A 114537-nucleotide genomic window follows, 5' to 3' on the forward strand; every position below is an offset into this window, starting at 1 on the left:
GTGGCTGGCGGGTGGTTTGTTGACGGCATACGCGCTGGTCTCCGTCTAAACAATTTCCCCGGGGGGGGGATGGGGCCCAAACACAGGCAGATGGAAAGAAACGTGAGGGGGGCCCCCCCCCCGCCCACTTCTCTACCGAAAGCACTTCACATCGTGACCTCCTTCACCATCGGCGACACCGACTTCCTCCGCGACGGACGGAAGCACCAGGTCATCGCCGGCGCCCTGCACTACTTCCGCATCCACCCGGACCAGTGGCAGGACCGCATCCGCAAGGCGCGCCTGATGGGTCTCAACACGATCGAGACCTACGTCGCCTGGAACGCGCACGAACCTCGGCGCGGCGAGTGGGACGCCACCGGATGGAACGACCTCGGCCGCTTCCTCGACCTCGTGCACGCGGAGGGGATGGACGCGATCGTGCGCCCCGGACCGTACATCTGCGCCGAGTGGCACAACGGCGGCCTGCCGACCTGGCTGACCGCCGGCGAGCGCGCTCTGCGCTCCTCCGATCCGGCGTTCCTCGCCGATATCAGCGCCTACCTGCGCCGCGTGTACGAGATCGTCGCCCCGCGTCAGATCGACCGCGGAGGTCCCGTCGTGCTCGTGCAGATCGAGAACGAGTACGGCGCCTACGGCTCCGACAAGGCCTACCTCGAAGCCCTCGTCGCCCTCACCCGCGAGGCCGGGATCACGGTGCCGCTCACGACCGTCGATCAGCCCACCGATCAGATGCTCGCCGATGGCAGCCTGCCCGAGCTCCACAAGACCGGCTCGTTCGGATCGCGCAGCACCGAGCGTCTCGCGACCCTGCGCGCGCACCAGCCCACCGGCCCCCTCATGTGCTCCGAGTTCTGGGACGGATGGTTCGACTGGTGGGGCGGAGTGCACCACACGACCGACGTGGATGCCGCGGCATCCGATCTCGACGCCCTGCTCGCCGCAGGAGCGTCGGTGAACATCTACATGTTCCACGGCGGCACGAACTTCGGCCTGACGAACGGCGCGAACCACAAGGGTCGCTACCTCCCGATCGTCACGTCGTACGACTACGACGCCCCGCTCGACGAGGCCGGCGATCCGACGGCGAAGTTCTTCGCCTTCCGCGACGTGATCGCGAAGTACGCGCCCGTCCCCGACGAGCTGCCCGCGCCCCGGGCATCCGCCCCGGTCGCGAGCGTCGAACTCACGCCGGCCGGCGCATGGACGGATGCCGCGGCATCCGCTTCTCCTGCTCCACTCCCGGCCACATTCGATGAGTTGGGGCACCTCAGCGCCCTCGTGCGCTACGACCTGGCCCTTCCTCCGATGAGCGGCCCCGGGCTGCTCACGGTCGAGGAGGTGCGCGACCTCGCCTGGGTGAGCGTCGACGGCCAGCCCGTCGGCACCCTGTCGCGCACGCGGCACGACCAGGCGCTGCGGATCCCCGCCGGTCGAGCCCTCAGCATCCTCGTCGAGGAGCAGGGTCGCGTGAACTACGACCATCGTCTCGGCGAGGAGAAGGGCCTGATCGGCGCTCCGATGCTCGATGGTGCGCCCCTCGGCGACTGGACCTCGACTCCGCTCGACGTGCAGGCCATCGCCGACGAGGTCGCGACCCGCACTGCCCCCCGATCGGGCGACGGCCCGCGCGCCTGGACGGGTGACCTCGTGCTGGATGCTCCGGCCGACCTCTTCCTCGACACCGGCGCGTGGAGCAAGGGATACGCGTTCGTGAACGGGTTCTTCCTCGGCCGCTACTGGCGCAACGGTCCGCAGCGCACGCTGTTCGTTCCCGCGCCGGCGACCCGCGCCGGGGAGAACCGCGTCGTCGTCCTCGAGCTCGAGGAACTGCTCTCGCCGCGTGCGGAGTTCGTGCGCGGACTGTGCCTGGGCGACACCGAGGAGTGACCGTACCCGGCGAAAGCCGAGAGCTCAGACGTCGCCGCGGTGCTGCTGCCAGATCGCTGCCGTGGGCGGCGTGACGCCCTCGGCACGGATGCGCTGCCAGTTGCGTCCGCCACGACCGAAGGCGGCCTGCACGGCACCGGGGACGACGCTCTCCTCGATCGGCTCGAGGATCCAGTCGCAGCGGCGCACGTGCACGAGGTCCGCGGCGAGCGCCTCCGCCGTGGCGTCGTAGGTCCACGGGCCGGTGAGCCGCCCGAGGTAGCTCAGGCCGTCGATGTCGCGCGTCCAGACGTAGGCCCCGATCGGCGCCTTGGCGAAGCGCTCGATCCTCCACGCCAAACGGATGCCGCTCTGCTCGTCGGCGCGGGCGAGCGCGGACTCCAGAGTCGTCGGCGACGGCGACACCCGGCCGCCGATGCCGCAGATCCCGAGCGCGAGCCCCCGCTCGGCGCCGACACCCCGCGGCACGGCGTCATCGCGCGAACGCATCGGGGCCCGGTAGACGGGCATTTCGGTCGCCATGCAGATGTCCCCTCGTCGGCCCGACTCTACGCATCGCGTCACACAGGGCCTTCTGACCCCGCCCGGCGTACAGCGAACACTCAGGAAGGCGTAAACTCGCCCGAGTGCCTCGGTGTACCGAGGCACTTATTCCTAAGGAGCAGCATGAGTACGACCACAGCGCCGGCGAATCCCCGCTCGCGTGTCATCACCGCGAGCCTGGTCGGCACGACCATCGAGTTCTACGACTTCTACGCCTACGCCACGGCGGCCGTGCTCGTGTTCCCGGTCCTCTTCTTCCCGACCGGCAACGACACCACGTCCCTCCTCGCCTCGTTCGGTGTCTTCGGCGCGGCGATGGTCGCCCGCCCCATCGGCGCGGTGGTCTTCGGACACTTCGGCGACAAGTACGGCCGCAAGGCGACGCTCGTCGCCTCGCTGCTCACGATGGGTATCGCGACGTTCCTCATCGGGCTCCTGCCCACCTTCCAGCAGATCGGCTGGGTGGCCGCCCTCCTGCTGCTGATCATGCGTCTCGCGCAGGGCTTCGCGCTCGGCGGCGAGTGGTCGGGTGCGGCCCTGGTCGCCACCGAGAACGCCCCGAAGGGCAAGCGCGCCTGGTACGGCACCTTCCCGCAGCTGGGCGCCCCGCTCGGGTTCATCATCGCGAACCTGCTGTTCCTCAGCATCAACTGGCTGCTCCCCCACGCCGAGAACCCGGCGCTGAAGTCCGAGGCGTTCCTCTCGTGGGGCTGGCGCATCCCGTTCCTGTTCTCCGCCGTGATGGTCATCATCGGCCTCTGGGTGCGTCTGCGCCTCGTCGAGTCCGACACCTTCAAGAAGGCCGAGACCAAGGGCACGATCCGCAAGCTCCCGCTCGCGACCGTCTTCCGCCACCACTGGAAGCAGCTCATCCTCGGCACGTTCTTCATGCTGGCCACGTACGTGCTGTTCTACCTGATGACGAACTTCACGCTGTCGTACGGCACGAAGGCGGCCTCGCTCGAGACGGCATCCGCCGCCGCACAGGCCGCCGCGGAGGCCGCCGGCAACGACTTCGACGCGTCGGCGTTCGCCGCCCAGTTCTACCCCGGTCTCGGCTTCGGCTACACGGACTTCGTGCTCATGCAGATCATCGGTGTCGTGTTCTTCGGAATCTTCACCCTGCTGTCGGGTCCGATCGCCGACAAGATCGGCCGCCGCAAGCTGCTGCTCTGGGTCACGGGCCTCATCATCATCTTCGGTCTGACGTTCAACGCCTTCCTGCTGCCTGCCGTCGACCCGAAGTTCACCGGTGCTCTCGCCCAGGCGTTCCTCGTGTTCGGCTTCATGCTCATGGGCGCCACTTTCGGCCCGATGGGCGCCCTGCTGCCCGAGCTCTTCCCGACGAACGTGCGCTACTCGGGCTCGGCGATCTCGTACAACGTCTCGTCGATCCTCGGCGCGGCCGTCGCACCCCTCATCGCGGTGTGGCTGTGGCAGGCGGGCGGCGGCGCCCCGTGGCTCGTGGGTCTGTACCTCTCGTCGATGGGTGTTCTCACGTTCATCGCCCTGGTGCTCTCGAAGGAGACGAAGGACGTCGACTACGAGGACGACCTCGGCGTGGCGGCGACGCCGCAGCCGTAACGGCATCAGTCACCGCAGAACGCCTCTGGGCCCCTGGGACGAACTCAGGGATCCGGGGGCGTTCTCGCGTTCCCCCGACGGTCGCGCGTCAGTAGTCGGCGAAGATCCGGTGTGCGACGCCGTCGAGGGTCATCGTGCCGCCGTAGGGCACGATCCACTGCGGGCGGGTGTGCCCGAAGGGCGGGCCGACGCACACCACCGCCTCCGGGTTGTAGCGCGCGACGACATCGATCACGACGTCGCACTGGGCTGCACGCAGGGCGCGCGCCTCCTCGGCGGACGGCGAGAAGTCGAAGTCGCTCACCGGCGGTCGCGCGACCACCACCCCTGCGACAGCCGAGAGGATGCCGCGCTCCCCCAGCCCGCGCAGCCATCGGTGCACCCAACTCGCCGGCGGACGCTCCTCACTCGTCTCCAGCAACAGGATCGACCCGGCGAGATCATCGATCACCGGCAGGCGGTCAGCGAGGGCGAGGCTGTCGATGACCTCCAGGCATCCGCCCCAGGTCCGCCCCGAGACCGTGCGCGCAGGCCCCGCCCACGTCCACGCTTCCGTCGGGGTCCGGTCGCCGAACTCGGTCAACGCGCGCGGATCGGTCCAGCGACGACCGATGTCCTCGGACTCCCCCGGCTCGGTGATCTCGATCGTGCCGCGGTCGAGGAGCGCCGCACGCAGCGACAGCAGGTGAACGTCGTCGACGGCGGCGCCCGGCCCCAGGTGGACAGCGGTCGAGCCGCCGTAGTACCCGCGGATGCCGAGCCCCCAGAGCCAGTTGAGGATGTTCGTGTTGTCGCTGTACCCGAGGAACGGCTTGGGATCGGCGAGCGCCAGCGCGGGATCGAGGTGCGGCACGACGAGGATCTGGTCATCGCCGCCGATGGTCGCCAGGATCGCTCGGATGCTCGGATCGGCGAACGCCGCATTGACGTCGGCGGCCCGTGCTTCCGGACTCGCGCCGAGGAGGCGCGTCGTCGGGTACTCGACGGGGACGAGTCCGGTGAGCTCGGCGAGCCGTCTCATCGCCTGCTCGTGGATCTCGGGTGCGGTGGCCGGAGCGGCGAAGGCGGGAGACAGCACGGCGACGCGGTCGCCGGGTCGGAGTGCGGGAGTGTCGAGCATCCGCCCAGTCTGCCAATCACGGGTTCGAATCGCTCACTTCGCCGTTTCGCGGGGTCGGAATCGACGAAGCGAGCGATTCGAAACGTCAATTCGGGTTGACGCCGGCTCAGGTGTCAACTAGCGTTGACGCATGAGCATCCGCACCGCGATCGCGACCGACCCCGAGGGCGAGCCCCTCGCCGAGCTGAACCGGCTCACGGCACTCCGCCGCGAGATCTCGCGCGCCGAGGAGGCTCAAGTGCGCCGGGCGCGCAACGGCGGCTACTCCTGGCAAGCCATCGCCAGCGCCCTCGGCGTATCGAAGCAGGCCGCGCACCGCCGGTTCGGGCGATCCTGAGCGACCGCGGACGCCCTCCGCACGAAGTACGGTCGTAGTACCCCCTTTTTCCCAGAACGAGGTCTTCCATGTCCCGGACGGCGACACCGCGCCGACGCGGACGCGGCGCGCAGCAGGATGGCCCGCGCGCCACGTTCCGCCAGCTCCTCCCCTTCCTCTTCGAGCACAAGCGCACGCTCGTCGTCGTGGCCGTGCTCAGCGTCTTCGGCGCCGCGACCTCGCTGGTGCAACCGCTGCTCGTCGGGCAGGTCATCGAAGCCGTGCAGTCCGGCGGCACGCTCGGGATCCTGGTGTGGTTGCTGATCGGGTTCGTGATCGTGTCGTCGATCATCTCCGGCTTCCAGCACTACCTGCTGCAGCGCACCGGCACCGCGGTCGTGCTCTCCAGCCGCCGCAAGCTCATCGCCCGCATCCTGCACCTGCCGACCTCGGAGTTCGACGCGCGCCGCACCGGCGACCTCGTCTCGCGCGTCGGCACCGACACGACCCTGCTCTACGCCGTGCTCACGCAGGGACTGGCGGATGCCGTCGGCAGCGCCGTGCTCTTCGTGGGAGCCCTCGTGGCGATGCTCGTGATCGACCCGATCCTCCTGCTGCTGATCGTGCTGGTGATCGGCGTCTCCGTCGTCGTCGTGGTGGCGCTCAGCGGCCGCATCCGCACGGCCTCGACCGCGCAGCAGCAGAAGGTCGGCGAGCTGGCCTCCGGGGTGGAGCGCGCGGTGGGGTCCATCCGCACGATCCGCGCGTCCGGCGCGACCGAGCGCGAGACCGCGACCGTGTCGCAGACGGCCGACGAGGCCTACGGCATCGGCGTGCGGATCGCGAAGATCTCCTCGCTCGTGGTTCCGGTCGCGGGCATCGCCCTCCAGCTCTCGTTGATCGTGGTGCTCGGCGTCGGCGGGTTCCGGGTCGCCGCCGGTGCACTCTCGATCGCCTCGCTGATCGCGTTCATCATGTTCCTGTTCCTGCTGGTCATGCCGCTCGCGACGACGTTCGGGGCGATCACCTCGGTCAACCAGGCGCTCGGCGCGCTCGGCCGCATCCAGGAGGTGCTCGAGCTGCCGACCGAGACGCAGGACGACGAGCGGATCGCCGCCGACATCGTGCACACCGCGACGGCACCGGATGCTCCCGCGATCGAGTTCCGCGACGTGCACTTCCGCTACCCCGACAACGTGGTCGCTGCGCGCGAGGCGGCGGCGAAGGCCGCCCGGACGCTGCTCGAAGACGCCCACGTCGAGAAGCCGGAGACGACCCTCGACACCGTTCCCGCAGCTGACGCCCCCGACCGCGAGGTGCTGCGCGGCGTCTCGTTCGCCGTTCCCCGCGGCGCCCGCGTCGCTCTCGTCGGGCCCAGCGGCGCCGGCAAGAGCACGATCCTCTCGCTCGTCGAGCGCTTCTACGACCCGACGGGCGGATCGATCCGCGTCCACGGGCACGACGCGCGCACCTACCCTCGCGACGAGCTGCGCGCGCACTTCGGCTACGTCGAGCAGGACGCTCCGACCCTCGCCGGCACGCTCGCCGACAACCTGCGGCTCGCCTCGCCCGCGGCATCCGATGCGGACTGCGAACGGGTGCTGCGCGCGGTCAACCTGGGCGACGTGCTCGAGCGCAGCCCCCTGGGCCTTGCGGCACCGGTCGGCGAAGACGGCGTGATGCTCTCGGGCGGCGAGCGCCAGCGACTCGCGATCGCCCGCGCCCTGCTCACCGACGCTCCGATCCTGCTGCTCGACGAGTCGACCTCCTCGCTCGACGGCGTGAACGAGCAGCGCATGCGCGAGGCGATCGACGCCGTCTCGAACGACCGCACCCTCGTGGTGATCGCGCACCGCCTCTCGACGGTCGTCGACAGCGACCTCATCGTCGTGCTGCAGGACGGCGCGGTGGTCGGTCAGGGCACGCACGCGGAGCTCGTCGAGTCGACGCCGCTGTACCGCGACCTCGCCCGCCACCAGCTGCTCGCCTGATCCGAGCGCTGCCCCCGGCCACACGGCGCGACGCGCACGGAAAGACGCGACGGCGGGATACCGGAGACCACTCAGCCATGGGTTCGTCTCCGACATCCCGCCGTCGCGGGTCTGTGCGCGCGTCCTGCGATGAGGACCCGCAGAGGTGCCGGCTCCCCCGAACCGGCACCTGGCCCTGCGCTCCGGTTACGCCTTCTCGAGGCGGTACCGGAGCGACGCCAGTTCGGCACGCAGGGCGGCCGGAAGCCGGTCGCCGAACGTGTCGTAGAACTCCTCGGTGCGATCGGCCTCGATCCGCCACGCCGCGGGGTCGACCTCGAACAGCTCGTCGAGGTCGGCCTGCGGGATGTCGAGCCCCGTGAGGTTGAGGTCCTGCGTGCGCGGCAGGCGCCCGATCGGACTGTCGACGGCCGGCACCTCGCCGGCGATCCGGCGGATGATCCAGTCGACGACCCGCGAGTTGTCACCGAACCCGGGCCACAGGAAGCGGCCGTCGTCGCCGCGGCGGAACCAGTTGACCTGGAAGATGCGCGGCGCACGATCGAAGCGCAGACCGCGACCGACCTTCAACCAGTGGCCGAAGTAGTCGCCCATGTTGTAGCCGCAGAACGGGAGCATCGCGAAGGGATCGCGGCGCAGCTCGCCGAGGGTTCCCTCGGCCGCGGCGGTGCGCTCGGACGAGATGTTCGATCCGAGGAAGACGCCGTGGGTCCAGTCGGTCGCCTCGACGACGAGCGGCACGTTGCTGGCGCGACGCCCACCGAACAGGATGACGTCGAGCGGCACCGCCTCCTCCCAGTCCTCCGCGATCTGCGGGCACTGGGCCGCGGAGACGGTGAAGCGGGAGTTCGGGTGCGCGGCGGGACGGCCGGAGTCCGGCGTCCAGGCATTGCCCTGCCAGTCGGTGAGCTCGGCGGGAGCGGTGTCGGTCAGTCCCTCCCACCACACATCGCCGTCGGGGCGCAGGGCGACGTTCGTGAAGATCGTGTTGCCCCACAGCGTCTCGACCGCCGTGACGTTGGTCGCCTCACCCGTGCCCGGAGCGACGCCGAAGAAACCGGCCTCGGGGTTGATCGCCCAGAGGCGCCCGTCCTCGCCCGGACGGATCCACGCGATGTCGTCGCCGAGCGTCTCGACCGTCCATCCGGGGATCGTGGGGCGCAGCATCGCGAGGTTTGTCTTGCCGCACGCCGAGGGGAACGCCGCAGCCACGTGGTAGGCGGTGCCCTGCGGGTCGATCACGCGGATCAGCAGCATGTGCTCGGCGAGCCAGCCCTCGTCGCGAGCGATCACCGAGGCGATGCGCAGCGCGAAGCACTTCTTGGCGAGGATCGCGTTACCGCCGTATCCCGAGCCGTAGGAGAACACCTCGAGGGTGTCGGGGAAGTGCACGATGTACTTCTCGTCGTTGCACGGCCACTCGGCATCCGCCTGTCCCGGCGCGAGCGGGGCGCCGACGGTGTGCGCGGTGCGCACCCACGGGGCGCCGTCGGCGATCTGCCGGGTGACGGCATCGCCGACGCGGGTCATGATGCCGATCGAGGCGACCGCGTAGGCGCTGTCGGTGATCTGCACGCCGATGTGCGAGAGCGGGCCGCCGACCGCACCCATCGAGAACGGCACGACGTACATCGTGCGTCCGCGCATGGACCCGGCGAACAGGTCCGTCATCTTCTCGTGCATCTCGGCGGGCGGTGCCCAGTTGTTCGTGGGACCTGCGTCCTCCTCCTTCTCGGAGGAGATGAACGTGCGCCCCTCGGTGCGGGCGACGTCGCTGGGGTGCGAGCGGGCGAGGTACGAGCCGGGACGCCACTCGGGGTTGAGCTTGATGAGCTTGCCCTCGGAGACGAGGCCGCGCAGCAGCCAGTCGTTCTCGGCGCGCGACCCGTCGACCCAGTGCACGGAATCGGGCTGCGTCAGCTCCGCCATCTCGTCGACCCAGGCCACCAGCTCCGCCATCGCGGGAGTGTCATAGGCCGGTACCGCGCCGAAGGTGCGCGCGGCGGCGACGGGCGAGGTGCGAGGGGTGAAGACTTCGGCGATGGCCATGGGCTGCTCCTTTGAAGTGTGGGGCGTTGAACCCATCTTCTTCGGCATTCCTCGGGACTTTTCGACGATCCCGGTCGTAAATATCGCAATTCTTTCGTCTAAGATCAAGGAATGGCGTCCTCCGGCATCCATCTCACGACCCTCGGCCATCGCATCCGTCACCACCGGCAGGCTCAGGGGTTCACCCTCGACGAGCTCGGCGCGCTCGTGGGCGTCGCGGGGTCGCAGCTCAGCCTGATCGAGAACGGCAAGCGCGAGCCGAAACTCTCGCTGCTGCAGGCCATCGCCCAGGCCACGGGCACCGAGGTCACCGACCTCATCTCGGGGGAGCCGCCGAACCGCCGCGCGGCCCTCGAGATCGAGCTCGACCGCGCGCAGGAGAGTCCGGTGTTCCGCCAGCTCGGCATCTCCCCCGTGCGCGTGACGAAGGGCATGAGCGACGAGACGATCGAGTCGGTGCTGGGGCTGCACCGCGAGCTCCAGCGCCGCGAGCGCGAGGCCATCGCGACCCCGGAGGAGGCCCGCCGCGCCAACACCGAGCTCCGGCTGCGGATGCGGGCGCAGAACAACTACCTGGGTGACATCGAGAAGCTCGCCGAGAAGCAGCTCAAGGCCGCCGGGCACGTGCAGGGCGCGCTCAGCCACCGCACCGTGAGCATCATGGCCGAGCGCCTCGGGTTCGAGCTCATCTACGTCAACGACCTGCCGCACTCCACGCGCTCGGTCACCGACCTCGAGAACGGGCGCATCTACCTGCCGCCCGCTTCCATCCCCGGCGGCCACGGCCTGCGCTCCATGGCGCTGCAGGCGATGGCCCACCGCCTGCTCGGGCACACCCCGCCCACCGACTACGCCGACTTCCTGCAGCAGCGCCTCGAGATCAACTACTTCGGTGCGTGCTGCCTGCTGCCCGAGACCGCATCCGTCGCCTTCCTGCAGCAGGCCAAGAAGGATCGCAACCTCGCCGTCGAGGACTTCCGCGACGCCTTCGGTGTCACGCACGAGGCCGCGGGGATGCGGATGACCAACCTGCTCACCCAGCACCTGGGCATGTCGCTGCACTTCCTGCGCGTGGACTCCGACGGCGCGATCACCCGCGTCTACGAGAACGACGACCTGCCCCTGCCCATGGACGTCACCGGGGCCGTCGAGGGTCAGCGCGTGTGCCGCAAGTTCCAGGCACGGGCGGCCTTCACGCAGCAGAACCGCACGACCGAGCACCACCAGTACACCGACACTCCGTCGGGCACGTTCTGGTGCTCGACCCAGACCGGGTCGTCGGCCGACGGCGAGTTCTCGATCACGGTGGGCGTCCCCTTCGACGACGCACGCTGGTGGCGCGGTCGCGAGACGACCGATCGCGCGGTGTCGAACTGCCCCGACGAATCGTGCTGCCGACGCCCGTCGTCGGAGCTGACGGAGCGCTGGAACGGCAAATCGTGGCCGAGCGCCCGCGTGCACACGCACATGTTCTCGCCGCTGCCCCGTGGCGCCTTCCCCGGCGTCGACGACAGCGAGGTCTACGAGTTCCTCGGGCGTCACGCCGAGGAGTGATCCACGGCGTTCGTCTGCGGGTCGCTCCGCGGATCAGGCCGCGGCACCGAGGAACGCCGCATGACGCGCGAGCGCGGCGCGCACCTGCTCGTCGATCTCCGGATCCAGCGCCGGCCGCTCCCCCGCGGGGAACAGCTCAACGACCGCCTCACCGCCCCCGCGTCCGGATGCCGCCGGCAGACGCCACACCCCGACCACCTCGCCGTCGACGACCACGACGGGGCGCACCATGCCGTTCTTGCCCGGACCGACCGCGGCCAGCCCCTCGGGCGGGCACACGAGCGCGCGATCCGCATAGGAGATGTAGTACTCGTCGAAGGCTCCGAGCACCTGCACCCGTGGCGCCCCGGGCGAGCGACGCGGCGGTGCGACCGCTGCATAGGTGCCCTCCTCGACCTCGACCACGCGGACGCCCGCGCGGGCCACGGCCTCGCGCGACGCCCCGAGGGTGAGCCCCGACCACCACGCGAAGTCCTCGACCCGCACCGGCCCGTGACCGTCGACGTAGCGCACGAAGAGTTCGGCGAGCGGATCGTCGGGCCGCATCGAATCACGGATCCACGCGTCGGTCGCGACGAAGCGCTGTTCGCGGGTGATCCCCGCGGAGGTCGTCGCAGGCACGATCGGGCCCTGACAGATCTCGCCCCGCATCGCGAGAGCTCCGAGCAGATGCACACCGCGCTGATCCCGCGGGTCGATCCCGGCATCCGACCATCGTGCGAAGGCCTCCGCGCGGGAGCAGCCGTCATCGCGGAGCACCGGGTCGATGATCCGGGCCGCGCGTCGCAGCAGCTCGTCGTCGATACCGAGATCGCGATGGCGCGTCGCGGCGGCCGCCAACTGACGCGCCCCGGTGACCGACAGCACCCACCCCAGATCTCGTGCCGGGATCGTGTGCAGGGTACCGCGCATCGTCCAGGCACGCACGAGGTCGCCGCGATCGAACGCGCGATCGACCGCTTCCCAGGCGACGGTGCGGCGCGTGCGGGCAGCCAGCGCCCATCGCCCGGCGGTGAAATCCTGGCTCTGCACCGCCAGCATGTGCCGCGCCGCCTCGACCACCGACGCGGCGCGCGCGGTGAGCCGATGCGAACGAAGGCGCTCGCGGCGCAACGACGTGCGGTTCATGTCCCCATGATGCCCGGTGCCCCCGACACCCGTTCCCCCGACACCCGTTCACCCGCCGGACAGGGAATCCTGCGAGCATCCGACGTGTTCTCCCCTGCGGCGCACGAGCCCGGCATCCACCGTCGGCACCGCCGCTCCCGAAAGGCCCTCGATGACAGACCGACCCCACCGCTCGCCGTGGCCGCCCCTGCTGATCGCGATCGCGCTCGAGGTATCGGCGACGCTGTCACTGCGCGCGGCCGAGGGCTTCACGCATCCGCTCTGGCTGATCGTGGTCGTCGCCGGGTACACCGGGTCGCTGTGGTTGCTCTCGGTCGTGCTCGATCGGGGGATGCCGGTGGGCGTCGCCTACGGCATCTGGTCGGCGATCGGCGTCGTGCTCACCGCCGTGCTGGGCACCGTGCTGTTCGGTGAGACGCTCGGCACGGTGCAGATCATCGGTGTCGGCGCGATCGTGATCGGCGTGCTGCTCGTCGAGCTCGGCTCGCACGCCCGCCCGACCTCGACGGAGGTCGTCTCGTGATCTGGCTACTGCTGGTTCTCGCGATCGCCAGCGAGGTCACCGCCACACTGAGCCTGCGTGCCTCGGAGGGCCTGCGCCGCCGGCGGTGGATCCCCGTGATCGTCGTCGGCTACCTCGCCGCGTTCTCGCTGCTGGGCACGATCCTGGCGATGGGCATGCCCGTGGGCGTCGCCTACGGGATCTGGGCCGCCGCCGGCGTGGCGATCACGGCCGTGATGGGCCGCATCCTCTTCAAGGACCACTTCTCGGCGATGATGGCCGCGGGCGTCGCGCTCATCGCGGTCGGCGTCGCACTGATCGAGTTCGGGCACTGACCCCCGCGGCGGCCGGCCGAGCTCAGCTCAGCGCCGAGATCGCCTCGCGCAACAGGCCGTCGGCCGCGTCGAGCGCGGAGGCCGCGTCGGCGGGCGTCGCGCCGGTCGCGAGGATGAGCACCGCGAGCTTGACCGATCCGTCGGCGGCGGCGAGCGCGCGCGCGGCCTCGTCGGTGTCGACCCCGGCGAGCTGCGACACCGTACGGATCGACCGCGCGTGCAGCTTCTCGTTGGTGGCGAGCAGATCGACCATCACGCCGCGGTAGGTCTTGCCGAGCTTGATCATCGAGAGCGTCGTGAGCATGTTGACCACGAGCTTCTGCGCGGTGCCCGACTTCAGGCGCGTCGACCCGGAGATGAACTCCGGGCCCGTCACGACCTCGATCGCGATGTCGGCGACGGCACCGATCGCGGAGGCCCGGTTCGAGGCGATCGCGACCGTGAGTGCGCCGAGACCGCGGGCGTAGTCGAGCCCTCCGATCACGTAGGGCGTGCGGCCCGAGGCCGAGATGCCGACGACCGTGTCGGATGCGGTGAGCTGCAGTTCCGCCAGTGATGCGGCCGCAGCGTCGGCGTCGTCCTCGGCGTTCTCGACGGCCGAACGGATCGCCGTCTCACCGCCCGCGATGATGCCGACCACGAGCGACGGGTCGGTTCCGAAGGTGGGCGGGCACTCGCTCGCGTCGAGCACGCCGATGCGACCGGCCGTCCCCGCACCGATGTAGATGAGGCGCCCTCCGCGACGGAAGCGCTCGGTGATGCCGTCGACGGCGGCGGCGATCTGCGCGGCCTCCGCGGCCACCGCCCCCGCCACCCGGGCGTCCTCGGCGTTCATGCGCTCGACGAGCTGTGCGCTCGTCAGAAGATCGAGGTCGCCGCGCTCGGTGGTCGCGGCCTCGGTGTCGAGCTTCGACAGCTCCTCGATCAGAGCGGTGAGTCGGGTGTCGTCATTCGGCACGGTGCACGAACCTTTCGTGAGGGAGATCGAAGCGGGTGGCGAGCAGGAGGGCACCGTCGATCGCGTCGCCGACGGGCGGCCGGACCCGGCGGCCGGCGGCGGACAGCGCGTCGGTGAGCTGCGCACGGAACCAGGCGTGGTCGGTGAGTCCGCCGTGCAGCACGACATCGGGCGTCGTGGACGCCGCGACGGCGGAGGCGGTGAGCAGGCGGGTCGCCTCGGCGGCGATGGCCGCGGCGGCCTCGTCGCCGGTCTCGGCGGCATCCAGGGCGAGCGGAGCGAGGGTCGCGAGACGTCGGGCGAGTGGATCGCCGTGCGCGAGCCAAGGGATGATGTCGGATGCCGCGCCCACGGGTTCCGCGATCGCCTCCGTGAGAGAGGTCGCGGGGCCGAGACCGTCGGCGGCGCGCAGTACCGCGCGGAGCACCTCGCGGCCGAGCCAGGAGCCGCTTCCGAGGTCGCCGACGTCGGGACCCCAGCCGTCGACGAGACGGGCGCCCTCGGCATCCGTTCCGAGGGCGGCGGCGCCCGTGCCTGCGATGAGAAGCACGCCGTGGCCGCCGTCGAGCGCTCCGGCGTGGGCGGTGACGACGTCGGAGGTCACGGCGACGGGGGCCAGCACGCGCGCGGCGAGGAGACCGGCCAGGCGCTGCGCGGCGGCGGGTGCGGCCCACGCACCTGCCGCCCCGATGGAGAGGGCCGAAATCATCCCGTCCGGTACCTCGGCGAGCACGGTCTCGACCGCTGCGAGAGCGGCGCTGACACCGTCGGCGGCGGCGAGCCCCGGCGCACCTGTACCCTCATGTGCAGGCCGGCGTGTCGGATCGGCGACCACCAGCCGGCAGCGCGACTTGCCGAGGTCGACGGCGAGCACGCGGGACATCGAGATCATAAAAATAGTCTACGCAGATTGACGGCGACATGAAAGAATTCTTCACAGCCGGAAAGGGAGATGAATGAGCATCCAGACGACGATCGCGGCTTCGGTCGATACGCTGCCGCCCTCCCTCGCCCGGATCGCCCGCGCCGTCGCCGACAACCCCACCCAGGTGATCGAGAGCACGATCACCGAGCTCGCCGCGTCGTGCGACACCTCGGTCGCGTCGGTCGTGCGCTTCTGCCGCGTGATCGGGGTGAGCGGTTACGCCGCGCTGCGTCGCACCCTCGCCGCCGAGCTCGGGCGCGAATCGGTCAACTTCGGCACCAACAGCGGGTTCGGCGCCGAGATCGCCGCCGACGACAGCCTGCGTGACGCCGCCCGCAAACTCGCCGCCCTGGAACGCCTCGCGATCGAGGAGACCGTCGAGCGCCTCGACTACGACGCGCTCGGCGCGGCCGCCGAGGCCATCGAGGGCTCGGGGCGCATCCTGCTGTTCGGAATCGGGGCGAGTCGCCTGGCCGCCGCCGATCTCGGCCACAAACTGCTGCGCATCGGCCACAACGCGATCGCTCTCGACGATGCGCACGAGGCGAGCGCCGCCGCCGCCCTGCGCACCTCGCCCACCGTCGCGATCGGCTTCTCGAACTCGGGAACGACCCCCGAAGCCGTGCTCTTCCTGCAGGCCGCCCGCGACACCGGTGCCACCACGATCGGCATCACCGGAGCCGGTACCTCTCCCCTCGCCCGCGCCTCCGATCACCTCCTCCTCACCCACGCGCGCGAATCCCGCTTCCGCGCCGGCGCGATGGTGAGCCGCATCGCCCAGCTCGCGCTCGTCGACTGCCTCTTCATCGGTGCGGCGCAGTTGCGCCGCGACGTCGCGGTCGACGCCCTCGAGCGCAGCGCGGCCGCGACCCGGGCGCTGCGGGGCGAGTAGCCGTTCTCAGGCGGTGTCGACGGCGTCCGGCGCCGCCGCGGGCTCCGGCGACCGCTCATGGATCGAGCCCGCCGTGCGCAGGAACACGATGATCCAACTGAAGATGAGCACCGCGGCGATCAGCTCGACAGCGGTCAGGTTGTAGTACCCGGTCGCGAAGAACACCGCGAGCAGCACGATCACCAGCACGTACGCCCACCCGAGCAGCACGAAGACGCGCGGGATGGTGCGCAGGAGCCACGGCAGCCCGACCACGATCACGGCGAAGGCCACCGCCATCCCGGTCGCGACGGTGTTGTGCACCGCGAAGAACTCGTCGACGGGGAAGATCCCCACGCACGCCAGGAAGATGCCGATGAGGATGAGTCCCGTACGCACGATCGTGCGGCCGCGCCGATCGACCGGGTCGGTCGCGGGAAGGCCCGCGGTCGCGTAGCGGGAGATCGTCGTGACCATGACGCCCGCGATGATCAGGGTGATGTTGAAGGCGTACGAGGCGCTGTTGGAGCTCATGCCCAGCGCCGAGAGGTTGTCGCGCCACCAGTGCGGATCGCTCGAGGCGAGCATGCTCGCGAAGGCGCCGATCACGAGGAACACCGCGAGCACGAGAGACAGGGTCATCGGGGTGAGCGCGACGGAGCTGAGGAACGACACGTAGGCGGTGAGCGCGAAGGCGACACCGATGAGCACCGCTCCGGGGAACGCGAACACCGGCGCATCCGTGAAACTCTGCTCGAGCAGTTTCGCGATCCCGAGCCAGCCGAGGTAGGCGATCGCCGCGTGCGCGAACGCGATCGCGAGCAGGTCGTACCAGCGCAGACGGTCGCCCGGCACGCTGAAGCCGTCGCGCACGGCATCCGGATCGGCATCCTCGGGGCGGGCGACGAGACGTCCGAGTGCGAACGCGAGGGCCGCGGTGGCCGCTCCCCCGTAGGCTGCGAAGTTGCCGATCGATCCCGTGCCGCTGATCGCCATCTCATGGCCGAAGAACACGGGGAAGGCGACGAGGAAACCGATCACGAGGAACAGCGCCCCGACGATGAGCGCGGCGGCCTCGAGCACGGCGTCGTCGCGCGCCGGCCCCCGCACCTGCCGGAGCACCTGGCGGACCCGTTCGGCGATCGCGTGCATGCTGCACCTCCCGCCGCCATCCTAGGGTCGCGGCGCTCGCCGATGGGGGGCGGATGCCGCGGCGCCGCGCCGTTAGCCTGGAGGGGTGACCGAGACCCTCCACGCCCGCGCCGTCCTCCTCGACATGGACGGGACCCTGGTCGACTCGACCGCCGTCGTCGAACGCCTCTGGTTGGAGTGGGCGCAGCCGCACGGGCTCGACCCCGCCACGGTGCTGCGGGTCATCCACGGCCGCCAGGGCCACCAGAGCATGTCGATCCTGCTGCCCGAGCGCGACCACGCCATCAATCTGCACGAGAACACCGTCATGCTCGCGAACGAGAGCAGCGATGTCGCGGGAGTCGTCGAGATCACCGGCGCCGCCGCACTGCTGCAGGCGCTGCTCCCCCACCCGCACGCGATCGTGACCTCGGCGAACGTCGAACTGATGACCGCGCGCATGGGCGCGGCGGGGCTCCCCCTGCCCGCCCTCACGATCACCGCCGAGAGCGTCTCGGCCTCGAAGCCCGACCCCGAGGGCTTCCTCCGCGCCGCAGCGGAGCTCGGTGTCGATCCCGCCGACTGCATCGTGTTCGAGGACTCGGGTGCCGGCATCCAGGCCGCGCACGCCGCCGGCATGCGCGTGGTCGGCGTCGGCCCGCACGCCCACGCGCACGACCCCGAGGTGCAGGTCGACGACCTCACCCGCGTCGCCGTGACGGCGACCGACGACGGCTTCACGCTGACGATCGACTGACGACCCGCGCCGCACGCCGGTGAGGCGGATGCCGCGGCTCAGCGCGTACGGAGCCCGTCGAGGGCCACGGCGAGAACGTCGCGGGCGAGGGCTTCGGCCCCTTCGGGACCGCTCGGGCGGTACCACTCCACGAGGGAGTTGACCATGCCGAAGAGCAGACGCGTCGCGACCGAGGCATCCACATCGGCGCGCACCGCGCCCTCCTCCTGCGCCGCGCGCACGATCGCGGTCACGGCCTGATCGAAGGCGCGCCGACGTTCGAGTGCGCGCCGTTCGACCTCGCTGTTGCCCCGCACGCGCAGCAGCAGCGTGACCGAGGGCAGATGCGCCACGAGCACACCGACGGCGCCCTCGAGCACCGCGGCCAGTCGGTCGCCCGGGCGCACGGCATCCGTGGCGGCCAGGACGCCCTCGAGGCCGTCGAGCGCCTCGTCGAGGGCCGTCTCGAGGATCTCCTCCTTGGAGGAGAAGTGGTGGTAGAGCGCGGCCTTCGACAGCCCGAGCCGGGCGGCGAGGGCAGCCACCGAGGTGCCGTCGTAGCCGGACTCGTTGAACACCGCCACCGCCGCGTCGAGCAGACCCCGGCGGTCGTACCCGGGGCGCCCGCGACGGACGGGGTCGGCTGCGCTCATCGCCCCAGTCTGGCACGCGGGCCGCGCGGCGAGGAGTGGCTGCTCAGCGCTCGAAGTCCTCGAAGATCAGGGTCGTGCGGGTCGTGCGGATCGACGGGATCGCCTGGATGTCCTCGAGAACGATCCGGCGGAGATCGCGCGCATCGTTCGCCCGCACGAGCAGGATCACGTCGAAGTCTCCGCCGACCAGCGCCATGTGCTCGATCTCGGGGATCGCCCGCAACCGATCCTGCACGAGCTGCCAACTGGCCTGCTCGATCGCGAGCGTGACGTAGGCGCTCGCGTGATGGCCGAGCTTCGCGGGATCCGTGCGCACGGTGTACCCCGTGATCACCCCCGCATCGGTGAGCCGTCGGATGCGGGCATGGGCGCCCGCCCGCGAGATGTGCACGGCATCCGCCAGCGCGGTCATCGACGCCCGCGCATCGCGTCGCAGCTCGTCGAGGATGGCCCGGTCGATCTCATCCAGCGTGGTCATGGCACTCCTTCGTCCCGCGTCGAATTCTGACACTTCGGCGAGCGCGAGCGCAACGAGCGCGCAATCGTCCAGCATTCAGCCGCACCTCTTGGACGACTGCGCGCGAGAGCGCATGCTGTCGTCATCAGGTTCGGCGAGGAAGGCGACCAGATGAACGACGACATGCTCCCCCGCGACGAGGCGGTGCAGCTCATCGCCCCCGACGGCACGCTCACCGAGGATGCGGACTATCCGCTCCCCGACCGCGGCGCGCTGCTCGACGCCTACCGCGGACTCGTCGAGGGACGCCGCTTCAACGACCAGGCGAGCGCACTGGTGCGCCAGGGCCGCCTCGCGGTCTACCCCTCGTCGCACGGGCAGGAGGCCTGCCAGGTCGCAGCCGCGCGGGTGCTCGACGGCGCCGCTGACTGGCTGTTCCCCACGTACCGCGACGCCGTCGCCATCATCGGACGCGGAGTCCCGCCGGCGGAGACCATGGTGCTGCTCGCCGGCGACTGGCATTCGGGCTACGACGTGCGTGCGCACCGCGTCGCCACGCAGTCCACGCCGCTCGCGACCCAGTTGCTGCACGCGGTCGGCTTCGCGTACGCCGCGAAGCGCCGCGGTGATGACACGGTCGTGCTCGCCCTGTGCGGCGACGGCGCCACCAGCGAGGGCGACTTCCACGAGGCGATGAACTTCGCGTCGGTCTTCCGCGTGCCGGTGGTCTTCTTCGTGCAGAACAACGGATTCGCGATCTCGGTGCCCCTCTCGCGCCAGACCGCTGCCCCCTCGCTCGCGCACAAGGCGATCGGCTACGGGATGCCGGGGCAGCGGGTCGACGGCAACGACGTCGCCGCGGTGCTGTCGGTGCTCGGCGCGGCCGTGCGGCGAGCACGCGCGGGCGACGGCCCCACGCTCGTCGAGGCGCACACCTATCGGATGCAGGCGCACACCAACGCCGACGACGACACCCGCTACCGCGAGCGCGCCGAGGTGCAGGCCTGGGTCGAACGCGACCCGCTGCGGCGGCTGCGCACGCATCTCCGCGCGGTCGGAGCGCTCGACGACGAGACCGAGGCCCGGTTCGCGGCGGATGCCGAGACCCTCGCGACCGAGCTGCGCACCGCGCTGAACACCGACGCCGACCTCGATCCCGAGGATCTCTTCCGATTCGTGACCGCGACCCGTTCCCCACAGCTCGAGGAGCAGTGGGCGATGCTGCGGGGCGAGATCGAGCGCACGGCGGCGGCATCCGGCGAGGCGGAGTCCGCCTCTCACGAAGGAGCATCCCGATGACGATCGCGCAGGACGGCACGCATCTCGACGGCATCCGCCCGGGCGTCGATGCGGACGGCCGCGCCCCGGTGACGCTCACGATGGCCGCGGCACTGAACCTCGCGCTCGCCGACGCCCTGACCGACGACCCCGAGGTCGTCGTCTTCGGGGAGGACGTGGGGGCGCTCGGCGGGGTCTTCCGGGTCACCGACGGACTCACCGCGCGCTTCGGCGAGGATCGCTGCTTCGACACCCCGCTCGCCGAGTCCGGCATCGTCGGCACGGCGGTGGGCATGGCGATGAACGGCATGCGCCCCGTGGTCGAGATGCAGTTCGACGCTTTCGCGCTGCCCGCGTTCGAGCAGGTGGTGAGCCACGTCGCGAAGTACGGGAACCGCACGCGCGGAGGGGTGCGGATGCCGCTGGTCATCCGCATCCCGTTCGGTGGCGGCATCGGCGGGGTCGAGCACCACTGCGACTCGTCGGAGGCGTACTACGCGCACACCCCGGGCCTCACGGTCGTGTGCCCGTCGACCCCGCAGGATGCCTACTCGCTGCTGCGGGCGGCGATCGAGTCGCCCGATCCGGTCGTCTTCCTCGAGCCCAAGAAGTTGTACTGGACGCGCGGCGAGGTCGACACCGCGCCCCGCGTCGACCTCGGCAGCGCCCGGGTCGCGCGCACCGGCACCGATGTGACGCTGCTCGCCTACGGCGCGGCCGTGCCGCTCGCGCTGGAAGCCGCCGAGGCCGCAGCCGCCGAGGGCCGCAGCGTCGAGGTCGTCGATGTGCGCTCGCTCTCCCCCTTCGACGACGCCACGGTCACGGCCGCCGTGCGCGCCACCGGTCGGGCGGTCGTGATCGCCGAGGCACCGGGCTACGCGAGCGTCGCCTCCGAGATCCAGTCACGGGTGTTCGAGCGCTGCTTCGAGCACCTCGAGGCACCGGTGCGCAAGGTGACGGGGTTCGACATCCCCTACGCCCCGCCGAAGCTCGAGCACTGGTACCTGCCCGACGTCGACCGCGTGCTCGACGCGATCGACACGCTGCACTGGGAGGACGAATCGTGAGCACCCTCACCGCGCACGTCTTCCGGTTGCCCGATCTGGGCGAGGGTCTCACCGAGGCCGGTCTCGTGCAGTGGCTCGTGGCGATCGGCGACACGATCGCCGTCGATCAGGCGATCGCCGAGGTCGAGACCGCCAAGAGCGTCGTGGAGCTGCCGTCCCCGTTCGCGGGTGTGGTGACCGCGCTGCACGGCGACGCCGGCGACACGATCACCGTCGGCGCCCCGGTGCTGGAGGTGTCGGATGCCGCGGCGGCGAGCGCCTCATCCGAAGCCGTCCTCCCCGAGAACGCGGCGCACGAGAACTACCGAGTCGAGGAACGCGCAGGCTCGGGCAACGTGCTCATCGGCTACGGCACGAGTGAACGGTCGGCGAGCGGACGCCGCCGGCGGTCGGCCGTGCACGACTCGGCCGCGACGCCCGCCGACACGGCGGAGGCACCCTCCGCCCGCACCGTCGCGGTGCGCTCGCCGATCGTTCGTCGGCTCGCCCGCGACCTCGGTCTCGACGTGCACGCGATCCCCGCGACCGGAGCCGACGGCGCCGTGACGCGCGCCGACGTGCTGCGGGCCGCGGTCGATCATGCCGTCGACGGCGCGCACGCACCGGCATCCGCGGGTCCGGCGTCGTCCGCCGACGAGATCGACGGCCTGCGCGTGCGCGCCCGTGACCGCCTGTCTCCGCTGCGCCGGGCCGTGAGCGCCCGCCTGAGCCGCAGTCGCGCCGAGATCCCCGAGGCGACCGTCTGGGTGGACGTCGACGCAACGCGTCTCTGGGATCTGCGGCGCGAGATCGCCGCGGCCGGCGAGCGCGCGCCGTCGCTGACCGCGCTGTTCGCCCGCTTCGCCCTGCTCGCGCTCGAGGACCACCCCGTGCTCGCCTCGCGTCTGGATGACGGCGGCGAGGAGCTCATCGCGTTCGAGGGCGTGAACCTCGGGGTCGCCACCGACACCGAGCGCGGGCTGCTCGTGCCGGTCGTCCCCCGCGCGCACGAGCTGAGGGTCGCGCGACTCGACGCCGCGCTGCGCGAGCTCGCCGAGACCGCCCGGGCCGGGGCGATGCCGCCCGAACGGATGCGCGGCTCGACCTTCACCCTCAACAACTACGGCGGACTCGGCGTCGACGGGTCGGCTGCGATCATCAACCACCCCGACGTGGCGATCCTCGGCATCGGACGCGTGCTCGAGCGCCCCTGGGTCGTCGACGGCGAGGTCGTCGCCCGCCGCATCGCCCAGCTGTCGCTGGTGTTCGATCACCGCGTGTGCGACGGCGGCTACGCCGCGAGCTTCCTGCGGCAGCTGGTCGCGCTGATCGAACAGCCGTTGCGCGCCTACGGGCGCGTGTGAGGAGGCCGAGATGACCGAGGCGTTCCTCATCGGCGGAGTGCGCACCCCGATCGGGCGCTACGGCGGCGCCCTCTCCGGCATCCGCCCCGACGACCTCGCCGCCCTCATGGTGCGCACCGCCGTCGATCGCGCGGGAGTGCCGGGTGCCGCGATCGACGAGGTGATCCTGGGAGCGGCGAACCAGGCCGGGGAGGACAACCGCAACGTCGCGCGCATGGCCGTGCTGCTCGCGGGGCTCCCCGACGACATCCCGGGTCTGACCGTGAACCGGCTCTGCGCCTCGGGGATGTCGGCCATCGCCCTGGCGGCGCAGGCGATCCGCGCGGGGGACGCCGAGCTGCTCGTCGCGGGCGGCGTCGAGTCGATGACCCGGGCCCCGTGGGTGCAGGCCAAGCCCGAACGGGCGTGGGCGAAACCGGGCGCCGTCGTCGACACCTCGATCGGCTGGCGGTTCACGAACCCGCGCCTCTCCGCGCGCGCAGGCACCACGCTTTCGATGCCGGAGACCGCGGAGGAGGTCGCCCGGCGCGACGGGATCACACGAGAGGATGCCGATGCGTTCGCGCTGCGCAGCCACGCACTCGCGATCGCCGCGATCGACGCGGGACGCTTCGCCGACGAGATCGTCGCCGTGCCCGCGCGCGCGGGCGAGGTCGACGTCGACGAGGGCCCGCGCCGCGACACCGACCTCAGTGCGCTCGCGTCGCTGCGCCCCGTCGTGGAGGGCGGCCGCGTCGTCACCGCCGGCAACTCGAGTTCCTTGAACGACGGGGCCTCCGCCGTGATCGTCGCCTCGGGTGAGGCCGTGCGCCGCTATGGCCTGACACCCCGTGCCCGCATCGTCACGGCGACCTCCGCCGCACTCGCTCCGGAGATCATGGGTCTCGGTCCCGTGCCGGCGACCGAGAAGGCGCTGCGGCGCACCGGCCTCGCGGTCGACGCGATCGGGGCCGTCGAGCTGAACGAGGCGTTCGCCTCCCAGTCGCTCGCCTCGATCCGCCGGCTCGGACTCGACCCGGAGCGCGTCAACCGCGACGGCGGAGCGATCGCTCTCGGGCACCCGCTCGGGTCGAGCGGGTGCCGCATCGTCGTCACGCTGCTCGGGCGCATGGAGCGCGAGGGGGCGGGGCTCGGACTCGCGACGATGTGCGTGGGCGTCGGGCAGGGCACCGCCATGATCCTGGAGCGGGTGGCATGAGCGACCCGCTGCTGATCGAACGGCGTGACGACCGCGTGCTCGCCACGCTCAACCGACCGGAGCGCCGCAACGCCATCGACCTCGCCACGATCGATGCCCTGCACGCGCTCTGCGCCGAGCTGGAAGCCGCCCCCCGCACGCTGATCCTCACGGGTGCGGGCGGCGACTTCGCGGCGGGCGCCGACATCGCCCAACTGCGCGAGCGCCGCGCCGACGATGCGCGCCGCGGGATCAACGCCACGGCCTTCCTCCGCGTGGCCGAACTGCCGATGCCGGTCATCGCCGCCCTCGACGGCTACGCGCTGGGCGGCGGTGCGGAGCTCGCCTACGCCGCCGACATCCGCATCGCCACCGCGTCGCTCCGCATCGGCAACCCCGAGACCGGACTCGGCATCCTCGCCGCTGCCGGCGCGACCTGGCGCCTGCCCGAGATCGTCGGCCACGCCCGCGCCGCCGATCTCCTGCTCACGGGCCGTGCGCTGGGCGCGGACGACGCCCTCGCCTGGGGGCTCATCTCGGCGATCCATCCGCCCGAGCAGTTGCTGCCCGCCGCGCACGCGCTCGCGGACCGCATCGCCGCGAACGACCCGCTCGCCACCCGGCACACCAAGCGCGCCCTCCGCGCGCCGCGCGCGGAACATCCGCACATCGACGGAGAACTGCAGGCCGAGCTGTTCGAGAGCCCGGAGAAGGAGCGCCGCATGACCGCCTTCCTCGATCGCACGGGTCGCTCGTGAGCGCGCCGGCCGTCGTCGGCGTGATGGGCGGAGGGCGTATGGGCGCGGGCATCGCGCACGCGTTCCTGCTCGCCGGATCGCGAGTGGTCGTCGTCGAGCGCGATACGGAGGGCGCGGATGCCGCGGCGCTGCGCATCGACGAGAGTCTCCGCCGTTCCACCGACCGCGACCCCGGCCTCGATGCGGGCGAATGCGCCGCGCGCCTCCGGGTCACGACCGATGTCGAGGCGTGCAGCGAGGCTGCACTGGTCGTCGAGGCCGTGCCCGAGGACCGCGTGCTCAAAGAGGATGCGCTCGCGCGGCTCGAGCACGTGCTGCCGGACGAGGCCGTGCTCGCCTCGAACACCTCATCGATCTCGATCGACGACCTCGCGCTCGCACGCCGACGGCCGGAGCGCTTTCTCGGGCTCCACTTCTTCAACCCGGTGCCCTCGTCGGCGCTCGTCGAGATCGTGCGGGGAGCGACCACCGACCCGGCCGTCGTCGATACCGCGCGCGAGTGGGTCGCTCTGCTCGGCAAGACTCCGATCGTGGTCGCCGACTCCCCCGGATTCGCGTCGTCGCGCCTCGGCGTCGCGCTCGGCCTCGAAGCCATTCGGATGCTCGAGGAGCGCGTCGCATCCGCTGCCGACATCGACGCCGCCATGACGCTGGGGTACCGGCATCCGGTGGGTCCGTTGCGCACGACCGACCTCGTGGGGCTCGACGTGCGTCTCGGGATCGCCCAGGAGCTCGCCCGCGAGTTGGGTGAACGCTTCGAGCCACCCGCTCTGCTGCGCCGGATGGTGGCCGAGGGGCGGCTGGGACGAAAGAGCGGCGCAGGCTTCTACGACTGGACCGACCCCGACTCTCCGAAGGAGACGCGATGACCGAGTACCTGCCCAGTTACGTCGAGGGCGCCTGGTGGACGCCCTCGGCCGGATCACCCTCGACGGAGGTGCGCGACGCATCGACCGGCGAGCTCGTGACCCGCGTGTCGACCACGGGTCTCGACCTCGCGGCGGCGCTCGTGCACGCCCGCACGGTCGGGCAGGCGAGCCTCGCCGCGCTCACCTTCCACCAGCGGGCCGTGCTGCTGAAGAAGTTCGCGCTGGCGCTGACCGCCCGCAAGGACGAGCTGTACGCGCTCTCGGCCCGTACGGGTGCGACGGCCGCCGATTCGTCGGTCGACATCGACGGCGGCATCGGCGTGCTCTTCTCCTACTCGGGCAAGGGACGCCGCGAACTGCCGAACGGCACCGTGCGCATCGACGGCCCGGTCGAGCCCCTCTCGAAGGACGGGTCCTTCCTCGGCCGCCATGTGCACACCACGCTGCCGGGCGTCGCCGTGCAGATCAACGCCTTCAACTTCCCCGTGTGGGGTGCGCTCGAGAAGTTCGCCCCCGCCTTCCTCGCGGGCATGCCGACGCTGATCAAGCCCGCGACCCCGACCGGCTACCTCGCCGAGGCGATGGTGCGCATCCTCATCGAGTCGGGTCTGGTGCCCGAGGGCACACTGCAGCTCGTGAGCGGGAGCGTGCCCGACCTGTTCGACCACCTGCTCCTCGGCGACATCGTGGGGTTCACCGGCAGCGCCTCGACCGCCGAGTCGCTGCGGCGGAGCGCCGCGGTGCAGACCGGGGGCGTGCGTTTCACGGCCGAGACCGACTCGATCAACGCCTCGGTACTCGGCACGGATGCCACGGTCGGCACGCCCGAGTTCGATGCCTACGTGCGCCAGCTCGTCACCGAGATGACGACGAAGGCCGGGCAGAAGTGCACGGCGATCCGTCGCGTCATCGTGCCGGAAGGATCGGCGGATGCCGTGATCGAGGCCGTGCGCACCCGCCTCGCGGAGCGCACGGTGCTCGGAGACCCCCGCGCCGAAGGTGTGACCATGGGGCCGCTCGCCTCGCTCGCCCAGCGCGACGAGGTGCTGCGACAGGTCGCCGCGCTGCAGGATGCCGGCGGACGGATCGTGATCGGCACGACCGCGACGCCGGAGGTGCGTCGCGCCGACGGAACCACGGGGCAGATCTCGGAGGGGGCCTTCGTCGCGCCGATGCTGCTACGCTTCGACGACGCCGAGGCGGATGCCGTGCACGGCGTCGAGGCCTTCGGCCCGGTCGCCTCGATGCTGACCTACGCGACCATCGCGGAGGCCGCAGGTCTCGTCGCCCGCGGCGGCGGTTCGCTGGTGACGAGCATCGCGACGCACGACCCCGCGCAGGCGGTGGCGCTCGCGACCCGCATCGCGCCGTTCAACGGCCGGCTGCTGGTGCTCGACCGCGACGATGCGCGCTCCTCGACCGGACACGGATCCCCGCTCCCCAACCTCGTGCACGGTGGACCGGGGCGGGCCGGCGGCGGCGAGGAGCTGGGCGGGATCCGGGCGGTGCTGCACCACATGCAGCGCACCGCGGTGCAGGGATCGCCCGAGATGCTCACGGCCCTGACCGGCGTCTGGCACACGGGCGCCGCGGTGCGCAGCGACGGACGGCATCCGTTCCGGCGATCACTCGCCGAACTGCGGGTCGGCGACCAGGTGGCCTCGGGATCGCGCACCGTGACCCTCGACGACATCGAGACGTTCGCGCGCTTCACCGGCGACACCTTCTACGCCCACATGGACGAGGCCGCGGCGGCGGCGAATCCGTTCTTCCCGGGGCGGGTCGCCCACGGCTATCTGCTCGTGTCGTGGGCGGCAGGACTCTTCGTCGATCCCGAACCCGGTCCGGTGCTCGCGAACTACGGACTCGAGGACCTTCGCTTCGTCACGCCGGTGTCGCCGGGTGATGAGATCCGCGTCGAATTGACCGCGAAGCAGATCACGCCGCGCGAGACCGACGACTACGGCGAGGTGCGCTGGGACGCCGTCATCCGCAATCAGCGCGACGAGACCGTCGCGACCTACGACGTGCTCACGCTCGTGAGCAAGCGACCTCAGGGCGAGACGGTGCTCGCCTGATTCCGGAGAGCCCGAACAGCGCCCCGGCCGCGACCATCCCGACCAGAAGTCTCGTGAGCGACCGCATCGACGGCATCCCCCGCCCGTTCATCCGAACACCGGCGGCACGCGCAACGTCGCATCCTCCACGCCGATGCCCGTCACGACCGCCGCCGGATCGGCGGGGTCGCGGTCGGCGCGGAACCGCACGAATCCGCCGTCTCGTGTGGCCGACTCGTAGAAGTACTCGCCGGAGGCGACGACGGTCACGAACGTCCCTTGCGGGAACGCCGTGATGGCCGCGCTCACGGGATCCCCCACGTGCACTCCGCCGGCCGAGGGCAAGGAGCCTCCCGGGTGGACCGGTTCGCCGTAGACGTTCGACACGCCGACCGTCACGCTCGCGACGCGTTCGCCGCTCTCATCGGTCCAGATCCCGACCGATGCGGATCCATCGGTGGCGGTCAGCCACCACGGGCTCCCCGCCCACTCCGGCTCGACCGCCCGAGCACCCGGTACAGCGGCCAGGGCAGCATCGAGATCACTGCCGAGCACGATCGGGCCGACGGCCGCGGTGCTCATCTCCCACGCGCTCCACGGCGCTGACGGATCTGCCGCCGTCGGTGTCTCCGACGGAGTCGGCGGATTCGCCGTCAGCTCCCCGATGAGGGCGTCGCGGGCGGAGCCGCTGTGCTCTCGCAGCATCTCCGCCACCGCCTCGGCGTCGATCGTCGATCCGTCGACCCCCGTCTGGAACAGCTCGACGATGACGTTCCCCATCGACGCGTAGCCCTTGTGATACCGCCACTCGCCATCGACGTACCCCTCGGTCAGCGTTCCGGCGATCGCCTGCACGTCGTCACCGTCGCCGACGATTTCGGCGTCGAACCCGGACTCCCGCTCCAGCACGTAGGAGGCGCATTGCTCCGTCGCCGCGCGAAGCTGGTCCATCCGCGCTGCGACCTGCGCCTCGTCGGCGAGCTGCAGCACGTGCAGCCGCCCCACGGCGCTGTCGCTTCCCTCGAGGGTCCACGTGAGGGTCCGCGCCCCGACCGATCCCAAGGACATCTCTGCGGAGAGCGCGCCGCAGATCGAGGGGACGGGCACCGGCCCACCCCCGTCGGAGATCTGCTCCAGTGCGCTCGTCGGTTCGGACATCTCCGCGATGCCCGGCAGGAGCGCGCGGATCTCGTCCTCCGAGGGCAGGAACCAGTCGAGCTCGTCACCGACGAAGTGGAGCGGCCCGTCGTAGGCCGCGGGCTCCGGAGTCTCGGGGGCCGCCGTCGGGGTGGGATCCGGCGTCGAGTCGGGTTCGGGCGCGCACCCGGAGAGTCCGAACAATGCCCCGGCCGTCACCAGGCCGAGGACGAGCTTCGTGAACGACCGCGCGTGCGGCATATGACCCTCCGATGATCCGCTGCGCCGCCTGCCGACGCCTCCCCTGGGGCGAGCGTAGCGGCTGCTCCGGACATCCCGCCTGCCTCCGCGACCGGTCAAGATCAGAATGATACGAATCGCATGCCCGTGGGCGCATATATGTCACGACGGAAGGTGTCAGAGCCCGCTCACGTCCGCCAGAACGGCGCCCACCGCCTCTCGCGCCGCCGAAGCGGTCGGCGCTGCGAGGGCCGCATCGGCCGCACGTCGGCACGCGTCCTGATCGACGGCCGCGAGCGCCGCGCCGACCCGCCCGAGCGCGCGCGGTGCCATCGAGAGCGAAGTCACTCCGAGCCCCGCGAGCACCGGAGCGAGCGCGGGGTCCGCCCCGGCCTCGCCGCATACCCCGACCGGCTTTCCCGCCGCGCGCCCCGCGGCACCGACGGCGCCGATGAGTCGCAGCACCGCGGGCTGCCACGGATCGTTGAGGTCGCCCAGTTCGCTGAGGAGCCGGTCGGCCGCGAGCGTGTACTGGGCGAGATCGTTGGTGCCGAGGCTGACGAAGTCGACGACCTCGAAGATCTCGGTGGCGAGCAGGGCGGCCGACGGGGTCTCGATCATGATGCCGACACGGTCGATCCCCGCGCCCCTGGCCCGCTCCGCGAACTCCGCCGCCTCCTCGACGGTCGCCACCATCGGCGCCATGACCTCGACGAGGGCCGATTCCGCCGCGGCGGCGAGGGCGAGCGCTCGCCGCTGATCGTCGAGAAGACGCGGGTTGCGACGGGCGATCCGCAGACCCCGTATGCCGAGCGCCGGGTTCTCCTCGTCGTCGACGTTCGCGAAGGGCAGGGGTTTGTCGCTTCCCGCGTCGAGCGTGCGCACGACCACCTTGCGACCGGGGAACGCGGCGAGCACCCCGCGATACGCGATGACCTGCTCATCGACGGAGGGAGCATCCGTGCGCCCGAGGAAGCAGAATTCCGTGCGGAACAGTCCCACACCCTCGGCGCGCGCCTCCGCAGCGGCGAGGGCGTCCGCCGCACCTCCGACGTTGGCGAGCAGGGCGAGCGGATGGCCGTCCGCCGAGCGGCCCTGCCCGTCGAACTCGACGACGACCGCGGCGGCACGCGCGGACGCCACTCGTTCCTCATCCGGGCCGACCTCGACGGTGCCGCGATCACCGTCGACGAGCACGATCTCCCCCTCGCGGATGCCCGTGGCACCGGTGACGCCGACGACCGCCGGAAGCCCGAGCGAGCGGGCGATGATCGCCGTGTGAGAGGTGGGACCGCCCTGCTCGGTGACGAGCGCTGCGCAGCGACCACCGCCGAGGGCGGCCGTGTCGGCGGGCGAGAGGTCCACGGCGACGAGCACGAACGGCTCCTCGCGCTCGGGGACCCCCGGCAGGTCGAGTCCGAGGATCGCCGCGATCACGCGGTCGCGCACGTCGCGGATATCGGCGACGCGTTCGGCCATCCGCCCCCCGAGCGCCTCGAGGGCCGTCTCGTGCGATCGGGCCGCTTCCCATGCCGCGCGCGCGGCCGTGCGGCCCTGCGAGAGCACGAGCGCGCGGGCATCGGCGAGCAGCTCGGGATCGGACGCGATGAGGCGTGCGGCATCGAGGATCTCCCGCGCCTCCCCCGTCGACTCCGCGGAGCGCGCACGCAGGTGCTCGGCGACCGCGACGGTCGCCCGCTCGACCGCCGAGACCTCGGCGGCGCGCTCGCTCTCGGCGACGACGACTCCGCCATCGGGCTCGGGCAGCGCGGGTGCGAGATGAACGACGGATGCCGCGGCGACCCCGGGGCTCACGCCGCGTCCGCGCAGCACATCGCCCGCGGTCACCGCACCCGCAGCATCCCGAGGCGGCGCGACCGGTTCCGGCGCCGAGCCCGTCCCGACGCGGGTGCCGCTGCCGGTGCCGGGGCCGGGGAGACTGTCCGTACCCTCCCCGAACCCGTCGTCGAAGAGCGCCGCGATCCGATCGAGGGCACCGGCGGCATCCGCACCCCGCGCCGAGATCTCGATCTCGTCGCCCTGGCGCGCGCCGAGGATCAGCAGGCGCGAGAGGCTCGCCGCGGCCGCCTCCGGACCGTCGGGCAGCCGCCGCAGGCGCACATCGACGCCACCGGATGCCTCGGCGATCAGCGCCGCGGGACGCGCGTGGAGGCCCTGCGGGTTGCGCACGAGCACGCGGCGGGTCTGCGCGTCGCCGGCGGGTCGGGACGGAGGAACCGGCTCCGGAACCGGTTCCTCCGCACCGAGCTGCCCCGTCTTCGCTCCGAGGGCCGCGGACGCCTCGGCGGCGACCGTGTCGAGATCTCCCCCGGCCGCCGCCGACACCACGGCGGCGAGCAGACCCTCGACGAACGGTGCGGGGGCGAGCCTGACCGGCACGTCGCTCAGGCGCAGTTCGAGTGCGAGCTCGGCGCTGAGCACGGCCGACCCGAGGTCCATGAGCACGAGCACACCGTCGCAGTCGCCGGCCAGCTCGTCGATCGCTTCGGCGACGGCCACGGCATCCGTGCCGAGGATCGGCGTGCCGTCGGCATCCGTGCCCGCACCCGCCGCGACGCGCACTCGGGCGCCGGGCCCCTGCACCATCTGCAGGGCGAGCTCGAGCGCCGCCTCCCCGAGTCGTGCACTGTGGGAGACGGCGACGATGCCGATCATCAGCTCGCCGCGATCGCCGCGGCGAGCGTCTCGAAGAGCAGCGCGGTCGATGCGGCACCGGGATCGAGATGGCCGGCACTGCGTTCACCGAGATAGCTGGCCCTCCCCTTGCGGGCCACCAGCGGCAGCGTCGCGTCACGCCCCGTGGCGGCGGCGACCGCAGCGGCCTGCGTCGCCTCGGCCAGGTCGGCACCTCCCGCGATGGCCGCGTCGAGCGCGTCGACCGCCGGCGACATCGCGTCGAACATCGTCTTGTCCCCGGCCTCGGGCTTGCCGCGCGCGACGATGCCCTCGAGCCCGGCGCGCAGCGCGGCGGCCAGGCCGGTCGCGTCGAGATCCTGGACCGCGCCGGTCGTCATCCCCATCCGCAGGAAGAACGTGCCGTAGAGCGGCCCGCTGGCGCCGCCGACCGAGCTGACGAGCGTCATCCCGACGGTCTTCAGAAGGTCGTCCGCCGCGGCCGGCGCGCTCGCTGCGAGCTTCTCGGTGACGGCGCTCATCCCCCGCGCCATGTTCGCGCCGTGGTCGGCGTCGCCGATCGCGGAGTCGAGTTCGGTGAGCCATTCGCGCTTCTCGGCGACGGCCGCGCCGAAGCGGATGATCCAGTCCTGCAGGGTGGCGATCGAGACGGTATCCGCGGCCATCAGGCGCCCCACCGCAGACCGGGGGTCACGACCGGGCTGTCCCACAACCGCAGCACCTCGTCGTCGGCCTTCAGTACCGTGACCGAGCAGCCGGCCATGTCGAGCGAGGTGATGTAGTTGCCGACGAGGTTGCGCACGATCTGCACGCCCGCTGCCTCCAGGAGCGCTGCGACCTCGGCGTACATCAGGTAGAGCTCGATCTGCGGGGTCGCGCCCATCCCGTTGACCATCACGATCGCGGGTCCCGCGAAGTCGAGGTCGGCGAGGATCGGCTCGACGAGCTGGCGGGCGATGTCGGATGCCGGCGCCAGGGGCTCCCGGTGGCGCCCGGGCTCGCCATGGATGCCGATGCCGATCTCCATCTGGTCGTCCGGAAGGTCGAAGGTCGGCTTGCCGGCGGCCGGCACCGTGCAGCTGGTGAGCGCCATGCCCATGGAACGCCCCTGGCCGTTGACGCGTTGCGCGAGGGCGACGACGGCGGCGAGGTCCTGTCCCTCCTCCGCGGCCGCGCCGACGATCTTCTCGAGCAGCACGGTGAGGCCGACGCCGCGTCGTCCGGCCGTGTAGAGCGAGTCCTGCACCGCGACGTCGTCGTCGACGACGACCGTGCCGACCTCGATGCCCTCCATCGAGGCGAGTTCGGCGGCCATCTCGAAGTTGAGCACGTCGCCGGTGTAGTTCTTCACGATGTGCAGCACGCCGGCCCCCCGGTCGACGGCCTTCGTCGCTGCCTGCACGCGGTCGGGCGTCGGTGAGGTGAAGACCTCACCCGCGACCGCGGCGTCGAGCATCCCGACACCGACGTAGCCGCCGTGCAGGGGCTCGTGCCCCGATCCGCCGCCGGAGACGATCGCGACCTTTCCCTGCGCCTTCGGCTCGGCCCGCGTGATGACGTGCGTCTCGAGGTCGACCGACAGCTCGGGATGCGCCAGCGCGACTCCCTTGAGCGATTCGACGAGCACGTCCTCCGGGGCGTTGATGAGCTTCTTCATCGTCCGATCTCCTTCGATCTCTTCCGTCGGGTGTCGATGCCGGCCGCATGGCCGACGTCGCGAAAGCAGGCGACCTGGAACAGGCGACACCGCCGTCACTGTCGAACATGCTCGGGACGGCTGGTCTTGTCAAGGTCGAACGTGGGATCCGGGGCCACGAACTCTCTTCTTCGGCGTTCTTCGACGCCACCGTGTCACCCGCGCAGTGTCACCCGCGCAGGGTCACCCGCGCAGGGCGAGCACGAACGGCAGCACCTCGCTCGCGCCGGCGCGCCGAAGCGTGCGCGCGGCGACCGTGAGAGTCCATCTGCTGTCGGCGAGATCGTCGACGAGCAGCACGGGACCGTCGGGGATCTCGAGGTGATCGGCGCTGAACCGATCCCAGAGACCGCCGAGGCGGAAGACGCTGTTACCGCCGGGCTGACCGCTCGGACCGCCGCCGACGAGACCGAGCTCGCCCAGGTACGGCAGCCGGCCGATCTCGGCCAGTCCGCGGGCGAGGCTGTCGACGAGCCGGGGGCGCGAGCGCGACGGGAGTGCGACCACCGCGACGGGTCGCTGCGACCACTCCCACCCGGCCAGCACGCGCACGCATCCGTCGAGCACCTGTCGCGTCACCGCCTCATCCGCAGCCCCCGCGGCGAAGAGCGTGCGCAACGTGCCACCCCACCCCAGGTCGGTCAATCGCGCAAGCGCCCGCCCCTCGCCCGCCTGTTCGTCGGCGGCGATGCGCCCCTTGACGGGGACGTCGAGCCGATCGGCGCCCGTGGGCCAGGCGCGGCGGGGCTCGATCGGCACCCCGACCCGGTCGAGCGACTGGGAGGCCTGGGTGGTGGCCGCCGCGCCGATCTCGCGCGGGAACCATTCGCCCGCGCAGTTGTCGCACCGCCCGCAGGGCTTCGCGGTGTCGTCGTCGAGGGCGCGCTGCAGGAACTCCATCCGGCATCCGTCGGTCTGCTCGTACGCGATCATGTGCTGCTGCTCGGCGACGCGCTCCCCCGCGATGCGTTCGTATCGCTCGGCGTCGTAGCTCCACGGCGCCCCCGTCGCGACCCACCCGCCCTGCACGCGTCGCACCGCGCCGTCGACGTCGAGCACCTTCAGCAGCAGTTCGAGCGGGGTCCGACGGATGTCGACCATCGCCTCGAGGGCCGGTGTCGAGATCGGCGCGTCGCCGAGTGCGCCGATCACCCGCTCCGCTCGTTCACGGTCGGGCATCGACGCGGTCGCGAAATAGTGCCAGATGTCGCGGTCCTCGACACCGGGCAGCAGCAGCACGTCGGCGCTCTCGCTGGCGCGGCCGGCACGACCCACTTGTTGGTAGTACGCCACGGGCGACGAGGGCGCGCCGAGGTGCAGCACGAAGCCGAGATCGGGCTTGTCGAACCCCATGCCCAGCGCACTCGTCGCGACGAGCGCTTTCACCTCGTTGCGCTGGAGCATCCCCTCGGATTCGGCGCGTTCCTCGGTGTCGGTCTGCCCCGTGTACGCCCGCACGTCGTGCCCGTGATCGCGCAGCAGTCGCGCCGTATCGACCGCCGCCGCGACCGTCAGCGTGTAGATGATGCCCGATCCGGGGAGATCGTCGAGGTGGCTCAACAGCCAGGCCAGTCGGCTCGCGGAGTCGCGCAGCCGGAGCACCCCGAGGCGCAGCGACGTGCGCGCGAGCGGTCCGCGGATCGTGAGCACCCCGGCCCGGGGATCACCTCCCGCCGTGCTCGCGCCGAGTTGCTCGGCCACGTCGACCATGACGCGGCTGTTCGCCGTGGCCGTGGTGGCGAGAACCGGGACGTCGGCCGGCATCTCGGCGATGAGATCGCGCAGCCGTCGGTAGTCGGGGCGGAAGTCGTGCCCCCAGTCGCTGATGCAGTGCGCCTCGTCGACCACCAGCATCCCCATGCGGCTCACGAGCGCCGGCAGACGCTCTTCCCGGAAGGCCGGATTGTTGAGGCGCTCGGGCGACACGAGCAGAACGTCGACCTCGTCACGGTCGAGCTGCGCGAGGACGTCGGTCCACTCCTGGGCGTTCGTCGAATCGATGGCGACCGCCCTCACCCCGGCTCGGGAGGCTGCCGCGATCTGGTCGCGCATCAGGGCCAGCAGCGGCGACACCAGGACGGTCGGCCCCGCCCCCTGGCCCCGCAGCAACCGAGTGGCGACGAAGTAGACCGCGGACTTCCCCCACCCCGTGCGCTGCACGACGAGCGCCCGGCGGCGACCGTCGACGAGCGCTTCGATGGCCTCGTACTGCCCGTCGTGGAAGTCGGCATCGGGGCGGCCGACCAGCTCGCGGAGGGCGGCGAGAGCGGCCGCGCGGGTGCCGACGGAGGATGCGGAGGTCATCCCCTCACTCTGCCCCATCCCTCCGACACGGCGACTGACGCACCGGCCCCGCCGCGCAACCGGTCGTCTAGCGTGGAGACGTGATCACCCGAGACCTGGCCGTCGCCCTCCGAGCCGCCGGCCTGGTGTGGCATCCGATCGAGGGCGACCGCTTCCAGCTCGACCTCCCGAACGAGGTGGAGCTCGAATCCGAGGCCGACGTGTTCACCGTCAGCGGTATGACGATCGAGGCGCGGCAGACGCCGAGCGGCACCGACCTCGCCTTCAACGGCACGACCGAGTGGGCGCTCGACGCGGTGACCCTCGCGGATGCCGTGTGGCTCCCCCGCGAGGACCAGTTGCGCGAGCTGCTGCGTGGAACCTTCCGCTCGCTGGAGCGGCTCGACGACACCTTCCGTGTGCGTGTGCGGATATCGGGGGAAGACCTCTCGTTCGAGCACCCCGATCCCGCCGAGGCGTACGGCCGAGCGCTGCTGGAGCTGGTCTCGCGCTCGCAGTGAGTCGAGGATCCGGCGCGCGCCGGCCTTGAGGATCCCGTCCCGTCGTGACAGAATTACCTAACGATCGGTCAGTAAAGATGCTGACCCGGGAGGAGCCACGATGAACGCCCCCGCAGACCCCTCGATCACCGCGGCCGTCTCCGACGAGCAACGCATCTCCGACGAGGAACGCGTCTCCGATGAGGAACGCCTCTTCGACGGGCTCATCGCGAACGAGCAGCGCATCGAGCCGCGCGACTGGATGCCCGAGGCCTACCGCAAGACGCTCATCCGTCAGATCTCGCAGCACGCGCACTCCGAGATCATCGGCATGCAGCCGGAGGGCAACTGGATCACGCGCGCGCCCAGCCTCAAGCGCAAGGCGATCCTGATGGCGAAGGTGCAGGACGAGGCGGGCCACGGCCTCTACCTCTACTCCGCGGCGCAGACCCTCGGCATCACCCGCGACGAGATGATGCAGCAGCTCATCGACGGGCGGGCGAAGTACTCCTCGATCTTCAACTACCCCACCCCGACCTGGGCCGACATGGGCGCGATCGGATGGCTCGTCGACGGCGCCGCGATCTGCAATCAGGTTCCGCTCTGCCGCGCCTCGTACGGACCCTACGGCCGCGCGATGGTGCGGGTCTGCAAAGAGGAGTCGTTCCACCAGCGCCAGGGCTTCGAGATCCTGCTCACCCTCATGCAGGGCACCGAGGAGCAGCGACGCATGGCGCAGGATGCCGTCGACCGCTGGTACTGGCCGAGCCTGGCGATGTTCGGCCCGCCGGACGACCAGTCCCCCAACTCTGCGCAGTCGATGGCCTGGAAGATCAAACGGTTCTCGAACGACGAGCTGCGCCAGCGCTTCGTGGGGATGCTCGTTCCGCAGGCAGAGATCCTCGGCGTCACCCTCCCCGACCCCGAGCTGCGCTTCGACGAGGCATCCGGGCGGTACGAGATGGGTGAGATCGACTGGGACGAGTTCTTCGAGGTGCTCCGCGGCAACGGTCCGTGCAACACCGAACGGCTGGAGCGCCGGCGCACCGCTCACGAGGACGGGGCATGGGTGCGGGAGGCCGCGGCGGAGTACGCCCGCCGGCAGGCAGCCGCCTCGGCCCTCGACAAGGAGGTGGCCTGATGGCGAGCCCCGGCACCGACCCCCGCGAGCCCTGGCCCCTCTGGGAGGTCTTCGTGCGTGCGAACCGCGGGCTCAGCCACGTGCACGTGGGGTCCCTGCACGCACCGGATGCCGAGATGGCGATCCGCAACGCGCGCGATCTCTACACCCGACGCGGCGAAGGGGTCTCGATCTGGGCGGTGCCCGCCGAGGCCATCACCACGAGCGACCCCGATGCGAAGGGCGCGTACTTCGAGAGCGCCGCGGGCAAGAATTACCGGCACGCCGTGTACTACACGGCCTCCGAAGGCGTACCGCACCTGTGAACGCCGTGGACGGGCACGGTGACGTCACCGTCGAGGAGCTGCACCTCGCGCAGGAGCTCGCGGGATCCGGCGAGCGCGCGGCATCCGCCGACATCGCCGAGTACGCGCTGCGTCTCGGCGACGATGCGCTGATCCTGTCGCAGCAGCTGGGCGCCTGGATCTCGCGTGCGCCGGAGCTCGAGGAGGACGTGGCGCTCGGCAATATCGCCCTCGACCTGCTCGGCCACGCCCGCTCGCTGCTGCGCTACGCCGGCTCCTTCGACGGACGCAGCGAAGACGATCTGGCGTTCTTCCGCGACGAGCCGGAGTTCCGCAGCGCCTGGATCGTGGAGCAGCCCAACGGCGACTTCGCGCAGACCATCGCGCGCCAGCTCGTCGTCTCGACGTACATGGTCGAGCTCTACGCGGCGCTGCGATCGAGCGGCGACGGGACCCTCGCGGCCGTCGCCGAGAAGGCGCTGAAAGAGGTCGACTACCACCGCGACCACGCCGTGCAGTGGACGCTCCGGCTCGCGGGCGGGACGGACGAGTCGCGCACGCGGATGATCCGCGCCCTGCGCGACGTCTGGCCGTTCGTCGACGAGCTGTTCCGCGACGACCCACTGATCGAACGGCTCGGCGATGCGGCTGCGCGCCCGTCATCGCTGCGCGCGGGCTTCGATGCCGTGATCGACACGGTCTTCGCCCGGGCCGACCTCGCGGTGCCCGACGTCGCGGCGTCGTCGGCGGGCGGACGACAGGGGTCCCATGCCACGCCGATGGGGCACATCCTCGCCGAGATGCAAGTGCTCGCGCGACGGCATCCGGGGGCGAGATGGTGACGAAGATGACGACGACGGATGCCTGGCGGATCGCCGCCGCCGTCGCCGACCCCGAGGTCCCGGTGCTGACCATCGAGGACCTGGGCGTGCTGCGCGCGGTCGAGTCCGATGGCGCGCGGGTGCGCGTCGACATCACCCCCACCTACAGCGGATGCCCCGCGATGGACACGATCCGCGACGACGTGATCCTGGCGTTCACCGCGGCGGGCTTCGGCGAGGTCGAGGTGCGGCTCGTGCTCGCCCCGGCCTGGACGACGGACTGGATGTCGGATGCCGGCAAGCGCAAGCTCGAACGCTACGGCATCGCCCCTCCGACCGGTCGTGCGGCGGTGCACGACGGGCCCATCCCTCTCACGCTGAGCGTGCGCTGCCCGCGATGCGGATCGCTCGACACCCGGGAGGTATCGCGGTTCGGTTCCACCGCGTGCAAGGCGCTGTTCGAGTGCCGCGCCTGCCTCGAGCCCTTCGACCATTTCAAGGTGCACTGATGTCGCTGTTCGCGCCGGCCACGGCATCCGCTCCCCCGGCCCCGCCCCGCGAGGTGCCGACGGCGCGTCGACGCGCCCGCTTCCACACGCTCGTCGTCGAGTCCGTGCGCCCGCTCACCGACGACGCGGTCGAGGTGACGTTCACGGTGCCGGCCGCGCTCGCCGGCGAGTACGACCACCTGCCCGGCCAGTACGTCGCGCTGCGCACCGTGCTCGACGGGGTCGAGGTGCGGCGGTCGTACTCCCTGTGCCGTGCTCCCGAGCATCGCGCCGACGGCGCCGACACCCGGCTGAGCGTGGCGGTCAAGCGCGACGAGGGCGGGCGGTTCTCGACCTGGGCGCAGAGCGGTCTGAAGCCGGGGTTCGAGATCGACGTGATGAGTCCGCAGGGCACCTTCACCTCGGCCCTGCCCGACCTCGATCACCGGCACGTGGTGGGCATCGCCGCCGGCTCCGGCATCACCCCGCTGATGGCCCTGGCGCACACGGTGCTGTCGCGGTCGGACACCGCGCGGTTCACCCTGCTGTTTACGAACCGGTCGACGCTCGACGTGATGTTCCTCGAGGATCTCGCCGATCTGAAGGACCGCTACCCCACGCGCCTCACCCTGCACCACGTGCTCTCGCGCGAGCAGCGCACCGCTCCCGTGCTGTCGGGCCGCATCGACGAGCCGAAGCTGCGCACGATCCTCGCGACCCTCCTCCCGCCCGACGACATCGACGAGTGGTTCCTGTGCGGGCCGCTCGCCCTGGTCGACCTCTGCCGCGAGGTCCTGGCCGATGTCGGCGTGGGCGGCGAGCACATCCGCTTCGAGCTGTTCACGACCGGCGACGAGCCCGCCCGTGCCGCACGACCGGTGCAGGTGCGGGCGGGTGAGCGCACGACGACGATCGAGGTGACGCTCGACGGCGTCTCGTCGACGGTCGAGAGCCCCGTGGATGCGCACGAGTCGGTGCTGAACGCGGCGCTGCGCGTGCGGCCCGACGCCCCCTTCGCCTGCGCGGGCGGGGTGTGCGGCACCTGTCGGGCCCGGGTCGTCGAGGGCAGCGTCACGATGACCGAGAACTACGCGCTCGAGCCCGACGAGATCGAGCGCGGGTTCGTGCTCACCTGCCAGTCCCATCCGACCAGCGACCGCGTCGTCGTCGACTACGACGTGTGAGGGAGAACGCACCGATGATCGATCTCCGCATCGCCGACGACGTCGCCCACGTCACCCTGCGCGCTCCCGAGCGACTGAACGCGCTCGACGAGGAGGCGCTCCACGGCCTCGATGCCGCCTACGCCGAGGCCGAGACGGCGGGTGTGCGCGCGCTCGTGCTGAGCGGAGAGGGACGCGCGTTCTGCGCGGGACGGGACATCTCGGGCGTGGATCCGCGCGACGACGACGTGATCGGGTACCTGGGCGGGCTCGTCGCCCCGCTCCTGCAGCGGATGTCGCGCTTTCCCGCGCCCACGTTCGCGGCTGCCCACGGCGCCTGCCTCGGCGTCGGCCTCGGCCTGCTGATCGCCACCGATGTCGTGTACGTCGCGGAGTCGGCGAAGATCGGCTCGCCGTTCGCCGCTCTCGGCGCGACCCTCGACTCCGGCGGGCATGCCCTCTTCCTCGATCGCCTGGGCGCGCACCGCACCCTCGACCTCATCTACACGGGACGCCTGATGACCGGCGTCGAGGCCGTGACCGCGGGACTCTTCTCGCGGGTGCTGCCCGACGATGAGGTGCACGAGGCGACGAGGGATGCCGCGGCGACGGCCGCCCTCGGACCGACGGCCGCGTTCGTCGCCAGCAAGCGCCTCGTGGCGCGCATCCGCGACGAGCGGCTGGCGCTGTGGGAGTCGGTCGAGCTCGAGAGCGCGGCCCAGGCGGAGCTCGGCGACACCGATGATTACCGCGAGGGATTCGCGGCGTTCCAGCAGAAGCGGAAGCCGCGGTTCCGCGGGCGGTGAGGCGGCGCGCACGTGAGCCGACACGCCGGTGAACGGGGGTGCCGCTGAGCCGGTGACCCCGGGTTGTCAACGCTCTGGCCGGATGTCGGTGCCCGGTGTCACACTTCGGAGATGATGCTCTCGCAGCTGGTCTCGACGGCCGAGGAGGTCGCCGCCACGTCCTCGCGCCTGGCGAAGATCGACGCGCTTGCCCGGCTGCTGGTCCAGGCCGACGCCGACGAGATCGCGCCGCTGACCGGGCTCCTCCTCGCGACACCGCGTCAGGGGCGCCTCGGTGTCGGATGGCGAGGAATGAGCGCCCTCGAGGTCTCCCACGCCGACGCCTCGACGCTCGCGATCACCGACGTCGATCAGGCGTTCGAGCGTCTCGCCGCGGCATCCGGAACCGGCTCCGCCAGCGTGCGCAGCAGCACCCTCCAGGCGCTGGCCGCGCGGGCGACCGCGCCGGAGTGGGATCTCCTCACCCGGGCCATGCTCGGCGAGCTGCGCACCGGTGCGCTCGGCGGCGTGCTGCTCGACGCGATCGCCCGCGCCTCCGATCGTCCGGTGCCCGCCGTGCGCCGGGCCGCCATGCTGTCGGGCGACCTCGGCGAGACGGCGCTGATCGCACTCACCGGAAGCGCCGAATCGCTCGACGAGGTCGGGCTCCGCGTCGGTCGTCCCGTGCTGCCGATGCTCGCCGCCACCGCCGCGACCCCGACCGACGCCCTGGGCATCACGGGTGAGGCCTCGGTCGAGTACAAGCTCGACGGTGCCCGCATCCAGGTGCACCGCCACGGCGACGAGGTGTCGGTGTACACCCGCAGCCTCGCCGACATCACCCACCGCGTGCCCGAGCTCGTCGAGATCGTACGTGCCCTGCCCGCGCACGACCTCATCCTCGACGGCGAGACGCTGGCCCTCGATGAAGACGGTGGGCCGCGTCCGTTCCAGGAGACGATGTCGCGGTTCGGGGCCGACGCCGCGCGCGAGCTCGCCCTGCGCCCGTGGTTCTTCGATCTGCTGCACGTCGACGGGCGCGACCTCATCGACGAGCCGCTGGGCGTGCGGCTCGCAGAGCTCGATCGGGTCGCCGGCCCCTGGCGCATCCCGGGAACGGTGACGGCCGATGCCGAGGCCGCCGAACGGGTCTCGCACGATGCCCTCGCCGCCGGCCACGAGGGCATCGTCGCCAAGGCCATCGACTCGCCGTACGCCGCGGGTCGCCGGGGCAAATCCTGGGTCAAGGTCAAGCCCGTGCTCACCTACGACCTCGTGGTGCTCGCGGCCGAATGGGGCTCGGGGCGCCGTCAGGGTCTGCTGTCGAACCTGCATCTCGGGGCACTCGATCCCGCCGGAGAATTCGGCGAACCCGGCGCTCTCGTCATGGTCGGCAAGACCTTCAAAGGGCTCACCGACGAACTGCTGCGCTGGCAGACCGCCACGTTCCCGACGCTCGAGACCCGACGCACGCAGGGCACCGTGTTCCTGCGGCCCGAACTGGTCGTCGAGATCGCGATCGACGGCGTACAGCGATCCCCGCGCTATCCCGGGGGCATCGCGCTGCGCTTCGCCCGCGTCAAGGGCTACCGCCCCGACAAGGCGCCGGGCGAGGCCGACACGATCCAGACGCTCCGCTCCCTGCTGCGGGAGTGAGGTGAGAAGAGCGCCGGCTACGGCATCCGCTCAGGCCGAAGGTGCGAGCCCGAGGTCCTCTTCGCGCACGGTTCCCTGGAACGACCACGGGAAGTTGATCCAGAGATCGGTGTCCTTCCAGGCGTAGTCGGGCTGGATGATGGTCGACGGCTTCGTGTAGATCGTGACCGAGCGTACGTCGGCGCCCTTGTCCTTCAGCAGCTGCACCGCGAGGGCGAGGGTGCGGCCCGAGTCGGCGACGTCGTCGACGAGCAGCACGCGGCGCCCGTCGAGGTATGCCATGTCGAGCTCGGGCGGGAGCACCTCGGGGGCGTCGAGCACGGTGCCGATGCCGGTGTAGAACTCGACGTTGATCGCGCCGCAGTTCTTCGCGCCGAGACCATAGGCGATGGCGCCGGCGGGCAGGAGCCCTCCGCGGGCGATCGCGACGACGACCTCGGGCTCGAAGCCGCTGGCGAGGATGTCACGGGCAAGGTCGCGGGTGGCGGCGCCGAAGCCGTCCCAGGTGAGCGTCTCGCGCTCGTTCGATGTGTCAGTCACCCGATCCATTGTCCTCCATCGCGGCGATAGACTGATCACGTCCGGCCGCCCTGCGACCGGTGCCTGAAAAAGAGGCACGAAGCACTCCTCGCCGACGCGGGTGCGAGACACATACGGAACGTCGTTCTCCGTCCCTGTCTCGAAAGGCTTCGCCATGCCCTCCGTCTCCGCGCACGTCGCGCTCACCCTCGCCCAGCACATCGACGCCGTCTTCGGGGTGATGGGAAACGGCAACGCCTACTTCCTCGACGCGATCGAGACGCAGACGGATGCCGTCTTCACCGCGGTACGCCACGAACAGGGTGCCGTGGTCGCCGCCGACGCGCACTTCCGCGCCTCGGGCCGGATCGCCGCGGGCACCTCCACCTACGGCGCCGGATTCACGAACACGCTCACGGCGCTGGCGGAGGCGGTGCAGGCGCATGTGCCGCTCGTGCTCGTGGTCGGCGACGAGCCGACATCCGGACCGCGTCCGTGGGACGTCGACCAGATCGCCCTCGCCTCGGCGGTCGGTGCGCGCACTTACACCGTGGGCCGCGCCGACGCGGCGGCGACGACCGTCATCGCGATCGAGCACGCGCTCACCTACCGCGTGCCCGTCGTGCTGGCGATCCCCTACGACGTCGCGGCGCGGGAGGCCGGCCCCGTGCCGCCGGCCCCGGAGCCGCGGGTGCCGGCCCCGCTCGCACCGAGCGGGGAGTTCGCCGAGGGGATGCTCGACGAGATCGCCGCCGCTCTGTCCACGGCCGAGCGGCCGTTCCTGTTGGCCGGCCGCGGCGCCTGGTTGTCAGAAGCGAGCACGGCGCTGGGCGAGCTCGCAGCGTCCACCGGCGCGCTCACGGCATCCACCGCCCTCGGCCGCGGAGTCTTCCCCGACACTCGTTTCGACCTGGGCGTCACGGGCGGTTTCGGGGCGGAGGGGGCGATGGAGCTGATCCGCGAGGCCGATGTCGCCGTCGTGTTCGGCGCGGGACTGAACCAGTTCACGATGCGCTTCGGCGCGCTGTTCGCGCCCGGCACGAAGGTGTTCCAGATCGACATCGCCCCGGCGGCCACGCACGCCCACGTCGGTGGCTTCGTCCGGGCCGACGCACGTCTCGCGGCCGAGGCGCTGGTGGAGCGGGTGACGGGTTCGATCGGTGCGCCGTGGCGTGAGAGCGTCGACGTCACTGCCGCACGGGCGTACGACCACGGCGACGATCTCGCCCCCGACGGGCGTCTCGACCCCCGCTCCGCGGCCCGGCGCATCGCCGCGCTGCTGCCCGAGGACCGCGTGGTGGTCTCGGACGGCGGGCATTTCATCGGCTGGGCGAACATGTACTGGCCGGTCGCCGCGCCCGACCGGATGATGATGATCGGCACGGCCTTCCAGTCGATCGGACAGGGCTGGCCGAGCGTCGTCGGTGCCGCTCTCGCCCGGCGCGACGCCACCGTCGTGCTCACCTCGGGCGACGGCGGCGGACTCATGGCGATCGCCGATCTCGAGTCCGCGGTACGTGCAGCCGCCGGTCGCGGGGTGGCGGTGATCTGGAACGACGCCGCCTACGGTGCCGAGGTCAACCTGTACGGATTGAAGGGGCTCGCCGAGGCGCCGATGCGCATTCCCGAGGTCGACTTCGCCGCCTTCGCCGCAGCGGTCGGCGCCGAGGGCGTCGTCGTGCGCACGCTCGCGGATCTCGATCGCCTGGAATCGTGGGCTGCCGAGGACCCCGCGACCCGCCGCTTCCTGCTGCTCGACCTGCGCATCTCGGGTGACGTGATCGCGCCGTACCAGCAGGAGATCATCCGCGTGAACTCGTAGGCGCGGCATCCGTTCGTTCCTGTCCGTTCGTTCCTGTCCGTTCGCTCCCGTCCGTTCGCTGCGGTCCGTTAGGCTCCGATCCATGCCCGAGAACCCCGAGATCCTGCGCTACAGCGCGTTCGCCGCGACGCCCGACGGCGGCAACCCCGCGGGCATCGTGCTCGACGCCGCAGGTCTCGACGACGAGCGGATGCTACGGATCGCCGCCGACGTCGGATACTCCGAGACCGCCTTCGTGACGGGGCGTTCCGAGGTCGATGGGGTGCCGCATCACCGAGTGCGGTACTTCTCGCCGGGAGCTGAAGTGCCGTTCTGCGGTCACGCGACGGTGGCGACGGCGGTCGCCCTCGCCGAACGTGACGGGGTGGGAACGGTCGTGTTCGAGACCGCGGCGGGGCCGGTGGCCCTGGAGTCGGTGGCGGATGCCGCGGGCGCGATCACCGTGTCCTTCACGAGCGTCGAGCCGCAGGTGCGCGAGCTCGACCCGGCGGTACGCGATCGCTTGCTGGAACTGCTGGGTCTCACCGTCGCCGACGTCGATCCGCGGTTCCCCGTGCAGGAGTCATTCGCCGGCAACTGGCATCCGATCGTCTTCGTCGCCGATCGGGAGCTGTTCCACCAGTTCCGCTTCCGTCCCGCCGACATCGCCGATCTGATGCGCGCGCAGGGCTGGCTCGGAACGGTGACGGTGCTGCACGCACACGATTCGACCGCGTTCGAGGCTCGCAATCTCTTCCCGGTCGGACGCATCACCGAGGATCCGGCGACGGGATCCGCGGCGGCTTCGACCGGCGCGTATCTGCGGGAGCACGGATACGCGGGAGAGACGATTCGCATCCGCCAGGGCGCGCACGTCGGTCGGCCGAGTGAGTTGATCGTGACGATCCCGGAGTCCGGCGGCATCGTCGTGGCGGGCGGCGCCTTCCCGCTTCCCGCCGACGGTTCCTGAGCGGGCGCGGCGAGACTCTCGGTCCTGAGCGAGCGCAGCGAGACGAGGGGCCGCGGCTGCGTACCCCCGGTTCCTGAGCGAGCGCAGCGAGCCTCCCGGTTCCTGAGCGAGCGCAGCGAGACTCCCGGTTCCTGAGCGAGCGCAGCGAGCCTCCCGCTTCCTGAGCGAGCGCAGCGAGACGAAGGGCCGCGGCATTGCCGCACGACTTGGGTCCCTGCGCTTGTCGAAGGGCCCCGCCCCGCGTGCACTCGTTCTGCACCGGTGCCGTGTTGTTCGGAGTTCTCCACCGATCGCGTAGATACTGACGTTGGCCTGGGGTTTTCGTGTCGGAATGTCGGTGGCTACTGGTGGACTGGGACGTATGAACAGCATCGCCGAAGTCCTGGATCGGGTCGCCGCCGACCTGGCCGCGGTGCTGCGCGCAGACGCGCTGGTGGGGTTGTCGGATGCGGAGAAGATGCAGGTGCTCCGCGCCGCGGGTGAGGTCGCTCGGCGGGTGGATGCGGTGATCGTGGAGACGGTCGGATCGGTCGATCAGCGCCCGGCGGGATCGGGCGAGTTGGCGTTCTGCGGTCGGTTCGGATGCCGGACGATGAACGAACTCGTCCAACGCGTGCTCCGCACGGACGCGGCGGGGGCGGCACGGGTCGTGAAAGCCGGGAAGGTCGTCCGGCGGGAGGTGGACTTCTCCTCGGGGGCGATGCTGCCCGCCCGATGGCCCGCCCTGCGGGAAGCGCTGCTGGACGGGGCCGTCGGGGTCGCGGGGCTACTGGCCGCGACCGGGCCTGTGGAGGAGGCCGGGGCGCGGATCGGTGTGGCGGACCGGTTGCGGGCGGACGCCGAGTTGGCGGAGTACGCCCGGGGACTCGTGGCCGTCGAGGGCGACGGGGCTATGGACGGAGACCGTGGTGCCGATGCCGAGCGCGAGTTCGATTCGGGGCCGCCGGCCACCCCGGAAGACTTGAAGCTGTTGTCGCGGGTGATCGTGACCTACCTCGACCCGGACGGCGCGGAACCCGCGGAAGAGCAGGCGATGCGCGCCCGGGGGATCGTCCTCGGCCGCGCGAAGGACGGGGTGATCCCGATCCGCGGGTCGCTGCTGCCGGAGACGGCGGGGCAATTGCAACGCATCTGGGACGCGTACCTGAACCCGAAAGTCGACGGACCACCCATCCCCGCGACCCCGCTCCCGGATGCGGGCATGGCCGGTGGGGTGCGGTTCGCCCCCTCCGCTGAGGGAGCGACGATGGGCTCGGTCGATGACGCCCTGCTCGGTGAACCGCTTCCCCGGCTCAACGGCGACGCGCTGCCGTCCGACGACGCCCTCCCCTCCGGTGATCGCGGTGGGATGGTCGATGGCCGGTCCCGGGCGCAGAAGCAGCACGACGCCCTCGCCGCCGCCCTCGGGATCGCCGCCCGCCACAGCGACATGCCCTCCCTCGGCGGCGCCGCCCCGACCCTCGTCGTCTCCGTCACCGCGGAGGACTACGCGACCGGGCGGGGATGGGCGCACGTCGACGGCACCGACACCCCGGTCTCCCTCGCCACCGCCCGACACACCGCGTGCGGCGGCAGCATCCAACGCGTCACCTCCGACCCCACCGGGCGCATCATCGGCATCGACACCACCGACCGGGTATTCACCACCCACCAACGCCGCGCGATCACCCTCCGTGACCGCGAATGCCTCATCCCCGGCTGCCACGTCCCCGCCGCCTGGTGCGAGATCCACCACGTCACAGAACACTCCCGCGGCGGACCCACCCACACCGACAACGGTGCCACCCTCTGCTGGCACCACCACCGCACCCTCGACACCTCCGGCTGGGAGATACGCATGCACAACGGCACACCCCACGTCCGCGGACCCGCCTGGTGGGACCCCCACCAAGAATGGCGAACACCCCGACCCGCACCACGCACCACCACCGCCACCGCCACCGCCACCGCCACCGCCACCGCCACCGCCACCGCCACCGCCACCGCGACCTCGACCGCGACCTCGAGAGCGACAGCGACACACCGGACACGAACACCGATCCGCGCATGAACACAGTCGAGCAGAAGGGTGTTCCCGGTGAGGACCGTGTCCGTCGCCCTGCGCCTGTAGCTGCCCTTGCCCCTGCACCAGCACCAGCCCTGCGCCTGCCCCTGCACCTGCGCCTGCGCCTGCACCTGCGCCTGCACCTGCACCTGCGCCTGCACCTGCCCCTGCCCCTGCCCCTGCGCCTGCGCCTGCGAGAATCGATGCCATGCCCGGTCTCCACCACGTCGAAGTATGGGTCGCCGACCCCGAATCCGCTCGCCGCGACTGGGGATGGCTCCTCCCGCGGCTGGGTTTCTCGCTACAACAGGAATGGCCGGAGGGTCAGACCTGGGCTGCCGACAGCGGGCCGTACCTCACGATCACGACCCCACCGGGCGTCGACGATCGAGGCCATGACCGCCGTCGCCCGGGCGTCAACCACCTCGCCTTCCAAGGAGGCACCGCAACGGCCGTCGACGCGATCATGTCGCTCGCCTCAGAGAACGGCTGGCGCCCGCTGTACCACGAGCGCTACCCCCACGCGGGCGGCCCCGACCACTACGCCGGATGGCTGGAGAATGCCGCAGGCTTCAAGGTCGAGATCGTCGCGGAAGGAGCCTGACCGCGCCCCTCAGCCCCGCGCCGCCAAAAATCCTCAGCCCTGCGCGCCGTAGTCGGGCAGCTCCTGCAGCGTCCAGGTGTTGCCGTCCGGGTCGTCGAACGACACGAACCGCCCCCAGTCGAGATCCTCGACGCCGCGGGCATCGACCCCGAGGCCCCGCAGGTGGGCGAGAGCCTCGTCGGCATCCGGAACGACGACCTGGATCGAGTTCTGCTGACCCGGCTCGAGATCCAGGCCCAGCCCGGTGCCGAACGCGATCGAGCACGCCGAGCCCGGCGGAGTCATCTGCACGAACCGCAGCCCCTCGGTCGGGGTCTGGTCGTGGTCGGCGTTGAAGCCGATCTTCACGTAGAAGTCCTTCGCGCGGTCGACATCCGACACCGGCACGAAGATGAGTTCGATCTTCCAGTCCATCACGCCACTCCTCAGGTCACGGCGGGCGTCATCGCCCGTCCGCATCCACGGTAGGCCGCACCTCCGACATTCGCCAGATCAGACCCTGGAGCAGGCGGGAGACAATGTCAGCCTCACCGCGCCGGCAGCATCCCTTCAGCCAGGAACTCCGCCAGCTCCCGCACGCCCGCCTCATCCAACGGCAGGATCGCGGCGACGTACTGGTCGGGTCGGACAACCACGACGACGCCGTCGCGCGACAGTCCCCGCTCGGCGAAGATGTCGACGTCGGTCCACTTGCTGGGCCCCACCGCGTACACCTTCTCCCAGTCGACGAGACCGAGCGGCCCGGTCCGCGGCTGGAACAGCGCCGGCGTCGTCGTCACCTCGACGTCCTCGAAGGGCTGCTGATACACGGCCTTCACGTCGAACACGGCGTCCGCATCGGCATCCGCCGGGGTGAATCGCTCGAAGAGCGGTGCCGCAGCCTGCGCCCACGCAGCCAACCGTTCACCGGACGCGTCGCCGAAGGCGTAGACGCGCCACCGCCCGTCGGCGCGCGCGTGGTGTCCGAGGTGCACCACGTTCCCGTCGCCCACCCGCACGACCTCCGCAGAGCGGAAACGCTTCCCGAGCGGGAAGCCGGTGGCCAGTCCCTGATGCGCATCCGACCCGGTGATCATCGATGCCGAGTACTGCGTCATGAACCCCGACGGGAACTCGGCCGTCGCGAGGTAGTACGTCGCGAGCTCCTGCGGGTCCGAGATCTCCTCCGGCTTGCGCGCCATGAGGCTCGACCACTCGCGATCGAAGTCGATGAGCTGCTGCGCGACGGGTCGCCGCTCGGCGCCGTACGTCGCGAGCAGCGCCTCGGGCGCGCGGCCGGTGAGCACCGAACCGAGCTTCCACCCGAGGTTGAAGCCGTCCTGCATCGAGACGTTCATGCCCTGCCCGGCCTTGGCGCTGTGCGTGTGGCAGGCGTCGCCGGTCAGGAACACCCGCGGCGAGCGCCCGGAATCCTCGGGGGCGTCGTCGAATCCGTCGGTCACGCGATGGCCGACCTCGTAGACGCTGTGCCACGCCACCTCGCGCACGTCGAGCGTGTACGGGTGCAGGATCGCATTCGCCCGACGGATGATCTCCTCGATCGGCGTCTGCCGCACACGGTGGTCGTCGTCGTCCGCGACCTCGCCGAGGTCGATGTACATGCGACTGAGATAGCCGCCCTCCCGCGGGATGTGGAGGATGTTCCCGGCGCGCGAGTTGATCGCGCACTTGGTGCGCCAATCGGGGAAGTCGGTGTTCACCAGCACGTCCATGACGCCCCAGGCGTGCGCCGCGACGTCGCCCACATGGATACGACCGATCGCCTCGCGCACACGACTGCGAGCACCGTCGCATCCGGCGACGTACTTCGCCCGGATGACCCGTTCCTCCCCCATCCGCGCTCCTGCGACGTACCGCACGCGCACCTCGACCGGGTACTCGCCCTCGTCGTGCACGGTCAGCCCCTCGAATGCGACGCCGTAATCGGGCACGATGCGGGCGGGCCCGTCGGCGGCCGCCTCGGCGAAGTAGTCGAGCACGCGCGCCTGGTTGACGATCAGGTGCGGGAATTCGCAGATGTCGTAGGCGTAGTCGGCGGTGCGCGCCGTGCGCACGATGCCGGCGGCGTCGTCGGGATCGGGCCCCCAGAAGTTCATCCAGCCGATGTTGTAGGCCTCGGCGGTGATGCGCTCGGCGAACCCGAACGCCTGGAAGGTCTCGACGCTGCGCGGCTGGATGCCGTCGGCCTGACCCAGCACGAGCCGTCCGTCGCGCTTCTCGATGATGCGGGTCGTCACGCCCGGATACTGCGACATCTGCGCCGCGAGCAGCATCCCCGCCGGCCCCGAGCCGACGATGAGCACGTCGACCTCGTCGGGCAGGTCATCGGGTCGCTCGATACCCGTGCCCGCGGCATCCTGCACGCGCGGGTCGCCGGAGACATAGCCGTGGTGGTGGAACTGCATCGTCGTCGATTCCTTCCGAACTTCTCTCATTGTGCGCGGCTTCTGCGCTCCCGTCGCACTTTTCCGTCGGCCCGGGCGCACCGAGCCGACGGAAACTGCGATGGGACGGATCCGCGTGTCAGGCCCGGGCGAGTCCGTGGATCGGGCTCACGGCCTGCTCCTCCTCGTGATCCGGGCCGAGCGGAATGCCGGAACGGTCACGCAGCAGCAGCGTCGCGATGAGTCCGATCACGGTCATACCGGCGAGGTACCAGGTGACGGCCTGCGTCGAACCGGTCGCCGCCACGATGGCCGTCGCGATGGTCGGGGCGAACGCGCCTCCGGCGATGGCACCGATCGCGTACGAGATCGAGACGCCCGAGAAGCGGATGCTGGCCGGGAACAGCTCCGTGTACAGCGCCGCCTGCGGGCCGTACGTGAAGCCGAGACCGATCGTGAGGATCGCGAGGCCCGCGAAGACGAGCCCGATCTCCCCGGTGTTCACGAGCGGGAACAGCGCGAACACGCCGCCGAGCTGCAGCACCCAGCCGATGATGTAGGTCGTGCGGCGGCCGATGCGGTCGCAGATCCAGCCCGCGACGAGCGTGCTGATCAGCCAGGTGACCGCCGATCCCGCGACGGCCCACAGCACCGGACCGCGCTCGAGCCCGATCGGACCCTCGGGGTTGGTCGTGTATCCCTGGATGTAGCCGCCGGTGGTCATGTAGCCGACGGCGTTGTTGCCCGCGAACACGAGCGCGGCGATGATCACGAGCAGCGCGTGCTTGCGGAACAGCTGCACGATCGGCATCCTCGCCTTCTCCTTGCGCTCCGCGAGTTCGGCGAACACCGGGCTCTCCTCGACGCGGCGACGCACGTAGTAACCCACGAGGATCAGCACGACGCTGAGCAGGAACGGCACGCGCCAGCCCCACGCGAGGAACTGGTCGCCGGGCGCGATCACCGTCATGACCGCCATGACACCCGAGGCCAGCAGCAGACCGAGCGGAACGCCGATCTGGGGCGAGGCGCCGAAGATGCCGCGCTTGGCGCGCGGGGCGTGCTCGACGGCCATGAGCACCGCGCCTCCCCACTCGCCGCCGGCCGAGATGCCCTGCAGGATGCGCAGCAGGACGAGCAGCACCGGGGCGGTGATGCCGATCGTCTCGTAGGTCGGCAGCAGTCCGATCAGCGCGGTCGCGAGACCCATGAGGATGAGCGTCCACATGAGCACCGTCTTGCGTCCGAGCTTGTCGCCGTAGTGGCCGGCGAGGAACGCTCCGAGCGGGCGGAAGAGGAAGCTCACGCCGACCGTGGCGAACGCGATCAGGGCGCTGTCGGCGCCGAGCGGCGCGAAGAACAACTGCCCGAACACGAGCCCGACGGCCGTGGCGTAGATGAAGAAGTCGTACCACTCGACGGTGGTCCCGACCACCGTGGCGAAGACGACGCGGCGACGGTCGGCCGCCGTCGCGATGGTTCCGGTGGGTGTGAAACCCGCCTGTGACTGACCGCTCATGCGGTGTCTCCTTTGTTCGTGACTGCATTGTCACGGCGTGCATCCGAGTCTCGGTCGGAGGTGCTTGCCGGGGGTGGAAGCGATGATATATGATTTCGGATACGACGCACAAGGTGTCGGAGAAAGCGCGAGGAGGCGCCCCGTGACGGATACCATCGCCCGCCCCGGCAAGATCATCGCGATCCATCTGAGCTACGCCTCCCGGGCCGACCAGCGCGGGCGTCGCCCCGCCGCCCCCTCGTACTTCTTCAAGCCGTCCAGTTCCGTCGGGGTCTCGGGCGGCACGGTCGAGCGTCCCGCGGGCACCGAGTTGCTCGCGTTCGAGGGCGAGATCGCGCTCGTCATCGGCACCCCCGCCCGGCGGGTGGCGCTGGCGGATGCCTGGACGCACGTCGCGTGGGTCACGGCATCGAACGACCTCGGCCTCTACGACCTGCGAGCGAACGACAAGGGATCGAACGTGCGCTCGAAGGGCGGCGACGGCTACACACCCCTCGGACCGCACCTCATCGACGCCCGCACGGTCGACCCGACGGCGCTGCGCGTGCGCGCCTGGGTCAACGGCGAACTCCGCCAGGACGACACGACGGCCGGGCTGATCTTCCCGCTCGCGCAGCTCGTCGCCGACCTGTCGCAGCACTTCACGCTCGAGCCCGGCGACGTGATCCTCACCGGCACTCCGGCCGGGTCATCCGTCATCGTCCCCGGCGACGTGGTCGAGATCGAGGTGGATGCTCCCGACGCTTCGGGCTCGCCCACCTCGGGCCGGCTCGTCACGACCGTCACGCAGGGCCACGTCGCCTTCGACGAGACGGTCGGGTCCCTCCCCGCTGTCGACGACCTGCAGCGCACCGAGGCCTGGGGCTCCGCCGAGGCCGCCGGTCTCGTGGAGCACCACCCGGTTCCTGAGCGAGCGAAGCGAGACGAAGGGCCCACACTCTCCCCCGCCCTCCGCGCGAAGCTCCTCGAGGCCCCGACCGCCGGGCTCTCGGCCCAGCTGCGCAAGCGCGGCCACCACTCGTGCTTCATCGACGGCGTCACCGCGAACATCCCGGGCTCGAAGATCGTCGGCACCGCGAAGACGCTGCGCTTCGTCCCCTTCCGCGAAGACCTCTTCGCGAGCCACGGCGGCGGCTACAACGCCCAGAAGCGCGCGTTCGACGCCGTCGAGGAGGGCGAGGTCATCGTGATCGAGGCGCGCGGCGATGCATCGACCGGCACGCTCGGCGACATCCTCGCCCTGCGCGCCCGCACCAGAGGCGCGGCCGGCGTCGTCACCGACGGCGGCGTGCGCGACTTCGACCAGGTCGCCGACATCGGCCTCCCCGTCTTCTCGCAGGGCGCACACCCCTCGGTGCTCGGTCGCCGGCACGTGCCCTGGGAGGTCGACGTCACGATCGCCTGCGGCGGGGCGACCGTGCAGCCCGGTGACATCGTCGTGGGCGATGGCGACGGCGTGATCGTGATCCCGCCGGCCCTCGCCGAGGAGATCGCGGACGCCGCGATCTCCCAGGAGCACGAGGATGCGTGGATCGCGACGCAGGTCGAAGCGGGGCATCCCGTCGACGGCCTGTTCCCCCTGAACGCCGAAGGGCGCGCCCGGTACGAGGCAGAGAACGCCCCGCAGACCGAGACCGCCCCGCAGACCGAGGCGGGCACGAACGCATGACGACCACCGCCGCCAGCAAGTCCGAGGTGGCGTACGAGTGGATCCGCTCGCGCATCACCGGGCACATGTTCAGTCCCGGCTACCGCCTGGTGCTCGGCTCGATCGCCGACGACCTGAAGATGAGCGTCGTGCCCGTGCGCGAAGCCATCCGCCGTCTCGAGGCCGAGGGACTCGTCACCTTCGAGCGCAACGTCGGCGCCCGGGTCACACTCGTCGACGAGAGCGAGTACGCCCACACGATGCAGACGCTGGGCATCGTCGAGGGGTCGGCGACCGCGCTCTCCGCCCCGCTGCTCGATGACGACGCCCTCGACGAGGCGGCCCGCATCAACGACCGCATGGCCCGGATGCTCGACCACCTCGACGCCCATGCCTTCACCGAGCTCAACCGGCAGTTCCACTCCGTGCTGTTCGAGCCGTGCCCCAACCCGCATCTGCTCGACCTCGTGCACCGCGGGTGGTCGCGGCTCTCCGGCATCCGCGATTCGACCTTCGCGTCGATCCCGGGCCGCGCCCAGCACTCCGTCGAGGAGCACACCGAGATCCTCGACCTCATCCGAGCGGGCGCCGATCCGCTCGAGATCGAACTCGCCGCCCGCAACCACCGCTGGCGCACGATGGACGCGTTCCTCGACGCACTGCACACCCGCACCGCCCCGACGACCGGAGACCAGTCATGACCGATCCGCGCATTCCCGCCGACCTGCCCGACCACATCCAGCACTACATCGACGGCGCCTTCGTCGACTCGGTCGACGGCGACACCTTCGACGTGCTCGACCCCGTGACGAACACGACCTACACGACGGCATCCGCGGGCAAGAAGGCCGACATCGACCGGGCCGTCGCCGCCGCCCGCCGCGCGTTCGCCGAGGGCCCCTGGCCGCGCATGCTCCCCCGCGAGCGCTCCCGCGTGCTGCACCGCATCGCCGACATCGTCGAGTCGCGCGATGCCCGCCTCGCCGAGCTGGAGTCGTACGATTCGGGCCTCCCGATCACGCAGGCGCTGGGCCAGGCCCGCCGCGCCGCCGAGAACTTCCGCTTCTTCGCCGACCTGATCGTCGCGCAGTCCGACGACGCCTTCAAGGTGCCCGGTCGCCAGATGAACTACGTCAACCGCAAGCCGATCGGCGTCGCGGGTCTCATCACCCCGTGGAACACGCCGTTCATGCTCGAGTCGTGGAAGCTCGGCCCGGCCCTCGCGACCGGCAACACGGTGGTGCTCAAGCCCGCCGAGTTCACGCCCCTGTCGGCGTCGCTCTGGGCCGGGATCTTCGAGGAGGCGGGCCTTCCGCAGGGCGTCTTCAATCTCGTCAACGGGCTCGGTGAGGATGCGGGTGACGCGCTGGTGAAGCATCCGGACGTGCCCCTCATCTCGTTCACCGGCGAGAGCCGCACCGGGCAGATCATCTTCGGCAACGCCGCCCCCTTCCTCAAGGGCCTGTCGATGGAGCTCGGCGGCAAGTCGCCCGCCGTGGTCTTCGCGGATGCCGATCTCGAGGCCGCGGTGGATGCGACGATCTTCGGCGTCTTCTCGCTCAACGGCGAGCGCTGCACGGCCGGCTCGCGGATCCTCGTCGAACGCTCGATCTACGAGGAGTTCGTCGAGCGCTATGCGGCGCAGGCGAAGCGCGTGAAGGTCGGCTACCCGCACGACCCGACGACCGAGGTGGGCGCACTCGTTCACCCCGAGCACTACGACAAGGTGATGAGCTACGTCGAGATCGGCAAGTCCGAGGGCCGGCTCGTCGCCGGCGGCGGGCGCCCCGAGGGCTTCGACGAGGGCAACTTCGTCGCCCCGACCGTCTTCGCCGATGTCGCCCCCGACGCCCGGATCTTCCAGGAGGAGATCTTCGGCCCCGTGGTCGCGATCACCCCGTTCGACTCCGACGACGAGGCGCTCGCGCTCGCGAACGACACGAAGTACGGCCTCGCCGCCTACATCTGGACGAACGATCTGAAGCGCGCCCACAACTTCGCGCAGTCGGTCGAGGCGGGCATGGTGTGGCTGAACAGCAACAACGTGCGCGACCTCCGCACCCCCTTCGGCGGCGTGAAGGCCTCGGGCCTCGGCCACGAGGGCGGCTACCGCTCGATCGACTTCTACACCGACCAGCAGAGCGTGCACATCACGCTCGGCGGCGCCCACAACCCCACCTTCGGCAAGAACTGACCCCCTCCTGTCACGCAGGAATCGACAGCAAGGACGCTGACATGACCGACAAGACGCAGAAGACTCTCACCTCCTCCGGCTACTACGTGTCGCAGGAGGCACCGATCCACTCCGACAACCCGGTCGCGACACCGACCAGCACGCCGCCCGACATCCTGCGCTGCGCCTACATGGAACTCGTGGTCACCGACCTCGCCGCCTCGCGTCAGTTCTACGTCGACGTGCTCGGGCTGTACGTGACCGCCGAAGACGACGACGCGATCTATCTGCGCTCGACCGAGGAGTTCATCCACCACAATCTCGTCCTGCGCCGGGGGCCGATCGCCGCCGTCGCCGCGTTCTCGTACCGGGTGCGCAGCGCGGAAGACCTCGACCGCGCCGTCGCCTTCTACACCGAGCTCGGCTGCGACGTGCGCCGCGAGCCGAACGGCTTCGTGCAGGGCATCGGCGACTCGGTGCGCGTGGTCGACCCGCTCGGCTTCCCCTACGAGTTCTTCTTCGAGACCACCCACGTCGAGCGCCTCTCGTGGCGCTACGACCTGCACACCCCGGGCGAGCTCGTGCGCCTCGACCACTTCAATCAGGTCACCCCCGACGTGCCCCGCGCGGTGCGCCATTACCAGGACCTCGGTTTCCGCGTCACGGAGGACATCCAGGACGACGAGGGCACCGTGTACGCCGCATGGATGCGCCGCAAGCCCACCGTGCACGACACCGCGGCGACCGGCGGAGACGGGCCCCGCATGCACCACGTCGCGTTCGCCACGCACGAGAAGCACAACATCCTCGCGATCTGCGACAAGCTCGGCGCGCTCCGCCGCTCCGACGCGATCGAGCGCGGCCCCGGCCGCCACGGCGTCTCGAACGCCTTCTACCTCTACCTGCGCGACCCCGACGGACACCGCGTCGAGATCTACACGCAGGACTACTACACGGGCGACCCCGACAACCCCGTCATCACGTGGGACGTGCACGACAACCAACGCCGGGACTGGTGGGGCAACCCCGTCGTGCCCTCCTGGTACACCGAGGCGTCGCTCGTGCTCGACCTCGACGGCAACCCTCAGCCCGTCGTCGCCCGCACCGACTCCAGCGAGATGGCGGTGACGATCGGCGCCGACGGCTTCTCGTACACGCGGCCGGACGAGGGCGAGGCATCGATGCCCGAGTACAAGCAGGGCGAGTACAAGCTCGGCCACCAGCTGTAGGAGATGCGGATGCTGTCAGCAGAGGTGATCGCGCAGATCGCCGCAGAATTGGCCCGGGCCGACCGGGAGCACACGGTGATCCCCCGGATCACGTCTCGTTGGCCCGAGGCGACGATCGAGGACTCCTACGCGATCCAGGGCGTGTGGCGCGACACGCAGATCGCCGCGGGCCGCACGCTCGTGGGCCGCAAGATCGGACTGACGTCGAAGGCCATGCAGCAGGCGACGGGCATCACCGAGCCCGACTACGGGGTGATGTTCGACGACACGGTGCACGAGTCCGGCGCCGAGATCCCCGTCGACCACTTCTCGAACGTGCGCATCGAGGTCGAACTCGCGTTCGTGCTCAAGCATCCGCTCGAGGGCCCCGACTGCACGCTCGACGACGCGCTCGCGGCGATCGACTACGCGATCCCCGCGCTCGAGGTGCTCAACTCGCACATCGAGCTCGAGGGCCGCACGATCGTCGACACGATCAGCGACAACGCCGCCTACGGGGCGATGGTGCTCGGCTCGGTGCGCAAGCGTCCCGATGAGATCGATCTGCGCTGGGTGCCCGGCGTGCTGTCGCGCAACGGCGAGATCGAGGAGACGGGCGTCGCCGCGGGCGTGCTCGGCCACCCGGCCACCGGCGTCGCGTGGCTCGCGAACAAGTTCCACCAGCACGGCGCGCGCCTGGAGGCCGGCGAGATCATCCTGGCAGGATCGTTCACACGCCCGATGTGGGTGTCGCGCGGTGACGAGGTGCTGTGCGACTACGGACCGATGGGAACGATCGCATGCCGCTTCATCTAGATCCCCCCTTCCGCGACCGACTCGCGGCATCCGAGCGCCCGCTCGTGGGCATGTGGGTGTGCTCGGGCAGCCCGCTGCTCGCCGAGGTCGCTGCGGGCTCCGGCCTCGACTGGCTGCTGATCGACATGGAGCACTCCGCCAACACGCTCGCTTCGGTTCTCCTGCAGTTGCAGGCGGTCGCCGCGTATCCGGTGACGCCGGTCGTGCGCGCCCCCGCGAACGACGTCGTGGCGCTCAAGCAGATCCTCGACCTCGGCGCGCAGAACGTGATCGTGCCGATGGTGTCGTCCGCCGAGGAGGCGCGGGCCGCGGTCGCCGCCACCCGCTACCCGCCGGAGGGCGTGCGGGGTGTCGGCAGCGCCCTCGCCCGCAGTGCGCGCTGGAACCGCGTCGACGGCTACCTGCGCGATTCGGCGCAGCACACGTCGCTCACAGTGCAGATCGAGACCGCGGCGGGCGTCGAGGCGGCGGGCGAGATCGCGGCCGTCGACGGGGTGGATGCCGTGTTCGTCGGCCCGTCAGACCTCTCGGCCTCGATGGGCCTACTGGGTCAGCAGACGCATCCGGATGTCGTCGCCGCCGTCGAGCGCGTCTTCGCCGCGGCGAAGACGGCCGGAACCCCGGTCGGGGTGAACGCCTTCGATCCGGTGGCTGCCGAGGCCTACCTCGCCGCCGGCGCCGACTTCGTGGCCGTCGGTGCCGACGTGGCGCTGCTCGCGCGGGCATCCGAGGCTCTCGCCGCGCGGTTCATCGCCTCGGGTGGTTCGGATGCACCGGACCGGGGTGAGAAACAGAGCTACTGACTGGCGGATTCATAGGCTCAGCCACGAAACTGTTCGCATGACCTTCGCTGCGCTCCAGCCTCTCGCCGATCGTGCCGCCCTCTACTCCGTGATCCGCCAGGATCAGCTCTCGGCCGCTGCCGATGCGCTGGGCGAGCATCGCTGGGACGCCGACATGACGGCGGGCACCCTCACCTTCACCGCGAACGCCGACCCCTCGCGTCAGCTCGTCACGCGTGCGCACCTGATCGCCACGATCGCCCCGGGGCCGCGCTCGATGCTCTGGGCCTGGGCGCACCCGCAGGGCGACCCGCAGGGCGTCGCCGCGCAGCTGCGCGCCTACGGAGAGGAGCACGGCATCGCCGAACTCACCTCGGCCGAGGTGCCGTTCCCCGCGGATGCCTCGGGCGACGAGGACTGGATCGCCGCGGCCGCACACACCGTCGGCGGCGTCGCGGTGGAACTCACCGGCCGCTCCCCGTACTACTCGGCTCCCGTCGGCGGCGGCACACGCGCCGTCTTCCTCCTCGACGCGCCGCTGCCGCAGCTCACCGTGGCCGACGCCATGATCGTCATGCCGCGCATGCTCGCGAGCTTCTCCCTGTCCGACGCGCGCACCGCGGTGTGGGATCTCGCCCGGCTCGCCGGCTGGACCCTCACCTGGACCGACGAGGCCTTCTCGGGTGCGACCGTCGTCGACGCGACGGGATCCGCCACCTTCAGCTTCGACGAGCACGCCCGCATCTCGAACGTGCAGAGCTCGCTCGGCGGCCAGCACTGACATCGTCCCCGGTCGCTCCGGGGATGCGCACTCCGCGCGGGCTGTGGGATTCTGATCCCATGAAGAAGGCAATCGTGCGGTTCGGCTCGCTCTACGTGTTCAACGTGGTGGTTCTGCTGCTGATCGGCCTGCTGCTGCGGGGCGTCTCGGTGGGATGGCACGCGTTCTGGGCGGCGATCATCCTCACCCTCGCCGCGCTGTTCGTGAAGCCGACGCTGGCTGCCGCCTTCCGCCGATCCGCTGCTAAGTCGGCCGCCGACCGTACGAAGGCGGGCGAGAAGGTCGTCCAGTACGTGCTCGTGTACCTGGTCGAACTGATCGTCTGGGCGCTCACGGTGTGGCTGAGCGGCGTCGACGCCCGCGGGTTCTGGGGCTACGTGATCCCGCCGCTCCTGCTGCTGGTCGGGTGGATGATCTACGACCAGGTCGACGACAAGCTGCAGGCGAAGGCCTCCGAGGTCTACGACAGCGTGCAGGCGCGCGTGCGCCGACGCTGACGGCATCCGTCGAGCGGGATGCCGTCAGCGTCTTCGTTCAGGCGAGGCGCTCTGCCGCCTCGACCACGTTCGTCATGAGCAGCGCGACGGTCATCGGGCCGACCCCGCCCGGGTTCGGCGAGAGGAAGCCGGCGACCTCGGCCACGTCGGGGTGCACGTCGCCGGAGACGACGCTCTTGCCCGTCTCGGGGTCGGTCGTGCGGGTCACACCGACGTCGAGCACGGCGGCACCGGGCTTGACGTCCTCGGCACGGATGAGGTGCGCGACGCCCGCGGCGGCCACGATCACGTCGGCCTCGCGGAGGTAGCGCGGCATGTCGACCGTGCCCGTGTGGGTGAGCGTCACGGTCGCGTTGATGTCGCGGCGCGTGAGCAGCAGCCCGATCGAGCGGCCGATCGTGACGCCGCGGCCGACGACCACGACGTGCTTGCCCTTCAGGTCGTAGTCGTTGCGCAGCAGCAGCTCGATCACGCCGCGCGGCGTGCACGGCAGCGGGGTGTGGATCGGGCTGTTGACGTTGAGCACCAGGCGACCGAGGTTCGTCGGGTGCAGTCCGTCGGCGTCCTTCGCCGGGTCGATCCGCTCGAGGATCGCATCGGTGTCGAGGTGCTTCGGCAGCGGCAGCTGCACGATGTAGCCGTGGCAGTCGGGGTCGGCGTTGAGCTCGTCGATCAGCGCCTCGACCTGCTCTTGCGTGGCATCGGCCGGCAGCTCGCGCTGGATCGAGTTCATCCCGATCGCCTCGGACTGGCGGTGCTTCATGCCCACGTACAGCTGCGACGCGGGGTCCGCACCGACGAGCACCGTGGCGATGCCCGGGGTGATCCCGCGGGCGCGCAGCGCAGCGACGCGCTCGGTCAGCTCGGCCTTGATCTCGGCCGATGCCGCCTTGCCGTCGAGGACGACCGCGGTCACTGCTGCAGGTCCGGGTAGAGCGGGAAGCCGGCCGCGAGCGCGTCGACGCGGGCGCGGAGAGCCTCGACGTCGGCACCCGGCTGCAGTGCCAGCGCGATGATGTCGGCGACCTCGGTGAACTCCGTGTCGCCGAACCCGCGGGTGGCGAGCGCCGGGGTGCCGATGCGCAGACCCGAGGTGACCATGGGCGGACGCGGGTCGTTCGGTACGGCGTTGCGGTTCACCGTGATGTGGATGTCGTGCAGCAGGTCTTCGGCCTGCTTGCCGTCGATCTCGGCCTCGCGCAGGTCGACCAGCACGAGGTGCACGTCGGTGCCACCGGACCGCACGGCGATGCCGGCATCCTTGACGTCCTGCTGCGAGAGGCGCTCGGCGATCAGCGCGGCGCCGCGCAGCACGCGCTCCTGTCGCTCGGCGAACTCGGGGGTCGCGGCGAGCTTGAACGCGGTTGCCTTGGCGGCGATCACGTGCATGAGCGGGCCGCCCTGCTGGCCCGGGAACACGGCCGTGTTGATCTTCTTGGCGATGTCGGCGTCGTTCGTGAGGATGAAGCCCGAGCGAGGGCCGCCGATCGTCTTGTGCACGGTCGACGAGACGACGTGGGCGTGGGGCACCGGGTTCGGGTGCAGGCCCGCGGCGACGAGACCGGCGAAGTGCGCCATGTCGACCCAGAGCAGTGCGCCGACCTCGTCGGCGATCGCGCGGAACGCCGCGAAGTCGAGCGTGCGGGGGTAGGCCGACCAGCCGGCGATGATGACCTTCGGCTTGTGCTCGATCGCGAGGCGACGCACCTCGTCCATGTCGATGACCGAGGTCTCGGGGTTCACGCCGTAGGCGACGATGTCGTAGAGACGGCCCGAGAAGTTGATCTTCATGCCGTGCGTGAGGTGGCCGCCCTGGTCGAGCGAGAGGCCGAGGAGCGTGTCGCCGGGGCGCGCGATCGCGTGCAGCACGGCGGCGTTGGCCGAGGCGCCGGAGTGCGGCTGGACGTTCGCGAACTCGGCGCCGAACAGGCTCTTCGCCCGCGAGATCGCGAGTTCCTCGGCGACGTCGACCTCTTCGCAGCCGCCGTAGTAGCGACGGCCGGGGTAGCCCTCGGCGTACTTGTTCGTGAGCACGGAGCCCTGCGACTGCAGCACCGAGACGGGCACGAAATTCTCGGACGCGATCATCTCGAGGAAGGTCTGCTGACGCTTCAGCTCGCGGTCGAGCACCTCGGCGATCTCGGGATCGACCTCGGCGAGCGGGGCGTTGAAGTAACGGTCGGTCATGATGACGGGCTCCTCTGACGACGGATTCGAAGGGTGTTCTCATCGGCCCAGGCGCGCGGTCGAATTCCGTGGTCGGTCGCTCCCCGGTGGTAACCCACCCAGACGCCAGTCGCGACAGAACGAGCATACCGGATTCCCCCTGGTCGACTCCCCGCCGCGCGGCTAGGGTTTGTTCATGGTCTTTACACATCAGCTTCCGCTCGTCCCGGTGCCCGCCGCAGCCGTCGTGCACGAAGGACGGATGCCGATCACCGCGACGACGCGCGTGCACGGCTCCTCCCCCGCGGCCGACGTCCTGACGGCCGCGGCCGCACGGCGCGGCGCCCCTCCCCTCACCTCCGTCGACGCCTCCGCGCACACCCCGGCCCCGGGCGACATCGTGCTGCGCATCGACGCCGACGCCGCGGCATCCGAGGGCTACCGCCTGTCGGTCGGCACGCACGTCGAGATCATCGGCGCCGACGAGGCCGGCCTGTTCTACGGCGTGCAGACCCTGCTGCAGCTGCTCCGCGAGGACGACGAGGGCTGGAGCCTGCCGTACGTCGAGATCGACGACGCCCCGCGCTTCACGCATCGCGGAGTGATGCTCGACGTCGCCCGCCATTTCTTCGACGTCGCCGAGGTGAAGCGGTTCATCGACGCCACCAGCGCACTCAAGTTCAACCGCCTGCACCTGCACCTCACCGACGATCAGGGGTGGCGGGTGCACATCGACTCCTGGCCGCTGCTCACCGAGCGGTCATCGGCGACGTCGGCCGGCGGCGACCCCGGCGGTTTCTACACGAAGGACGACTACCGCGAGATCGTCGCCCACGCGGCGTCGCGGCACATGGTGCTGATCCCCGAGATCGATCTGCCAGGGCACACCCACGCGGTCGGCGTCGCCTACCCCGAGCTCGTCGAGGCGCCGGTGCTCAACGACGCCCTCGTGGCGCAGTCCGAGACGCTGGGGCAGCCCCTGCCCGTCGCGGGAGAGACGTACCTCGGCTGGGGCGTCGGCCACTCGAGCGTGCGCATCCGCGAGGAGCGCACCTACGACTTCGTGCGCGACGTCGTGCGCGAGCTCGCCGAGATGACCCCGGGCCCGTACCTCCACATCGGCGGCGACGAGTCGCTGGGCACGTCGCAGGAGGACTTCGACCACTTCGCCGAGCGCGCGACGCAGATCGTCGTGGATGCCGGGAAGATCCCCGTCGCCTGGCACGAGATGGGTGCCGCCGACGGCATCGCCGAGGGCACGATCGGGCAGTACTGGGGCATGAAGGTCCCCACCGGTTCGCACGCCGCCGAGGCCGCGCACTTCGTGGAACGCGGCGGGGCGCTGATCATGTCGGCCGCGGATGCCACGTACCTCGACATGAAGTACGACGAGGAGTTCCCCCTCGGCCTCACCTGGGCCGCCGTGATCGACGTGCGAACCGCGTACGAGTGGGAGCCGACCGCCGTGCTCGACGTGCCCGATGCGGCGATCCTCGGCACCGAGGCACCGCTGTGGTCGGAGACCACGCGCACGATCGACGACGTCGAGCTGCTCGTCTTCCCGCGCGCCGCCGCAGAGGCCGAGATCGCCTGGTCGCCACAGCATGGAGAGGGACGCGAATGGTCGTCGTTCCGCGAGCGGCTCGGTGCCCTCGCGCCGCTGTGGAAGGCTGAGGGGACCCGATTCCACCCCGTCGCAGACATCCCCTGGAGCGATCGATGAGCGTCCACCCTGCAGCGACCGGAAGCCTGGTCGTCCACTCCGCGCGCGTCGTGGATCGCGGCGAGATCGTCGACGACGCCTGGGTGCGCTTCGACGACGGCCGGGTCGCCGCACGCGGCACGGGCGTCGACTGGGCGCCCGCCGACGAGGTCGTCGACGCGGCATCCGTCGCCGGCCCCGGTGCGCTTCTCACGCCCGGCTTCGTCGACATCCACGGGCACGGCGGGGCCGGCGCATCGTTCGACGACGGCGTCGACTCCGTCCGCACCGCGCGCGACCTGCACCGCGCGCACGGCACGACCCGCGCCGTGGTGTCGCTGGTGACGGCTCCGCTCGATGAACTCGCACACAGCGCCGCGCAGATCGCCGAACTCGTGCACACGGATGCCGACATCCTCGGCTCGCACCTCGAGGGGCCGTTCCTCGATCCGGGGCACCACGGTGCCCACGACCCGTCGCTCCTGCGCGCACCGCTGCCCGATGACGTCGACCGGCTGCTCGCCGCGGGTCGCGGAACGATCCGTCAGATCACGATCGCCCCGGAGCTTCCCGGCGGACTCGACGCGATCCGCCGGATCGTCGCGGCAGGCTCCGCGGCCGCCGTCGGCCACACCGATGCGGATGCCGCAATGTCGGTCGCCGCGTTCGAGGCGGGGGCGTCGATCCTCACCCATGCGTTCAACGCGATGCCCGGCATCCACCACCGCGCTCCGGGGCCCGTGCTCGCCGCCGCGGCCGATCACCGCGTGGTGCTCGAGGCGATCGCCGACGACGTGCACCTCGATCCGCACGTCGTCAAGCTCGTGTTCGACGCCGCTCCCGGGCGCGTGGCCCTGATCACGGATGCCATGGCCGCAGCGGGGAGCGCGGACGGCCGCTACGACCTGGGCGCGGTGAGCGTGACGGTCGAGAACGGCATCGCCCGCACCGTCGAGACGGGGGCGATCGCCGGCTCGACGCTCACCCAGGACGAGGCTCTGCGGCGCGCGGTCGCCGCGGGCGTCGCGCTCGTTGACGCGGTGCGTGCGCTGACCGAGACCCCGGCCGGAGCCGTGGGCTTCGCCTCGGAGCTGGGTGCGCTGCGCACCGGAATGGTGGGCGATGCCGTGCTGCTCGATGCAGAACTGCGCGTGGCGCGCGTGTGGGTCGGGGCGCGACCCCGCAGGGCCTAGATCCTTCCACCGCGCGCCGACGCGCAGCGCAGGCGGCTCCGGTCCCTTCGCGCAGAGAGAGTGGAGGGTGCCGATCCCCCCGGATCGGCACCCTCGGGTTCCCCCACGTAGAGAGGGGGGCCGAGAACTCCTCCCCCGAGGCTCCCGACCCGCCCGACCGATGCGTGAACCCCCTGCATCGGAGCCCGAACCCCGCCCCCCGGTGGAGTTCGTCGTGGCTGTCTCTACAGATGAGACGACGTGCAGCCCGATTCATTACGCGAACCTGGGAAAAAATCTGAGAAAAGTTCTGAGACTCGTGAATATTTGCTTCTGAACAGGCTTTTCTTTTCCAGACTTTTTCGCCGGCGAACTCCGGCGAGGGCTGGCCCTCGGGCGAGTTCCGAGAGAGAATGGAGAACTCGCGTGATGATCCGGCCCATCGCGCGTCTCACTCTGTGAAGGCACATACCCGTGCCCCACGACCGAGGGATCACAGTGCACGAAGAGAACACTCCTCACATCGACGACACGATCGCCGACGCAGACCTCATCCTCCGCACCCGTTCGGGTGACACGGGGGCGTTCGGAGAACTCTGGCGTCGCCACTACCCCTCGGGGATCGCGGTCGCACGCTCGGTCACCTCATCGATCGACCCCGACGACCTCGTGCAGGAGTCGTACACCCGCATCTACCAGGCGATCGTCAAGGGCGGTGGGCCCAACGGCTCGTTCCGCGCCTACCTCTTCACCAGCATCCGCAACACGGCCGCCGCCTGGGGTCGCTCGCGCCGCGAAGACGCGATGGACGAGCTCGACGCGGTCGCCGACCCCGACAGCACCGACCAGGCATCGAACGACGCCCTCGATCGCAGCCTCACCGCGCAGGCGTTCCGCAGTCTCCCCACGCGCTGGCAGGAAGTGCTCTGGTACACCGAGATCGAGCAGATGCGGCCGCAGGAGGTCGCTCCGCTCCTGGGCATGAAGTCTGGCGCGGTCTCACAGCTCGCGTTCCGCGCCCGCGAGGGTCTTCGCGAGGCGTGGATCCAGGCGCACCTGCGCAGCTCGGCCCCGGGCTCGGAGTGCCAGTGGACGATCGAGCACCTCGGCGCCTACTCGCGCGGCAATCTCGGATCGCGTGACCACCGTCGCATCGAGGCGCACCTCGACGAGTGCGCCCGCTGCATGATCGTGGCCGCCGAGGCGAAGGACGTCTCCAAGCGCCTCGCACTCGTGCTGCTCCCCCTCGTGCTCGGCGTCACGGGCGCCGCGGGGTACCTGGCGACCCTGCAGGGCGGCGGCGCACCGATCGTCGCCCTCGCGGCCATGCCCTCCAGCGTCCCCGGCGGCGTGGTCGCCGGCGACGGCGGATCCGGCGCCCTCGCGGCGGGCTCGACCGCCGGCGGTGCGGGAGCCGGCGGTGCCGGCGGAGCAGGCGGGTCGGCCGGCGGTGGTGCCGGCGGGTCTGCCGGCGGTTCGGCCGGAGCATCCGGCGGGATGCTGTCGGGCATGGGCGCCCTCGTCGGCGCCGGTTCGGCCGCTCTCGTGGTGGCCGGTGTCGTCGCCGCGGCGACGATCATCCCCGGCCTGGCCGGGGCGAACCCGTCGACGTCGCTGCCGAGTGCCGGCGACTCCGATTCGTCGTCGATCTCCTCGGACGTCGGACCGGACGCGTCGATGAGCACCGAACCCGTGGATGACGAGCTCGACGAGCCCGTCGAGAAGCCGAAGGACGAGACCGTTCCCCCGGTGGCCGACGACGAGACGGATGCCGACACCGGCACGGACGTCCCCGCGGCCCCCGTCGTCACGACTCCGGCGAATCCGGCTCCGGGCTCCGGCGGCGATTCGGGTCCCGGGACGGTACCCACCCCTGCGCCTACGCCTACGCCCACTCCTACCCCCACTCCGACGACGCCTCCGGACGAGGAAGAAGAAGAGCCGCCCGTCGAGGCCGTTCTTCCGGAGGGCGAGCCGAGCATCCTTTCAGCGTCGGTCAGATGCCTGCCCCCTGAGCGCGGAAACCTCGAGATCACTGTCTATACCCTTCAGGTGGAGGGCGCGCCAGGCGCTCAAGTTCAGCCGTACCTCGGGCTGCTCGACGCTGAACGTCAGACAGACTCCGCCACGATCGATACAGAGGGAACAGGAACGATCGAGTTCCAACCGTCCGTTCTCGAGATCGTGTTTGGCAAGGTGTCAATTTCCTACTTCATTGTGAACAACGACAAGGAAGTCAAGAGTGGAGACCGGTCCGAACCAGTGTTCCTCGCTGACTTGGTCAACCCCGAGAACGTGCCGTGTGGTTTCGTGGAGGCTCCCGGTGAGATCGACCCCGTGTCAGTCGACGAACAGCCGGTTGAGGATAGCCAGGCCGACGTAACGACTGAGCAGTCCGCGCCCGCGGACCAGCCGGCAGTCGTCGAGGAAGCCCCGGTCGAGCAGCCCGCCCCGGCACCCGTCGAGGACGAGCCCGCAGTGGAGACCGCTCCCGCCGAGACGGATGCCCGGGTCGACACCGCGGTGACGCCCGAGGTCGTCGTGGTACCGGACGAGGAGCCGGTTCCCGCCGAATAGACTGGATCCATGCCCCAGGATCCCACCCCCGTACCCGGCGTCGAGCGCCCCGTCATCACGGTCATCGACGTCATCCGTGCCGTCGTGCTGGTGGTGGCCGTCGCCTCTCTCGCGCTCTGGGGCTTCGCCACCTGGGATCTCCCCTGGAGCATCGTGGTGGGCATCGGCGCCCCGGTCGTCGTGATCCTCGTCTGGGCGCTGTTCCTCTCGCCGCGCCCCGTGCTGCGGGTGCACCCGTTCCTGCGCGCCGCCGTCGAGCTGCTCATCTACGTGGGCGTCACGATCGCCTGGTGGTCGATGGATCAGGCCTTGGTCGGATCGGCCTTCGCCCTCGTCGCGATCGTCACCGGTCTCATCAGCGGACGACGCGCACTCGGATGAGCGTCCTCGCGCAGCTGACCGCGGCCCTCGGCGATCTCGTCGACACGCGCGCGGCTGCGCTCGAGGAGGCGAGGGCCGACCGCTCCGGACATGCCGCCGAGGGGCGCCCCCTCGCCATCGTGCACGCCGAGACCGTCGCGCACGTGCAGGAGACGATGCGCATCGCGACCGCGACCCGCACCCCCGTCGTCGTGCGGGGCGCCGGCACCGGCCTCGCCGGAGCCGCGAACGCCGGCGAGGGGGAGATCGTCCTCTCCACCGCCCGCATGACCGCGGTGCTCGAAGTGCGTCCCGACGACCTTCTCGCGGTCGTCGAACCCGGCATCCTGAACGCCGATCTCAACCGTCTCCTCGCCGAGCACGGCGTGTGGTGGGCGCCCGATCCCGCGAGCCGAGAGATCTCGACGGTCGGGGGCAACATCGCCACCGGCGCGGGCGGGCTGCTGTGCGCCAAGTACGGTGTGGTGCGGGATGCCGTACTGGCGGTCGACCTCGTCCTGGCCGACGGCCGCCTGCTGCATCTCGGCCACCGCAGCGTGAAGGGCGTCACCGGTCTCGACCTGACGTCGCTCGTGATCGGCTCGGAGGGCACCCTCGGCGTCGTCGTCGGCGCCACGCTCAAGCTGCGCCGCCGCGTCGTCGGCACGGTCTGCACGATCGCCGCGACGTTCCCCGACGTCCGCAGCGCCGCGACCGCTTCCGCCGCCGTCACGGCCTCGGGCGCGCAGCCCGCGATCATGGAGCTGATGGACGCCGCGAGCCTCGCCGCCGTGCACACCGTCCTCGACCTCCCCGCCCCCACGCCGGGTGCCGCGCAGCTCACGATCCAGACAGACGGGCCCGCCTCCGAGGCGGAGGCCGATGCGATCGCCGAGATCCTGCGCGTCCACCAGGGCACCGTCGCCGTGACGCACGACCCCGTCGAGGGCGAGCGCCTGCTGGCGATCCGCCGGTCGATGCACCAGGCGATGGCATCGCTGGGCACCGCCCTCATCGAAGACGTCTCGGTGCCGCGCAGCGCGATGCCGGCGATGTTCGACGAGATCGCGCGCATCGAGCGGCAGTACGGACTCACGATCCCCACCGTCGCGCACGCGGGAGACGGCAACCTGCACCCGAACTTCCTGTTCGCGGGTGCCGAGACGCCCGCGCAGGTATGGCAGGCGGCGGACGACCTCTTCCGCGCGGCGATCGCCCTCGGGGGCACGCTGACCGGCGAGCACGGGATCGGCACCCTCAAGCGCCGCTGGCTCGCCGACGAGCTCGGCGACGACCAGTGGGAGCTGCAGCGGCAGATCGCGCGGGTGTTCGACCCGCTCGGCATCCTCAACCCGGGAAAGGTGTTCGCCCCCGATGCCTGACATCCATGTGAGCGCGGCGATCATCGACGACGGCGCCGGACGCGTGCTCGTCGTGCGCAAGCGCGGCACCACCCGGTTCATGCAGCCCGGCGGCAAACCCGAGCACGGCGAGACGCCCGCGCAGACGCTGCTGCGCGAACTGCACGAGGAGCTCGGACTCGAGCTCGACGAGAGCGCGATCGAACCCCTCGGACGGTTCGTCTCGGCAGCCGCGAACGAACCGGGCCACCGGGTGATCGCCGACGCGTTCCGCACGACGATCGACCCGAGCGAGGTGAGCGTGCGGGCCGAACTCGAGGAGCTGCGCTGGATCACGCCCGACGACGTGTCGGCGCTCCCCCTCGCTCCCCTCAGCGTCGAGCACCTGCTGCCGCTGGCGTGGCCCGCTCCGCATTGAGGCGTGGCCCGCTCCGCGTGGAGTGACGCCTCAGCCCTGACGCGGGCCCGCTGCTCGTCCGAGCGCGCTCAGATGCCCTGCCAGGCCGGCTTGTTCGCGAACGTGTAGCGGTAGTAGTCCGCCTGCGCGAGACGCGATGCGGCGGCCTCGTCGACGACGACGGTCGCGTGCGGGTGCAGCTGGATCGCCGAGCCCGGCAGCGACGCCGTGAGCGGGCCCTCGACGGCGGCGGCCACGGCCTCGGCCTTGCCCTCACCGAACGCGAGCAGCACGAGGTGGCGTGCCTTCAGGATCGTGCCGAGTCCCTGCGTGATGCAGTGCATCGGAACGTCGTCGATCGAGTCGAAGAAGCGCGCGTTGTCCTCGCGGGTCTGTGCCGTGAGCGTCTTCACCCGGGTCTGCGAGGCGAACGACGAGCCGGGCTCGTTGAAGCCGATGTGACCGTCGGTTCCGATCCCGAGGATCTGCAGGTCGACGCCTCCCGCGGCGGCGATCGCGGCCTCGTAGTCGTCGCCGGCGTGCTGGATCGTCTCCATCGCTCCGTTGGGAACGTGGATGCGGCGGGGGTCGAGGCCGAGCGGCTCGACGACCTCGCGCGTGATGACCGAGCGGTAGCTCTCGGGGTGGTGCGGGTCGATGCCCACGTACTCGTCGAGCGCGAAGCCGCGCACCTGCGAGAGGTCGCGACCGGCGAGCTGCACGCGCAGCGCCTCGTACACGGGGAGCGGGGTCGACCCGGTCGCGAGACCCAGCACGGCGTCCGCGCGTGCGTCGAGCAGCTCGACGATCTCGGTGGCGACCAGGGAGCCGGCGGCTTCCTTGCTCTCGACGATGACGACCTCAGCCATGGAAGACGATCTCCTTCTCGGGGACGGCGGCGCCGACGAGCGCGGCACCGAAGGCGGCAGCGGGTGACCCCGCGGGAAGCATCTCGATGCGCTCATCGAGGTGGAGCGATCGCATGAACGGCGACGTCTCGGCATCCGCCTGCAGGGCCGAGCGGATGCCGTCCTCCAGGCGCGGGCCGAGAGCGGTGAGTCCGCCGCCGATGATGACGGTGTCGACATCCGCGGAGAGCACGAGCACGCGCACGGCGGCTGCTCCCCCGTGGTGCAGATCGGCGCGGAGGCGGATCGCGTCGGCGTCGCCGGCGTCGGCCGCCTCGATGATGTCCTTGACCGGGAGCGCGCCGGGCCTGCCCCAGGCCTTGGCGAGTGCGCCGCCGCCGCAGAGGGTCTCGATGCAGCCGCGCTGCCCGCACCCGCACACGCGTCCGCGGGGGTCGACGGAGATGTGCCCCACTTCCCCGGCGGTGCCCCGGGAGCCGCGGTGGATGCGGCCGTCGATCACGATGCCGGCGGCGACACCCGTGCCGAGGTTGAGGTAGGCCATGGATCCGGTCGCTCCGCGCAGCACGGCAGCGCCGAGCGCTGCGGCTTTGACGTCGTTCTCGACGCGGAAGGGGATGCCGAGCTCGGCCTGGGCTCGGGCGGCGAGGTCGAGCGACTCGACGCCGAGGTTGACCGCGTGCAGGACGCGCCCGCTCTCGACGTCGACGAGCCCGGGGATGCCGATGCCGACCGAGCCGATGTCGGCCATCGCGATCGCGTTCTCCGCGGCCAGCGCGCGCACGGCGAGCACGATGCTCTCGACCACGGCGTCATCGCCCCACCCGGTGGGGCGCCGCAGGCGTCCGATGATCTCGCCCGACGGCGAGACCGCGACGGCATCGATCTTGGTGCCGCCGACGTCGAGTCCGACGCGCACGGCGCCGCCCGCGGACTCGCCGGCGCCTCGACGAGTCGCGAGCTCCGGGATGCCGGGGCTCGGGGTCGTACGGGTCACGAGACTCCCAGCTGGCCCGAGAGCACCATCACCGCGGCTCCGCGGAGGACGATGTCGTCCTGCACGGTGAGGCGGATGAGAGCGTCCTCGAACACGCCTTCCAGCGTGCGGGCGTGCAGGGTCTCGACGGCCGCGTCGATGAGGATGCCGTCGAGCAGGTCGGCGGGACCCGAGAGCACGACCTCCGAGAGGTCGAGGGCGGCGACGATCGGGGCGATGGCGATCGCCATGCGGGTGCCGGCGTCGCGGAGGATCTCGTCGCGGGCCGACGGGTCGGCGGCGACGGCCTCGCTCAGGCGCGTCTCGCTCAGCCATGCCTCCAGGCATCCGTCCTTCCCGCAGGCGCAGCGCGGCCCCCCGTCGGTGCCGACCGTGACGTGACCGATCTCACCGGCGGCGAAGCGGCTGCCGAGCAGCGGCTGGCTGCCGGTGATGAGACCGGCGCCGACACCGCGGCCGATCTTGATGAGCATGAAGTCGGCCTTCGCCTCGCCGAAGGTGTACTCGGCCAGCACGGCGGCGTTGGCGTCGTTGCGGGCGAGCACGGGGAGGTCGAGGTCGGCGCCGAGCTTGGCCTCGAGGGGGAAGCTCGTCCAGCCCAGGTTCGGCGAGCTCAGCACGATGCCGTCGGGGCGCACGACACCGGGGGTGCCGATGCCGACGCCGAGCAGCGGGCGCGTCGAGGCGGCGACCAGCGAGCGTGCGAGCTCGAGCGTGGCGGCGTAGGCCGCGTCGCCGTCGGCGGACTCGGGCCGGGGCACCTCGCGGCGCTCGAGCACGTCGCCGTCGAGGCTGAGCACGGCTCCGATGAACGCGTGCGGTCCCGAGAGGTCGAGTCCGAGGATCTGGTGGCCGACGCGGTCGATGTCGATGAGGATCGGCGGCTTGCCGGGACCGGCGGTCTCGCGCACGCCCATCTCGATGACGATCCCGTCGGCGATGAACTCCGCCACGAGGTCGGAGATGGTGACTCGCGTCAGGCCCGTCTCACGCGAGAGGTCCGCTCGGCTCATCGCGCCGGCGTGGTACAGCGTCTGCAGCACGAGGGCACGATTGTGGCCGCGCGCGTGCTCGGGGAGGACCTTCGACCGCGAGCGCAGGTGGCGGCCGGGTCCGAAGGCGTGCGTATTCGCATCGACGTACTCCGACGACGATGCGGGGCGCTGTTCATCCGACACGGACATGTTTGTTAGTAGACCTTACGAACATAATTTACGCAACCCCGCTCGCCGAGCGAGTCCGCGAGGTTACCGAAACGTTACTTCTGTGTGACGGCCTCGTCGGGAGCCGTTTCCGCCCCCGTGACGAGGCGTGCGACGAGGCCCGCGACGATCTGCTCGCGGGCCTCGATCGTCATCGGTTTGCCCGGCACGCCGGGTCGCCGCTGCACGGGCGAGGGACCGTCAGGGGAACGGTACCGCACCCTGGCGGCCGCGAGGCGCCGCAGGTGCGTGGGGAGCCGGCGCGCGAAGTCGTCGAACGGCGCGGGATCCCCACCCTCCCAGAGCCGCTCGGCGATCGCCGCGAGGCGCGGGAACATCGCGAAATCCACACGGTCCCGCGTGGGCAGGTGCTCTGTCCAGACGTTCGCCTGCCCGCCGACCGCGCCCTCCTCGATCCGCAGCGAGTAGCTGCGCTCGATGGTCAGCGGCGGCCCGACGCGGATGGGCTCCTCGGCCGAATCCGCCTGCGCGTAGTCGAGGTACACCTCGAGGTCGGGACAGGCGATGACCGGGATGCCGCGGCGCACCGCTTCGCGCATCGCCACGGGGCCGCGCCAGGCGAGGATGCGCACTCCCTCGGGAACATCGCCCTCGAGCACCTCGTCCCAGGCGAGCGCGGTGCGACCGCGGCTCCGCACGTGAGCGGCGAAGTGCGCGGTGAACCAAGGCTGCACGTCGTGCGGGTCGGCGAGACCGAGCTCGGCCATGCGCGCCTGCGCCGCCGGGCTCTCCGCCCATTCGGTGACCGGTACCTCGTCGCCGCCGATGCCGATCCACTCCGCGTCGAACACGTCGCAGAGCGCATCGATGGCCGCCCTCCCGAACGCGAGCGATGCTTCGGTGGGCGCGAGCGTGCGCGGGTTCACTCCGAAGCGCTCCCAGGGGCCGGTGATCGGCTCACCCACGTCGACGTTGCCGAGTTCGGGGTAGGCCGAGAGAGCCGCCTGGATGTGACCGGGCAGCTCGACCTCCGGAACCAGCGTGACGAAGCGCTCCGCCGCGTAGGCGACGAGTTCGCGCAGCTCGGCCTGCGTGTAGAAGCCCTCGTGCACACCCGGCTCCACGGTCGCGAGCGGGCCGTGGCCGCGCTGCGTGGCCTCGCGCCGTGCACCGATCCCGGTCAGACGGGGATATCCCGGCACCTCGAAGCGCCAGCCCTGGTCATCGGTGAGGTGCAGGTGGAGCACGGTGAGGTGGTGATCGGCGAGGAGGTCGATGAGGCGGCGTACGTCGTCGGCCGGACGGAAGTGCCGGGCGACGTCGAGCATCGCCCCGCGCCAGCCGTACGCCGGCGAGCCCTGCCAGACGCCGGCCGGGATCACGGCGTCCGCCTCCGCCTCCGCATCGGGATCGCGCAGCTGACGCAGCACGGTCGCGCCGCGGAAGACGCCGGCCGGTGTCGCGCCGACGATCTCGATCCCCCCGGCATCGACCGACAGGCGGAAGGCCTCGGCGCCGATGCGCCCCTCGGAATCGGGAGCCTCGGCCAGCGCGGCATCGACGCGGAGTCGGATGGCGGGAACCGCCTCACCCCGGTCCTCCGCCCGTTCGCCGCCGCCGAGCCGGCGGATCGCGGCGACCAGGTCGTCCGCTCCGACGACCGGCGTGCGCGTGGACCACCGGAACCCCGGCGCGTTCTCGTCGATGCGCGCGGCGATCCGGGGCACGGTCGCGCGGTGGGGCGCCGGCGGCATGCGCAGCGCCCGACCGGGGGTGGCGCCCGTGACCGCGCCGTCCGCCACGACCGGCACTCCCCCGACCAGCACCTCGACCACGCCCACGGGCGGCTCGAGAGGAGACTCGAACGTGGCCCCCGCGGCGATCGTCCGTGCGTCGAAGAGGACGAGGTCGGCGGTCGCCCGCTCGCGGATCACGCCTCGGGGCGCATCGCCGCGGTCGAGGCCGAGGCGCTGCGCGGGTGTACCCGACAGATGCCGCACGCCCTCCTCGAGCGTGAGGATGCCGAGCTCGCGCACGTAGTGACCCAGATAGCGGGCGAAGGTGCCGCGTCCCCGCGGGTGAGGTCGCGCACCGATCAGGATGCCGTCGCTCCCCGCCGTGTGCCGCGGATGGCGCATGATCGCCTGCACGTTGGCCTCGTCGCCGATGTGCATGAGGATGCCCGTGGCTCCGGCATCCGCGATGATCGTGTCGAGCACCACGTCGACCGCGCGACGACCCTCGGTCGCGGCGATCTCGGCGATGGTGCGTCCCACGAGGTCGCCCAGCTCCGGGTTGGCGGTGCCGGAGATCTGGATCTGCGTCCAGTCCGCCCGCTCCCCGTGGAACCCGTCGCAGCCGATCTCCTCGAGCTCGACCCGCACGCGCTCGCGTCCGGCGTCGTCGAGGTCTGCGAGCGTGCGCAGCAGCGAGCCGGTCTCGGAGAGCCGACTCGGAAGGAGCGCAGCGAGCGTCGTCGCCCCCGGCAGGTAGGGATAGGTGTCGAGCGTCGCATCCACGCCGTCGGCGATCGCCTGATCGATGAGTTCGAGAAGGTCGCCTGCGCGCCCACGGTTCGGGGCGAAGTTCATGGTCGCGTGCGTGAGGTGGATCGGGCACCCGGTGCGCCGGCCGATGTCGAGCGCCTCACGATAGGCATCGAGCGCGGATCCGCCGTAGCTGCGCGTGTGCGGGGCCCAGTATCCGCCGCGTTCGGCCACGACCCGGCACAGCGCCTCGAGCTCGTCGGTGTCGGCGTACATCCCCGGCGTGTAGGTGAGACCGCTCGACATGCCGAAGGCGCCCGCGTCGAGGCAGTCGGCGAGCAGCGCGCACATCCGAGCGGTCTCGTCGCTCGTCGCCGGACGGTTCTCGTGACCCACCACGATCATCCGCAGGTTGCCCTGCGGCACCAGCATCGCGGCGTTCGCGACGGATGCGCGATCGATCGCGTCGAGCAGATCGGCGACGGTTCGCCACGGCGCGGTGGTCGGCCCGTTCCAGCCGGCGATCTGCGCGGCGATCACGGGTGCGGTCGCGTCGTCGAGCGGCGCGTAGCCGAGTCCGTCCTGGCCGATGACCTCGGTGGTGACCCCCTGCAGGATCTTCGCGTCGTGCGCGGCGCCGGCGAGCACCGCGAGGTCGCTGTGGGCGTGCATGTCGATGAACCCCGGTGCGAGCACGAGTCCGCGGGCGTCGACCTCGATCGCCCCCTCGGGCAGCACGAGGGTCGGCGACTCCGCGCCCTCCCGCACCACCGCGACCACGCGCGCGCCCTCGACCGCGACGTCGGCGACGAAGCGATCCGCACCCGTGCCGTCGACCACGGTCGCCCCACGGTACACGCGCACTTGACCCTGCGCGGCCTTGTCGGCGCTGAGCACCAGGGCCTCTCCGGGGGCTCCGTCCACGGCATCCGCAATTTGTTGAGGCATCTAACAAGGCTACTAGGCTGGCCTCATGACTGCGAAGACCCGTATCTCCACCGACGCCGCCCCCGCTCCCGCCCACACCTTCTCGCAGGGCGTGCGCAAGGGCCCCTTCGTCCAGGTCTCCGGCCAGGGCCCGGTCGACGCCGTGACCAACGAGTACCTCTACCCCGGTGACGTCGCGGCGCAGACGACCCGCACGCTCGAGAATGTCAAAGCGATCGTCGAGGCCTCCGGCGCGACGTTCGATGACGTCGTCATGCTGCGCGTGTACCTCACCAAGCGCGAGGACTTCCCGATCATGAACGACGCCTACGGCGCATTCGTCGAAGCGCACACCACGAGCGGTGTGCTGCCCTCGCGCACCACGGTCTTCACGGGCCTGCCGCGCGAGGAGATGCTCGTCGAGATCGACGGCATCGCGATCGTCGAGTGATTCTCACGGGGAGGCCACGGGCGACCGTTGCCTCCCCGTTATATGCTCTCCGGTACTCTTGTCAAAGACGGCACGTTAGATAACCGGGGGGTGAAGTTCGTGACGGATGTGATCTCGACTCACGAGGCTGCGACAGAAGCGCTCGACGGAGCGCCGACCGCGGCGGAGTCCGAGCCGCCCACGGGCGAGCAGCCCCTCGCGTGGGCTCCGAACGAACCGGCCCCCAAGAAGCGCCGCCTGGGCCTCTGGATCGGCCTCGGCCTCGGCGTCGTGGCCATCGGCGCCGGTGCGGCCTCGATGATCCTCATCGCCCCCGGCACCACGGTCGCCGGCATCAACGTCGGGTGGATGACGCCCGGAGCGGCGAACGACGCGATCGAGTCGCACCTCGCCGACACGCAGATCACTCTCACCGGAGCAGGCGACGGCACGGTGCTCACCGGCAGCGATCTGGGCATCGCCCTCGACGGCGAAGCGCTCAGCAACCAGGCCTTCGCCGAGCGTCCGATGTGGAACCTCGGCGCCTGGATGGGCGAGCCGATCGCCGGAGACATCACGCTCGACGCTGCGACGGCCACCAGCGCCCTGCGCGACGCCGTGCCCTCCAGCTTCGTCGACCCCACCGATGCGGGCGTCACCTTCGACGCCGCCAGCGGAACATACGTCACGACCCCCGCCGAGGCCGGCACCGCGATCGACGTCGACGCCCTCACGGCCGCGATCATCGACACCGTCGCCGCCGGCGGCTCGAACGTCGAGTTCTCGGGCGACCCGACCGAGGCCGCGGCCGCCGTCACCGACGACGACGCCGCGACCACCGCCGCCTCGCTGAACACCCTGCTCGGCACCGCCGGGTTCTACGTGGGCGAGGAGCGCACCGTGCCGCTCACGGCCGACGTCGTCGCCTCGTGGCTCACCGTCACCGACGAGGGCGGCCAGCTGGCCGTCTCGGCCGACGCCGCGGAGATCCAGAAGACCGTCGACCTGCTGCCCGGGATCGTCGACCGCGCACCCGTGAACGCGAGCAACATCGTCGACTCGGCCGGCAATGTGCTCCGCTCCGAGACCGAGGGCGTCACCGGACGCACGATCGGCGAGACGACCGGCATCGCCGACGACGTCGCCGCCAAGATCGAGGCGGGCGACGGGGTGTTCCCGCTCGCGGTCTCCGAGGTGCCGTTCGAGTCGGTGAACCTCTACCGCCACATCGACATCAACCTCAGCACGCAGCGCGCCACGCTCTACGAGAACGACCAGGTCGTCAACAGTTGGCTGGTGTCGACGGGCCTTCCCGGCACCCCCACACCGACGGGCGAGTTCAAGGTCTTCGCACACACCCGCATGCAGGACATGGGCTGCTACGAGGGCGCCCCGTACTGCACCGAGGACGTCCCGTGGATCACCTGGTTCACGACCAACATCGGGTTCCACGGCACCTACTGGCACAACAACTACGGCAACCGGATGAGCCACGGCTGCGTCAACCTGCCGATCGACCTCGCGAAGTACGTCTACGACTGGTCGCCGGTCGGCCTCGAGGTCTCGGTCCACAACTGACCGACGCGGTCCGCGTCTGATCCGGGATCACTCCCGAACACGAGCGGATACGACGAAGGGGCGGATGCCGAAGCATCCGCCCCTTCGTCGTATCCGCGATCAGTTCAGCGCGTCGATGATCCCGTTCAGGGTGGCCGACGGACGCATGACCGCCGCCACGAGCGCGTCGTCGGGGCGGTAGTACCCCGCGATCTCGACGGGCGAGCCCTGCACCGCGTTGAGCTCGGCGACGATGGTCTGCTCGTTCTCGGTCAGTGCCGCGGCGATGGGCGCGAAGGCCCCAGCGAGCTCGGCATCCTTCGTCTGCTTCGCCAGCTCCTGCGCCCAGTACAGGCCGAGGTAGAAGTGGCTGCCGCGGTTGTCGATCGTGCCGAGCGCGCGACCCGGGGAACGGTCCTCCTCGAGGAAGGTTCCGGTCGCGGCGTCGAGGGTCTCGGCGAGCACACGGGCCTTCTCGTTGCCCGTGCGGTCGGCGAAGTGCTCGAGCGAGGCCGCCAGCGCGAAGAACTCGCCGAGCGAGTCCCAGCGCAGGTAGTTCTGCTCGACGAGCTGCTGCACGTGCTTGGGCGCGGAGCCACCGGCACCCGTCTCGAACAGCCCACCACCGGCGAGCAGCGGAACGATCGAGAGCATCTTGGCGCTCGTGCCCACTTCGAGGATCGGGAACAGGTCGGTGAGGTAGTCGCGCAGCACGTTGCCCGTCACCGAGATGGTGTCGAGTCCGTGACGCATGCGCGCGAGCGTGTAACGCGTGGCCTCCTCGGGGGCGAGGATCGTCAGCGTCAGGCCGTGCGTGTCGAGCAGCGCGAGACCTTGGTGCACCTTGGCGATGATCTGGGCGTCGTGCGAGCGGTTCGCATCGAGCCAGAAGACCGCCGGGTCGCCGGTCGCGCGAGCGCGGGTGACCGCGAGCTTGACCCAGTCCATGACCGCGATGTGCTTGGTCTGCGTCGCGCGCCAGATGTCTCCGGCCTCGACCTCGTGCTCGATGAGCGCGTTGCCCTCGCCGTCGAGGATCTGCACGACACCGGCCGCGGGGATCTCGAAGGTCTTGTCGTGGCTGCCGTACTCCTCGGCCGCCTGCGCCATGAGACCGACGTTCGGCACGGTGCCGATCGTGGCGGGGTCGAGCGGGCCGTTCGCGATCACGTCGTCGATGACGGCCTGGTACACGCCGGCGTACGACGAGTCGGGGATGACCGCGAGGGTGTCGTCCTCGCCGCCGTCCTGGCCCCACAGCTTGCCGCCGTTGCGCACGAGGGCGGGCATCGAGGCGTCGACGATCACGTCGCTGGGCACGTGCAGGTTGGTGATCCCCTTGTCGGAGTTCACGTACGACAGGCGCGGACCCTCGGCGATGGCCTTGTCGAAGGCCGCGGCGATCGCGGTTCCGTCGGCGACATCGGCGAGACCGGACAGGATCGAGCCGAGACCGTCGTTCGGACGCAGACCCGCCTCGGCGAGCTGCGTGCCGTAGGTCGCGAACACGTCGGCGAAGAAGGCCTTCACGACGTGGCCGAAGATGATCGGGTCGCTGACCTTCATCATCGTGGCCTTGAGGTGCACCGAGTAGAGCACGTCATCGGCCTTGGCCTGGGCGAGGGTCTCGGCGAGGAAGGCGTCGAGAGCCGCGGCCGAGAGGAAGGTCGCGTCGATGATCTCGCGCGGCAGGACCTTGAGGCCCTCCTTGAGGACGGTGACGGTGCCGTCGGCGGCCGTGTGGCGGATGCTCAGCACGTCGTCGGATGCCGCGACCCACGATTTCTCGTTGGACTTGAAGTCGTCGTGGCCCATCGTCGCGACGCGGGTCTTCGACCCCTCGGCGAAGGCCTTGTTGCGGTGCGGGTGCTTCTTGGCGTAGTTCTTCACCGCGAGGGGCGCGCGGCGGTCGCTGTTGCCCTCGCGCAGCACCGGGTTCACGGCGGAGCCCTTGATGCGGTCGTAGCGCGCGCGCACGTCCTTCTCGTCGAGCGAGGTCGGGTCGTCGGGGAAGTCCGGGATGTCGTATCCGGCCTTCTGCAGCTCGGCGATCGCCGCCTTGAGCTGCGGGATGGATGCCGAGATGTTCGGCAGCTTGATGATGTTCGCCTCGGGCAGCGTGGCGAGGCCTCCGAGCTCGGCGAGCGCGTCGCCCACCTGCTGCTCGGGCGTGAGCTTCTGCGGGAAGGCCGCGAGGATGCGGCCGGCGAGCGAGATGTCCCTGGTCTCGACCTCGATGCCCGCCTGACCGGTGTAGGCCGTGATGATCGGCAGGAGCGAGGCGGTGGCGAGCGCCGGTGCCTCGTCGGTGTAGGTGTAGATGATGGCGTCGTCAGTCACCGGATGATCTCCGTTCACAAGGGCGATTTGTCTCGATACCAAGATACCCGCAACGCTGTGGGAGAAATCTCGACCCGATCGAGTGTGCGCGTGGGCGCGAGGGGCTAGCCTGGGGTCATGTCCGAACTGCGCATGGTCGAACTCTCCGCTGCGACGATCGTCGCCGTGAACAACATGTCGCTCAAGCCCGGGCAGGAGCAGTTCCTCGCTCCGGTCTCGTACGGGATCGCGGCGACCGTCATCAACCCGGCCACGTCGTGGCAGCGGGTCGTCCTCGACGGCGATGCCGTCGTGGGCTTCGTGAGCGCCAACTTCGATCCCGAGGCCCCGGAGGATCACTTCCGCTCGGTGCTGTGGCGCATCAACGTCGACGCCGACGACCAGGGTCGCGGCGTCGGCCGGTTCGCCGTCGAGAAGTTGCTCGAGGAAGCCCGCTCCCGCGGTCTCGACCATGTCGATGTGATCTACGAGGCCGGAGACGACGGCCCCGAGGCGTTCTTCCTGCGCGTGGGCTTCACGCCCGTCGGCGAGACGGAGTACGGCGAAGTCATCGCCTCGATCCGCATCGCGTCCTGAAGCCGGCGGCGGGGTCTCGAATCCCCTCCCCCATCGAGACCCCGTCGCCTTCGGCCGGGGCGTCGGGCGACCGTGCCCGCGCGCGTCTCCCCCGGCGTGACAGAAATATGTTGCGCTCGACCACAAACCGTGTCTATCATCGCTGAAGAAGCCTGAGCGAAGCGCTTCGACAATCTCACCCAGAGCGACGATGGAGTCACGATGACGACGATCCACGAGGTGGCCGCTGCCGCCGGTGTCTCGATCAGCACCGTGTCGTACGCGCTCAGCGGCAAGCGTCCCGTGTCGGAGAAGACCCGCCGCCGCATCGAGGACGCGGCGCAGACGCTCGGGTACCAGCCCGATGCCGGCGCCCGGATGCTCGCGGGCCGCCGCACCCACATATTCGCGCTCACCGAGCCGCTGCGCGCCGACACGCACGCCCCCACGCACATGGCGTTCGTGCTGGCCACCGCCGTCGCCGCCCGCCGCCGCGGCTACGACATCCTCCTCCTCACCGACGAGCAGACCTCCGATGGGATGAACCGCGTCGCCGCGTCGAACCTCGTGGATGCGATCCTCGTGCTCGATGTGGCGCCCGACGACGAGCGCGTCGACATCGCCCGCTCGGTGCGCACGCCGACGATCTTCATCGGGCTCCCCGACGATCAGCGCGACCTCACCTGCGTCGACCTCGACTTCGAGGCCGCCGGCCACCTCGCGATCGATCGACTCGCCGACGCCGGCCACACCGCGGTGCACCTCCTCGGCCAGACCGAGGTCTCGTACCGCAAGTCGAACTTCCCCCGCCGACTCCTCCGCGGGGTCGAGGAGCGCGCCGCCGACCGCGACGTCGTCCTGACCTGGACCGCGACCGGAGCCGCTGCCACCGACCCCGCTCTCGTGCGCCGATCGGCCGAAGCGGCTCTCGATGACGGCATCCGCGCGTTCGTCGTGCACGCCGTCGGCGACGTGCACGACGTGCTCCTCGAGGTGCTGGACGAACGCGGCCTCGCGCTCGGCGTCGACGCCTCGGTCATCTCGGCCGCGGCATCCTTCGACACCTCCGTACTCGCAGCGCCGATCGACACCATCCCGCTCGTGCCGCAGCAGTCGTGCGAGCTCGCGGTCGACATCGCCGTGCGCCACCTCGACGAGACGAACGTGCCGCCCGAGATCCACCTCATCGCGCCCGAGTACCACGGCGCGGGTTCCGTCCGACCGCCCCGCGACTGACCTCGCCCTCACACCTCCCTCCCGTATCGCCGAGATCGAAACGCTTCGACGATCACGCGATCGCCACAACTGAACACCCCACCGATGCAGTGTTCGGTCCTCCGGGGCCACCGAGAAAGGAGTGCCGACGATGGCACGCACGACACGCAGGACGAAGACGCTCACCGCCCTGGCGGCTCTCACCGCGACCGGTATCGCGCTGAGCGGCTGCACCGCCGGATCGTCCGACGACGGCGGAGACGGCCAGACCCTCAAGCTCTGGCACTACGAGGGCGCCGACAGCGCCATGGGCAAGGCCTGGGACGAAGCGATCAAGATCTTCGAAGAGGAGACCGGCGCGACGGTCGAGTTCGAGGAGAAGTCGTTCGAGCAGATCCAGAAGACCGCGAGCCAGGTGCTCGACACCGACGCAGCCCCCGACCTGATGGAGTTCAACAAGGGCAACGCGACGGCGGGCTTCCTGGCCTCGACCGGCCTCATCACTGACATCTCCGACGCCGTCGAAGAGTACGGCTGGGACGAGAAGCTCGCCCCGTCGCTGCAGACCACGGCCAAGTACTCCGAAGACGGCGTGATGGGCGGCGACACCTGGTTCGGCGTGCCGAACTACGGCGAGTTCGTCGGCGTCTACTACAACCAGGATGCCTTCGCCGCGGCGGGACTCGAGATCCCCACCACCTACGAGGAGTTCGTCGACGTGCTCGACGCCTTCGTGGCACAGGGCATCACCCCGCTGGCCGAGGCCGGCGCCGAGTACCCGCTCGGCCAGCTCTGGTACCAGCTCGCCCTGCTCGAGGGCGACCGCAGCTTCGTCGACGCCTACCAGCTCTACGACGGAGAGGTCGACTGGCAGGGTCCGGAGATCACCTCCGCGACCGAGACCCTGAAGGAGTACGTCGACAAGGGCTACATCGCCTCCGACGTCTCCTCCGTCAAGGCCGAGGACGCCGGTGTCTCGTTCATCAACGGCACCTCGCCGATCTTCGTGTCGGGCTCGTGGTGGTTCGGCCGCTTCGTCGCCGAGGCCACCGGCTTCGAGTGGACGATGAACGCCTTCCCGGGCGCCGATCTCTCGCTCGGCTCCTCGGGCAACCTCTGGGTAGTTCCCGAGAACGCCGCCAACAAGGAGCTCGCGTACGAGTTCATCGACATCACGATGCGCCCCGAGATCCAGGCGATCATCGGCAACAACGGCGGCCTCCCCGTCGCCGCCGACACCGCCGACATCACCGACGAGAAGAGCGCCGCGCTCATCGAGACGTTCAACGGCGTGCTCGACGCCGACGGCCTGTCGTTCTACCCGGACTGGCCCGCACCCGGCTTCTACGACGTGATCGTGCAGGAGCTGCAGGGTCTGGTCACCGGCGTGCAGGATGCCGAGACCACGAACGCGAACCTCGGCGAGCAGTACGACGAGGGCACCGCCGAATTCCGTTGATCCGCCCGCGGGGGCGGCGCCCGACCGGCGCCGCCCCCGCACCCTCCTGGAGATGAACATGTCACTCGCCACCCGCGAGGGCCGCCGCACCAAGCTGCCGCCCGAAGAACCGTCGATCCCGCAGCGCAGCGGTGGGACCGGGGCCTACTGGATGTACCTGCTCCCCGGCTTCGTGCTGCTGCTCGTGGTCGTCATCGTCCCGCTGATCTGGAACGTGTACCTCACCTTCACGAAGTGGAAGGGCGTACGCACGCCGGAGTTCATCGGTCTCGAGAACTGGCAGAAGATCCTCACCGACAGCGACTTCTGGACCTCCTTCACCAACTCGGTGTGGATGATCCTCGCGATGGTCGTCGTGCCCACGATCATCGGCCTCATGGTCGCCGCCCTCCTGTTCGACGTCGTCGGACGCAAGTTCGGCGGCAAGGTCGGCAGCTTCCTGCGGGCCACCTACTACCTCCCCCAGATCCTTCCGATCGCCGTCGCCGGCATCGTGATCGGCTGGATCGTGCGCCCCGGCGGCGACGGCGCGCTCAACCAGATCCTCGCCTGGTTCGGCATCCCCGCCTACGACTGGCTCGGCCAGATGCCCTCCGCGCTCATCGTGCTGATGGTCGTGATGGTCTGGGTGCAGCTCGGCTACCCCGTCGTGGTGTTCATGGCCGCGCTCCAGCGCGTCGACCCCGAGCTCTACGAGGCGGCCGAACTCGACGGCGCGAACTGGTTCCAGCGCTTCTCGGCGATCACGATGAGCATCATCCGCCCCGAGATCTTCGTCGTCACCCTCACCTGCACCATCGCGGCGCTCAAGGTTTTCGGCCCGGTGTACATCATCACCCGCGGCGGACCGGCGGGGTCCACCCTCGTCCCGGCGTACTACGCCTACCAGGAGTTCTTCACCAAGCGGAACGTGGGCTACGGCGCCACGATCGCGACCGTGCTCACGATCGTCGTGGTCATCGTGTCGATCATCTTCATCCGCGTCCAGAACTCGCTCGAGCGCAAGGAAAGGGCGGGTCTGTGATGCACGCCACCACCGCCATCGTCACCGGCAAGAAGGCCGCGAGCCGTCCGCGCGGCGGCATGACCAAGAAGCGTCCCGTCGACTGGCTCCTGCTGGCGCTCGTCATCGTCGGCGCGCTGCTCGTGATCGCGCCGTTCTACCTCGTGCTAGTGAACTCCTTCAAGTCGCCGCTCGACTACGCGACCTCCGGCCCCCTCGCCTTCCCCGAGACCCTCGACTTCGGTGGGATCATCAAGTTCTGGGAGCGCGTGAACTTCCCCGAGAAGGTCTGGAACTCGATCTTCATCGCCGGCATCGTCTCGGTGCTCGCGGTCGTGATCTCGATGCTCAACGCCTTCGCGATCGGGATCGGACGCGTGCGCGGACGCTCCTGGATCGTGCTGCTCTTCCTGCTCGCGAACCTGCTGCCGCAGGAGGCGCTGCTGTACCCGCTGTACTACATGTTCAAATCGGTCGGCCTGTACGACAACGTCTGGTCGGTCATCATCGTGTTCACGGTGATCCAGGCCGCGTTCGGCACGTACCTGCTGTCGTCGGTGTACGGCACCTTCCCCAAGGAGATCCTCGAGGCCGCCTCGCTCGACGGCGCGACCCGCTGGCAGATCCTGTGGCGCGTCGTCTTCCCGATCAGCCGCCCGACGCTGTCGGTGCTGCTCATCTTCTTCTTCATCTGGACGTGGAACGAGTTCCTCATCCCGCTGACGTTCCTCGCGTCGAACGCCAACCAGACCGTCCCGGTCGCGATCAGCGTGCTGCAGGGCGACCGCCTCATGGACGTCACCACCACGAGCGCCTCGGCCCTGCTGGGCATCATCCCGACGCTCATCTTCTTCCTCATCTTCCAGCGCACCCTCACCCGGGGCATCACGGCAGGAGCAGTCAAGTAATGAAGTTCACCGACGGGTTCTGGCAGCTGCGCCCCGGCGTCACCGCGCTGTACGCGCAGGAGGCGTACGACATCGCCGAGACCACCGAGACCCCCGACGGCCCAGGTCTCGTCATCACCGCTCCGACGATGGTGATCTCCAAGCGCGGCGACACCCTCAACCGGCCCGTGCTCACGACCACCCTCTCCTCCCCCGCCGAGGGCGTGATCCGGGTGCGGATCGCCCACCACACCGGCCGGCGGTGGCACGGCGGCTTCGCCCTCCCCGGTGCCGGTGGTGCCACGGCATCCGTGTCGGTGTCGGACGCCGGCGGCGTCCTCGACGCGGGCTCCCTCGTGGCGACGGTCACCCCCGGTGCCCCGTGGGACCTGTCGTTCGCGGTCGACGGACGCCGGGTCACCGGCAGCGGGCACAAGGCGCAGGGATACGTCCAGCTCGCCGAGGGCGCCCAGGTCGACCCGGGGATCGTGAGCAACGCGCGTCAGGGCGGCGGGATGCCGGCGGCATCCGTCTTCGTGCACGAGCAGCTCGACCTCGGCGTCGGCGAGCAGATCTACGGACTCGGCGAGCGCTTCGGTCCGCTGGTCAAGAACGGCCAGACGGTCGACGTGTGGAACGCCGACGGCGGCACCTCGAGCGAGCAGGCGTACAAGAACGTGCCGTTCCACCTCTCGAGCAGGGGCTACGGCGTACTCGTCAACGATCCGGGACACGTGTCGTACGAGATCGGCTCCGAGGCGGTCGAGCGCGTGCAGTTCTCGGTGTCGGGCGAGCAGCTGGAGTACTTCGTGATCGCGGGGCCCACCCCCAAGGACGTGCTCGGGCGCTACACCGCCCTCACCGGTCGCGCGCCCGTGGTGCCGGCCTGGTCGTACGGACTGTGGCTGTCGACGAGCTTCACGACCGACTACGACGAGCAGACCGTCAACTCCTTCCTCGACGAGATGGCGGCCCGCGAACTGCCCGTGTCGGTCTTCCATTTCGACTGCTTCTGGATGCGCGAGTTCAACTGGTGCGACTTCGAGTGGGACCCGCGGGTGTTCCCCGACCCCGAGGGAATGCTCGGCCGCCTGCACGACAAGGACCTGCGCGTCTGCGTGTGGATCAACCCCTACATCGCCCAGCGCTCCCCCCTGTTCCGCGAGGCGGCCGACCAGGGGTTCCTGGTGAAGCGCGCCGACGGCTCGGTGTGGCAGTGGGACCTCTGGCAGGCGGGCATGGGGCTCGTCGACTTCACGAACCCCGAGGCGACGGCCTGGTACCAGTCGAAACTGCGCGCTCTCGTGGCGCAGGGCGTCGACTGCTTCAAGACCGACTTCGGCGAGCGCATCCCGACCGACGTGGTCTGGGCCGACGGCGCCGACCCCGAGCGCATGCACAACCTCTACACCGACCTCTACAACCGCGCCGTGTACGACGTGCTCACCGAGGCGCGCGGCGAGGGCGATGCCGTGCTCTTCGCCCGCTCGGCGACCGCGGGCGGGCAGAGCATGCCCGTGCACTGGGGCGGCGACTCGACATCGACCTACACGTCGATGGCCGAGACCCTGCGCGGCGGCCTCTCGCTCGCCCTCTCGGGCTTCGCCTTCTGGAGCCACGACATCGGCGGGTTCGAGGGGATGCCGGATGCCGGCGTCTACAAGCGCTGGACAGCGTTCGGCCTGCTCGGCTCCCACTCGCGGTTCCACGGCTCGAGCTCGTATCGGGTGCCGTGGGCGTTCGACGACGAGGCGGTGGAGGTCACGCGTCGCTTCACGCACCTCAAGATGCGCCTCATGCCCTACCTGTACGCGCAGGGCCTCGACGCGGCCGCCACGGGTGTGCCGCTGATGCGGCCGATGGTGCTCGAGTTCCCCGACGACCCGGCGACGGCGTACCTCGACCGCCAGTACATGCTCGGCTCCGACCTGCTCGTGGCCCCCGTGTTCACCGAGGACGGCGAGGTCGAGTTCTACCTGCCGGCCGGTGAGTGGACCTCGCTGCTCACGGGCGAGACGGTGACCGGCGGCGGGTGGCGGCGCGAGCGGCACGGCTTCGATTCGCTCCCCCTGTACGTGCGCCCCGGAACCGTGCTCCCCTGGGGCGCCCGGGTCGATCGACCGGACTACGACTACCATGACGGATTGCAGCTGCGCGTCTTCGCGGGCGGCACCGGCACCGCGGCCGTCACCGTCACGAATCCCGACGGTCGCACCGAGACCTACACGGCCGACCTCGAGGAGATCACCGCATGACCACGCTGTTCACCCCCCGCGACGACTACCGGGGCTCGGGACTCGTCTTCCCCACGGACTTCACGTTCGGGTCGGCGACCGCGTCGTACCAGATCGAGGGAGCCGCCGCCGAGGACGGGCGCACCCCCTCGATCTGGGACACGTTCAGCAAGACCCCCGGCAAGGTGTGGAACGGCGACACGGGAGACGTGGCCTGCGACCATTACCACCGCACCGAGGAGGACCTCGACCTGATGGCCGACCTGGGCCTGCAGGCCTACCGGTTCTCGATCGCGTGGCCGCGCATCGTCCCCACGGTGTCCGGCGGGGTGAACCAGGCCGGCGTCGACTTCTACTCGCGTCTCGTCGACGGGCTGCTCGCCCGCGGCATCCGTCCCGTCGCCACGCTGTACCACTGGGATCTGCCGCAGTACCTCGAGGATGCCGGCGGCTGGACCTCGCGCTCCACGACCGACGCCTTCGAGCGGTACGCCGAGATCATGGGCACGGCCCTGGGCGACCGTGTGCACACGTGGACGACGCTCAACGAGCCGTGGTGCTCGGCCTACCTCGGCTACGGTCAGGGCGGGCATGCACCGGGGCGCCACGAACCGGCATCCGCCCTGTCGGCCGTGCACCACCTCAACCTCGCGCACGGGCGCGCGGTGCAGGCGCTGCGAGCGACCTCGACGGGCGACCCGGACTACTCGGTCACACTGAACTTCCACGTGCTGCGCGGTCAGGGCGACGGTGCCGCCGAGGCGATGCGTCGCATCGACGCCCTCGCGAACCGCGCGTTCACCGGTCCGATGCTGCGCGGCGAGTACCCCGCCGATCTGCTCGACGACACATCCTCCGTCACCGACTGGTCGTTCGTGCAGGAGGGCGACCTCGCCACGATCCACCAGCCGATCGACGTGCTGGGAGTCAACTACTACTCGACCGCGACCGTGCGGCTCTGGGACGGCGTCTCGCCGAAGCAGCAGAACGATGGGCACAAGGGCACCGAGGGCGGCACCGCCTGGCCGGGCAGCGATCAGCTCGTCGAGTTCGTCGAGCAGCCGGGCCCGTACACGGCGATGGGCTGGAACATCGCACCCGAGGGACTCGAGGAGCTGCTCGTGTCACTCTCGGAGCAGTTCCCGGAGCAGGCGCTCATGGTCACCGAGAACGGCGCCGCGTTCGACGACGAGGTCTCGGCCGACGGCACCGTTCCCGACCCGGAGCGCACCGACTACCTGCGTCGGCACTTCACCGCGGCGCACCGGGCTCTCGAGCGCGGCGTCGACCTGCGCGGATACTTCGTCTGGTCGTTGCTCGACAACTTCGAATGGGGCTACGGCTACGCCAAGCGGTTCGGCATCGTGCGGGTCGACTTCGACACGCTCGAGCGCACCGTGAAGGACTCCGGTCACTGGTACCGCGAGCTGGTGCGCACCCGCACGATCGCTCCCTGAGCGAGCACGGTGGGGTCCCGCTGATCCTGGCGGGATCTCACCGATCGCGGTCGTCCCGGCCCTCCCGGTCGTCGCCGCGCGGGCGCTTGCGCGCCGACCACGCGGCGAAGGCGGATGCCGCCGCTCCCGCCGCACGATCGATCGCCTCGGCGGAGCGCGAGATCGCGTCCTGCGCGGCGTCCTGCCATCCGACGCTCGCCGTCGTGTCCCCCCGCCCGCGCGCGGTGTGCTCGGCGATCTCGAAGGCACGGGCGAGCGCGTCGACGGCGTCGCGGTAGTCGGCGAACTCCGCGGGCGTCGGACGCTCCCCCGCCGTGCGCCGCGCCTCCGCCGCACGATTCGCCGCGCGGAAGTAGGCCGCCGTCGCCGGCTGCTTCACGTCCGACATCGCCGGGTAGGCGATCTGCAGACCGGGATCGGTCTCGTAGGTCATCCAGCGCGCGACGATCGCATCGTGGTCGGCGCGCAACCGCTCCAGCGGGCGAGGGGCGGATGCCGCGGGGAGCGCGGCGCGGGCCGCGTTCAGGCGCACCTGCTTCGCGCGCACATCGGCCGCGGCCGCCTTCGCATCGCGCTCGGCGTCGCGCAGCATCCGTTTCGCGCTGGCCACGTGCTCCGCCGTCGCCCGGCGTGCGGTGCGTTCGGCGGCGATGCGGGTGTGATCGGCGCGCGCGATCTTCACGGCTGCGCGCTTCTCGACCACCGCGACCTTCGCCGCCCGCAGGTCATGGCGCGCGGCATCCACGGCGAGGCGTCGACCACTGCGCGTGCTGCGACGCCGCAGCCCGACGGCGCCCGCGGTGACACCGCCGGCGCCGACCGCCGCGATCCACCACCACTCCCCGAGGAGCATCAACGGGTCCATCCTCCGATGCTATCGAGCCGCTGGCCGGGGCGCTGAGCAGGACCGGGGAGGGAACCTCACTGAACAGGTGTCGAATCCTTCCGGAAACCCCTGTCCCGGGGGGCCGCACGGGGGTACGTTGATCCTGCTCATCACTCCCCGATGGGCGCACAAGCCCACACCGCCGCACCGACCACGATTCGGTGCGGCACCGACGATGGAGGCCCACATGGGATTCGTAACCACGGAAGACGGCGCGGAGATCTTCTTCAAGGACTGGGGTCCCCGCGACGCCCAGCCCATCATGTTCCACCACGGCTGGCCTCTGTCGTCCGACGACTGGGACGCGCAGATGCTGTTCTTCCTGTCGAAGGGCTTCCGCGTCGTCGCCAGCGACCGTCGCGGTCACGGACGCTCCTCGCAGATCGGCACCGGCCACGACATGGACCACTACGCCAGTGACGCGTCGGCGGTCGTCGAGCACCTCGACCTGCGGAACGCCGTGCACATCGGCCACTCGACCGGAGGCGGCCAGGTCGCCCGCTACGTCGCCAAGTACGGCCAGCCCCAGGGGCGCGTCGCGAAGGCCGTGCTCGTCTCGGCCGTTCCGCCGCTGATGGTGCAGACCGAGGCGAACCCCGAGGGCACGCCGATCTCGGTCTTCGACGGTTTCCGCGAAGCGCTCGCAGCGAACCGCGCCGACTTCTTCCAGGCCGTCGCCTCCGGTCCCTTCTACGGGTTCAACCGCGAGGGCGCAGCCGTCTCCGAGCCCGTCGTCGCCAACTGGTGGCGCCAGGGGATGACCGGCAGCGCGCTCGCGCACTACGAGGGCATCAAGGCGTTCTCCGAGACCGACCAGACCGAGGACCTGAAGTCGATCACGGTTCCGGTGCTGGTGCTGCAGGGCGACGACGACCAGGTCGTGCCGTACAAGGATGCGGCGCTGAAGCAGCACGAGCTCCTGCCGAACTCCGAGCTCAAGATCTACGAGGGTTACCCGCACGGCATGCTCACCACGCACGCCGACGTGATCAACCCCGACATCCTGGCGTTCATCCAGGCGTAGTCGCGGCCGCTCCACACGCAAACGGCGCACCTCGGGATCTCCCGGGGTGCGCCGTTCCGCGTCGTGCCGTGCGACGGCTCGTCGCGTCAGACCAGCGTCTCCTGCCATGCCGCGTGCAACTGGGCGAACTTGCCCGTGCCGCCGATCAGGGCATCGGGGGTGTCGTCCTCGATGATCTCGCCGTGCTCCATCACGAGCACCCGGTCGGCGATCGCGACGGTCGAGAGCCGGTGGGCGATGATGATCGCGGTCCGGTCGGCGAGCAGCGTCTGCAGGGCATCCTGGATCAGCCGCTCCGAGGGGATGTCGAGCGACGCCGTCGCCTCGTCGAGGATCAGCACCGCGGGGTCGGCGAGGAACGCACGGGCGAACGAGATCAGCTGACGCTGACCGGCCGACACGCGGCCACCGCGCTTGTTGACGTCGGTGTCGTAGCCGTCGGGCAGCGCCTCGATGAACCCGTCCGCGCCCACGGCCCGGGCGGCCGCGCGGATCTCGTCGAGCGAGGCGTCGGGTTTGCCGAGTGCGATGTTGTCGGCGACGGTGCCGCTGAACAGGTAGGCCTCCTGCGTGACCATGACGATCGCGCGGCGGAGGTCCTTCGGGTGCAGCGAGCGCAGGTCGACGCCGTCGAGCGTCACCGTACCCTTCGACGGGTCGTAGAAACGCGAGATGAGCTTCGCCAGCGTCGACTTGCCCGCACCGGTCGTGCCGACCAGCGCGATCGTCTGCCCCGCGGGGATGTCGAGCGAGAAATTCGGGAGGATCGTCTTCTCGCCGTTGTACCCGAAGGTCACCTCGTCGAACTCGATGTGCCCGCGCGACTCCCACAGGTCGACCGGCTTCTCGGGGTCGGGCACCGTCGGCACCTCCTCGAGCACGCCCGACACCTTCTCGAGCGCGGCGGTGGCCGACTGGTAGGAGTTGAGGAACATCGCGATCTCCTGCATGGGCGCGAAGAAGTTGCGCACGTACAGCACCGCCGACAGCAGCACGCCGACGGTCAGAGCGCCCTCGGCGACGCGCACGCCGCCCCAGAGCACGACGATGCCGAGCGTGAGCGCCGCGACGCCCATCAGGCCGGGCTCGAAGGTGCCGAACAGCATCAGCGAACGGCGGTTGACGTCGCGGTACTCCCCCGAGATCTTCTGGAAGGCGACGTCGTTGCGGGGCTCCTTGCGGAACGCCTTGACCGCGCGGATGCCGGTCATGGTCTCGACGAACTGCACGATCACCTGTGCGCTGATGACGCGCGACTCGCGGTAGACGAGCTGCGACCGCGAGTAGAACCAGCGCATCAGGAAGAACAGCGGGACACCCGCGATCGCGAGGATGAGACCGGACTGCCAGTCCCAGATGCACAGCGCGATGAAGGTGAACAGGCCGAAGAGCACGCCGGAGACGAGCTCGTTGAGGCCGCCGTCGAGCAGCTCTCGGATCGAGTCGAGGTCGCTCGTCTGACGCGAGATGATGCGCCCGGAGGTGTACGACTCGTGGAACTCGAGGCTCAGACGCTGCGTGTGCAGGAAGATCCGCTTGCGCAGATCGAGCAGCACCGCCTGCGTCAGCTTGGCGGCGATGATGACGTACCAGGCGATCATCACCGCGGCGACGAGCCCTGCGAGCAGGTAGACGCCGCCGATCATGAACGTCGGCATCCAGTCGGAGTGCTCGATCACGGCCGGCAACGCACGGTCGAGCCCGATGCTGATGAGGATGGGGCCCGCGACCTGCAGCGCGGTCGAGATGACGAGCACGACGGCTGCCAGCACGATGCGCGCCTTGAGCGGCCGCACGAGCGACCCGAGCAGACGCAGCGAGCGCTGCCGGATGGCCCTGCTCTCCTCCTTGGTGTACTGGGAGCGGTCTTCGTCCTGCGTTCCGATGAGGGCGCTCATGACCGCACCTCCTTCTCGGTGATCAGATCTTCGTCGGGCTGCTCGCCGTTCTGGGCGCGGATGCCCGCCTCGATGTCGTGAGCCTCGTCGGCCTCGTCGTCGCGGATCACGGGGATCGCGCCGGTGCGCGCCGCTTCCTCGGCCTCGAGGCTGGAGATGACGTGACGGTAGTGGCGGCTGCTGCGCAGCAGCTCGCTGTGCGTGCCGACGGCGGTGATGCGGCCGGCCTCGAGCAGCGCCACGCGGTCGGCGAGGGCGACGGTCGACGGCCGGTGCGCGACGATCATCGCGGTCGTGTCGGCGAGCACGTGGCGCAGCGCCTCCTCGACGAGCGCCTCGGTGTCGACGTCGAGCGCCGAGAGGGGGTCGTCGAGCACGAGCACCTTCGGCTTCGCGGCGACCGCACGCGCGAGCGCGAGTCGCTGACGCTGACCGCCCGAGAGACTCAGTCCCTCTTCACCGATGACCGTCTCGACGCCGTCGGGCAGCGCGTCGACGAACGACGCCTGGGCGACATCGAGGGCTTCGCGCAGGACGCGCTCGGCCTCGTCGCTGTGCACGTCGAGCTCGGCGCGACCCAGCAGCACGTTCTCGCGCACGGTCGCCGAGAAGAGCGTCGCGTCTTCGAACGCCATCGCGATGTGCTGGCGCAGTTCGGCCAGCGGCAGGTCGCGCACGTCGACGCCGTCGAGCGTCACGGAACCGCCGGTCACGTCGTAGAGGCGGGTCGGCAGCGTCGTGAGGGTGGTCTTGCCGCTGCCGGTGAGGCCGACCAGCGCCATGGTCTCGCCCGGCCGCAGCACGAGGTCGATGCCGTCGAGCAGGTCGCGCTCCTGCGCGCCGGCGTCCTGGTAGCGAAAATGCGCGTTTTGGAATGCCAGCTCGCCCCGCGGGTTCTCGATGTGCACGGGGTTCTCGGGGTCGGTGATCGTGTTCGTCTCGGAGAAGATCTCGAACACGCGGTCGGTCGCCGTGCGGGCGTCGAGCATGAACGAGAACAGGAAGCCGATCGACTCGATCGGCCAGCGCAGCACCGTCGCCATCGCGAAGAACGCGAACAGTTCGGGCAGGTCGATCGCGCCCTGCGAGATGAGCCAGATCCCCGACATGAGGCTGAGACCGAAGGCGATCTGCGGCATGAGGTCGAGCCAGAACCAGATCGAGGCGATCGCCCCGGCCTTGCTCATCTCGGTCTCGCGCAGCGTCTCGGCCTGGCGGCTGAAGCGGCTCAGCGCATGCTTGCCGCGCCCGAACGCCTTGAGCACACGGATGCCGTGCACGCTCTCCTCGACGCTCGTGGCGAGGTCGCCCGCCTGGTCCTGGCTCCGGCGGGTGAGGGCCCCGTAGCGCTTCTCGAAGAGGTAGCCGCGGATCCACAGCGGGATGGCGGTGACGATGAAGATCGTGCCCAGCAGCCAGTGCCACCGGAACAGGAGTGCCGCTCCGATGATGATCGTGAGGATGTTCACCACGAGCAGCACGAGACCGAAGGCGAGCCAGCGGCGGATGAGGCCGATGTCCTGCATCATGCGGCTCAGCAGCTGGCCCGACTGCCAGCGGTCGTGGAACGCCACGGGCAGGGTCTGCAGGCGCGCGTAGAGATCGGTGCGCATGCGGTACTCGACCTCGGTCGAGGGCTTGAGCACGAACTGGCGGCGCAGGAACACCATCAGGGCTTCACCGAGGGCGAGGCCGAGAACGGCGACCGCGCCCCAGACGATCGCTCCGAGCTCGCCGGTCTGCACCGGACCCTGGATGATCTGCTCGAGGACGATCGGGATCATCAGCGCGATGGTCGCCGCGGCGAGCGCGCTGGCGGCACCGCCGGCGAGCCGCCAGATGACGGGACGGACGAAGGGCTTGAGACGCCACAGCGCTGCGGCGGTCGACAGGGAGGAGGAAGCGGGGGGATTCTGCGAGGAAGACATGTCTCTCAGACGGTTCGTGCGGAAGAGGTTGCGGAGCAGGCGGACGCCGAGCGGTCTCGGTGAGTGCAGCGGACTCGTCGAGTCCGGCGTCCGGCGGGGAAGAGGCGGGGCGCGGAGCGCGGTGCGGCTCTAGTGGAACGTGCGCACCGGAGTCGTGCCGAGAGCTGCGATCTGCGTGACCAGGATCGTGGTCATGGTGTCCTCCTCAGGGCTCGGCGGTGTCGTCCGGTCGGTGCGACAGCCCTCCAGCCTATTGCTGTGAACAAGCTGTGCGCAAGAGGAATTCCTCCTTTCCCCTCGCGCGGCCCGTCGGCCCCGGTCTCTCAGCGCGCGATCTCTTCGCGTGCGAGCAGGCGCTCCTTCACGTCGAGTCCCCAGGCGAAGCCGCCGAGGGTGCCGTCGGTACGCAGCACCCGGTGGCACGGCACGAACAGCGCCGGGGCGTTGCGCGCGCAGATCGATGCCGCGGCCCGCACGGCGCGCGGGTTGTCGAGCACGGCGGCGAAGGAGGTGTACGTGAGCGGAGCGCCCGGGGCGATCTCCCGCAGCGCGGCCCAGCCCGACAGCTGCAGCGAGGTGCCCGTCTGACGCACGGGCACGGAGTCGATCGCCGCGAGGTCCCCCGCATAATACGCCTGCACGGCCGATGCTGCTTCGGTCTCGCCCTCGAGCACCTCTGCCGGACGCACGGCCGCCGCGAGCCTTCCGAGGATCGCCCCGCGGTCGGCCGTCCAGCCGGACGCCAGCACGCGCTGCTCGTCGTCGGCGAGGATGGTGAACGCCCCGTCGGGGGTGTCGATGGTCTGAATGAGGGCGGTCATGGGGTCTCCTTCGAGATCGGTGTCGTCGTGATCGGTGTCGTCGTGATCGGTGTCGTCGTCGCGCGCTTCGCCGAGCGGACGGGGGCCGCGCGCCAGAGGTGCGCGGTGAGGTAGCTCCGCCACGGAGCCGTCCGCTCCGCCCATGCCGTCAGGGCACGCGGTTCGCCCGGGAGACCGGAGGCCGCGGCCCCGGCTCGCATCGCGACGTCACCCGGGAGCAGGATGTCGGGGTCTCCGAGCACCCGCATGCGCACGTAGTCGGCCGTCCACGGCCCGATGCCCGGCATCGCGAGGAGCGCGGCCCTCTGCTCGGCCCCATCGTCACCGACCGTGAGGGTGAGCGAGCCGTCCGCCAACGCGGCAGCGGCGCCGGTGATGGCACGGATGCGGGCGGCCGGGCCCCGCAGCACCGCGGCGCCGTGCTCGGCGATCGCGGTCATAGTCGGGAAGAGCACACCGTCGTCGGTGCGCTCTCCGAGGGCGTCGGCGAGCGCGGTCAGCGCCGTCCGGGCGGCGACGACCGTGATCTGCTGACCGACCATCGCGCGGATGAGCATCTCGTGGGGATCGGCCGCTCCCGGCACTCGGATCCCCGGGGTCGCGGCGACCAGCAGCGCGAGCTCGGGGTGCGCACCGAGCGCGTCGTCGACGGCCCGCGGGTCGGCATCCAGATCGAACAGGCGCCGCACCGTGCCCACCAGGGGCGCGAGATCACCCAGCTGCGTGACCCGGGCGCGCAGATGCAGTCGCTCGGCGGCATCCTGCCGCACCTCGAACCACGCCGGCCCTCCGCTCATGCGCAGATGCCGTGCGAACGACGTCTCGGTGGCCACCTCGACCCCGGGCAACGCGCGGGCCGCCATCCAGGCGAAGATGCCCGAGGCATCGAGTGGCCCGCGGAAGGGCAGCACGAGGTCGATCGTGCCGGGAGCTGCGGCCATCGGCATCCGTCGTCGCGCGCGCAGCTCGCTGGGCGTGAGGGCGAAGACCTCGCGGATCGTGTCGTTGCACTGCCGGATGCTGGCGAACCCCGCCGAGAACGCCACGTCGGAGACGGGCATGTCGGTGCCGACGAGCAACATGCGCGCCGTGTGCGCACGGTGCGCCCGGGCGAGGGCCAGCGGCCCGGCACCGAGCTCGCTGACCAGCACCCGGTTCAGATGCCGGCTCGAGTACCCGAGCCGCGCGGCGAGGCCGGACACTCCCTCGCGTTCCACCACGCCCGCGGAGATGAGTCGCATCGCACGGGCCGCGGCGTCACCGCGCAGATTCCAAGCCGGCGACCCGGGCGCCGCCTCGGGGAGACAGCGCTTGCATGCCCGGTAGCCCGCCTCGTGCGCCGCGGCGCTGGTCGGGTAGAACGTCACGTTCTCGGGCTTCGGCGTGCGCGCCGGGCAGCTCGGCCGGCAGTAGATGCCCGTCGATCGCACGGCCGTCACGAACTGCCCGTCGAAACGGGTGTCGCGTGCGTCGATCGCGCGGTACCGCTCGTCGAAGTCGGTCACGGGGAGGCTCATGACTCCATGCTGTCACGGGCCTCCGACATCGACTGGCGGAAATCGGACATCACGGTGAGTGGTCACGACACGCCGCATCCGCGCGGCGTGAGACGGCGTGTCGTGACTCCTCACGCGATCGCCGATCTCCGATCGCCGAGAGACCGGACGGACCGAGGCCCCCACCCGCGGTCTGCGGATGAGGGCCTCGAGGGAGCTGCGGATGCTCAGTGGAAGAAGTGGCGCTCTCCCGTGAAGAACATCGTGACGCCGGCCTTGCGGGCCGCATCCACGACCTCCTCGTCGCGCACCGAGCCACCCGGCTGCACGATCGCGGTCACACCGGCATCGATGAGCACCTGGGCGCCGTCGGCGAACGGGAAGAACGCGTCGGATGCCGCGACCGAACCGGCCGCGCGCTCCCCCGCGCGCTCGACCGCGAGGCGGCACGAGTCGACGCGGTTGACCTGGCCCATGCCGACGCCGACCGTGGCGTTGTCCTTCGCGAGCACGATCGCGTTCGACTTGACGGCGCGGCACGCCTTCCACGCGAAGATCAGGTTCTCCATCTCGAGGTCGCTCGGTCGCTCACCGGAGACGAGCTCCCAGTTCTTGGCGACCGAGACGATGTCGTCGGGGAACCGGTCGGCGTCCTGCAGCAGGAGTCCGCCCGAGACCAGGCGCACGTCCATGCGCTCCTGCTGCCAGTCCTCCGGCAGCTGCAGCAGACGCAGGTTCTTCTTCGCCTTGAACACCTCGAGGGCGGCGGGCTCGAAGGCGGGGGCGACGATGACCTCGGTGAAGATGTCCTTGAGGTTCTCGGCCATCTTGAGCGTCACGGTGCCGTTCGCGGCGATCACTCCGCCGTACGCCGAGACCGGGTCGCACTCGTGCGCACGCAGGTGCGCGCTGGCGATCGGGTCGAGGGCGTTCGGAGCGGTCGTCGCGATGCCGCACGGGTTGGCGTGCTTGATGATCGCGACGGCCGGCTTGATCATGTCGTAGGCGGCGCGCAGGGCGGCATCCGCGTCGACGTAGTTGTTGTACGACATCTCCTTGCCCTGCAGCTGCGTGGCCTGGGCGATGCCGTGACCGCCTGCGCGCGTGTAGATCGCACCGCGCTGGTGGGAGTTCTCGCCGTAGCGGAGCGTCGCGAGGCGCTCGGCCTGGATCGTCAGGTGCGCCGGCAGGTCGCCGTCGTCCTGGAGGGTGCCCTCGGCGAACCACGACGCGACGGCCGTGTCGTAAGCGGCGGTGTGCGCGAACGCGCGGGCCGCGAGCTCGCGCCGCTGCGACAGCGAGGTGCCGCCCTCGGCGATCGCCGAGATGATCCCGGGGTACGACTGCGGCGAGACGACGATCGCCACGTTCGCGTGGTTCTTGGCGGCGGCGCGCACCATGGCGGGCCCGCCGATGTCGATCTGCTCCACGACGTCGTCGCCCTGGGCGCCCGAGGCGACGGTCTCGACGAACGGGTACAGGTTCACCACGACGAGCTCGAACGGTGCGATGTCGAGGTCGGCGAGCTGACGCTCGTGGTCCTCGAGGCGCAGGTCGGCGAGCAGGCCGCCGTGGATCTTCGGGTGCAGGGTCTTGACGCGACCGTCGAGCATCTCGGCGACACCGGTCACCGCGGCGACGTCGGTCACCTCGAAGCCGGCCTCGCGGATGGTCGCGGCGGTCGAACCGGTCGACACGATCTGCACGCCGGAGTCGGCGAGCGCCTTCGCGAGGACGAGCAGATCGGTCTTGTCGCTCACCGAGACGAGCGCCCGGCGGATCGGCACCGTGTCGCGATCGCGGTACAGCGAGGGGTCGTGGCGGGGGCCGGCCATGGTGATGCTCCTTCGTGCGTCGGGCGTGAGAGGGGAGGAAGAGGATCAGGAAGCGGCGTCGAGCGCGAGCTCGCCGGTCGCGATGCGCCGTACGACATCGATCAGCAGGCGGCGCTCGACGGGCTTGATGCGGTCGTGCAGGGTGTGCTCGGTGTCGCCGTCGAGGATCGGCACGCGCTCCTGCGCGAGGATCGGTCCGGTGTCGACGCCGTCGTCGACGACGATCACGCTGGCGCCCGTCTCGGCGACGCCGGCGGCGAGCGCATCGCGCACCCCGTGCGCGCCCGGGAACTCCGGCAGGTAGGCCGGGTGGGTGTTCACGAGACGCGGGGAGAACTGCGCCACGAGGGATGCGGGCAGCAGGCGCATGAGACCGCTGAGCACGACGAGGTCGGGGTTCCAGACGGCGAGCTGGCGGCCGAGCTCCTCGCCCCAGGCCTCGCGGCTCTCGTGCTCGTGCCACGGCACCGTGAAGCTGGGGATGCCGAACTCCTCGGCGTGGGCCAGGCCGTCGGCCTCGCGGTCGGCGCCCACGACGACCACCCGCGCGGGAAAGTCCGGGTGGCGGGCGGCCTCGAGGAGGGCACGAAGATTCGAGCCGGTGCCCGAGATGAGAACGGCGACCGTGAGCACGCGCCCAGTCTACCGGGGCGCGGGAGGGCGCCCCTCCCCGGTGACGTCGTCGAGCGGAGCCGTCTCCGCGAAGGGCAGAGGGGCGGCATCCGCTGGTGTATCGGCGGATTCGGCAGACGGCGTCGGCGATGCCGCGTCGCCGATCAGATCGTCGAGATCGGATGCCGTCATCTCGGCGACCCAGCGATCGGTGCGCTCCTCGGCGAGCTCGTCGCGGTTGCGCGGTGACAGCAGCAGGATCGCGGCGCCCAGCAGCACCTCTCCCCCGAGGGCGAGCGCGAAGGCGCCGACCGACGGGCCGGTCTCGGCGAGACGCCCCGGACCGATCGACCCGCTGGTGAGCAGCGCGGCGAGGGCGGCGACACCCGCGGTCACGGCGCCCATGCCGACCGCGATCACGGCGCGCGGCAGCATCCGGAGCGGCGTCCCCTCCCACACCAGGCGAGAGCGCACGGCCCATCCGGCCACGGCACCGGCGGCGACCGGCAGCAGCACGACGATGAGCATCCAGATCGAGCTGTTCTCGGGCAGCAGCCCCAGCACCGGGATGCCGGGCACGACGCCGAGCTGCGTGCCCGCCGGAGACACCGCGGTGCCGACGCCCACGGCGAATCCGGGTCCGGCGATCCACGACGCCGTCCAGACGAGGAGCGTCGGCAGGTAGAGGAATTGGGCGAGGGTGATCACGACCGCGCCGAGCACGTCGACACGTGCGGCCTGGAAGAGGGCGACGACCTCGCCGCCGCGGAACAGCGTGAGGAGGGCGAGCGCTGCGGCAGAGACACCGAGCACGGCGACGAGGGCGAACGCCGCTCCCCGCACGATGGCCGCGGGTACCGGGGTCCACTCGGTCCAGGCGTCCAGACGGTCGTGGATCGCATCGATCGGCCCGCCGTCGCCGTCCTCCCAGACCACGCGCACCGCTCCGCACACCGCACCCGCGAGGTACACGGCCGCGGGCAGCAGGATCGCGAGGAGCAGGGAGGTCTTCGCTGCGTCGAGACGCGAGGTGAGGGCGACGCCCGCGGCGATCGCGGCGAACACGACCGTGCCCGAGAGCACACCGGTCACCCACGAGCCGGCGTTCGCGGCTCGCGCGCCCGAGCGCGCCGCGAACAGCAGGGTGAAGACCAGGAGGGCGAGCGGGGCGACCGAGACGGTGAAGGACGCCGCCGCCGCGGGAACACCGACCGCGACCAGCGCCGCATCCGCGATCGTGATGTCGAGCGGTACCCCGTGCCCGAACGCCCACAGCGTGCCGGTCAGCGGCCAGAGCGCCCCCCAGTCGGCCGCGGCGCCGAAGGCGAGGGTCCACAGCAGGGTCAGCGGCGCCAGGAGCACGGCGAGTCCGACGGCGGCCGCGATGGCGGCGTCGAACGCGGCGAGGAGGGCGACGAGAAGGCGTTGCATAGCCTTTCGAGACTACGACGAGAATCCGGGCGGATGCCGGTGGGCGCGCGCGGCGCGGGAGAGACGATATCGTCTCATCCGGAGGTTCACCCGAATGACAACTGCCCCGTCCCCCGCACCCACCGCCGCTGAGCCGAAGAACGCCCTGGATCGTTTCTTCGAGATCACCAAGCGCGGTTCCACCTTCGGCACCGAGATCCGAGGTGGCCTGGTGACGTTCGTCACGATGGCGTACATCGTGATCCTCAACCCGATCATCCTCGGAACGCCCGACGTCGACGGCGTCGTGCTGTCCAGCTCTGCGGTCGCCGCCGCCACCGCGCTGACCGCCGGTGTGATGACGATCCTGTTCGGCGTGATCACGCGACTGCCGTTCGCGTTCGCCGCCGGCCTCGGCATCAACGCCTTCATCGCCTTCTCGGTCGTCGGCTCGGTGACCTGGCCCGAAGCCATGGCGCTCGTCATGATCAACGGTGTCATCATCGTGCTGCTCGCCGCGACCGGCCTGCGCAAGATGATCTTCGACGCCGTTCCCGTGCAGCTCAAGCTCGCGATCACGGTCGGCATCGGCCTCTTCATCGCCTTCATCGGCTTCGTGAACGCCGGTTTCGTGACGGCGACCGGCAACGCCTCGCCGCCCGTCGACCTCGGCATCGGCGGCTCCGTAGCCTCCATCCCGACCCTGCTCTTCGTCGTCACGCTGCTCATCGGCGGCGTGCTGACCGCGCTGCGCGTCAAGGGTGCGATCCTCATCGCCCTCGTCGGCGGCACCGTGCTCGGCGGCATCGTCAACCTCATCTGGCCGTTCGGCCTCGACTTCGGCTTCACCGGCTCGATCGTGGGCCTGCCCGACCTCAGCCTGGTCGGCCAGGTCGACTTCGGCTTCGACCTGCAGAAGGTCAGCATCGTCGCCCTCGTGATGTTCGTGTTCACGCTGCTGTTCTCGAACTTCTTCGACGCCATGGGCACCATGACGGGCCTCGCGAAGGAGGCCGACCTCGCCGACGAGAAGGGCGACTTCCCGCGCATCAAGTCCGCGCTCGTCGTCGAGGGCATCGGCGCGATCGCCGGTGGTGGCACCTCGTCGTCGTCGGCGACGGTCTTCGTCGAGTCGGGCGCCGGCATCGGCGAGGGCGCACGCACCGGATTCGCCACGCTCATCACGGGTGCGATGTTCCTGGTCGCGATGTTCTTCACCCCGCTGACCTCGCTCGTGCCCGGCGCCGTCGCGGCCGCCGCACTCGTGCTCGTCGGTGCGATGATGCTCGCTCAGATCAAGAACATCGATCTCAGCGACTTCCGCGTGCTGCTTCCGGTCTTCCTCACCGCCACGGTCATGCCGATGACCTACTCGATCGCCAACGGCATCGGCGCCGGCTTCATCAGCTGGCTCGTCGTGAACGCCTTCTCCGGTCGCGCCAAGACGATCCACCCGCTGCTCTGGGTGGTCGGCGCGGGCTTCGTGATCTTCTTCGCCCGCGGGCCGATCGAGGCACTGTTCGGCATCGGCATCTGAGAGCGAGTCGACGGAGGGGCGGATGCTGCGGCATCCGCCCCTCTTTCGTGTCCGGAAGTCCCGTAGCGCGGGCCATCGCGCGGTGGTAGACCGGGATCCATGGATGCCGACGCGCAGCGGTACGTCACCGACGGCGGTCTCGAGACCGACCTGATCTTCCATCACGGCATCGATCTGCCGGAGTTCGCGGCCTTCGTGCTGCTCGACTCTCGCCGCGGACGGCGCCTGCTCCGGGAGTACTATCGCGCCTACGGCGACATCGCCCGCGCGAACGGCGCGGGCCTGCGCCTCGAATCGGCGACGTGGCGTGCGAGCGCCGACTGGGGTGCGCGGCTCGGATACGACGCGACGGCACTCGATCGGATCAACCGCGAGGCGGTGTCCCTGATGCGCGCGGTCGCGGAGGACTACGCCGACCTGCCCGATGTACGCCTGGTGGGAATGCTCGGCCCCCGAGGCGATGGGTACCGCCCCGGGATGTGGGATCCGACGACCGGAGCCGACGATGCGCTGACCTATCACCGTCCGCAGGTGCAGTCCTTGACCGCGGCGGGCGTCGACATCATCGCGGCGTACACGCTCTCCGACGCGGCCGAGGCGATCGGGATCGTGCGGGCGGCACGCGACGAGGGCATCCCCGTCGAGATCTCGTTCACCGTGGAGACGGACGGCCGCCTCGCGACGGGGCGCACGCTCGCCGAAACGATCGATCTGGTCGACGCGGGCTCACCCGCCGACGGCTATCTCCTCAACTGCGCGCACCCCGACCACTTCGCGCACGCCCTCGACGCGGCGACGGTGCCGAGGATCGTCGGCCTCCGCCCCAATGCGTCCCGTCGGTCGCACGCAGAACTCGACGAGTCCGAGACCATCGACGAGGGCGACCCGGCAGACCTGGCGATCGCCGTGGCCGCCCTGGCCGAGCGGATGCCGTCGGTCCGGGTGATCGGCGGATGCTGCGGCACCGACGCCCGGCACGTCGCCCTCATGTGGGACGCCCTGGTCGAACACTGACGGGGCTCCCCGGGCATGAAAGAAGGCCCCGGGGTGGAGCCCGGGGCCTTCTCCTACAGCTTAGCGCTTAGAGCGACTCGACGATCGCGCGCATCAGGTCGGCGGTCTCGGACGGCGTCTTGCCGACCTTGACCCCGGCTGCCTCGAGGGCCTCCTTCTTGGCCTGAGCGGTTCCGGCCGAACCGGAGACGATCGCACCGGCGTGACCCATGGTCTTGCCCTCGGGAGCCGTGAAGCCCGCGACGTAGCCGACGACCGGCTTGGTGACGTGCGCCTTGATGTACTCGGCCGCACGCTCCTCGGCGTCGCCGCCGATCTCGCCGATCATGACGATGGCCTTCGTCTCGGGGTCGGCCTCGAACGCGGCGAGTGCGTCGATGTGCGTCGTGCCGATGACCGGGTCTCCGCCGATGCCGATGGCGGTCGAGAAGCCCAGGTCGCGCAGCTCGAACATCATCTGGTAGGTCAGGGTGCCCGACTTCGACACGAGGCCGATCGGTCCCTTGCCCGTGATGTTCGCGGGCGTGATGCCGACGAGCGCCTCGCCGGGGGTGATGATGCCGGGGCAGTTCGGCCCGATGATGCGGGTCTTGTTGCCCTTGCTCTGGGCGTAGGCCCAGGCCTCGGCGGAGTCGCCGACGGGCACGCCCTCGGTGATCACGACGAGCAGCGGGATCTCGGCGTCGATGGCCTCGACCATCGCGCTCTTCGTGAAAGCGCCCGGCACGAAGGCGATCGACACGTCGGCGCCGGTCTCCTTCATCGCCTCGGCGACCGAGGCGAAGACGGGAAGCTCGACGGCGTTGCCGTCCTTGTCGGTGTGCGAGACCGTGGTGCCGGCCTTGCGGGCGTTGACGCCACCGACGACCTGGGTGCCGGCCTTGAGCATGAGCGCCGTGTGCTTGGTGCCCTCGCCGCCGGTGATGCCCTGGACGATGACCTTGGAGTCCTTGTTGAGGTAGATCGACATTCTTCTAGTCCTTCAGTCTCAAGCGTTGGCGAGCTCGGCGGCCTTGTCGGCGCCCTCGTCCATGGTGGCGGCCAGGGTCACGAGCGGGTGCGCGTACTCGGCGAGGATCGCGCGACCCTCGTCGACGCGGTTGCCGTCGAGGCGCACGACGAGCGGCTTGGATGCCGTGGCACCCAGCGTCTCGAGCGCGCCCTTGATGCCGTTGGCGACGGCATCGCACGCCGTGATGCCGCCGAACACGTTGACGAAGACGCTCTTGACCTGCGGGTCGCCGAGGATGACGTCGAGGCCGGCGGCCATGACCTCGGCCGAGGCGCCGCCGCCGATGTCGAGGAAGTTGGCGGGCTTGACGCCGTTGTGGTTCTCACCGGCGTAGGCGACGACGTCGAGCGTCGACATGACGAGTCCCGCGCCGTTGCCGATGATGCCGACCTCGCCGTCGAGCTTCACGTAGTTGAGACCCGATGCCTTGGCCTTGGCCTCGAGCGGGTCGGCGGCATCCTTGTCTTCCAGAGCCTCGTGCTCGGGGTGACGGATCTCCGACGCGTTGTCGTCGAGGGTGACCTTGCCGTCGAGTGCGATGATGTCGCCCTCTTCGGTGCGCACGAGCGGGTTGACCTCGACGAGCGTCGCGTCCTCGCCCTTGTAGACGTCGAAGAGCTTCACGAAGACGTCGGAGACCTTCTCGACGAGGTCCTCGGGGAAGTTCGCGGCGCGCGCGATCTCGACGGCCTTCTCCTTGTCGATACCCGTGAGCGGGTTCACCTCGACGCGGGCGAGGGCCTCGGGGCGCTCGACGGCGAGCTCTTCGATCTCCATGCCGCCCTCGACCGAGCAGAGGCTCAGGTAGGAGCGGTTGGCGCGGTCGAGCAGCACGGAGAAGTAGAACTCCTCGGCGATGCGGGCGCCCTGGGCGACCATGACGCGCTTGACGATGTGGCCCTTGATGTCGAGGCCGAGGATGGCCTTGGCCGCCTCGTAGGCCTCTTCGGGGGTCTTGGCGACCTTGACGCCGCCGGCCTTGCCACGACCACCGGTCTTGACCTGCGCCTTGACGACGACGACGCCGCCGATCTTCTCCGCGGCTGCCTTCACCTCCTCGGGGGTGTCGGCGACGATGCCGGCGAGAACCGGCACTCCGTACTTCTCGAAAACGTCTCGTGCCTGGTACTCGTACAGATCCACTGTGGTTCCTTCACTGGGCTGCTGTCTGGTAATTCTCTCGATGTCGAGACATCGACCAGTCCCCCAGCCTACTACCTCGGACTGGACGCTCCTGCGGGCCCGGCTGCTCCGCCGGGGCCCGCCCGCGTCACACCATCCGCATGCTCGACAGCGCGAGGTCTAGGCTCGTGCCATGCACGAATCCGCTGAACTGCGCACCGGCGTCGTGGCCGCTGCCCTCGAGCTCTTCGACACGCAGGGCTTCGATCAGACCTCGGTCGAGCAGATCGCGAAGGCGGCCGGCGTCTCGCGATCCACCTTCTTCCGCCAGTTCGGCGGCAAGGAGGACGTCGTCTTCGCCGACCACGAGGCACTGCTGGAGCGCCTCCGGGTGTTCCTCGCCGAGGGACACGACGATCCGTGGGGCGCGGTGTGCGCGGCATCCGAGTCGGTCTTCTCGCACTTCGCCCACGACCCCGAGCTCGCCCGCCGCCGCTATCGGATCGTGCGCGAGGTCCCGGTGCTGCGCGAGCGCGAGATCATCACGGTGTTCCGCTACGAGCGCCTGTTCGACGAGTACCTGCGCGGGGCCCTCCCCGGCGTCGACCCGCTCGACGCGGTCGGCTTCGCGGCCCTGGTGACCGCGGTGCACAACCACGTGCTGCGCCAGCTGCTGCGCGGCACGAAGAAGGTTCCCCTGGCGACCCTGCAGGCGGCGCTGACCGACGTGCGCCGTCGCTACGGCGTGCCGGCGGATGCCACGGCGAGCGCTCCCGACGATGTCGTCGTCGCCGTGTTCCCGCGGTCGATGCCGGTCGCCGAGGTCACCCGGCGCCTGCGCTCGCAGCTCGACTGAGCGCTCTGCGGCAGGGCCCTCGGGCAGGGTTCCGCTTTCGCGCTCCCGGAGTCGTGGAACTCAGTTTCGAGGAGTACGATACCTGGTGCCACGAAGGAGCCCCATGAGCATCGATTCCTCCCCCCTGCCCGGCGAGCGCGTCTCGTCGTACGACGTCACGGGACGGCAGGGCAGCGACTACTACGCCGTGTTCGCCGACATCCCGGATGCCGATCGTGCCGCCTGGGAACGCGCGCAGGCGTACGTCGACGAGGTCGCCCCGCAGATGGCCGACGCCTGGGACCGGGCCGAGTATCCACTGACCGCCGCTCGTCGCCTGGGCGAGATGGATCTGGTCGTCGACGGTGTCGAGCACCCCGCCCTCACACGTCTCTCCCCTCTCGCCGCCGGACTGGTCAACATGGAGGTCTCGCGCGGCGACGGCTCCCTCGGCACGATCCTCGCGGTGCAGGGCGGTCTCGCCCTGCGCACCCTCGCGCTGTTCGGCTCCCCCGCGCAGCAGGAGAAGTGGCTGACGGCTCTCGCCGACGCGAGCGTGCTGGGGTCCTTCGCCCTCACCGAGCCCGACCACGGGTCGGACTCGGTCTCGCTCGAGACGGTCGCGCGCCGCGACGGCGACGCCTGGGTCATCAGCGGCACGAAGAAGTGGATCGGCAACGGGGCATCCGGCGGGATCACCTTCGTCTGGGCGCGCGTCGACGACGAATCCGCCGACGAGCACGGCGCCGTGCGCTGCTTCCTCGTCGAGCAGGACACTCCCGGATACACCGGCACCGTCATCCGCGGAAAGGCGTCACTTCGTGCGATCCACCAGGCGCACATCCGCCTCGACGACGTGCGCGTTCCCCTCGACGCCGTGCTCCCCGGAACGCACAGCTTCAAGGACGCGTCGGTCGTGCTCTACGCGACCCGCTCCGGCGTCGCCTGGTCGGCACTCGGCCACGCCACCGCCTGCTACGAGGCCGCCCTGGCGTACGCGACCCAGCGCGTGCAGTTCGGCAAGCCGCTCGCGAAGTTCCAGATGGTGCAGGAGCGCCTCACCCACATGCTCGAGGACCTCACCGCGATGCAGCTCTACTGCCGCCGGATGGCCGACCTCGAGACGGCGGGCGCGTTGCGCCCGACGCAGGCGTCGCTCGCGAAGTTCCACAACACCCGCGCCGCACGCCGCATCGCCTCGACCGCCCGCGACCTGCTCGGGGGCAACGGCATCCTGCTCGAGAACGGCGTGATGCAGCACCTCGCCGACATCGAGGCGATCCACACCTACGAGGGCACGGAGAGCGTGCAGGCGCTGCTTCTCGGGCGCGACATCACCGGGATGAGCGCGTTCGCCTGACGGTGGAGGACGGATGCCGGCGGGCGGCGCTCAGTCGCAGCCGCAGCCGCCCGACGGCGTCTTGACCATGAAGCACACGTCGCACACACCGTAGTCGCGCTCGGTCACCGGCTTCGGCGCCTTCTCGCGCGGCACCGACGGTGTGCGCGGGGTCGAGGAACGCTTCGCCGCACGCGCGGGGACGGAGGGCGCGTACTCGCTCGGGTGGGTGACGTAGAAGTACGGCGCACGCCCCTCGCTGGGCTGCAGGCGCAGCGGGGTGGAGCCGACGACGATCGTCTCGTCCTCGGCGAACCCGTTCGTGTAGGTGCGCCCGATGTGGAGCGAGGCGTGGTCGCCGCGGCGCAGGGCCTCGATGTAGCGGCCGCGGTCGATGAACGAGGTCACACCCACGGCTTCGACGATCGCGCCGATGAACTCGTGGTTCACCGGGTCGATGCGGTGCGCGCGCAGCGCCTCCGCGAGGGAGCGGTAGGGACGGGAGGTGCCGGTCGGGGTCGGGCCCTGTACTTCGTTCATCCCTTCCAGGATCGCACGATCCCGGGGCCGTCTCGACCGCTTCCGCTCCCCGGCCCCGGCGCAGGCCGTGCAAGACTGGCGGCATGGTGCGGGCGACGATCATCGGCAGCGGGCCCAACGGTCTGGCGAGCGCCGTGTCGCTCGCCAGGGCGGGGTACGAGGTGCGGGTGCTCGAGGCGTCCGACACGATCGGCGGCGGCGTGCGCACGACCGACGGCATCCTTCCCGGCTTCCGCCACGACGTCTGCTCCGCCGTGCACCCGGCGGCACTCGCCTCGCCGTTCTTCCGCGCCTTCGGCCTCGCCGACCGCATCGACTGGATACGTCCCGAGATCTCCTACGCCCATCCGCTCGACGGCGGCCGTGCGGCGATCGCCTGGCGCGACATCGAGAAGACGTCCGCCGCCCTCGGGGCCGACCGTGATGCATGGCTCGCCCGACTGCGGCCGCTGAGCGAGCACATCGACGGGGTCGTCGACTTCACCGGCCATCAGATCCCGCGCTGGCCGCACGAGCCGCTCACCGCCGCGCGTTACGCCCTGCGGATGCTCGACCAGGGCACTCCGCTCGCCTCGCGCGCCTTCCGCACCCCGGAGGCGGCGGCCCTGATCACGGGCGTGCTCGCGCACGCCAATACGCCCGTTCCCTCGCTCCCCGGCGCGGCGGCCGGGCTTCTGCTCGCCGCCCTCGGTCACGCACAGGGCTGGATGTATCCGCGCGGGGGCGCCCAGCGGATCGCCGACGCGCTCGTCGCCGACCTCGAAGCGCACGGCGGTCGCGTCGAGACGGGGCTGCACGTGCGCGACCTCGGCATCCTCGACTGGGGCGATCCCGCGCGCGGCGATCTGCTCCTGCTGAACACCTCGCCGCGTCTCGCCCTGACCCACCCCGGAATCCCCGCCGGGTACGCTCGCGCTCTCTCCCGCTACCGGTACGGGCCGGCCGCGGCGAAGGTCGACTTCGAGCTCGACGGACCGGTGCCCTGGGCGAACGCCGACGTGGCGCAGTCGCCGACCGTGCACCTCGGCGGCACCCGCGAGGAGGTGCGGGCGAGTGAGAACGCCGTCGCCCGCGGGCGGGTGAGCGAGCGCCCGTACGTGCTCGCGGTCCAGCCCTCCGTCTTCGACGCCACCCGCGCACCCGAGGGCAAGGCCGTGTTGTGGACCTACATCCACGTTCCCCTCGACTCGGACCTCGACGCGACCGAGCTGATCACGCGTCAGGTCGAGCGCTTCGCCCCGGGGTTCCGCGAGCGGATCCTCGCGCATCGTTCGGTGCCGGCATCCGCACGCGAGGCCGTCAACCCGGCCGAGATCCGGGGCGATGTGCTCGGCGGGGCGTTCACGATGCGCCAGGCGCTGCAGCGGCCGACGCTCTCCGCGGCCCCGTGGCGCACGCCGATGCCCGGCGTCTATCTCGCCTCGGCCGCGACCCCGCCCGGGCCCGGCGTCAACGGCATGTCGGGATGGCTCGCCGCCCGCACGGCCCTCGCCGATGCCGGCGAGCCGCACGAGCTCGGCGACCTCTTCCCCTGACACGCCTTTCCCGTGAGGGGTCAGGACACGCCGCGCCTCGCGGCGCCAGCGCGGCATGTCGTGACTCCTCGCGTCCCCTTCCGCCGCGCGCACGTGCTCGCCAGGATGGAGGCATGCGCTACGACATCCCCGCCCCGATGCTCGCGAAGGCCGCGGCGACCGTGCCCGATCCGGCGAAGACGCCCGGCGGCCTGCTCTTCGAACCCAAGTGGGACGGGTTCCGCGGGCTCATCGCGTGGGACGGCGAGACCGTCGAGATCGGATCCCGCGGAGCCAAGCCGCTCACCCGATACTTCCCGGAACTCGTGGAGGCGATCCCGGAGCTGTTCCCCCGCCCGTGCCTGCTCGACGGCGAGATCGTCGTCGCGACCGGCGCGGAAGGAGAGCAGCGTCTCGACTGGGAGGCGCTCAGCCAGCGCATCCACCCCGCAGCCTCCCGAGTGGCGCGCCTCGCCGCCGAGACACCGGCGATGTTCATCGCGTTCGACCTGCTCGCGGAGGGCGACGACGACCTGCTCGACCGGCCGTTCTCGGAGCGCCGGGCTCGTCTGGAGTCGCTTCTGGCGGACGTGGCGCATCCCGTGCACATCACCCGTACGACGCGTGATCACGATGCGGCCGTGCGCTGGCTCGCGGAGTTCGAGGGCGCCGGGCTCGACGGGGTCGTCGCGAAGCCGCTCGACCAGCCCTACGCCCCCGGCAAGCGCACCCTGATCAAGGTCAAGCACGCCCGCACGGCCGACGTCGTGGCGCTCGGATACCGCATCCACAAGTCCGGCCCGGGAGTCGGCTCGCTCCTCGTCGGCCTCTACGACGAGGACGGAACGCTGCGCCAGGTGGGCGGCGTCGCCGCGTGGAGCGACGCGCGCCGCCGCGAACTCGTCGAGGAGCTCGCGCCCCTGGTCGAGCGCGACGAAGCCGGAGACGCCGTCACCGGCGAGGGCGAGCGATCGCGCTTCACCGGATCGAAGGACGTCTCCTTCGTGCGCCTGCGTCCGGAGCGCGTCCTCGAGGTGCGCTACGACCAGCTCGAGGGTGCGCGCTTCCGCCACACCGTGCAGTTCGAACGCTGGCGTCCCGATCGCGAAGCGCGCTCGTGCACCTACGCGCAGCTCGACTCGGTCGCGGGATACGACCTCGCCGACGTGATCGGCTGACTCAGTCCTTCGCGGCAGGCTCCCCGTCGGCATCCCAGTGCGCCGCCACCTTCTTGCTGGGCTGCACGCGCGGCGGCTCCCCCGGCATCTTGGGGAACTCGGGTGGGAACGACAGCTCGCCCAGGCCGTCTTCGACGTCGCGCTCCCACCAGGCGAGAAGGGTGTCGATGCGCCCGGGCTTCTGCTGCTTGTCGGCCCACGGGTCGCCGATCTCGTCGAGGCGCTGCGGAACGCTGCGCACCGTGAACCTCGTCGGATCGAGGCCGTCGAGCTCGTCCCAGTGCACCGGGGTCGACACGGTCGCACCCGGCAGGGCACGCGGGCTGTAGGCGCCCGCCATCGTTCGATCGCGGTTGGCCTGGTTGAAGTCGATGAAGATGCGCTCTCCGCGCTCCTCCTTCCACCAGCTCATCGTGACCCGATCGGGCATCCGGCGTTCGAGTTCGCGCCCCGCGGCGATGACCGCGTGTCGCACGTCGAGGAACTCGTGGGTGGGTTCGATCGGCGCGAACACGTGCAGACCGCGATTGCCGCTCGTCTTCGCGAACGCCTCGAGGCCCGCCTCGCTCAGCACCTCCCGCAGGCCGTGGGCGGCGGTGACGGCATCCGCGAAGTCCGTGCCCGGTTGCGGATCGAGATCGATGCGCAGTTCGACGGGGTTGTCGGGGTCACTCGCGAGCGACGCCCACGGGTGGAACACGATCGTGTTCATCTGCACGGCCCACACGATCGCCGACGGTCGGTTCAGCACGATCTGCGGATGCCGCCGCCCGCTGTTGTAGGTCACCGTCACGGCGTCGACGTAGTCGGGAGTGCCCTTCGGCGGATTCTTCGAGAAGAAGCCCTCGCTCCCCACGCCGTCACGGAACCGCTCGAGCGATACCGGTCGGTCGCCGTTCGACGAGAGGAAGGGATCGGCGACCCGCTGCACGTAGTCGGCCAGCTCGGCCTTGGTGATCCCGACCTCCGGCCACACGACCCGGTTGGGGCTGGAGAGCACGACCTCGCGCTCCCCCTCGGGGTCGGACACGGTCACGGGCACACGTTCGGAGGCCATGCAACGACCCTAGAGCGCGGCTGTCGCCCGCGGAAGGGCGCGCCGCAGCGCGACCTCTCCGTCGTGTGGCGTCAGTCCTCGGTCGCGGGGGCGAGTTCGAGCACGCGCGTGAGGGCATCGCGTTCGACGATGAGGGTGGGACCCGCCGGATCGATCACGACGCCCGCCATCTCGGTGTGCCCCGCGAGCACCTTCGCGAGCTGCGCGGGCTCGAAGGGCAGCGGTCGGTCGCCGCGGCCGAGGGCGATGACCTCGAGCGGGTGCGAGAACAGCTGCAGGAAGCGCTTGCCGTCGGTCGTCTGCGCCTCGGCGATACCCACCTGGCCGTCGGCGCCACCGTCGTTCACGGCCACCCACATGCGCGTCTCGGCGAGCGCCTCGCCCGCACGGGTCGCGGAGTCCTGCTCGCGCGGGGCCGCGACGATGGCTTTGACCGTCATCTCGGCATCGGCCTGCTCGAGCGTCTTCTGCAGCAGCTCGGTCGGGAACACCACCCGGTGCGGCGCGGAGGCGTTGTCGATGATGAGGCCCGCGAAGTCGCCGGCGACGACCTGCTGCATGACGGAGGTCGAGGGCTGCGCCACGGCCGATGTCGAGGAGGGGTCGGCTTCGAGCTTCACCGAGTCGCGCACGGCGGCGGCCGAACTGAAGGCCAGCATGAACTGGCGCTCCTCGTCGCGCACGACGGCGACGGCGAGGGGCTTGCCCTCGGCGATCTGCGCACGGGCATCGCCGTTCACGCGGATGAAGAGGTGTCCCTGCAGCGCCTGCCGCATGACGCCCAGCAGTTGCTCGTTGCTCGCGCCCTTCTCGACCTGCTTCAGGGCCTCGCGCAGCAGCACGTTGTCCTTCATGCCGGGAACGGACTCGGTCTGCTCGGGCGGCGACGCGGGGGCGAGAGGCAGACGCGGCTCGGCGGCGGGAGCGGCAGGGACGGCGGGCGCCGTAGGCGCGGTCTGCACGGCCGGAGCGGGCTTCGCGTCGGGGTCGGGCAGCGAGACCTCGGGACCCGCCTCCGCTCCGACGCCGCGGAAAGCCTGCACCGAGATGCCGATCGACGGAGCGGCGGGGGCTTCCTCCGCCGCGGCGACCGGAGCATCATCCGCCGGCGTCTCGACCGCCTCGGCGGCGTCGGGTGCGGAGGTGACGGCGTCGTCAGCGGACTTCTTGCGGCGGGAGAAGAGGGCCATATGAGCCAGCCTAACCCTCCGCGGCTCCGCCCTCGGCGGCGGTGGGCCCGGCAGCACCGGGCCGGTGCCGTCAGATCTTCTCGATCGGTGCGACCTTGATGAGGAGCTTCTTCTGCCCGGCGGTGTCGAAGCGCACGTGCGCGATGCGCTTGGCGCCCTCACCGGTGACGGCGTCGACGCGACCCTCGCCGAAGTCGACGTGGCGGATGCGGTCCCCCGCGGTGAGTTCGAGGTCGCCGTTGTCGCGCACCTTGGCCGTGACGCGGTTCGGGAAGCGGTCCATGGCGGTCGAGAGGGGCTTGAGCGAATCGCGGCCCGGCAGCGGCTTGACTCCGAAGCGATCGCCGGAGCCGGCACCCGACCCCGATCCTCCGAATCCGCCCGCACGGCGCGCGTTGAGGGCGCGCGACTGCATGCCCCCGCGGGAGTTGACGTCTCCCGGAGACTGGCGCCAGTCGATCAGAGCGACCGGGATCTCCTGCAGGAAACGACTCGGCATCGCGACGGTCACCTCGCCGAACTGCGCCCTGGTCATCGCGAGCGACAGGTGCAGGCGCTTCCGAGCACGGGTGATGCCCACGTAGAAGAGCCGACGCTCCTCCTGCGGCCCACCGGGCTCGCCGGCCGAGATGCGGTGCGGGATGAGGTCTTCCTCGACACCCGTGACGAAGACCGCGTCGTACTCGAGGCCCTTGGCGGTGTGCATCGTCATGAGAGACACGGTGCCCGACTCGTCGTCGAGGTCATCGGCATCCGCCACGAGCGCCACATCGGTGAGGAAGTCGACGATCGTGCCCTCGGGGTTGTTGCGTGCGAAATCGCGGGCGACGGCGACGAACTCGTCGAGGTTCTCGACGCGCGCTTCGTCCTGCGGGTCGCGGCTGGCGCGCAGCGCATCGAGGTAACCGCTCTTGGCGAGCAGCAGGCTCAGGCCGTCGGCCACGGTCGTCGGAGCCGGCACCTCGCCCGTCGGCGGCAGCATGATGGCCGTCGCCTCGGTGAGCACGGCGTCGAGCTGCGCGATCGCCGACTGGATCTTGGGGCCGAAGCCGAGCTGTGCCGGCATAGAGAGGGCGTCGCGGAACGTG

At 70.7% G+C, this 114537-nt stretch carries 97 protein-coding genes and 1 riboswitch (1 of these 98 only partly in view); of the genes, 58 read left to right on the forward strand and 39 right to left on the reverse strand.

All coding sequences use genetic code 11. The features are described from left to right. Window positions 1-153 precede the first annotated feature (153 nt). Window positions 154-1890: a beta-galactosidase family protein gene (locus ACI2JZ_RS10225; protein ID WP_404597437.1), complete on the forward strand. Its 1737-nt coding sequence runs from the start codon at window positions 154-156 to the stop codon at window positions 1888-1890. 24 nt (window positions 1891-1914) lie between these two features. On the opposite strand, the gene ACI2JZ_RS10230 is transcribed toward ACI2JZ_RS10225, so the two are convergent. Then, on the reverse strand, window positions 1915-2412 hold the full coding sequence (locus tag ACI2JZ_RS10230) for a GAF domain-containing protein (RefSeq protein WP_404597438.1): 498 nt from the start codon (window positions 2410-2412) through the stop codon (window positions 1915-1917). Between the two features lie 144 nt (window positions 2413-2556). Between ACI2JZ_RS10230 and ACI2JZ_RS10235 the strand changes: the two genes are divergently transcribed. Then, window positions 2557-4017: an MFS transporter gene (locus ACI2JZ_RS10235; protein WP_247623058.1), complete on the forward strand. Its 1461-nt coding sequence runs from the start codon at window positions 2557-2559 to the stop codon at window positions 4015-4017. Window positions 4018-4105: 88 nt separating this feature from the next. Here the strand turns inward: ACI2JZ_RS10235 and ACI2JZ_RS10240 are convergent, their stop codons facing one another. Continuing rightward, on the reverse strand, window positions 4106-5137 hold the full coding sequence (locus ACI2JZ_RS10240; protein WP_404597439.1) for a S66 peptidase family protein: 1032 nt from the start codon (window positions 5135-5137) through the stop codon (window positions 4106-4108). A gap of 130 nt (window positions 5138-5267) precedes the next feature. Here ACI2JZ_RS10240 and ACI2JZ_RS10245 point away from each other — a divergent pair, with 130 nt between their 5' ends. Both ACI2JZ_RS10245 and ACI2JZ_RS10250 read left to right on the forward strand, forming a co-directional pair. After that, window positions 5268-5474 carry an AsnC family protein gene (locus tag ACI2JZ_RS10245; RefSeq protein ID WP_247623060.1) on the forward strand — a complete coding sequence of 69 codons (207 nt, stop codon included), beginning with the start codon at window positions 5268-5270 and terminating at the stop codon, window positions 5472-5474. Window positions 5475-5542: 68 nt separating this feature from the next. Beyond that, on the forward strand, window positions 5543-7444 hold the full coding sequence (locus ACI2JZ_RS10250) for an ABC transporter ATP-binding protein (protein WP_404597440.1): 1902 nt from the start codon (window positions 5543-5545) through the stop codon (window positions 7442-7444). Between the two features lie 186 nt (window positions 7445-7630). On the opposite strand, the gene ACI2JZ_RS10255 is transcribed toward ACI2JZ_RS10250, so the two are convergent. Beyond that, the gene (locus ACI2JZ_RS10255; protein ID WP_404597441.1) at window positions 7631-9493 is read right to left on the reverse strand and encodes a phosphoenolpyruvate carboxykinase (GTP); all 1863 of its coding nucleotides are present in this window, start codon (window positions 9491-9493) and stop codon (window positions 7631-7633) included. A 111-nt stretch (window positions 9494-9604) separates the two neighbouring features. Between ACI2JZ_RS10255 and ACI2JZ_RS10260 the strand changes: the two genes are divergently transcribed. Then, window positions 9605-11047 (forward strand): XRE family transcriptional regulator, encoded by a 1443-nt coding sequence (locus ACI2JZ_RS10260; protein ID WP_247955793.1) that lies wholly within the window; start codon window positions 9605-9607, stop codon window positions 11045-11047. A 33-nt stretch (window positions 11048-11080) separates the two neighbouring features. Here the strand turns inward: ACI2JZ_RS10260 and ACI2JZ_RS10265 are convergent, their stop codons facing one another. Next, window positions 11081-12175 carry a winged helix DNA-binding domain-containing protein gene (locus ACI2JZ_RS10265; protein ID WP_404597442.1) on the reverse strand — a complete coding sequence of 365 codons (1095 nt, stop codon included), beginning with the start codon at window positions 12173-12175 and terminating at the stop codon, window positions 11081-11083. Between the two features lie 151 nt (window positions 12176-12326). Between ACI2JZ_RS10265 and ACI2JZ_RS10270 the strand changes: the two genes are divergently transcribed. Then, the gene (locus ACI2JZ_RS10270) at window positions 12327-12698 is read left to right on the forward strand and encodes a DMT family transporter (protein ID WP_404597443.1); all 372 of its coding nucleotides are present in this window, start codon (window positions 12327-12329) and stop codon (window positions 12696-12698) included. Further along, window positions 12695-13012, forward strand: coding sequence for a multidrug efflux SMR transporter (locus ACI2JZ_RS10275; RefSeq protein WP_247623066.1), 318 nt, complete (start codon window positions 12695-12697; stop codon window positions 13010-13012). Before ACI2JZ_RS10270 ends, ACI2JZ_RS10275 begins: the two co-directional genes overlap by 4 nt. A 22-nt stretch (window positions 13013-13034) precedes the next feature. On the opposite strand, the gene murQ is transcribed toward ACI2JZ_RS10275, so the two are convergent. Continuing rightward, entirely contained in the window at window positions 13035-13970 is a 936-nt protein-coding gene (gene murQ, locus ACI2JZ_RS10280; RefSeq protein ID WP_404597444.1) for an N-acetylmuramic acid 6-phosphate etherase, read from the reverse strand. Next, on the reverse strand, window positions 13960-14862 hold the full coding sequence (locus ACI2JZ_RS10285; RefSeq protein WP_404597445.1) for an N-acetylglucosamine kinase: 903 nt from the start codon (window positions 14860-14862) through the stop codon (window positions 13960-13962). The genes murQ and ACI2JZ_RS10285 overlap by 11 nt, the downstream gene beginning before the upstream one ends. 64 nt (window positions 14863-14926) lie before the next feature. Here ACI2JZ_RS10285 and ACI2JZ_RS10290 point away from each other — a divergent pair, with 64 nt between their 5' ends. Then, complete coding sequence (locus ACI2JZ_RS10290; protein ID WP_247623069.1) at window positions 14927-15787, forward strand: MurR/RpiR family transcriptional regulator; 861 nt, start codon at window positions 14927-14929, stop codon at window positions 15785-15787. 6 nt (window positions 15788-15793) lie between these two features. Here ACI2JZ_RS10290 and ACI2JZ_RS10295 read toward each other — a convergent pair whose 3' ends face one another. Then, on the reverse strand, window positions 15794-16918 hold the full coding sequence (locus tag ACI2JZ_RS10295; RefSeq protein ID WP_247955789.1) for a DUF998 domain-containing protein: 1125 nt from the start codon (window positions 16916-16918) through the stop codon (window positions 15794-15796). A gap of 85 nt (window positions 16919-17003) precedes the next feature. Between ACI2JZ_RS10295 and ACI2JZ_RS10300 the strand changes: the two genes are divergently transcribed. After that, entirely contained in the window at window positions 17004-17654 is a 651-nt protein-coding gene (locus tag ACI2JZ_RS10300; protein ID WP_247623071.1) for an HAD-IA family hydrolase, read from the forward strand. A 38-nt stretch (window positions 17655-17692) separates the two neighbouring features. Here ACI2JZ_RS10300 and ACI2JZ_RS10305 read toward each other — a convergent pair whose 3' ends face one another. Both ACI2JZ_RS10305 and ACI2JZ_RS10310 read right to left on the reverse strand, forming a co-directional pair. After that, a complete protein-coding gene (locus ACI2JZ_RS10305; protein WP_247955787.1) occupies window positions 17693-18286 on the reverse strand; it encodes a TetR/AcrR family transcriptional regulator in 594 nt (197 codons plus the stop codon). A gap of 43 nt (window positions 18287-18329) precedes the next feature. Next, window positions 18330-18764 (reverse strand): Lrp/AsnC family transcriptional regulator, encoded by a 435-nt coding sequence (locus ACI2JZ_RS10310; RefSeq protein WP_247623073.1) that lies wholly within the window; start codon window positions 18762-18764, stop codon window positions 18330-18332. A 150-nt stretch (window positions 18765-18914) separates the two neighbouring features. Between ACI2JZ_RS10310 and ACI2JZ_RS10315 the strand changes: the two genes are divergently transcribed. The 7 genes from ACI2JZ_RS10315 to paaZ are packed head-to-tail and all read left to right on the forward strand — an operon-like array spanning window position 18915 to window position 27313. Continuing rightward, complete coding sequence (locus tag ACI2JZ_RS10315; protein WP_404597446.1) at window positions 18915-20042, forward strand: thiamine pyrophosphate-dependent enzyme; 1128 nt, start codon at window positions 18915-18917, stop codon at window positions 20040-20042. Beyond that, entirely contained in the window at window positions 20039-21088 is a 1050-nt protein-coding gene (locus tag ACI2JZ_RS10320; RefSeq protein ID WP_404597447.1) for an alpha-ketoacid dehydrogenase subunit beta, read from the forward strand. Before ACI2JZ_RS10315 ends, ACI2JZ_RS10320 begins: the two co-directional genes overlap by 4 nt. Beyond that, window positions 21085-22431: a dihydrolipoamide acetyltransferase family protein gene (locus ACI2JZ_RS10325; protein WP_404597448.1), complete on the forward strand. Its 1347-nt coding sequence runs from the start codon at window positions 21085-21087 to the stop codon at window positions 22429-22431. Before ACI2JZ_RS10320 ends, ACI2JZ_RS10325 begins: the two co-directional genes overlap by 4 nt. A gap of 10 nt (window positions 22432-22441) precedes the next feature. After that, a complete protein-coding gene (locus ACI2JZ_RS10330; RefSeq protein WP_404597449.1) occupies window positions 22442-23629 on the forward strand; it encodes a thiolase family protein in 1188 nt (395 codons plus the stop codon). Next, a complete protein-coding gene (locus ACI2JZ_RS10335) occupies window positions 23626-24366 on the forward strand; it encodes an enoyl-CoA hydratase/isomerase family protein (protein ID WP_404597450.1) in 741 nt (246 codons plus the stop codon). Before ACI2JZ_RS10330 ends, ACI2JZ_RS10335 begins: the two co-directional genes overlap by 4 nt. Before the next feature lie 23 nt (window positions 24367-24389). Then, window positions 24390-25235 (forward strand): 3-hydroxyacyl-CoA dehydrogenase family protein, encoded by an 846-nt coding sequence (locus tag ACI2JZ_RS10340; RefSeq protein WP_404598110.1) that lies wholly within the window; start codon window positions 24390-24392, stop codon window positions 25233-25235. Beyond that, window positions 25232-27313: a phenylacetic acid degradation bifunctional protein PaaZ gene (gene paaZ / locus ACI2JZ_RS10345; RefSeq protein WP_404597451.1), complete on the forward strand. Its 2082-nt coding sequence runs from the start codon at window positions 25232-25234 to the stop codon at window positions 27311-27313. Before ACI2JZ_RS10340 ends, paaZ begins: the two co-directional genes overlap by 4 nt. Before the next feature lie 87 nt (window positions 27314-27400). Here the strand turns inward: paaZ and ACI2JZ_RS10350 are convergent, their stop codons facing one another. The 5 genes from ACI2JZ_RS10350 to ACI2JZ_RS10370 all read right to left on the reverse strand — a co-directional run bounded on the left by ACI2JZ_RS10350 (window position 27401) and on the right by ACI2JZ_RS10370 (window position 35324). Beyond that, entirely contained in the window at window positions 27401-28690 is a 1290-nt protein-coding gene (locus ACI2JZ_RS10350; protein ID WP_404597452.1) for a hypothetical protein, read from the reverse strand. A gap of 156 nt (window positions 28691-28846) precedes the next feature. Then, window positions 28847-31345, reverse strand: coding sequence for a phosphoenolpyruvate--protein phosphotransferase (ptsP, locus tag ACI2JZ_RS10355; RefSeq protein ID WP_404597453.1), 2499 nt, complete (start codon window positions 31343-31345; stop codon window positions 28847-28849). After that, window positions 31345-31989 carry a dihydroxyacetone kinase subunit DhaL gene (gene dhaL, locus ACI2JZ_RS10360; protein ID WP_404597454.1) on the reverse strand — a complete coding sequence of 215 codons (645 nt, stop codon included), beginning with the start codon at window positions 31987-31989 and terminating at the stop codon, window positions 31345-31347. Before dhaL ends, ptsP begins: the two co-directional genes overlap by 1 nt. Beyond that, window positions 31989-32981 (reverse strand): dihydroxyacetone kinase subunit DhaK, encoded by a 993-nt coding sequence (gene dhaK / locus ACI2JZ_RS10365; RefSeq protein WP_247623081.1) that lies wholly within the window; start codon window positions 32979-32981, stop codon window positions 31989-31991. The genes dhaL and dhaK overlap by 1 nt, the downstream gene beginning before the upstream one ends. 222 nt (window positions 32982-33203) lie before the next feature. Further along, window positions 33204-35324 (reverse strand): DEAD/DEAH box helicase, encoded by a 2121-nt coding sequence (locus ACI2JZ_RS10370; protein WP_404597455.1) that lies wholly within the window; start codon window positions 35322-35324, stop codon window positions 33204-33206. A gap of 80 nt (window positions 35325-35404) precedes the next feature. On the opposite strand from ACI2JZ_RS10370, the gene ACI2JZ_RS10375 reads away from it, so the two are divergent. The 8 genes from ACI2JZ_RS10375 to ACI2JZ_RS10410 all read left to right on the forward strand — a co-directional run bounded on the left by ACI2JZ_RS10375 (window position 35405) and on the right by ACI2JZ_RS10410 (window position 42141). Beyond that, a complete protein-coding gene (locus tag ACI2JZ_RS10375; protein ID WP_247632676.1) occupies window positions 35405-35824 on the forward strand; it encodes a pilus assembly protein CpaE in 420 nt (139 codons plus the stop codon). A 100-nt stretch (window positions 35825-35924) separates the two neighbouring features. Further along, the gene (gene paaA, locus ACI2JZ_RS10380) at window positions 35925-36944 is read left to right on the forward strand and encodes a 1,2-phenylacetyl-CoA epoxidase subunit PaaA (RefSeq protein ID WP_404597456.1); all 1020 of its coding nucleotides are present in this window, start codon (window positions 35925-35927) and stop codon (window positions 36942-36944) included. Further along, window positions 36944-37249, forward strand: coding sequence for a 1,2-phenylacetyl-CoA epoxidase subunit PaaB (paaB, locus tag ACI2JZ_RS10385; RefSeq protein ID WP_247623085.1), 306 nt, complete (start codon window positions 36944-36946; stop codon window positions 37247-37249). Before paaA ends, paaB begins: the two co-directional genes overlap by 1 nt. After that, window positions 37246-38070, forward strand: a complete 825-nt coding sequence (gene paaC / locus ACI2JZ_RS10390) for a 1,2-phenylacetyl-CoA epoxidase subunit PaaC (protein WP_404597457.1) — start codon at window positions 37246-37248, stop codon at window positions 38068-38070. Before paaB ends, paaC begins: the two co-directional genes overlap by 4 nt. A 5-nt stretch (window positions 38071-38075) precedes the next feature. Beyond that, window positions 38076-38558, forward strand: coding sequence for a 1,2-phenylacetyl-CoA epoxidase subunit PaaD (paaD, locus tag ACI2JZ_RS10395; RefSeq protein ID WP_404597458.1), 483 nt, complete (start codon window positions 38076-38078; stop codon window positions 38556-38558). Further along, entirely contained in the window at window positions 38558-39721 is a 1164-nt protein-coding gene (gene paaE, locus ACI2JZ_RS10400) for a 1,2-phenylacetyl-CoA epoxidase subunit PaaE (RefSeq protein ID WP_404597459.1), read from the forward strand. The genes paaD and paaE overlap by 1 nt, the downstream gene beginning before the upstream one ends. A 14-nt stretch (window positions 39722-39735) precedes the next feature. Continuing rightward, window positions 39736-40506 carry an enoyl-CoA hydratase/isomerase family protein gene (locus ACI2JZ_RS10405; protein WP_404597460.1) on the forward strand — a complete coding sequence of 257 codons (771 nt, stop codon included), beginning with the start codon at window positions 39736-39738 and terminating at the stop codon, window positions 40504-40506. Between the two features lie 111 nt (window positions 40507-40617). Beyond that, complete coding sequence (locus ACI2JZ_RS10410; protein WP_404597461.1) at window positions 40618-42141, forward strand: ATP-dependent DNA ligase; 1524 nt, start codon at window positions 40618-40620, stop codon at window positions 42139-42141. A gap of 30 nt (window positions 42142-42171) precedes the next feature. Here ACI2JZ_RS10410 and ACI2JZ_RS10415 read toward each other — a convergent pair whose 3' ends face one another. After that, complete coding sequence (locus ACI2JZ_RS10415; RefSeq protein ID WP_404597462.1) at window positions 42172-42690, reverse strand: phosphoribosyltransferase; 519 nt, start codon at window positions 42688-42690, stop codon at window positions 42172-42174. 145 nt (window positions 42691-42835) lie between these two features. Here ACI2JZ_RS10415 and ACI2JZ_RS10420 point away from each other — a divergent pair, with 145 nt between their 5' ends. The 4 genes from ACI2JZ_RS10420 (at window position 42836) to ACI2JZ_RS10435 (ending at window position 48079) form a co-directional block, all read left to right on the forward strand. Further along, window positions 42836-44482 (forward strand): thiamine pyrophosphate-binding protein, encoded by a 1647-nt coding sequence (locus ACI2JZ_RS10420; protein ID WP_404597463.1) that lies wholly within the window; start codon window positions 42836-42838, stop codon window positions 44480-44482. An 82-nt stretch (window positions 44483-44564) separates the two neighbouring features. After that, window positions 44565-45431, forward strand: a complete 867-nt coding sequence (locus ACI2JZ_RS10425; protein WP_404597464.1) for a PhzF family phenazine biosynthesis protein — start codon at window positions 44565-44567, stop codon at window positions 45429-45431. Window positions 45432-45792: 361 nt separating this feature from the next. Beyond that, window positions 45793-47481, forward strand: a complete 1689-nt coding sequence (locus tag ACI2JZ_RS10430; RefSeq protein ID WP_404597465.1) for a DUF222 domain-containing protein — start codon at window positions 45793-45795, stop codon at window positions 47479-47481. Window positions 47482-47683: 202 nt separating this feature from the next. Continuing rightward, a complete protein-coding gene (locus ACI2JZ_RS10435) occupies window positions 47684-48079 on the forward strand; it encodes a VOC family protein (protein WP_247623095.1) in 396 nt (131 codons plus the stop codon). 33 nt (window positions 48080-48112) lie between these two features. Here the strand turns inward: ACI2JZ_RS10435 and ACI2JZ_RS10440 are convergent, their stop codons facing one another. The 3 genes from ACI2JZ_RS10440 to ACI2JZ_RS10450 all read right to left on the reverse strand — a co-directional run bounded on the left by ACI2JZ_RS10440 (window position 48113) and on the right by ACI2JZ_RS10450 (window position 51982). Further along, window positions 48113-48493: a VOC family protein gene (locus ACI2JZ_RS10440; protein WP_247623096.1), complete on the reverse strand. Its 381-nt coding sequence runs from the start codon at window positions 48491-48493 to the stop codon at window positions 48113-48115. Between the two features lie 113 nt (window positions 48494-48606). Next, complete coding sequence (locus ACI2JZ_RS10445; protein ID WP_404598111.1) at window positions 48607-50484, reverse strand: FAD-dependent monooxygenase; 1878 nt, start codon at window positions 50482-50484, stop codon at window positions 48607-48609. A gap of 118 nt (window positions 50485-50602) precedes the next feature. Next, window positions 50603-51982 (reverse strand): MFS transporter, encoded by a 1380-nt coding sequence (locus ACI2JZ_RS10450; protein ID WP_404597466.1) that lies wholly within the window; start codon window positions 51980-51982, stop codon window positions 50603-50605. Window positions 51983-52124: 142 nt separating this feature from the next. Between ACI2JZ_RS10450 and ACI2JZ_RS10455 the strand changes: the two genes are divergently transcribed. Genes ACI2JZ_RS10455 through ACI2JZ_RS10490 form a run of 8 tightly spaced genes read left to right on the forward strand, consistent with a single transcriptional unit; the run spans window position 52125 to window position 59887 of the window. Next, window positions 52125-53651 (forward strand): fumarylacetoacetate hydrolase family protein, encoded by a 1527-nt coding sequence (locus ACI2JZ_RS10455; RefSeq protein ID WP_404597467.1) that lies wholly within the window; start codon window positions 52125-52127, stop codon window positions 53649-53651. After that, window positions 53648-54331, forward strand: a complete 684-nt coding sequence (locus ACI2JZ_RS10460; protein ID WP_247623100.1) for a GntR family transcriptional regulator — start codon at window positions 53648-53650, stop codon at window positions 54329-54331. Before ACI2JZ_RS10455 ends, ACI2JZ_RS10460 begins: the two co-directional genes overlap by 4 nt. Next, window positions 54328-55824 carry a 5-carboxymethyl-2-hydroxymuconate semialdehyde dehydrogenase gene (hpaE, locus tag ACI2JZ_RS10465; RefSeq protein WP_404597468.1) on the forward strand — a complete coding sequence of 499 codons (1497 nt, stop codon included), beginning with the start codon at window positions 54328-54330 and terminating at the stop codon, window positions 55822-55824. Before ACI2JZ_RS10460 ends, hpaE begins: the two co-directional genes overlap by 4 nt. A 41-nt stretch (window positions 55825-55865) precedes the next feature. Then, window positions 55866-57032 (forward strand): 3,4-dihydroxyphenylacetate 2,3-dioxygenase, encoded by a 1167-nt coding sequence (gene hpaD, locus ACI2JZ_RS10470; protein WP_247955763.1) that lies wholly within the window; start codon window positions 55866-55868, stop codon window positions 57030-57032. Window positions 57033-57041: 9 nt separating this feature from the next. Next, window positions 57042-57827, forward strand: coding sequence for a 2-keto-4-pentenoate hydratase (locus ACI2JZ_RS10475; RefSeq protein WP_404597469.1), 786 nt, complete (start codon window positions 57042-57044; stop codon window positions 57825-57827). Continuing rightward, window positions 57812-58630, forward strand: a complete 819-nt coding sequence (locus tag ACI2JZ_RS10480) for an HpcH/HpaI aldolase/citrate lyase family protein (protein WP_404597470.1) — start codon at window positions 57812-57814, stop codon at window positions 58628-58630. The genes ACI2JZ_RS10475 and ACI2JZ_RS10480 overlap by 16 nt, the downstream gene beginning before the upstream one ends. 37 nt (window positions 58631-58667) lie before the next feature. Beyond that, window positions 58668-59390 carry a DUF6882 domain-containing protein gene (locus ACI2JZ_RS10485; RefSeq protein WP_404597471.1) on the forward strand — a complete coding sequence of 241 codons (723 nt, stop codon included), beginning with the start codon at window positions 58668-58670 and terminating at the stop codon, window positions 59388-59390. Window positions 59391-59449: 59 nt separating this feature from the next. Then, window positions 59450-59887 (forward strand): hypothetical protein, encoded by a 438-nt coding sequence (locus ACI2JZ_RS10490; RefSeq protein WP_247623106.1) that lies wholly within the window; start codon window positions 59450-59452, stop codon window positions 59885-59887. Window positions 59888-59924: 37 nt separating this feature from the next. Here the strand turns inward: ACI2JZ_RS10490 and ACI2JZ_RS10495 are convergent, their stop codons facing one another. Next, window positions 59925-60803: a bifunctional methylenetetrahydrofolate dehydrogenase/methenyltetrahydrofolate cyclohydrolase gene (locus ACI2JZ_RS10495; RefSeq protein WP_404597472.1), complete on the reverse strand. Its 879-nt coding sequence runs from the start codon at window positions 60801-60803 to the stop codon at window positions 59925-59927. After that, on the reverse strand, window positions 60800-62074 hold the full coding sequence (glyA, locus tag ACI2JZ_RS10500; RefSeq protein ID WP_247623108.1) for a serine hydroxymethyltransferase: 1275 nt from the start codon (window positions 62072-62074) through the stop codon (window positions 60800-60802). Before glyA ends, ACI2JZ_RS10495 begins: the two co-directional genes overlap by 4 nt. A gap of 38 nt (window positions 62075-62112) precedes the next feature. After that, window positions 62113-62197: riboswitch (ZMP/ZTP riboswitch) on the reverse strand. A gap of 52 nt (window positions 62198-62249) precedes the next feature. Here glyA and ACI2JZ_RS10505 point away from each other — a divergent pair. The 6 genes from ACI2JZ_RS10505 to ACI2JZ_RS10530 all read left to right on the forward strand — a co-directional run bounded on the left by ACI2JZ_RS10505 (window position 62250) and on the right by ACI2JZ_RS10530 (window position 69643). Then, window positions 62250-63776 (forward strand): family 20 glycosylhydrolase, encoded by a 1527-nt coding sequence (locus ACI2JZ_RS10505; protein WP_404597473.1) that lies wholly within the window; start codon window positions 62250-62252, stop codon window positions 63774-63776. Next, entirely contained in the window at window positions 63773-64948 is a 1176-nt protein-coding gene (locus tag ACI2JZ_RS10510; protein WP_404597474.1) for an N-acetylglucosamine-6-phosphate deacetylase, read from the forward strand. The genes ACI2JZ_RS10505 and ACI2JZ_RS10510 overlap by 4 nt, the downstream gene beginning before the upstream one ends. 477 nt (window positions 64949-65425) lie before the next feature. Next, entirely contained in the window at window positions 65426-67504 is a 2079-nt protein-coding gene (locus ACI2JZ_RS10515) for a sigma-70 family RNA polymerase sigma factor (RefSeq protein ID WP_404597475.1), read from the forward strand. 9 nt (window positions 67505-67513) lie between these two features. Continuing rightward, entirely contained in the window at window positions 67514-67885 is a 372-nt protein-coding gene (locus tag ACI2JZ_RS10520; protein ID WP_247632700.1) for a YrdB family protein, read from the forward strand. Continuing rightward, window positions 67882-69246 (forward strand): FAD-binding oxidoreductase, encoded by a 1365-nt coding sequence (locus ACI2JZ_RS10525; protein WP_404597476.1) that lies wholly within the window; start codon window positions 67882-67884, stop codon window positions 69244-69246. The genes ACI2JZ_RS10520 and ACI2JZ_RS10525 overlap by 4 nt, the downstream gene beginning before the upstream one ends. Further along, window positions 69239-69643: an NUDIX domain-containing protein gene (locus tag ACI2JZ_RS10530; RefSeq protein WP_404597477.1), complete on the forward strand. Its 405-nt coding sequence runs from the start codon at window positions 69239-69241 to the stop codon at window positions 69641-69643. The genes ACI2JZ_RS10525 and ACI2JZ_RS10530 overlap by 8 nt, the downstream gene beginning before the upstream one ends. 68 nt (window positions 69644-69711) lie before the next feature. On the opposite strand, the gene ACI2JZ_RS10535 is transcribed toward ACI2JZ_RS10530, so the two are convergent. The 4 genes from ACI2JZ_RS10535 to ACI2JZ_RS10550 form a co-directional block, all read right to left on the reverse strand. Further along, entirely contained in the window at window positions 69712-70491 is a 780-nt protein-coding gene (locus ACI2JZ_RS10535) for a glucosamine-6-phosphate deaminase (protein ID WP_404597478.1), read from the reverse strand. Then, window positions 70484-71410 carry an ROK family protein gene (locus tag ACI2JZ_RS10540; protein WP_247633993.1) on the reverse strand — a complete coding sequence of 309 codons (927 nt, stop codon included), beginning with the start codon at window positions 71408-71410 and terminating at the stop codon, window positions 70484-70486. Before ACI2JZ_RS10540 ends, ACI2JZ_RS10535 begins: the two co-directional genes overlap by 8 nt. A 74-nt stretch (window positions 71411-71484) precedes the next feature. Continuing rightward, on the reverse strand, window positions 71485-72672 hold the full coding sequence (locus ACI2JZ_RS10545; RefSeq protein ID WP_247623116.1) for an ROK family transcriptional regulator: 1188 nt from the start codon (window positions 72670-72672) through the stop codon (window positions 71485-71487). Between the two features lie 74 nt (window positions 72673-72746). After that, window positions 72747-76085, reverse strand: a complete 3339-nt coding sequence (locus ACI2JZ_RS10550; RefSeq protein WP_404597479.1) for a family 20 glycosylhydrolase — start codon at window positions 76083-76085, stop codon at window positions 72747-72749. A gap of 25 nt (window positions 76086-76110) precedes the next feature. On the opposite strand from ACI2JZ_RS10550, the gene ACI2JZ_RS10555 reads away from it, so the two are divergent. Together ACI2JZ_RS10555 and ACI2JZ_RS10560 are read left to right on the forward strand one after the other, a co-directional pair. Beyond that, window positions 76111-76515 (forward strand): RidA family protein, encoded by a 405-nt coding sequence (locus tag ACI2JZ_RS10555; RefSeq protein ID WP_247623118.1) that lies wholly within the window; start codon window positions 76111-76113, stop codon window positions 76513-76515. A 90-nt stretch (window positions 76516-76605) separates the two neighbouring features. Then, a complete protein-coding gene (locus ACI2JZ_RS10560; RefSeq protein WP_404597480.1) occupies window positions 76606-78072 on the forward strand; it encodes a L,D-transpeptidase family protein in 1467 nt (488 codons plus the stop codon). A 99-nt stretch (window positions 78073-78171) separates the two neighbouring features. Here ACI2JZ_RS10560 and ACI2JZ_RS10565 read toward each other — a convergent pair whose 3' ends face one another. Continuing rightward, a complete protein-coding gene (locus ACI2JZ_RS10565; RefSeq protein WP_247955750.1) occupies window positions 78172-80391 on the reverse strand; it encodes an NADP-dependent isocitrate dehydrogenase in 2220 nt (739 codons plus the stop codon). Window positions 80392-80508: 117 nt separating this feature from the next. On the opposite strand from ACI2JZ_RS10565, the gene ACI2JZ_RS10570 reads away from it, so the two are divergent. The 7 genes from ACI2JZ_RS10570 (at window position 80509) to ACI2JZ_RS10600 (ending at window position 89201) form a co-directional block, all read left to right on the forward strand. Further along, window positions 80509-80967: an N-acetyltransferase gene (locus ACI2JZ_RS10570; protein WP_247623121.1), complete on the forward strand. Its 459-nt coding sequence runs from the start codon at window positions 80509-80511 to the stop codon at window positions 80965-80967. A 201-nt stretch (window positions 80968-81168) separates the two neighbouring features. Continuing rightward, window positions 81169-82182: a LacI family DNA-binding transcriptional regulator gene (locus tag ACI2JZ_RS10575; protein WP_404597481.1), complete on the forward strand. Its 1014-nt coding sequence runs from the start codon at window positions 81169-81171 to the stop codon at window positions 82180-82182. Between the two features lie 130 nt (window positions 82183-82312). Then, a complete protein-coding gene (locus ACI2JZ_RS10580) occupies window positions 82313-83620 on the forward strand; it encodes an ABC transporter substrate-binding protein (protein ID WP_247623123.1) in 1308 nt (435 codons plus the stop codon). Between the two features lie 58 nt (window positions 83621-83678). Beyond that, entirely contained in the window at window positions 83679-84644 is a 966-nt protein-coding gene (locus tag ACI2JZ_RS10585) for a carbohydrate ABC transporter permease (RefSeq protein WP_247624718.1), read from the forward strand. After that, the gene (locus ACI2JZ_RS10590) at window positions 84644-85531 is read left to right on the forward strand and encodes a carbohydrate ABC transporter permease (RefSeq protein ID WP_247623124.1); all 888 of its coding nucleotides are present in this window, start codon (window positions 84644-84646) and stop codon (window positions 85529-85531) included. Before ACI2JZ_RS10585 ends, ACI2JZ_RS10590 begins: the two co-directional genes overlap by 1 nt. Further along, entirely contained in the window at window positions 85531-87765 is a 2235-nt protein-coding gene (yicI, locus tag ACI2JZ_RS10595) for an alpha-xylosidase (protein WP_404597482.1), read from the forward strand. Before ACI2JZ_RS10590 ends, yicI begins: the two co-directional genes overlap by 1 nt. Then, complete coding sequence (locus ACI2JZ_RS10600) at window positions 87762-89201, forward strand: GH1 family beta-glucosidase (protein WP_404597483.1); 1440 nt, start codon at window positions 87762-87764, stop codon at window positions 89199-89201. The genes yicI and ACI2JZ_RS10600 overlap by 4 nt, the downstream gene beginning before the upstream one ends. Window positions 89202-89238: 37 nt before the next feature. On the opposite strand, the gene ACI2JZ_RS10605 is transcribed toward ACI2JZ_RS10600, so the two are convergent. Next, window positions 89239-90066, reverse strand: coding sequence for a hypothetical protein (locus ACI2JZ_RS10605; protein ID WP_404597484.1), 828 nt, complete (start codon window positions 90064-90066; stop codon window positions 89239-89241). A 208-nt stretch (window positions 90067-90274) separates the two neighbouring features. Here ACI2JZ_RS10605 and ACI2JZ_RS10610 point away from each other — a divergent pair, with 208 nt between their 5' ends. Beyond that, complete coding sequence (locus tag ACI2JZ_RS10610; RefSeq protein WP_247623128.1) at window positions 90275-91111, forward strand: alpha/beta fold hydrolase; 837 nt, start codon at window positions 90275-90277, stop codon at window positions 91109-91111. An 86-nt stretch (window positions 91112-91197) separates the two neighbouring features. On the opposite strand, the gene ACI2JZ_RS10615 is transcribed toward ACI2JZ_RS10610, so the two are convergent. From ACI2JZ_RS10615 to ACI2JZ_RS10645, 7 genes are all read right to left on the reverse strand, one after another. After that, window positions 91198-93009, reverse strand: coding sequence for an ABC transporter ATP-binding protein (locus ACI2JZ_RS10615; RefSeq protein ID WP_404597485.1), 1812 nt, complete (start codon window positions 93007-93009; stop codon window positions 91198-91200). After that, window positions 93006-94937, reverse strand: coding sequence for an ABC transporter ATP-binding protein (locus tag ACI2JZ_RS10620; protein WP_404597486.1), 1932 nt, complete (start codon window positions 94935-94937; stop codon window positions 93006-93008). Before ACI2JZ_RS10620 ends, ACI2JZ_RS10615 begins: the two co-directional genes overlap by 4 nt. 323 nt (window positions 94938-95260) lie before the next feature. Then, entirely contained in the window at window positions 95261-95758 is a 498-nt protein-coding gene (locus ACI2JZ_RS10625; RefSeq protein ID WP_404597487.1) for a methylated-DNA--[protein]-cysteine S-methyltransferase, read from the reverse strand. Next, the gene (locus ACI2JZ_RS10630) at window positions 95755-97275 is read right to left on the reverse strand and encodes an AlkA N-terminal domain-containing protein (RefSeq protein WP_404597488.1); all 1521 of its coding nucleotides are present in this window, start codon (window positions 97273-97275) and stop codon (window positions 95755-95757) included. The genes ACI2JZ_RS10625 and ACI2JZ_RS10630 overlap by 4 nt, the downstream gene beginning before the upstream one ends. 206 nt (window positions 97276-97481) lie before the next feature. After that, on the reverse strand, window positions 97482-99089 hold the full coding sequence (purH, locus tag ACI2JZ_RS10635) for a bifunctional phosphoribosylaminoimidazolecarboxamide formyltransferase/IMP cyclohydrolase (RefSeq protein ID WP_247632718.1): 1608 nt from the start codon (window positions 99087-99089) through the stop codon (window positions 97482-97484). Between the two features lie 45 nt (window positions 99090-99134). Then, window positions 99135-99722, reverse strand: coding sequence for a phosphoribosylglycinamide formyltransferase (gene purN / locus ACI2JZ_RS10640; RefSeq protein WP_247623134.1), 588 nt, complete (start codon window positions 99720-99722; stop codon window positions 99135-99137). A 9-nt stretch (window positions 99723-99731) separates the two neighbouring features. Then, on the reverse strand, window positions 99732-101132 hold the full coding sequence (locus ACI2JZ_RS10645) for a DUF6350 family protein (protein ID WP_404597489.1): 1401 nt from the start codon (window positions 101130-101132) through the stop codon (window positions 99732-99734). Window positions 101133-101226: 94 nt separating this feature from the next. On the opposite strand from ACI2JZ_RS10645, the gene ACI2JZ_RS10650 reads away from it, so the two are divergent. Together ACI2JZ_RS10650 and ACI2JZ_RS10655 are read left to right on the forward strand one after the other, a co-directional pair. Beyond that, window positions 101227-102648, forward strand: coding sequence for an NCS2 family permease (locus ACI2JZ_RS10650; protein ID WP_404597490.1), 1422 nt, complete (start codon window positions 101227-101229; stop codon window positions 102646-102648). Between the two features lie 99 nt (window positions 102649-102747). Next, the gene (locus ACI2JZ_RS10655; protein ID WP_404597491.1) at window positions 102748-103662 is read left to right on the forward strand and encodes a homocysteine S-methyltransferase family protein; all 915 of its coding nucleotides are present in this window, start codon (window positions 102748-102750) and stop codon (window positions 103660-103662) included. A gap of 67 nt (window positions 103663-103729) precedes the next feature. Here ACI2JZ_RS10655 and sucD read toward each other — a convergent pair whose 3' ends face one another. Both sucD and sucC read right to left on the reverse strand, forming a co-directional pair. Then, entirely contained in the window at window positions 103730-104632 is a 903-nt protein-coding gene (sucD, locus tag ACI2JZ_RS10660) for a succinate--CoA ligase subunit alpha (RefSeq protein ID WP_247623138.1), read from the reverse strand. An 18-nt stretch (window positions 104633-104650) separates the two neighbouring features. Then, entirely contained in the window at window positions 104651-105817 is a 1167-nt protein-coding gene (gene sucC, locus ACI2JZ_RS10665) for an ADP-forming succinate--CoA ligase subunit beta (protein WP_247632721.1), read from the reverse strand. Between the two features lie 172 nt (window positions 105818-105989). Here sucC and ACI2JZ_RS10670 point away from each other — a divergent pair, with 172 nt between their 5' ends. Then, entirely contained in the window at window positions 105990-106652 is a 663-nt protein-coding gene (locus tag ACI2JZ_RS10670; protein ID WP_336640811.1) for a TetR family transcriptional regulator, read from the forward strand. Between the two features lie 103 nt (window positions 106653-106755). After that, a complete protein-coding gene (locus tag ACI2JZ_RS10675) occupies window positions 106756-107991 on the forward strand; it encodes an acyl-CoA dehydrogenase family protein (RefSeq protein ID WP_404597492.1) in 1236 nt (411 codons plus the stop codon). A 30-nt stretch (window positions 107992-108021) separates the two neighbouring features. On the opposite strand, the gene ACI2JZ_RS10680 is transcribed toward ACI2JZ_RS10675, so the two are convergent. After that, window positions 108022-108510, reverse strand: a complete 489-nt coding sequence (locus ACI2JZ_RS10680; RefSeq protein WP_404597493.1) for a hypothetical protein — start codon at window positions 108508-108510, stop codon at window positions 108022-108024. 83 nt (window positions 108511-108593) lie between these two features. Here ACI2JZ_RS10680 and ACI2JZ_RS10685 point away from each other — a divergent pair, with 83 nt between their 5' ends. Next, entirely contained in the window at window positions 108594-110045 is a 1452-nt protein-coding gene (locus ACI2JZ_RS10685; RefSeq protein ID WP_404597494.1) for a phytoene desaturase family protein, read from the forward strand. Between the two features lie 113 nt (window positions 110046-110158). Continuing rightward, window positions 110159-111202, forward strand: a complete 1044-nt coding sequence (locus ACI2JZ_RS10690) for an ATP-dependent DNA ligase (RefSeq protein ID WP_404597495.1) — start codon at window positions 110159-110161, stop codon at window positions 111200-111202. 1 nt (window position 111203) lies between these two features. Here ACI2JZ_RS10690 and ligD read toward each other — a convergent pair whose 3' ends face one another. From ligD to ACI2JZ_RS10705, 3 genes are all read right to left on the reverse strand, one after another. Then, window positions 111204-112259, reverse strand: a complete 1056-nt coding sequence (ligD, locus tag ACI2JZ_RS10695; protein WP_404597496.1) for a non-homologous end-joining DNA ligase — start codon at window positions 112257-112259, stop codon at window positions 111204-111206. A 71-nt stretch (window positions 112260-112330) separates the two neighbouring features. Continuing rightward, complete coding sequence (locus tag ACI2JZ_RS10700) at window positions 112331-113449, reverse strand: SseB family protein (protein WP_404597497.1); 1119 nt, start codon at window positions 113447-113449, stop codon at window positions 112331-112333. 70 nt (window positions 113450-113519) lie between these two features. Further along, window positions 113520-114537, reverse strand: the final stretch of a protein-coding gene (locus ACI2JZ_RS10705; protein WP_404597498.1) for an ATP-dependent helicase. The gene runs 1445 nt beyond the window's last position; 1018 of the gene's 2463 nt are visible here — the last part of the coding sequence; its start codon lies beyond the right edge, outside the window; the stop codon is at window positions 113520-113522.

Source organism: Microbacterium sp. NPDC087868 (assembly GCF_044900755.1).
Taxonomy (GTDB): domain Bacteria; phylum Actinomycetota; class Actinomycetes; order Actinomycetales; family Microbacteriaceae; genus Microbacterium; species Microbacterium galbinum.

Coding starts and splice junctions, on each gene's coding strand:
- ACI2JZ_RS10430 (WP_404597465.1), top strand. CDS start 45,793: ATGAACAGCATCGCCGAAGTCCTGGATCGGGTCGCCGCCGACCTGGCC.
- ACI2JZ_RS10230 (WP_404597438.1), bottom strand. CDS start 2,412: ATGGCGACCGAAATGCCCGTCTACCGGGCCCCGATGCGTTCGCGCGAT.
- ACI2JZ_RS10655 (WP_404597491.1), top strand. CDS start 102,748: ATGGATGCCGACGCGCAGCGGTACGTCACCGACGGCGGTCTCGAGACC.
- ACI2JZ_RS10610 (WP_247623128.1), top strand. CDS start 90,275: ATGGGATTCGTAACCACGGAAGACGGCGCGGAGATCTTCTTCAAGGAC.
- ACI2JZ_RS10425 (WP_404597464.1), top strand. CDS start 44,565: ATGCCCGAGAACCCCGAGATCCTGCGCTACAGCGCGTTCGCCGCGACG.
- ACI2JZ_RS10670 (WP_336640811.1), top strand. CDS start 105,990: ATGCACGAATCCGCTGAACTGCGCACCGGCGTCGTGGCCGCTGCCCTC.
- ACI2JZ_RS10315 (WP_404597446.1), top strand. CDS start 18,915: ATGAACGACGACATGCTCCCCCGCGACGAGGCGGTGCAGCTCATCGCC.
- ACI2JZ_RS10615 (WP_404597485.1), bottom strand. CDS start 93,009: ATGAGCGCCCTCATCGGAACGCAGGACGAAGACCGCTCCCAGTACACC.
- ACI2JZ_RS10475 (WP_404597469.1), top strand. CDS start 57,042: ATGCTGTCAGCAGAGGTGATCGCGCAGATCGCCGCAGAATTGGCCCGG.
- ACI2JZ_RS10270 (WP_404597443.1), top strand. CDS start 12,327: ATGACAGACCGACCCCACCGCTCGCCGTGGCCGCCCCTGCTGATCGCG.
- ACI2JZ_RS10680 (WP_404597493.1), bottom strand. CDS start 108,510: ATGAACGAAGTACAGGGCCCGACCCCGACCGGCACCTCCCGTCCCTAC.
- ACI2JZ_RS10590 (WP_247623124.1), top strand. CDS start 84,644: ATGCACGCCACCACCGCCATCGTCACCGGCAAGAAGGCCGCGAGCCGT.
- ACI2JZ_RS10255 (WP_404597441.1), bottom strand. CDS start 9,493: ATGGCCATCGCCGAAGTCTTCACCCCTCGCACCTCGCCCGTCGCCGCC.
- ACI2JZ_RS10405 (WP_404597460.1), top strand. CDS start 39,736: ATGATCGATCTCCGCATCGCCGACGACGTCGCCCACGTCACCCTGCGC.
- ACI2JZ_RS10305 (WP_247955787.1), bottom strand. CDS start 18,286: ATGAGCGCAGCCGACCCCGTCCGTCGCGGGCGCCCCGGGTACGACCGC.
- ACI2JZ_RS10440 (WP_247623096.1), bottom strand. CDS start 48,493: ATGGACTGGAAGATCGAACTCATCTTCGTGCCGGTGTCGGATGTCGAC.
- ACI2JZ_RS10250 (WP_404597440.1), top strand. CDS start 5,543: ATGTCCCGGACGGCGACACCGCGCCGACGCGGACGCGGCGCGCAGCAG.
- ACI2JZ_RS10290 (WP_247623069.1), top strand. CDS start 14,927: ATGAGCATCCAGACGACGATCGCGGCTTCGGTCGATACGCTGCCGCCC.
- ACI2JZ_RS10410 (WP_404597461.1), top strand. CDS start 40,618: ATGATGCTCTCGCAGCTGGTCTCGACGGCCGAGGAGGTCGCCGCCACG.
- ACI2JZ_RS10530 (WP_404597477.1), top strand. CDS start 69,239: ATGCCTGACATCCATGTGAGCGCGGCGATCATCGACGACGGCGCCGGA.
- ACI2JZ_RS10650 (WP_404597490.1), top strand. CDS start 101,227: ATGACAACTGCCCCGTCCCCCGCACCCACCGCCGCTGAGCCGAAGAAC.
- ACI2JZ_RS10235 (WP_247623058.1), top strand. CDS start 2,557: ATGAGTACGACCACAGCGCCGGCGAATCCCCGCTCGCGTGTCATCACC.
- paaD (WP_404597458.1), top strand. CDS start 38,076: ATGACGACGACGGATGCCTGGCGGATCGCCGCCGCCGTCGCCGACCCC.
- paaE (WP_404597459.1), top strand. CDS start 38,558: ATGTCGCTGTTCGCGCCGGCCACGGCATCCGCTCCCCCGGCCCCGCCC.
- ACI2JZ_RS10320 (WP_404597447.1), top strand. CDS start 20,039: ATGACGATCGCGCAGGACGGCACGCATCTCGACGGCATCCGCCCGGGC.
- ACI2JZ_RS10690 (WP_404597495.1), top strand. CDS start 110,159: ATGCGCTACGACATCCCCGCCCCGATGCTCGCGAAGGCCGCGGCGACC.
- paaB (WP_247623085.1), top strand. CDS start 36,944: ATGGCGAGCCCCGGCACCGACCCCCGCGAGCCCTGGCCCCTCTGGGAG.
- ACI2JZ_RS10525 (WP_404597476.1), top strand. CDS start 67,882: ATGAGCGTCCTCGCGCAGCTGACCGCGGCCCTCGGCGATCTCGTCGAC.
- ACI2JZ_RS10485 (WP_404597471.1), top strand. CDS start 58,668: ATGACCTTCGCTGCGCTCCAGCCTCTCGCCGATCGTGCCGCCCTCTAC.
- ACI2JZ_RS10420 (WP_404597463.1), top strand. CDS start 42,836: ATGCCCTCCGTCTCCGCGCACGTCGCGCTCACCCTCGCCCAGCACATC.
- glyA (WP_247623108.1), bottom strand. CDS start 62,074: ATGACCGACCGTTACTTCAACGCCCCGCTCGCCGAGGTCGATCCCGAG.
- ACI2JZ_RS10295 (WP_247955789.1), bottom strand. CDS start 16,918: ATGCACGCGATCGCCGAACGGGTCCGCCAGGTGCTCCGGCAGGTGCGG.
- ACI2JZ_RS10605 (WP_404597484.1), bottom strand. CDS start 90,066: ATGGACCCGTTGATGCTCCTCGGGGAGTGGTGGTGGATCGCGGCGGTC.
- ACI2JZ_RS10350 (WP_404597452.1), bottom strand. CDS start 28,690: ATGCCGCACGCGCGGTCGTTCACGAAGCTCGTCCTCGGCCTGGTGACG.
- ACI2JZ_RS10545 (WP_247623116.1), bottom strand. CDS start 72,672: ATGTCCGTGTCGGATGAACAGCGCCCCGCATCGTCGTCGGAGTACGTC.
- ACI2JZ_RS10480 (WP_404597470.1), top strand. CDS start 57,812: ATGCCGCTTCATCTAGATCCCCCCTTCCGCGACCGACTCGCGGCATCC.
- purH (WP_247632718.1), bottom strand. CDS start 99,089: ATGGCCGGCCCCCGCCACGACCCCTCGCTGTACCGCGATCGCGACACG.
- ACI2JZ_RS10335 (WP_404597450.1), top strand. CDS start 23,626: ATGAGCGACCCGCTGCTGATCGAACGGCGTGACGACCGCGTGCTCGCC.
- dhaK (WP_247623081.1), bottom strand. CDS start 32,981: ATGAAGAAGCTCATCAACGCCCCGGAGGACGTGCTCGTCGAATCGCTC.
- ACI2JZ_RS10415 (WP_404597462.1), bottom strand. CDS start 42,690: ATGGATCGGGTGACTGACACATCGAACGAGCGCGAGACGCTCACCTGG.
- paaA (WP_404597456.1), top strand. CDS start 35,925: ATGAACGCCCCCGCAGACCCCTCGATCACCGCGGCCGTCTCCGACGAG.
- ACI2JZ_RS10265 (WP_404597442.1), bottom strand. CDS start 12,175: ATGAACCGCACGTCGTTGCGCCGCGAGCGCCTTCGTTCGCATCGGCTC.
- ACI2JZ_RS10505 (WP_404597473.1), top strand. CDS start 62,250: ATGGTCTTTACACATCAGCTTCCGCTCGTCCCGGTGCCCGCCGCAGCC.
- ACI2JZ_RS10245 (WP_247623060.1), top strand. CDS start 5,268: ATGAGCATCCGCACCGCGATCGCGACCGACCCCGAGGGCGAGCCCCTC.
- dhaL (WP_404597454.1), bottom strand. CDS start 31,989: ATGGCCGCGGATACCGTCTCGATCGCCACCCTGCAGGACTGGATCATC.
- ACI2JZ_RS10260 (WP_247955793.1), top strand. CDS start 9,605: ATGGCGTCCTCCGGCATCCATCTCACGACCCTCGGCCATCGCATCCGT.
- ACI2JZ_RS10550 (WP_404597479.1), bottom strand. CDS start 76,085: ATGCCTCAACAAATTGCGGATGCCGTGGACGGAGCCCCCGGAGAGGCC.
- ACI2JZ_RS10460 (WP_247623100.1), top strand. CDS start 53,648: ATGACGACCACCGCCGCCAGCAAGTCCGAGGTGGCGTACGAGTGGATC.
- ACI2JZ_RS10490 (WP_247623106.1), top strand. CDS start 59,450: ATGAAGAAGGCAATCGTGCGGTTCGGCTCGCTCTACGTGTTCAACGTG.
- ACI2JZ_RS10585 (WP_247624718.1), top strand. CDS start 83,679: ATGTCACTCGCCACCCGCGAGGGCCGCCGCACCAAGCTGCCGCCCGAA.
- ACI2JZ_RS10435 (WP_247623095.1), top strand. CDS start 47,684: ATGCCCGGTCTCCACCACGTCGAAGTATGGGTCGCCGACCCCGAATCC.
- ACI2JZ_RS10310 (WP_247623073.1), bottom strand. CDS start 18,764: ATGACCACGCTGGATGAGATCGACCGGGCCATCCTCGACGAGCTGCGA.
- ptsP (WP_404597453.1), bottom strand. CDS start 31,345: ATGATCGGCATCGTCGCCGTCTCCCACAGTGCACGACTCGGGGAGGCG.
- ACI2JZ_RS10685 (WP_404597494.1), top strand. CDS start 108,594: ATGGTGCGGGCGACGATCATCGGCAGCGGGCCCAACGGTCTGGCGAGC.
- hpaD (WP_247955763.1), top strand. CDS start 55,866: ATGACCGACAAGACGCAGAAGACTCTCACCTCCTCCGGCTACTACGTG.
- ACI2JZ_RS10370 (WP_404597455.1), bottom strand. CDS start 35,324: ATGACCTCCGCATCCTCCGTCGGCACCCGCGCGGCCGCTCTCGCCGCC.
- ACI2JZ_RS10630 (WP_404597488.1), bottom strand. CDS start 97,275: ATGAGCCTCCCCGTGACCGACTTCGACGAGCGGTACCGCGCGATCGAC.
- ACI2JZ_RS10620 (WP_404597486.1), bottom strand. CDS start 94,937: ATGTCTTCCTCGCAGAATCCCCCCGCTTCCTCCTCCCTGTCGACCGCC.
- ACI2JZ_RS10330 (WP_404597449.1), top strand. CDS start 22,442: ATGACCGAGGCGTTCCTCATCGGCGGAGTGCGCACCCCGATCGGGCGC.
- ligD (WP_404597496.1), bottom strand. CDS start 112,259: ATGGCCTCCGAACGTGTGCCCGTGACCGTGTCCGACCCCGAGGGGGAG.
- ACI2JZ_RS10510 (WP_404597474.1), top strand. CDS start 63,773: ATGAGCGTCCACCCTGCAGCGACCGGAAGCCTGGTCGTCCACTCCGCG.
- yicI (WP_404597482.1), top strand. CDS start 85,531: ATGAAGTTCACCGACGGGTTCTGGCAGCTGCGCCCCGGCGTCACCGCG.
- ACI2JZ_RS10645 (WP_404597489.1), bottom strand. CDS start 101,132: ATGCAACGCCTTCTCGTCGCCCTCCTCGCCGCGTTCGACGCCGCCATC.
- ACI2JZ_RS10675 (WP_404597492.1), top strand. CDS start 106,756: ATGAGCATCGATTCCTCCCCCCTGCCCGGCGAGCGCGTCTCGTCGTAC.
- paaZ (WP_404597451.1), top strand. CDS start 25,232: ATGACCGAGTACCTGCCCAGTTACGTCGAGGGCGCCTGGTGGACGCCC.
- ACI2JZ_RS10600 (WP_404597483.1), top strand. CDS start 87,762: ATGACCACGCTGTTCACCCCCCGCGACGACTACCGGGGCTCGGGACTC.
- ACI2JZ_RS10625 (WP_404597487.1), bottom strand. CDS start 95,758: ATGACCGCCCTCATTCAGACCATCGACACCCCCGACGGGGCGTTCACC.
- ACI2JZ_RS10535 (WP_404597478.1), bottom strand. CDS start 70,491: ATGGCTGAGGTCGTCATCGTCGAGAGCAAGGAAGCCGCCGGCTCCCTG.
- sucD (WP_247623138.1), bottom strand. CDS start 104,632: ATGTCGATCTACCTCAACAAGGACTCCAAGGTCATCGTCCAGGGCATC.
- hpaE (WP_404597468.1), top strand. CDS start 54,328: ATGACCGATCCGCGCATTCCCGCCGACCTGCCCGACCACATCCAGCAC.
- ACI2JZ_RS10570 (WP_247623121.1), top strand. CDS start 80,509: ATGTCCGAACTGCGCATGGTCGAACTCTCCGCTGCGACGATCGTCGCC.
- ACI2JZ_RS10580 (WP_247623123.1), top strand. CDS start 82,313: ATGGCACGCACGACACGCAGGACGAAGACGCTCACCGCCCTGGCGGCT.
- ACI2JZ_RS10700 (WP_404597497.1), bottom strand. CDS start 113,449: ATGGCCCTCTTCTCCCGCCGCAAGAAGTCCGCTGACGACGCCGTCACC.
- ACI2JZ_RS10520 (WP_247632700.1), top strand. CDS start 67,514: ATGCCCCAGGATCCCACCCCCGTACCCGGCGTCGAGCGCCCCGTCATC.
- ACI2JZ_RS10285 (WP_404597445.1), bottom strand. CDS start 14,862: ATGATCTCGATGTCCCGCGTGCTCGCCGTCGACCTCGGCAAGTCGCGC.
- ACI2JZ_RS10555 (WP_247623118.1), top strand. CDS start 76,111: ATGACTGCGAAGACCCGTATCTCCACCGACGCCGCCCCCGCTCCCGCC.
- ACI2JZ_RS10575 (WP_404597481.1), top strand. CDS start 81,169: ATGACGACGATCCACGAGGTGGCCGCTGCCGCCGGTGTCTCGATCAGC.
- ACI2JZ_RS10240 (WP_404597439.1), bottom strand. CDS start 5,137: ATGCTCGACACTCCCGCACTCCGACCCGGCGACCGCGTCGCCGTGCTG.
- ACI2JZ_RS10445 (WP_404598111.1), bottom strand. CDS start 50,484: ATGCAGTTCCACCACCACGGCTATGTCTCCGGCGACCCGCGCGTGCAG.
- ACI2JZ_RS10450 (WP_404597466.1), bottom strand. CDS start 51,982: ATGAGCGGTCAGTCACAGGCGGGTTTCACACCCACCGGAACCATCGCG.
- ACI2JZ_RS10340 (WP_404598110.1), top strand. CDS start 24,390: ATGGGCGGAGGGCGTATGGGCGCGGGCATCGCGCACGCGTTCCTGCTC.